The 115,343-nt window shown below is 33.2% G+C and carries 95 protein-coding genes, 21 tRNA genes, 7 rRNA genes, 1 pseudogene and 1 other annotated feature (2 of these 125 running past the window's edge); of the genes and pseudogenes, 109 read left to right on the forward strand and 15 right to left on the reverse strand.

Annotated features, from left to right (window positions below; all coding sequences use genetic code 11):
- The 17 genes and pseudogenes from ACWJJ7_RS12695 to ACWJJ7_RS12775 all read left to right on the forward strand — a co-directional run.
- Window positions 1–676 carry the 3' portion of a response regulator transcription factor gene (locus ACWJJ7_RS12695; RefSeq protein ID WP_462962427.1) on the forward strand. The gene continues 35 nt to the left of window position 1, outside the view, so only the last 676 of its 711 coding nucleotides appear in the window; the start codon falls outside the window, past its left edge; the stop codon is at window positions 674–676.
- A complete protein-coding gene (locus ACWJJ7_RS12700; protein WP_462962428.1) occupies window positions 654–1,757 on the forward strand; it encodes a sensor histidine kinase in 1,104 nt (367 codons plus the stop codon). Before ACWJJ7_RS12695 ends, ACWJJ7_RS12700 begins: the two co-directional genes overlap by 23 nt.
- 6 nt (window positions 1,758–1,763) lie before the next feature.
- Window positions 1,764–1,994, forward strand: a pseudogene (locus ACWJJ7_RS12705) (aldo/keto reductase); the annotation flags it as partial.
- A 1,044-nt stretch (window positions 1,995–3,038) separates the two neighbouring features.
- Window positions 3,039–4,010, forward strand: a complete 972-nt coding sequence (locus ACWJJ7_RS12710) for a D-alanyl-D-alanine carboxypeptidase family protein (RefSeq protein ID WP_462962429.1) — start codon at window positions 3,039–3,041, stop codon at window positions 4,008–4,010.
- A gap of 79 nt (window positions 4,011–4,089) precedes the next feature.
- Window positions 4,090–4,245 (forward strand): penicillin-binding transpeptidase domain-containing protein, encoded by a 156-nt coding sequence (locus tag ACWJJ7_RS12715; RefSeq protein WP_462962430.1) that lies wholly within the window; start codon window positions 4,090–4,092, stop codon window positions 4,243–4,245.
- Between the two features lie 220 nt (window positions 4,246–4,465).
- Window positions 4,466–5,290, forward strand: a complete 825-nt coding sequence (vanW, locus tag ACWJJ7_RS12720) for a glycopeptide resistance accessory protein VanW (RefSeq protein WP_462962431.1) — start codon at window positions 4,466–4,468, stop codon at window positions 5,288–5,290.
- A gap of 4 nt (window positions 5,291–5,294) precedes the next feature.
- Window positions 5,295–6,344 carry a D-alanine--D-serine ligase VanG gene (gene vanG, locus ACWJJ7_RS12725; protein ID WP_462962432.1) on the forward strand — a complete coding sequence of 350 codons (1,050 nt, stop codon included), beginning with the start codon at window positions 5,295–5,297 and terminating at the stop codon, window positions 6,342–6,344.
- On the forward strand, window positions 6,341–7,552 hold the full coding sequence (gene vanT / locus ACWJJ7_RS12730) for a serine racemase VanT catalytic subunit (RefSeq protein ID WP_462962433.1): 1,212 nt from the start codon (window positions 6,341–6,343) through the stop codon (window positions 7,550–7,552). The genes vanG and vanT overlap by 4 nt, the downstream gene beginning before the upstream one ends.
- A 143-nt stretch (window positions 7,553–7,695) precedes the next feature.
- Window positions 7,696–7,938, forward strand: coding sequence for a hypothetical protein (locus ACWJJ7_RS12735; RefSeq protein ID WP_462962434.1), 243 nt, complete (start codon window positions 7,696–7,698; stop codon window positions 7,936–7,938).
- A gap of 481 nt (window positions 7,939–8,419) precedes the next feature.
- The gene (locus ACWJJ7_RS12740; protein ID WP_462962435.1) at window positions 8,420–8,581 is read left to right on the forward strand and encodes a hypothetical protein; all 162 of its coding nucleotides are present in this window, start codon (window positions 8,420–8,422) and stop codon (window positions 8,579–8,581) included.
- 238 nt (window positions 8,582–8,819) lie between these two features.
- Window positions 8,820–9,758 carry a polysaccharide deacetylase family protein gene (locus tag ACWJJ7_RS12745; RefSeq protein ID WP_462962436.1) on the forward strand — a complete coding sequence of 313 codons (939 nt, stop codon included), beginning with the start codon at window positions 8,820–8,822 and terminating at the stop codon, window positions 9,756–9,758.
- A 298-nt stretch (window positions 9,759–10,056) separates the two neighbouring features.
- Entirely contained in the window at window positions 10,057–11,091 is a 1,035-nt protein-coding gene (locus ACWJJ7_RS12750; protein ID WP_462962437.1) for a LacI family DNA-binding transcriptional regulator, read from the forward strand.
- Window positions 11,092–11,105: 14 nt separating this feature from the next.
- Window positions 11,106–11,756, forward strand: coding sequence for a deoxyribose-phosphate aldolase (gene deoC, locus ACWJJ7_RS12755; protein ID WP_462962438.1), 651 nt, complete (start codon window positions 11,106–11,108; stop codon window positions 11,754–11,756).
- 68 nt (window positions 11,757–11,824) lie between these two features.
- Window positions 11,825–13,150 (forward strand): pyrimidine-nucleoside phosphorylase, encoded by a 1,326-nt coding sequence (locus ACWJJ7_RS12760; protein WP_462962439.1) that lies wholly within the window; start codon window positions 11,825–11,827, stop codon window positions 13,148–13,150.
- A gap of 317 nt (window positions 13,151–13,467) precedes the next feature.
- On the forward strand, window positions 13,468–14,157 hold the full coding sequence (locus ACWJJ7_RS12765; RefSeq protein ID WP_462962440.1) for a response regulator transcription factor: 690 nt from the start codon (window positions 13,468–13,470) through the stop codon (window positions 14,155–14,157).
- Window positions 14,150–15,649 carry a HAMP domain-containing sensor histidine kinase gene (locus tag ACWJJ7_RS12770; protein ID WP_462962441.1) on the forward strand — a complete coding sequence of 500 codons (1,500 nt, stop codon included), beginning with the start codon at window positions 14,150–14,152 and terminating at the stop codon, window positions 15,647–15,649. The genes ACWJJ7_RS12765 and ACWJJ7_RS12770 overlap by 8 nt, the downstream gene beginning before the upstream one ends.
- Before the next feature lie 159 nt (window positions 15,650–15,808).
- Window positions 15,809–17,173, forward strand: coding sequence for an MATE family efflux transporter (locus tag ACWJJ7_RS12775; RefSeq protein ID WP_462962442.1), 1,365 nt, complete (start codon window positions 15,809–15,811; stop codon window positions 17,171–17,173).
- A 265-nt stretch (window positions 17,174–17,438) separates the two neighbouring features.
- Here the strand turns inward: ACWJJ7_RS12775 and ACWJJ7_RS12780 are convergent, their stop codons facing one another.
- The gene (locus tag ACWJJ7_RS12780) at window positions 17,439–17,735 is read right to left on the reverse strand and encodes a hypothetical protein (RefSeq protein WP_462962443.1); all 297 of its coding nucleotides are present in this window, start codon (window positions 17,733–17,735) and stop codon (window positions 17,439–17,441) included.
- Window positions 17,736–17,987: 252 nt separating this feature from the next.
- Here ACWJJ7_RS12780 and ACWJJ7_RS12785 point away from each other — a divergent pair, with 252 nt between their 5' ends.
- From ACWJJ7_RS12785 to ACWJJ7_RS12810, 6 genes are all read left to right on the forward strand, one after another.
- Window positions 17,988–18,368, forward strand: a complete 381-nt coding sequence (locus tag ACWJJ7_RS12785) for a hypothetical protein (RefSeq protein ID WP_462962444.1) — start codon at window positions 17,988–17,990, stop codon at window positions 18,366–18,368.
- Window positions 18,369–18,522: 154 nt separating this feature from the next.
- Window positions 18,523–19,038: a peptidylprolyl isomerase gene (locus ACWJJ7_RS12790; RefSeq protein WP_462962445.1), complete on the forward strand. Its 516-nt coding sequence runs from the start codon at window positions 18,523–18,525 to the stop codon at window positions 19,036–19,038.
- 30 nt (window positions 19,039–19,068) lie between these two features.
- Window positions 19,069–19,446 carry a DUF3783 domain-containing protein gene (locus tag ACWJJ7_RS12795; protein WP_462962446.1) on the forward strand — a complete coding sequence of 126 codons (378 nt, stop codon included), beginning with the start codon at window positions 19,069–19,071 and terminating at the stop codon, window positions 19,444–19,446.
- Between the two features lie 88 nt (window positions 19,447–19,534).
- Window positions 19,535–20,200 (forward strand): S24 family peptidase, encoded by a 666-nt coding sequence (locus tag ACWJJ7_RS12800; protein ID WP_462962447.1) that lies wholly within the window; start codon window positions 19,535–19,537, stop codon window positions 20,198–20,200.
- A 156-nt stretch (window positions 20,201–20,356) separates the two neighbouring features.
- Complete coding sequence (locus tag ACWJJ7_RS12805; protein WP_462962448.1) at window positions 20,357–22,156, forward strand: heme NO-binding domain-containing protein; 1,800 nt, start codon at window positions 20,357–20,359, stop codon at window positions 22,154–22,156.
- Between the two features lie 30 nt (window positions 22,157–22,186).
- Entirely contained in the window at window positions 22,187–22,876 is a 690-nt protein-coding gene (locus ACWJJ7_RS12810; protein WP_462962449.1) for a phosphatase PAP2 family protein, read from the forward strand.
- A 153-nt stretch (window positions 22,877–23,029) separates the two neighbouring features.
- Here the strand turns inward: ACWJJ7_RS12810 and ACWJJ7_RS12815 are convergent, their stop codons facing one another.
- Both ACWJJ7_RS12815 and ACWJJ7_RS12820 read right to left on the reverse strand, forming a co-directional pair.
- On the reverse strand, window positions 23,030–23,968 hold the full coding sequence (locus tag ACWJJ7_RS12815; RefSeq protein ID WP_462962450.1) for a radical SAM protein: 939 nt from the start codon (window positions 23,966–23,968) through the stop codon (window positions 23,030–23,032).
- A 70-nt stretch (window positions 23,969–24,038) separates the two neighbouring features.
- Window positions 24,039–25,112: a YkvI family membrane protein gene (locus ACWJJ7_RS12820; RefSeq protein ID WP_462962451.1), complete on the reverse strand. Its 1,074-nt coding sequence runs from the start codon at window positions 25,110–25,112 to the stop codon at window positions 24,039–24,041.
- 247 nt (window positions 25,113–25,359) lie between these two features.
- Here ACWJJ7_RS12820 and ACWJJ7_RS12825 point away from each other — a divergent pair, with 247 nt between their 5' ends.
- The 6 genes from ACWJJ7_RS12825 (at window position 25,360) to ACWJJ7_RS12850 (ending at window position 31,900) form a co-directional block, all read left to right on the forward strand.
- Window positions 25,360–26,436 (forward strand): hypothetical protein, encoded by a 1,077-nt coding sequence (locus ACWJJ7_RS12825; RefSeq protein WP_462962452.1) that lies wholly within the window; start codon window positions 25,360–25,362, stop codon window positions 26,434–26,436.
- Between the two features lie 124 nt (window positions 26,437–26,560).
- On the forward strand, window positions 26,561–27,490 hold the full coding sequence (mnmL, locus tag ACWJJ7_RS12830; RefSeq protein ID WP_462962453.1) for a tRNA modification radical SAM protein MnmL/YtqA: 930 nt from the start codon (window positions 26,561–26,563) through the stop codon (window positions 27,488–27,490).
- Window positions 27,491–27,610: 120 nt separating this feature from the next.
- Window positions 27,611–28,720, forward strand: coding sequence for an ABC transporter ATP-binding protein (locus tag ACWJJ7_RS12835; RefSeq protein WP_462962454.1), 1,110 nt, complete (start codon window positions 27,611–27,613; stop codon window positions 28,718–28,720).
- A 13-nt stretch (window positions 28,721–28,733) separates the two neighbouring features.
- Window positions 28,734–29,681 carry a PucR family transcriptional regulator gene (locus ACWJJ7_RS12840; protein WP_462962455.1) on the forward strand — a complete coding sequence of 316 codons (948 nt, stop codon included), beginning with the start codon at window positions 28,734–28,736 and terminating at the stop codon, window positions 29,679–29,681.
- Window positions 29,682–29,973: 292 nt separating this feature from the next.
- Window positions 29,974–30,936 carry a M23 family metallopeptidase gene (locus tag ACWJJ7_RS12845; protein WP_462962456.1) on the forward strand — a complete coding sequence of 321 codons (963 nt, stop codon included), beginning with the start codon at window positions 29,974–29,976 and terminating at the stop codon, window positions 30,934–30,936.
- 259 nt (window positions 30,937–31,195) lie between these two features.
- The gene (locus ACWJJ7_RS12850) at window positions 31,196–31,900 is read left to right on the forward strand and encodes a 2-phosphosulfolactate phosphatase family protein (RefSeq protein ID WP_462962457.1); all 705 of its coding nucleotides are present in this window, start codon (window positions 31,196–31,198) and stop codon (window positions 31,898–31,900) included.
- Between the two features lie 41 nt (window positions 31,901–31,941).
- On the opposite strand, the gene ACWJJ7_RS12855 is transcribed toward ACWJJ7_RS12850, so the two are convergent.
- Window positions 31,942–33,117, reverse strand: coding sequence for a class I SAM-dependent rRNA methyltransferase (locus tag ACWJJ7_RS12855; protein ID WP_462962458.1), 1,176 nt, complete (start codon window positions 33,115–33,117; stop codon window positions 31,942–31,944).
- 353 nt (window positions 33,118–33,470) lie between these two features.
- Between ACWJJ7_RS12855 and ACWJJ7_RS12860 the strand changes: the two genes are divergently transcribed.
- Window positions 33,471–34,445 (forward strand): IS30 family transposase, encoded by a 975-nt coding sequence (locus ACWJJ7_RS12860; protein ID WP_462962459.1) that lies wholly within the window; start codon window positions 33,471–33,473, stop codon window positions 34,443–34,445.
- A 285-nt stretch (window positions 34,446–34,730) separates the two neighbouring features.
- The gene (locus tag ACWJJ7_RS12865) at window positions 34,731–36,287 is read left to right on the forward strand and encodes an ABC-F family ATP-binding cassette domain-containing protein (RefSeq protein ID WP_462962460.1); all 1,557 of its coding nucleotides are present in this window, start codon (window positions 34,731–34,733) and stop codon (window positions 36,285–36,287) included.
- Between the two features lie 47 nt (window positions 36,288–36,334).
- On the opposite strand, the gene ACWJJ7_RS12870 is transcribed toward ACWJJ7_RS12865, so the two are convergent.
- The 7 genes from ACWJJ7_RS12870 to ACWJJ7_RS12900 all read right to left on the reverse strand — a co-directional run bounded on the left by ACWJJ7_RS12870 (window position 36,335) and on the right by ACWJJ7_RS12900 (window position 41,493).
- Window positions 36,335–37,198: a hypothetical protein gene (locus ACWJJ7_RS12870; protein WP_462962461.1), complete on the reverse strand. Its 864-nt coding sequence runs from the start codon at window positions 37,196–37,198 to the stop codon at window positions 36,335–36,337.
- A 117-nt stretch (window positions 37,199–37,315) separates the two neighbouring features.
- Window positions 37,316–37,783: a YdeI/OmpD-associated family protein gene (locus tag ACWJJ7_RS12875; RefSeq protein ID WP_462962462.1), complete on the reverse strand. Its 468-nt coding sequence runs from the start codon at window positions 37,781–37,783 to the stop codon at window positions 37,316–37,318.
- Between the two features lie 93 nt (window positions 37,784–37,876).
- Window positions 37,877–38,314 (reverse strand): hypothetical protein, encoded by a 438-nt coding sequence (locus tag ACWJJ7_RS12880; RefSeq protein ID WP_462962463.1) that lies wholly within the window; start codon window positions 38,312–38,314, stop codon window positions 37,877–37,879.
- A 171-nt stretch (window positions 38,315–38,485) separates the two neighbouring features.
- The gene (locus ACWJJ7_RS12885; protein ID WP_462962464.1) at window positions 38,486–39,139 is read right to left on the reverse strand and encodes an HAD family hydrolase; all 654 of its coding nucleotides are present in this window, start codon (window positions 39,137–39,139) and stop codon (window positions 38,486–38,488) included.
- Window positions 39,140–39,289: 150 nt separating this feature from the next.
- Window positions 39,290–39,814, reverse strand: a complete 525-nt coding sequence (locus ACWJJ7_RS12890; RefSeq protein WP_462962465.1) for a phosphatase PAP2 family protein — start codon at window positions 39,812–39,814, stop codon at window positions 39,290–39,292.
- An 86-nt stretch (window positions 39,815–39,900) separates the two neighbouring features.
- Entirely contained in the window at window positions 39,901–41,247 is a 1,347-nt protein-coding gene (locus ACWJJ7_RS12895; protein WP_462962466.1) for a [Fe-Fe] hydrogenase large subunit C-terminal domain-containing protein, read from the reverse strand.
- A 170-nt stretch (window positions 41,248–41,417) separates the two neighbouring features.
- Window positions 41,418–41,493 (reverse strand) — tRNA-Pro (locus ACWJJ7_RS12900).
- Between the two features lie 347 nt (window positions 41,494–41,840).
- On the opposite strand from ACWJJ7_RS12900, the gene ACWJJ7_RS12905 reads away from it, so the two are divergent.
- Window positions 41,841–42,461 (forward strand): LysE/ArgO family amino acid transporter, encoded by a 621-nt coding sequence (locus tag ACWJJ7_RS12905; RefSeq protein ID WP_462962467.1) that lies wholly within the window; start codon window positions 41,841–41,843, stop codon window positions 42,459–42,461.
- A 71-nt stretch (window positions 42,462–42,532) separates the two neighbouring features.
- On the opposite strand, the gene ACWJJ7_RS12910 is transcribed toward ACWJJ7_RS12905, so the two are convergent.
- Entirely contained in the window at window positions 42,533–42,856 is a 324-nt protein-coding gene (locus tag ACWJJ7_RS12910; protein ID WP_462962468.1) for a hypothetical protein, read from the reverse strand.
- A gap of 160 nt (window positions 42,857–43,016) precedes the next feature.
- Here ACWJJ7_RS12910 and ACWJJ7_RS12915 point away from each other — a divergent pair, with 160 nt between their 5' ends.
- Window positions 43,017–43,448, forward strand: coding sequence for a hypothetical protein (locus ACWJJ7_RS12915; protein WP_462962469.1), 432 nt, complete (start codon window positions 43,017–43,019; stop codon window positions 43,446–43,448).
- Window positions 43,449–43,508: 60 nt separating this feature from the next.
- Here the strand turns inward: ACWJJ7_RS12915 and ACWJJ7_RS12920 are convergent, their stop codons facing one another.
- On the reverse strand, window positions 43,509–44,423 hold the full coding sequence (locus tag ACWJJ7_RS12920; RefSeq protein ID WP_462962470.1) for a PhzF family phenazine biosynthesis protein: 915 nt from the start codon (window positions 44,421–44,423) through the stop codon (window positions 43,509–43,511).
- A gap of 182 nt (window positions 44,424–44,605) precedes the next feature.
- The gene (murC, locus tag ACWJJ7_RS12925; RefSeq protein ID WP_462962471.1) at window positions 44,606–45,985 is read right to left on the reverse strand and encodes a UDP-N-acetylmuramate--L-alanine ligase; all 1,380 of its coding nucleotides are present in this window, start codon (window positions 45,983–45,985) and stop codon (window positions 44,606–44,608) included.
- A 291-nt stretch (window positions 45,986–46,276) separates the two neighbouring features.
- Here murC and purR point away from each other — a divergent pair, with 291 nt between their 5' ends.
- The 64 genes from purR (at window position 46,277) to disA (ending at window position 106,818) form a co-directional block, all read left to right on the forward strand.
- Window positions 46,277–47,098 (forward strand): pur operon repressor, encoded by an 822-nt coding sequence (gene purR, locus ACWJJ7_RS12930; RefSeq protein ID WP_462962472.1) that lies wholly within the window; start codon window positions 46,277–46,279, stop codon window positions 47,096–47,098.
- Window positions 47,099–47,194: 96 nt separating this feature from the next.
- Window positions 47,195–47,515 (forward strand): septation regulator SpoVG, encoded by a 321-nt coding sequence (gene spoVG / locus ACWJJ7_RS12935; RefSeq protein WP_462962473.1) that lies wholly within the window; start codon window positions 47,195–47,197, stop codon window positions 47,513–47,515.
- A gap of 169 nt (window positions 47,516–47,684) precedes the next feature.
- Window positions 47,685–49,055, forward strand: a complete 1,371-nt coding sequence (gene glmU, locus ACWJJ7_RS12940; protein WP_462964991.1) for a bifunctional UDP-N-acetylglucosamine diphosphorylase/glucosamine-1-phosphate N-acetyltransferase GlmU — start codon at window positions 47,685–47,687, stop codon at window positions 49,053–49,055.
- A gap of 244 nt (window positions 49,056–49,299) precedes the next feature.
- Complete coding sequence (locus tag ACWJJ7_RS12945) at window positions 49,300–50,271, forward strand: ribose-phosphate diphosphokinase (protein WP_462962474.1); 972 nt, start codon at window positions 49,300–49,302, stop codon at window positions 50,269–50,271.
- A 376-nt stretch (window positions 50,272–50,647) separates the two neighbouring features.
- Complete coding sequence (locus tag ACWJJ7_RS12950) at window positions 50,648–51,334, forward strand: response regulator (RefSeq protein ID WP_462962475.1); 687 nt, start codon at window positions 50,648–50,650, stop codon at window positions 51,332–51,334.
- The gene (locus ACWJJ7_RS12955) at window positions 51,335–52,756 is read left to right on the forward strand and encodes a HAMP domain-containing sensor histidine kinase (RefSeq protein ID WP_462962476.1); all 1,422 of its coding nucleotides are present in this window, start codon (window positions 51,335–51,337) and stop codon (window positions 52,754–52,756) included.
- Between the two features lie 52 nt (window positions 52,757–52,808).
- Window positions 52,809–54,008 (forward strand): S1C family serine protease, encoded by a 1,200-nt coding sequence (locus tag ACWJJ7_RS12960; protein WP_462962477.1) that lies wholly within the window; start codon window positions 52,809–52,811, stop codon window positions 54,006–54,008.
- Between the two features lie 130 nt (window positions 54,009–54,138).
- Window positions 54,139–54,702 (forward strand): aminoacyl-tRNA hydrolase, encoded by a 564-nt coding sequence (pth, locus tag ACWJJ7_RS12965; protein ID WP_462962478.1) that lies wholly within the window; start codon window positions 54,139–54,141, stop codon window positions 54,700–54,702.
- A 56-nt stretch (window positions 54,703–54,758) separates the two neighbouring features.
- Window positions 54,759–58,280, forward strand: a complete 3,522-nt coding sequence (gene mfd / locus ACWJJ7_RS12970) for a transcription-repair coupling factor (RefSeq protein WP_462962479.1) — start codon at window positions 54,759–54,761, stop codon at window positions 58,278–58,280.
- A gap of 74 nt (window positions 58,281–58,354) precedes the next feature.
- The gene (locus ACWJJ7_RS12975; protein WP_462962480.1) at window positions 58,355–59,350 is read left to right on the forward strand and encodes a peptidylprolyl isomerase; all 996 of its coding nucleotides are present in this window, start codon (window positions 58,355–58,357) and stop codon (window positions 59,348–59,350) included.
- A gap of 252 nt (window positions 59,351–59,602) precedes the next feature.
- Window positions 59,603–60,154 carry a stage V sporulation protein T gene (spoVT, locus tag ACWJJ7_RS12980; protein ID WP_462962481.1) on the forward strand — a complete coding sequence of 184 codons (552 nt, stop codon included), beginning with the start codon at window positions 59,603–59,605 and terminating at the stop codon, window positions 60,152–60,154.
- 165 nt (window positions 60,155–60,319) lie between these two features.
- On the forward strand, window positions 60,320–61,858 hold the full coding sequence (locus tag ACWJJ7_RS12985) for a putative polysaccharide biosynthesis protein (protein ID WP_462962482.1): 1,539 nt from the start codon (window positions 60,320–60,322) through the stop codon (window positions 61,856–61,858).
- Window positions 61,859–61,872: 14 nt separating this feature from the next.
- The gene (yabN, locus tag ACWJJ7_RS12990; protein WP_462962483.1) at window positions 61,873–63,318 is read left to right on the forward strand and encodes a bifunctional methyltransferase/pyrophosphohydrolase YabN; all 1,446 of its coding nucleotides are present in this window, start codon (window positions 61,873–61,875) and stop codon (window positions 63,316–63,318) included.
- Window positions 63,319–63,436: 118 nt separating this feature from the next.
- Window positions 63,437–63,712, forward strand: coding sequence for an HU family DNA-binding protein (locus tag ACWJJ7_RS12995; protein ID WP_216304589.1), 276 nt, complete (start codon window positions 63,437–63,439; stop codon window positions 63,710–63,712).
- 216 nt (window positions 63,713–63,928) lie between these two features.
- Window positions 63,929–64,189: an RNA-binding S4 domain-containing protein gene (locus ACWJJ7_RS13000; protein WP_216304590.1), complete on the forward strand. Its 261-nt coding sequence runs from the start codon at window positions 63,929–63,931 to the stop codon at window positions 64,187–64,189.
- 143 nt (window positions 64,190–64,332) lie between these two features.
- Window positions 64,333–64,626: a sporulation protein YabP gene (gene yabP / locus ACWJJ7_RS13005; RefSeq protein ID WP_462962484.1), complete on the forward strand. Its 294-nt coding sequence runs from the start codon at window positions 64,333–64,335 to the stop codon at window positions 64,624–64,626.
- 19 nt (window positions 64,627–64,645) lie between these two features.
- Window positions 64,646–65,038 carry a spore cortex biosynthesis protein YabQ gene (gene yabQ, locus ACWJJ7_RS13010; RefSeq protein WP_462962485.1) on the forward strand — a complete coding sequence of 131 codons (393 nt, stop codon included), beginning with the start codon at window positions 64,646–64,648 and terminating at the stop codon, window positions 65,036–65,038.
- 93 nt (window positions 65,039–65,131) lie between these two features.
- Window positions 65,132–65,404, forward strand: coding sequence for an FtsB family cell division protein (locus ACWJJ7_RS13015; RefSeq protein WP_462962486.1), 273 nt, complete (start codon window positions 65,132–65,134; stop codon window positions 65,402–65,404).
- 81 nt (window positions 65,405–65,485) lie between these two features.
- Complete coding sequence (locus ACWJJ7_RS13020) at window positions 65,486–65,899, forward strand: S1 domain-containing RNA-binding protein (protein ID WP_462962487.1); 414 nt, start codon at window positions 65,486–65,488, stop codon at window positions 65,897–65,899.
- A 128-nt stretch (window positions 65,900–66,027) separates the two neighbouring features.
- Window positions 66,028–66,116, forward strand: a tRNA-Leu gene (locus ACWJJ7_RS13025).
- Between the two features lie 5 nt (window positions 66,117–66,121).
- A tRNA-Met gene (locus tag ACWJJ7_RS13030) sits at window positions 66,122–66,197 on the forward strand.
- A gap of 5 nt (window positions 66,198–66,202) precedes the next feature.
- A tRNA-Met gene (locus ACWJJ7_RS13035) sits at window positions 66,203–66,279 on the forward strand.
- 212 nt (window positions 66,280–66,491) lie between these two features.
- A tRNA-Met gene (locus ACWJJ7_RS13040) sits at window positions 66,492–66,567 on the forward strand.
- Between the two features lie 64 nt (window positions 66,568–66,631).
- Window positions 66,632–66,720 (forward strand) — tRNA-Leu (locus tag ACWJJ7_RS13045).
- A gap of 5 nt (window positions 66,721–66,725) precedes the next feature.
- Window positions 66,726–66,801: transfer RNA gene (locus tag ACWJJ7_RS13050), tRNA-Met, on the forward strand.
- 64 nt (window positions 66,802–66,865) lie between these two features.
- A tRNA-Leu gene (locus tag ACWJJ7_RS13055) sits at window positions 66,866–66,954 on the forward strand.
- Window positions 66,955–66,959: 5 nt separating this feature from the next.
- Window positions 66,960–67,035: transfer RNA gene (locus ACWJJ7_RS13060), tRNA-Met, on the forward strand.
- Window positions 67,036–67,099: 64 nt separating this feature from the next.
- Window positions 67,100–67,188, forward strand: a tRNA-Leu gene (locus ACWJJ7_RS13065).
- A 5-nt stretch (window positions 67,189–67,193) separates the two neighbouring features.
- A tRNA-Met gene (locus tag ACWJJ7_RS13070) sits at window positions 67,194–67,269 on the forward strand.
- 5 nt (window positions 67,270–67,274) lie between these two features.
- Window positions 67,275–67,351: transfer RNA gene (locus ACWJJ7_RS13075), tRNA-Met, on the forward strand.
- 323 nt (window positions 67,352–67,674) lie between these two features.
- Window positions 67,675–70,065 carry a stage II sporulation protein E gene (gene spoIIE / locus ACWJJ7_RS13080; protein ID WP_462964992.1) on the forward strand — a complete coding sequence of 797 codons (2,391 nt, stop codon included), beginning with the start codon at window positions 67,675–67,677 and terminating at the stop codon, window positions 70,063–70,065.
- Window positions 70,066–70,465: 400 nt separating this feature from the next.
- Complete coding sequence (tilS, locus tag ACWJJ7_RS13085) at window positions 70,466–71,860, forward strand: tRNA lysidine(34) synthetase TilS (RefSeq protein WP_462962488.1); 1,395 nt, start codon at window positions 70,466–70,468, stop codon at window positions 71,858–71,860.
- A 2-nt stretch (window positions 71,861–71,862) separates the two neighbouring features.
- On the forward strand, window positions 71,863–72,399 hold the full coding sequence (gene hpt / locus ACWJJ7_RS13090; protein WP_462962489.1) for a hypoxanthine phosphoribosyltransferase: 537 nt from the start codon (window positions 71,863–71,865) through the stop codon (window positions 72,397–72,399).
- Window positions 72,400–72,510: 111 nt separating this feature from the next.
- A complete protein-coding gene (ftsH, locus tag ACWJJ7_RS13095) occupies window positions 72,511–74,346 on the forward strand; it encodes an ATP-dependent zinc metalloprotease FtsH (protein ID WP_462962490.1) in 1,836 nt (611 codons plus the stop codon).
- Window positions 74,347–74,808: 462 nt separating this feature from the next.
- The gene (gene ltrA, locus ACWJJ7_RS13100; protein ID WP_462962491.1) at window positions 74,809–75,675 is read left to right on the forward strand and encodes a group II intron reverse transcriptase/maturase; all 867 of its coding nucleotides are present in this window, start codon (window positions 74,809–74,811) and stop codon (window positions 75,673–75,675) included.
- A gap of 508 nt (window positions 75,676–76,183) precedes the next feature.
- On the forward strand, window positions 76,184–77,428 hold the full coding sequence (gene ltrA / locus ACWJJ7_RS13105) for a group II intron reverse transcriptase/maturase (protein WP_224578743.1): 1,245 nt from the start codon (window positions 76,184–76,186) through the stop codon (window positions 77,426–77,428).
- A gap of 118 nt (window positions 77,429–77,546) precedes the next feature.
- A complete protein-coding gene (locus ACWJJ7_RS13110) occupies window positions 77,547–77,726 on the forward strand; it encodes a hypothetical protein (protein ID WP_462962492.1) in 180 nt (59 codons plus the stop codon).
- Window positions 77,727–78,248: 522 nt separating this feature from the next.
- A complete protein-coding gene (locus ACWJJ7_RS13115) occupies window positions 78,249–79,028 on the forward strand; it encodes a type III pantothenate kinase (protein WP_462962493.1) in 780 nt (259 codons plus the stop codon).
- Between the two features lie 139 nt (window positions 79,029–79,167).
- Window positions 79,168–80,145, forward strand: coding sequence for a tRNA dihydrouridine synthase DusB (gene dusB, locus ACWJJ7_RS13120; RefSeq protein WP_462962494.1), 978 nt, complete (start codon window positions 79,168–79,170; stop codon window positions 80,143–80,145).
- A 77-nt stretch (window positions 80,146–80,222) separates the two neighbouring features.
- The gene (locus ACWJJ7_RS13125) at window positions 80,223–81,041 is read left to right on the forward strand and encodes a Rossmann-fold NAD(P)-binding domain-containing protein (RefSeq protein ID WP_462962495.1); all 819 of its coding nucleotides are present in this window, start codon (window positions 80,223–80,225) and stop codon (window positions 81,039–81,041) included.
- A gap of 274 nt (window positions 81,042–81,315) precedes the next feature.
- Window positions 81,316–81,798, forward strand: a complete 483-nt coding sequence (gene greA, locus ACWJJ7_RS13130) for a transcription elongation factor GreA (RefSeq protein ID WP_462962496.1) — start codon at window positions 81,316–81,318, stop codon at window positions 81,796–81,798.
- 154 nt (window positions 81,799–81,952) lie between these two features.
- A complete protein-coding gene (gene lysS, locus ACWJJ7_RS13135) occupies window positions 81,953–83,482 on the forward strand; it encodes a lysine--tRNA ligase (protein ID WP_462962497.1) in 1,530 nt (509 codons plus the stop codon).
- A gap of 190 nt (window positions 83,483–83,672) precedes the next feature.
- Window positions 83,673–83,747 (forward strand) — tRNA-Asn (locus ACWJJ7_RS13140).
- Between the two features lie 50 nt (window positions 83,748–83,797).
- Window positions 83,798–83,963 (forward strand) — a binding site (T-box leader).
- Window positions 83,964–84,151: 188 nt separating this feature from the next.
- The gene (locus tag ACWJJ7_RS13145; protein ID WP_462962498.1) at window positions 84,152–85,543 is read left to right on the forward strand and encodes a glycine--tRNA ligase; all 1,392 of its coding nucleotides are present in this window, start codon (window positions 84,152–84,154) and stop codon (window positions 85,541–85,543) included.
- A gap of 155 nt (window positions 85,544–85,698) precedes the next feature.
- Window positions 85,699–87,075 carry a UDP-N-acetylmuramoyl-L-alanine--D-glutamate ligase gene (gene murD / locus ACWJJ7_RS13150; protein ID WP_462962499.1) on the forward strand — a complete coding sequence of 459 codons (1,377 nt, stop codon included), beginning with the start codon at window positions 85,699–85,701 and terminating at the stop codon, window positions 87,073–87,075.
- Between the two features lie 663 nt (window positions 87,076–87,738).
- Window positions 87,739–89,278 (forward strand): 16S ribosomal RNA (locus tag ACWJJ7_RS13155).
- Window positions 89,279–89,411: 133 nt separating this feature from the next.
- Window positions 89,412–89,487: transfer RNA gene (locus ACWJJ7_RS13160), tRNA-Ala, on the forward strand.
- A 6-nt stretch (window positions 89,488–89,493) separates the two neighbouring features.
- Window positions 89,494–89,570: transfer RNA gene (locus tag ACWJJ7_RS13165), tRNA-Ile, on the forward strand.
- Window positions 89,571–89,703: 133 nt separating this feature from the next.
- A 23S ribosomal RNA gene (locus ACWJJ7_RS13170) occupies window positions 89,704–92,646 on the forward strand.
- 85 nt (window positions 92,647–92,731) lie between these two features.
- A 5S ribosomal RNA gene (gene rrf, locus ACWJJ7_RS13175) occupies window positions 92,732–92,848 on the forward strand.
- Between the two features lie 5 nt (window positions 92,849–92,853).
- Window positions 92,854–92,928: transfer RNA gene (locus tag ACWJJ7_RS13180), tRNA-Asn, on the forward strand.
- Window positions 92,929–92,968: 40 nt separating this feature from the next.
- Window positions 92,969–93,085: ribosomal RNA gene (gene rrf / locus ACWJJ7_RS13185) — 5S ribosomal RNA — on the forward strand.
- A gap of 6 nt (window positions 93,086–93,091) precedes the next feature.
- Window positions 93,092–93,168: transfer RNA gene (locus ACWJJ7_RS13190), tRNA-Ile, on the forward strand.
- A gap of 5 nt (window positions 93,169–93,173) precedes the next feature.
- A tRNA-Ala gene (locus tag ACWJJ7_RS13195) sits at window positions 93,174–93,249 on the forward strand.
- 944 nt (window positions 93,250–94,193) lie between these two features.
- Window positions 94,194–95,719, forward strand: a 16S ribosomal RNA gene (locus ACWJJ7_RS13200).
- Between the two features lie 265 nt (window positions 95,720–95,984).
- Window positions 95,985–98,927, forward strand: a 23S ribosomal RNA gene (locus ACWJJ7_RS13205).
- 116 nt (window positions 98,928–99,043) lie between these two features.
- Window positions 99,044–99,160 (forward strand): 5S ribosomal RNA (rrf, locus tag ACWJJ7_RS13210).
- Together the 16S, 23S and 5S rRNA genes with 6 tRNA genes alongside form the textbook arrangement of a ribosomal RNA operon.
- A 5-nt stretch (window positions 99,161–99,165) precedes the next feature.
- Window positions 99,166–99,240: transfer RNA gene (locus ACWJJ7_RS13215), tRNA-Asn, on the forward strand.
- Window positions 99,241–99,551: 311 nt separating this feature from the next.
- Window positions 99,552–101,630 carry an elongation factor G gene (gene fusA / locus ACWJJ7_RS13220; RefSeq protein WP_462962500.1) on the forward strand — a complete coding sequence of 693 codons (2,079 nt, stop codon included), beginning with the start codon at window positions 99,552–99,554 and terminating at the stop codon, window positions 101,628–101,630.
- Window positions 101,631–101,913: 283 nt separating this feature from the next.
- The gene (locus tag ACWJJ7_RS13225; protein ID WP_462962501.1) at window positions 101,914–102,150 is read left to right on the forward strand and encodes a hypothetical protein; all 237 of its coding nucleotides are present in this window, start codon (window positions 101,914–101,916) and stop codon (window positions 102,148–102,150) included.
- A gap of 272 nt (window positions 102,151–102,422) precedes the next feature.
- Window positions 102,423–102,566 carry a hypothetical protein gene (locus ACWJJ7_RS13230; RefSeq protein ID WP_462962502.1) on the forward strand — a complete coding sequence of 48 codons (144 nt, stop codon included), beginning with the start codon at window positions 102,423–102,425 and terminating at the stop codon, window positions 102,564–102,566.
- A gap of 194 nt (window positions 102,567–102,760) precedes the next feature.
- Window positions 102,761–105,202: an ATP-dependent Clp protease ATP-binding subunit gene (locus tag ACWJJ7_RS13235; protein ID WP_462962503.1), complete on the forward strand. Its 2,442-nt coding sequence runs from the start codon at window positions 102,761–102,763 to the stop codon at window positions 105,200–105,202.
- A 284-nt stretch (window positions 105,203–105,486) separates the two neighbouring features.
- On the forward strand, window positions 105,487–105,723 hold the full coding sequence (locus tag ACWJJ7_RS13240; RefSeq protein ID WP_462962504.1) for a hypothetical protein: 237 nt from the start codon (window positions 105,487–105,489) through the stop codon (window positions 105,721–105,723).
- A 30-nt stretch (window positions 105,724–105,753) separates the two neighbouring features.
- Complete coding sequence (disA, locus tag ACWJJ7_RS13245) at window positions 105,754–106,818, forward strand: DNA integrity scanning diadenylate cyclase DisA (protein WP_462962505.1); 1,065 nt, start codon at window positions 105,754–105,756, stop codon at window positions 106,816–106,818.
- A 37-nt stretch (window positions 106,819–106,855) separates the two neighbouring features.
- Here disA and ACWJJ7_RS13250 read toward each other — a convergent pair whose 3' ends face one another.
- Window positions 106,856–107,260, reverse strand: coding sequence for a nucleoside triphosphate pyrophosphohydrolase family protein (locus tag ACWJJ7_RS13250; protein WP_462962506.1), 405 nt, complete (start codon window positions 107,258–107,260; stop codon window positions 106,856–106,858).
- Window positions 107,261–107,406: 146 nt separating this feature from the next.
- Here ACWJJ7_RS13250 and ACWJJ7_RS13255 point away from each other — a divergent pair, with 146 nt between their 5' ends.
- The 12 genes from ACWJJ7_RS13255 to secE all read left to right on the forward strand — a co-directional run.
- Window positions 107,407–107,880: a CarD family transcriptional regulator gene (locus tag ACWJJ7_RS13255; RefSeq protein ID WP_462962507.1), complete on the forward strand. Its 474-nt coding sequence runs from the start codon at window positions 107,407–107,409 to the stop codon at window positions 107,878–107,880.
- 117 nt (window positions 107,881–107,997) lie between these two features.
- Window positions 107,998–109,104, forward strand: coding sequence for a PIN domain-containing protein (locus ACWJJ7_RS13260; protein WP_462962508.1), 1,107 nt, complete (start codon window positions 107,998–108,000; stop codon window positions 109,102–109,104).
- A 571-nt stretch (window positions 109,105–109,675) separates the two neighbouring features.
- Complete coding sequence (locus ACWJJ7_RS13265) at window positions 109,676–110,098, forward strand: Mini-ribonuclease 3 (protein ID WP_462962509.1); 423 nt, start codon at window positions 109,676–109,678, stop codon at window positions 110,096–110,098.
- Window positions 110,099–110,100: 2 nt separating this feature from the next.
- Window positions 110,101–110,904, forward strand: a complete 804-nt coding sequence (thyX, locus tag ACWJJ7_RS13270) for an FAD-dependent thymidylate synthase (RefSeq protein WP_462962510.1) — start codon at window positions 110,101–110,103, stop codon at window positions 110,902–110,904.
- Between the two features lie 369 nt (window positions 110,905–111,273).
- Window positions 111,274–112,011, forward strand: a complete 738-nt coding sequence (gene rlmB / locus ACWJJ7_RS13275) for a 23S rRNA (guanosine(2251)-2'-O)-methyltransferase RlmB (protein WP_462964993.1) — start codon at window positions 111,274–111,276, stop codon at window positions 112,009–112,011.
- A gap of 8 nt (window positions 112,012–112,019) precedes the next feature.
- Window positions 112,020–112,529, forward strand: a complete 510-nt coding sequence (locus tag ACWJJ7_RS13280) for an NYN domain-containing protein (RefSeq protein WP_462962511.1) — start codon at window positions 112,020–112,022, stop codon at window positions 112,527–112,529.
- Window positions 112,530–112,604: 75 nt separating this feature from the next.
- A complete protein-coding gene (gene sigH / locus ACWJJ7_RS13285; RefSeq protein ID WP_462962512.1) occupies window positions 112,605–113,246 on the forward strand; it encodes an RNA polymerase sporulation sigma factor SigH in 642 nt (213 codons plus the stop codon).
- A 70-nt stretch (window positions 113,247–113,316) separates the two neighbouring features.
- Window positions 113,317–113,391 (forward strand) — tRNA-Gly (locus ACWJJ7_RS13290).
- A 9-nt stretch (window positions 113,392–113,400) separates the two neighbouring features.
- A tRNA-Thr gene (locus ACWJJ7_RS13295) sits at window positions 113,401–113,476 on the forward strand.
- An 80-nt stretch (window positions 113,477–113,556) separates the two neighbouring features.
- A complete protein-coding gene (gene tuf, locus ACWJJ7_RS13300; protein ID WP_462962513.1) occupies window positions 113,557–114,750 on the forward strand; it encodes an elongation factor Tu in 1,194 nt (397 codons plus the stop codon).
- Window positions 114,751–114,941: 191 nt separating this feature from the next.
- Entirely contained in the window at window positions 114,942–115,091 is a 150-nt protein-coding gene (rpmG, locus tag ACWJJ7_RS13305; protein WP_125002828.1) for a 50S ribosomal protein L33, read from the forward strand.
- Between the two features lie 38 nt (window positions 115,092–115,129).
- On the forward strand, window positions 115,130–115,343 hold the 5' portion of the coding sequence (gene secE / locus ACWJJ7_RS13310; protein ID WP_462964994.1) for a preprotein translocase subunit SecE. Its footprint extends 11 nt past the window's final position; the window shows 214 of its 225 coding nt (coding positions 1–214); it begins with the start codon at window positions 115,130–115,132; its stop codon lies beyond the right edge, outside the window.

The following is a 115,343-nucleotide window of genomic DNA, read 5'->3' on the forward strand; positions in this document are numbered from 1 at the left end:
AGAAATAGTTAATTTAATTGAAATATATTTAACTAATGAAGGACATGATATTTACAAAGCATATGATGGTGAACAAGCTTTACGAGTTATAGATAATTATAATATAAATCTTATAATACTAGATATAATGATGCCTAAAATTGATGGTATAGAAGTGTGTAACAAAGTTCGTGAGAAGCTTAATATACCTATAATTATGTTAAGTGCTAAAAATCAAGATTCAGATAAAATAAAAGGGTTATTGTCAGGAGCTGATGATTATATGGTAAAACCATTTAATCCTTTAGAGCTTATGGTTAGAGTTAAGTCTATATTTAGAAGAATTTACGAATTCGATAAAAATAGCGATCAATTAAAAGATAGAGATACTATAGTTATAGGACCACTTAAAATTAAAAAATCCACTCATCAGGTAGAAGTATATAATAAGATTATTGCGTTAACTTCTACAGAATTTGAAATATTACACGTCTTAGCTAATAATCCAGGGAGAGTTTTTAGTGCAGAAGAGATATTTCAAAGAGTTTGGAAGGAAAAATATTATCAATCTAATAATACAGTTATGACTCACATGAGTAAATTAAGAGATAAGCTTGATGAGGTTTTAGGTGGTGAGAAACTTATTCATACTATATGGGGAGTAGGGTATAAAATTGAAAAGAAAACTTATATATAAATTAGAGTTAAAAGTAGTTTTTAATATATTACTTGCTTTTCTATTATCAGCATTAACAATGGCAGTAATGTATATTATGTGGAAGTTTTTTTTGGCAATATGTGCAATGTATTCACAACAATTTTTAGATGAAATTTATAAGGCAAGGCTACATTACGATTTTATAAAGATAGCAATTGCACTATGGATAATAATTTTTATAAGTTATTCCCATTTATTGATTTACAAGAAGATTAAGTACTTTGTAGAAGTCGATGAACATATTAAAGCCATAGCAGAGGGTAGGATAGATAAAAAGATACCAGAACAATCGAAAGCAGAGTTAGGGAAAACAGCTAAAAATATGAATGAAATAATAGAAAAATTAAATAAATCGATAGAGGAAGAGCGGAGAGCAGAACAAACAAAGTATGAATTAATAACAAATGTATCTCATGATTTACGTACTCCATTAACATCAATACTAGGGTATCTTGAACTCATAGATAAGGATAAATATAAAGATGAAGTTGAACTTAGATATTATGTGAATATTGCCTATGAAAAATCAAAACGATTGAATAATTTAATCAATGATTTATTTCAGTATACTATAATGAGAAATAGTACTTTAAAATTAAATAAAGAATTAATAAACGTAATTGAACTTTTAAATCAAGTAGCATTGGAATTTAGGCCACAGTTTAGAAAAGTAGATATTGAGTGTAGGACATATTTTTCGGAGGATAAACTCTTAATAGTGGCTGATGCAGTTAAAATGGCTAGGGCATTTGAAAATCTAATTTCTAATGGTATGAACTATGGTAGTGGGACTGAGTATATTGACATATGTACTAGGAAAGAAAATAATAGTGCGGTTATAGAGATAATTAATTATGGTGAGCCAATACCAAGTATAGATGTACCTTTTATTTTTGAAAGGTTCTATAGAGTTGAAAAATCACGTTCAGGATTTACTGGAGGTTCAGGATTAGGTCTTTCTATAACCAAAAGTATAATAGAGCTTCATGAAGGTGAAATTTTTGTTGAAAGCAATTATGAGAGAACTGCTTTTATAATTAAATTGCCCTTGGGTAGTTAATAAGGTGATAAATTCCCAGAGCTAAACAATAAAATAAATGAAATTGCAGCTACTAGAGGCGTATCAAATACAGCAATTGCAATTGCTTGGATTCTAAGGCATCCTGCTAAAATCCAGCCATTAGTGGGTACAACAAACCAAAAGCGTTTAAAGGATATTTGTAAGGCCTCGCAGGTTAAACTAACAAGGATTGAGTGGTATGATATATATAGGGCAGCAGGTAATAAGCTTCCATAAATAGCTGATATAAGAGTAATAAAGTGAATTACCTAAGGAAGGTATAGGTTAATTCACATCTGTAGCTATTAATATAAAAGCATCTTAGGTTACAGGTATTTAAAGATGCATTATCTTTAAGCATCAATCCAGTATACTCGCCTCCGCCAGTGAACCCCTCGACTAATTAATTTTAGTTGAAGTGTTTTAGATATTTGTTTATCGAAGGCCATATCAATTTTAGTTTGTATTGCTTTTTATTGAATAATAAGAGTTTTTTTTCCTTTTCAGTGGAAATATTCGTTATTTAATGAATATAACGAGTTGGAAAATATCTTCTTTATATGAATTGAAATAATATAGTTAGTTTTTAGTTTAGGTTCTTGGATATTGATGACATTATATTAAATGTTTTAGGATCAATTTTAGGATTTTGGGTATATAAAGTAATATATAAAATGGTAAAAAAATTTAGAAGTTACCGCAAAATTCTTAATAAAGTCAATTTATGACTGCAGAATAAATATCCAAATAAAAAGGCTACATTCTCTTTAAGATAATTTAAAGGAATGTAGCCTTTTTATTTTTTTAATGGAGCGGTTGTTTATAATATGAGAATTGGAACCAAAGCTTTGTAATAATATTTCTTAATAAATTGTAATCTTAAGAAATCTTAAGAATTAATTACAATTTTCTTAAACTCCTTTTGGTAATATTAGAAATAGGATAGTGAAGAAGGTAATGTACAAGCTTTGAAAGAGTAAATATGTTTTGAACATGATAATAAACTAGGTGCAGAGATGTGGAAAAGTAACATCCAGGTGAGATATATATTTTGAGGGTAAGGCGAGATATGTAAAAATTACTATGTATATACCATAAAATAAACAGATTATTAAAGTAGCAATCCTTTAAATGGTTAAAAGGATGAGTCTTAAAAATGTAAATTAAGGAGTTTATAATTTTACTCCTGTAAAACGTGATGAATTAATAATACATAAGAGAAGAAAAGTGCAATCTTCTGTGATTAAACAAAACCAGCACAAAATAAGGAGATGTTTTATTATGCTTAAAGAACCTAAGAAGAAAACAAAAGTAATTTTTTTGTTATTATTATTGATGGTTGTCATTGTCCTTCTCGTATATAAATCTATTACTATCATTGGAGGCCGATCTTTACATGATAAGAGTGGCGATAATAAAACCACGCTGAGGGCCTCGGTAATGATAGCATCTGACCCATCTATTTCTATATCTTCAAATAATCTGAATAGTCCTCATGCGATTCTGATCTGCTTAAATGATCACACTATCATGATGCAGAAAAAGAGTGAAGAAAAAATTAATCCTGCGTCTTTGACCAAAATAATTACCGCAATTGTTGCAATAGAAAATTTGTCAAATTTGCAGGAAAAAATAGAACTCCCTAATTCTATGTTTAAGAAGCTGTACAATGCAGATGCTTCAATGGCCGGCTTCTTACCGAATGAGCAAGTCAGTGCAATTGACCTGCTATACGGGGCGCTGCTACCAAGTGGCGCGGAGTGTTCTATTGGGCTTGCCGACAAAATCGCGGGTTCAGAGCAGAACTTTGTAAAGATGATGAACCAAAAGGCGGCAGAGCTCGGTATGAATAACACCCATTTTGACAATGCGACTGGACTTGACGATAAAAATCACTATACAACGGTTAAGGATCTGACTATAATTCTTAGCTATGCACTTAAAAATGATACATTCCGTAAGATTTTCACTTCTTCCAGCTATTCAACCCAATCCACGAATAAGCACCCTGATGGGATAACATTTAACAGTACAATGTTTGAAAAACTTAACGGTTCAAATATTGGTGGCGGAAAAATTTTAGGAGGAAAAACTGGGTATACCGATGAGGCTGGTCTATGCCTCGCAAGTCTCGCTAAAGTAGGCGGGAAAGAATATATTTTGATTACAGTCGGTGCTAAGGGAAATCACAAATCTGAGCAGTACAATATTACCGATGCATTAGCGGTGTACAACAGCTTAGGAAAAAAATAAGCTTCCCATAAAAACTTATTAACAACACTACTCGTATAATGATTACCTAATTTATAATATGATAAATGCAGAATACTGTATGTTGTATTTAAATATAATTACTGTAAATTCAACTGTAGGTATGGCCCCTTCAAGTAATCCAAAGGTAAGCTTAATAGTTACTATAGAGGAACCAAACTCAATGAAATATTATGCGGGAAAGACAGCAGTACCAGCAGCACGTAAGCTATTTTAAGATTTGTTTTCAATAATGAATATATCTCCATATGATGTAAATGATAAAATCAACAAAAATGCTACAAAAAAGAATTAAAACTATTGTTTAATTATATTGCTTAATAAATTGTAATCTTAAGAAATCTTAAGATTTAATTACAATTTTCTTAAACTAATTTTTGTAATATTAGAGAGTAAGGAAAAGATATTACAAATAAATAGATGGAAGGATAGATTATATGACACGAAAGAGAATTACACAGATATTCCCATTTTTATTGCCGCTTAGAAAAATGCAAAGAAAAAAATTCTTCTACATACATATGTATTTTGATAAAAACAGCTATGCGAAAACGAAAGAAGATAATGCATTACCCTACAAGGTATTCGAAGCAGGGTCTTTGTTGATAAACGACAACAGTGGATTTGATTTACAATATCAAATTAATAAAGTATATAACCTAAAACTTGCTGCCAAAACAGTTAACAATATTTTAATACAACCTGGAGAAACCTTTTCCTTTTGGCAACTTGTCAAATCAGCCGACCGTTATGAAAATTATAAAGATGGATTAGTCTTACAGGATGGAAAAATAGTAGGAGAGTATGGTGGTGGACTTTGTCAATTAAGTAATTTAGTTTTTTGGTTGCTGATTCACACCTCACTTACAATTGTAGAGCGACATACCCACGATATTAAAACATTTTCATCAGAAGCAAGTGATAATCCCGAAGCTACGGATGCTACTGTCAGCGAGGGATGGTTGGATTTAAAGGTTAAAAATGAGACAAATTCCATATTCCAAATAAAGATTACATTCGATGACATCCATATGCAAGGTAGTATTTTGACAAATAAAGAGCTAGATTTCACGTACGAAATATTTGATCGAGATATATCCTATTATAGAAAAGGGTGCAATGTATTTCAGCAGGTATCTATTTATCAAAGAAAGTCAGATGAAAAATTACAACAGTTTTACGATAGTCTTCTTTATAACAATATATGTGAAATAGGATATCAGTTACATGATGATATAGAAATTATAGAAAAAGGAGAATAATACAATGAAAAAGAAAACAATTGCAATCATATTTGGGGGATACTCTAGCGAATATGAGGTTTCCTTACAATCTGCTTATTCTGTTATTATAAGCCTTAATCTGGAATATTACGATGTAATCCTAATCGGTATTACGCGGTCGGGAGTTTGGATGAGATATGATGGTTCACCGGAGCAAATTCGTGACAATACATGGATGGATATTGGGGCCTGTGTTCCGGCTATTATTTCACCTGATCGTCATATTCATGGGATGCTTGAGTTTTATGATGATAAGATAATTGCGACCAGAATTGATGTGGTTTTTCCCGTCCTTCATGGAAAAAACGGTGAGGACGGAACAGTACAAGGTTTATTGACGATGGCTGGTATCCCTTTTGTAGGATGCGACACGTTGAGTTCAGCAATGTGCATGGACAAAGACATTGCCCATAAAATCGTGCATTTGGCCGGAGTAAAAACGCCTCCATCAATTTTGCTGAGATCTAAGATTTCCGATGCAGAACTGATGGAGCGGATTGTTCCCTTAAAATTTCCAATGTTTGTTAAACCAGTAAGTGGAGGGTCCTCTCTTGGCATCACAAAGGTTTCGCAAGGGAGCGAACTTCAAGGTGCGATCGCTGTCGCCTTTCAGTATGACAATAAGATCCTCATAGAGGAAGCAATCAATGGATTCGAAGTTGGTTGCGCTGTCCTTGGCAATGATTCACTTACTATTGGCGAGGTGGATGAGATAGAACTGTCGAATGGGTTTAATGATTACATCGAAAAATACACCCCGAAAACCTCCCAAATTCATATGCCTGCCCGCACTGACGCAGATATGGCTGCGCGTATCAAGCGGACATCTGTCATAATTTATCAGGCGCTGCGATGTTCCGGATTTGCACGGGTAGACCTATTTTTAACACCGGATAGAGATATCATTTTTAATGAAGTCAATACCATTCCCGGTTTTACTTCTCATAGCCGCTATCCCAATATGCTTAAAGGAATTGGTATGACTTTTGATAAAATTGTAGATTCCCTAATAATGCTGGAGATGAGACGATGAGGACACTGACATTAGAACCTAAAGATACTGCGATCCTTAGCAGTATGATTTTAAAAAAAACGAAAAGAATGGAATTTAATTCAAAACAAACACATATGGACAGAGCGTGGATTGAAATCAATTTAACCAACTTAAGACATAATGTGAAAGCCTTAAGTGAGGTTCTTTCAGATGGATGCGAATTGATGGCTGTTGTGAAAGCCAATGCCTATGGGCACGGCGATGCGGAGGTAGCAGCCAATCTAAACCAATTGGGCGTTAAATCTTTCGCTGTTGCCACAATAGACGAGGCTATCCATTTGCGGATGCACGGAATTAAAGGCAATATACTGATTTTAGGTTATACCTCACCGAAGAGGTCTAGAGAAATGCTTTGTTACAATTTGATGCAGACGATAACCGATTATGACCACGCAAAACAGCTTAATGTGTTCGGAAAACTTATACAGGTTCACATCAAAATTGATACTGGTATGCATCGTTTGGGTGAACGCTGCAACAACACGATGGAGATTGATAAAATCCTGCGATGCGAGAATTTGAAGGTTTGTGGAATTTTTACTCATCTATGCGTCGCAGATAGCACAAAAGCAGATGATACTGAATTTACCATAAATCAATTTCATAGTTTTTATGCACTGTTGCATCGGCTTGAGAAACTTGGGCATACATTACCTAAAATTCACATTCAAAGCAGTTATGGGATCTTAAACTATCCAGAATTCCAATGCGATTATGTCAGAATCGGAGATGCACTATACGGTGCATTAAGTTCGCCCGATAATAAAACAAGAATGCAGATAGATTTGCAACCTGTTCTGGCTTTAAAAGCGAGAATTGTAATCGTAAGAACAATTTATACAGGAGAAAGTGTCAGTTATGGCTGTCAATTTATTGCACAAAGGGAGACACGCGTTGCTATTCTTCCTATAGGTTTTGCAGATGGCCTGCCGAGAAGCATTTCCTGTGGAGTGGGTTATGTCTTGATTCACGGCTGTTGCGCACCAACCATTGGTCGAATTTGTATGGATCAACTCATGGTTGATGTCACCGATATTCCTGATGTTACGAAAAATGAAATTGCTACATTGATTGGTTGTGATGGCCCAGAGAAAATTACAGCACAACAATTAGCTAAAAATGCTGGGACAATTGCCAGTGAATTGCTAAGTCGGTTAGGAGGTCGGTTGGAAAGGATAATTTTATGAATCTACAAAAATTTACAAGTAATTAAAATTGAAATTAATATAATTGTTTAAAAAAAGGAATAGTATATACCTATAATTATGTTGAGTGCCAAGAATCAAGATTCAGATAAAATAAAGGGTTATTATCAGGAGCTGATGATTATATGATAAAACTATTTAATCCTTTAGAGATTATGGTTAGGGTTAAGGCTATATTTAGAAGAATTTATGAATTTGATAAAAATAGTGACGAATTAAAAGATAGAGATACCATAGTTATAGGACCACTTAAAATTAAAAGATCCACTCATCAAGTGGAAGTATATGGTGGGAGTATTAGTTTGATTTCTACAGAATTTGAGATATTAAATATTTTAGATAATGACCCAGGAAAAGTCAACAATTAGAATTTACTTTATATTGGGAAGGTTATGGTTGAAGGTCATTTTTAATTATTGAGGATGATAATAACAATAAAAATTTTATCCAATTAAAATGTGTAGAATTTAAAAATCTGTACACAGTATCTTTGGCAAAAGAAGTTTTTGTATTTTTAGAATCTAATGTACGAAAGAGGTTTTCGCCTGTAAATACTAGTAAAAAAATACCCTTTGGTTTTTGTTCGTGATAAATAATGAAGAGGTAAATCTAACAATTACACAATATAAAAAGGAAGAAGCTGCGGCTACTGGTAACAAAGTAATAAAGGGTCTGTAACAGGTCAAGAAATGAATTACACCATGATTGGATTAAAGGAAAAAGCAGACAATGGTAAAGAATTAAATTTTACAATTGATGTAACTACAGGCAACTTAATGGATATTTAACAAGTTAATTGGAATGTTTTGAATAAAAAATAGATTCTCATAACAAAGAGCAGATAAAACATTGACAAATATTGGACTCGATCTTAAGGAATATAACTGTGAAGTAGGCGAAATAAAACCAGAATTTCCTAAGGAAAAAATATCAGAAATGAAAAAACATGATATAAAAATGAAAAAACAATTAAATGTACGTTATAAACAAAGCAAGGATCAAAATGGCTAAGCAGTTTCAGTACACTTAGAAAATAATAAGGTATGCATAACATTTATTGATCATGGAAATAATTTTACTTCTGAACCAGGATTTGAACCTATGAAATAATAGGGAAATGCTGAGAAGAAGCCCGAGCCGTTATTGATATTCTGTACGGGAATGGGCAGCTTTGGGGGGCCATTTTAATTGTCCCTGTGAGAACTAAAGCGATAAAATTCATAACTAGGTTATAAAAGGAGAAAAAATAATGCAAATAACACAAATGATAAGAAGAAATAAGGGAAAAAACAAAGGCCTTGTAACAATAAAGAATATTTTAATGTTATCCTTAATTATTGGAAGTTTTTCTGGGGGTTATAAGGTATATAATCATTTTTATAATAAAGATGGACAAGCTAGTAGGGTAGTAATAGTTAAGAATGTTGAAGAAACTAAATCTAAAAATGAAATTAGTACAACGGATAGAGGTCGTATCAAGGGGGACAATGTGAACGAAAAAGGGGATAAGTATACATATGATATTTCAAAATTAAAGGGTTTAATGAGTAGTAAGAAAGATGGTAAAAAAACGGTTTTTCTTACTTTTGATGATGGGCCATCTGTCACGGTGACTCCTAAAATATTGGATGTATTAAATGAAGAAGAAGTGAAAGCAACTTTCTTTTTAATTGGGAAAAGAGTAGAAGCTGATGAAAAAAGTAAGCAGATAGTAAAAAGAGCTTTTGAAGATGGTCATGCCTTAGGAAATCATACATATAGCCACGAATTCAAAAAGATATATCCTGGGAATGAGATTGATATAGTAACCTACATGAATGAAGTTAATGAAACTAATGAGGTAATAAGAGGAATTATTGGACAAGATTTTCATACAAGAGTTCTGAGAATGCCAGGTGGATATATGTCTAGAAAATACTATAATGACCCTAATTTGGATGAGTTTAGTGCTAGATTAAAGGAAAATAATATGTATGAGATTGATTGGAATGCCTATGATCAAGATTCAGAGGGGGAAAAGAAAACTGCAGATGAAATATTCAAGATAACAAAAGCATCTATAGGAACTACAGAAAAGGTAGTCCTTTTGATGCATGATACATATGGTAAGGAAGAAACGGCTAAGGCATTACCTAGAATCATAAGGTATTTAAAAGAAAAAGGATATGAATTTAGAACATTGAAATAGGGCTAAAATTCATTTAGTAGCTAAAAAAAAGCTAAGGAAAATTATTAATCTTCCGTGGCTTTTTCAATATCTAATAGTTCGCTTATTTTAGTGTACAGAACATCATATCGATTAGCTTTCATAAATAGCTGATATAAGAGTTATAAAATTCATAAAAATGTCGAATAAATCCTATTGAAATTTACATAACCTTGCAGTATACTAAATGTGAAAGCGGTAACATATTTCAGAAAATTAAGTCTTAAGGGTATTTATTTAGAGTTTTACAATCGTTTTCCTGAAGGTGAGGAGGGCTAAAATGACAGTGACAATAAGTGATATTGCGCAAAAGTCTAAAGTATCACATGCAACAGTGTCAAGAGTTTTAAACAATTCAGGTTATGTAAAAGATGAAACAAGAAAAAAAGTTCAAAAGGTAATAAAAGAGCTAAATTATACACCTAGTGCTATAGCTAGAAGCCTATCCAAAAGTAAAACTAATACTATTGGCGTTATAGTTCCTGATATAAACAATTTGTTTTTTGGGGAGATTATTAAAGGTATCACTGAAATTGCGGATGAACATAATCTAAATATAATTCTTTGTGACACGGATGAGAATAAAGATAAGGAACTAAAAGCTATTAATGTTCTTAAGCAGCAAAGAATTCAAGGACTCCTTATAACTCCAACATTCTACAAGGACTCAGGTAATAGTGAAAACTTAAATGCTCTTAAAAACTTAGAAATTCCAATAATTTTAATTGATGGACATGTTGAGTATCTTGATTTTAGTGGAGTTTTTATAGATCATATAAAAGGTGCTTATGCTGGAACAACTACTTTAATAGAAGCGGGTCACACAAAAATTGCTATAATTACAGGAGATATGAATTCTAGACCTGCAAAAGAGCGATTGCTAGGATATGAAAAAGCATTAGAAGCTAATAATATTCCTATAGCAAAGGAGTATATCTTTTATGGTGATTATAAATATGAAACTGCTTATGAAATCACAAAGCAAATATTGAAAATGGATAATAGACCTACTGCTATTTTTGTAAGTAGTAATACCATGATTTTGGGATGCATAAAAGCTTTTTATGAAGAAAAACTAGATATTCCGCGCGATATGGCAATAATTGGATTTGATAAGATTGATATGTTAAATATAATAGGGATGAACATTAGTTTTATTAATGGGCCATCTATTGAACTTGGCAGAATTGGTATGAGAATGTTATTAGAAAATTTAAATAGTAACAAGCCTACCGAAATTAAAAGAGTAACTATTTCGCCGGAGATTCTCTTAAAAGGATCAGAAAAGTATATAGAAAAAAATTATAAAAGATAAAGGAGAAGATTAATATGAAAATAGAACAATATATAGACCATACACTATTAAAACAAGAAGCCTGCGAGGACCAAATTATAAAAGTTTGTTCAGAAGCTAAAGAATACGGATTTGCTTCAGTATGTGCTAATGCATATTACGCATCACTTGTAAGAAAAGAATTAGAAGGAAGTAACGTAAAAACTTGTATCGTTGTTGGTTTTCCACTGGGAGCTACAACAAAAGAAGTAAAAGCATTTGAAGCAAAACAAGCAATTGAAAATGGTGCGCAGGAAATAGATATGGTAGTTAATGTTGGTGCTATAAAATCAAACAAGTTTGATGTAGTAAAAGATGAAATTAAAGCAGTAGTTGGTGCTTGTAAAGGATATGCACTAGTAAAGGTAATAATAGAAACTTGTCTTTTAACAGATGCACAAAAAGTTAGGGTATGCCAAATAGCTAAAGAAGCTGGAGCGGACTTCGTAAAAACTTCAACAGGATTTTCAACAGGCGGAGCAACAGTTCATGATGTAAAATTAATGAGAGAGACTGTAGGACCAGAAATGGGAGTTAAAGCGTCTGGAGCAGTAAGGACAGCTGAAGATGCAAAAGCTGTTATTGAAGCAGGCGCTAGTAGAGTAGGAGCTAGTAGTTCTATAGAAATAGTTCAGGGGTTTAAATAGTCAAATTATAATTATTAAATTTGAAGACATATAAATATATTTAAAATGAATAATTAGGGGTGAATAGTATGAGAATGTATGATTTAATAATAAAAAAAAGAAATGGCAACGAACTTACTACAGAAGAAATTAATTTTTTCGTTGGCGGATATACAGATGGAAATATCCCGGATTATCAAGTTTCAGCATTGCTTATGGCTATATACTTTCAAAAAATGAATAAGAGAGAAACTAAAGATTTAACAATGGCAATGGTGAATAGTGGTGAAACTATTGATTTATCTTCTATTGAAGGTGTAAAGGTTGATAAGCATAGTACTGGTGGTGTAGGTGATACAACTACTTTAATACTTGGACCTATTGTTGCAGCAGCAGGCGTGCCAGTTGCTAAAATGTCAGGAAGAGGACTCGGACATACTGGTGGAACTATCGACAAGCTAGAATCTTTTGAAGGCTTCTCAGTTGCCATGTCAATTGAAAAGTTTATGCAAAATGTAAACAAAGCCAAAATTGCTATAGGTGGTCAAACTGCTGATTTAGCACCAGCAGACAAGAAACTATATGCACTTCGTGATGTTACCGGGACGGTTGATAATATGTCTTTAATTGCAGGAAGTATAATGAGTAAAAAAATAGCTTCTGGAGCAGACGCTATAGTACTGGATGTAAAAACAGGTAGTGGTGCATTTATGAAAAATGAGGATGATGCCTTTGAACTTGCAAGAGAAATGGTTGATATAGGAACTAATGTGGGTAGAAATACTATTGGTGTAATAACTGATATGGACCAACCATTAGGGTACGCAGTTGGTAATGCTTTAGAAGTAAAAGAAGCTATAGATACATTAAAAGGTGAAGGTCCAGAAGATCTTACAGAACTTTGTTTAACCTTAGGAGCACATATGCTTGTATTAGGAGGAAAAGCAAAGGACGCGCAGCAGGCGAGAAAAGTGCTTGTGGATATTATAAAATCAGGAAAAGGTATCCAAAAATTAAGAGAACTTGTAGTATCACAAGGTGGAAATCCAGCTTACGTAGATGATCCATCTATATTCCCAGTGCCAGCTATTATAGAGCCCATTATATCAAGCCATGAAGGCTATGTGAAAGGAATAAAAGCTGATGACATAGGAAAGGCTGCTTTAGTTTTAGGAGCTGGGCGTGAAACTAAAGAAAGCAAAATAGATTTATCAGTGGGGATTGTTCTTCATAAGAAAATCGGAGATTTTGTAAAGAAGGGTGAGGCTATTGCAACGATTTATGCAAGTAGTACTGAAAAACAAAAAGTATCTGTGAAAATGGTATTAGATGCATATGAAATAGTACAAGAAAAAATAGTAGCTAAGTCATTAATCAAAGGTATTGTTACAAAAGACGGTACTACAAGATTTTAACGACATTTCAGAAGGAAAGTCTCCCACATATATAAGTGGGAGTTACATACCCTAACAAATAGAAAACTTCAGTGGGAGTATAAATCTCCTTCTGAAGTCGTTAATATTGCAGCTCCGCAGGAGATGATTTAATAAAGTAAAGAATAGAGGCGGAATACCTTCTATTCTTTTTTCATTGGAAATTATATAATTTACATTAGTTTAGAGTTACTTAGCAAAGAGAAATGCAGTTGCAGTAATATATACCTTTTTCTTTTTTTATTTGAGTTAAAGTGCAGTTTAGAGGTACAATGTATATAAGCTGGGAGGGATACATGATGAATATTCTAATTGTAGAAGATGAACAGGATATTAGAGAATTGCTAGAGATTCATTTATCAAAAGAAGGATATAAGATTTTCACAGCAGAGGATGGTATGCAGGCGTTAAATATATTTGAAAATAAAGATATAGATATTGCACTACTTGATGTTATGATTCCAAAAATTGATGGATTTAAGGTTTTAAAAAAAATCAGAGAAACTAGCGAAATACCGGTAATTTTTATTACTGCAAGAGAAGAAGAGTCGGATAAAATCCTTGGTCTTGGGCTAGGTGCTGATGATTATGTATTAAAACCTTTTAGTCCCATTGAAATAATTGCACGAGTTAAAGCTCAGCTACGACGGTATTATAAATATTCTAATAAAACGTATAAAACTGGAATAATAATTGGAGAGTTAATGCTAGACAAGGAAAGTTGTGTTTTTTATAAAAACAATATAGAGCTAGCTTTAAACCCAAAGGAATATAGGCTGCTTGAGTTTATTTTAGAGAACCCAGGAAAGGTATACACCAAAAAACAGTTATATGAAATAGTTTGGGGGAATCCATATTATGGAGATTCTAACACTATTATGGTGCATATAAGCCATATTAGAGAAAAAATTGAAGATGATCCTAAAAAGCCTAAATATTTAAAAACAATAAGGGGTATAGGATATAAAATGGAAAAGAACCATGATTAATAGAAATAAATTAAAAAAGATAGCAACATATTTTAGAAGCAAGAAAATGGAAACTCAATTGTTTAAAAATTATATTTTATTTTTGGTTATTATAATTGCAATATTTATGCTAGCAATGGGTGCTTTATTTTTTTATCTTTCTATTGATTATGTTGATCTATCAACGGATAAGACTACAGCGCAGTATATGATAAAACAAAATTACAAGGATATTAATGTTTCGAATTTTATAAAACATAAGGGATATGTTGAAGTGCTTGATAAAAACCTAGTTATTGTGATGGAAAATGGAAGTAACCATAAAGCAGGATTTAAGTACTCGCTAGATTATTATAATGATATGATTTCTAATAATTTAAAAGACGGTTATTTTTATTCTAGTAAGTATGGCCAAAAAAAAGACTTTATTTTAATCACTGCTATGCCTGACAGTATTTTTGACGCATATACTTGGGGACTTGAACATAAAGAGCAAATAGAAAAAGTCACTAAACCTAAAAATACAAGACATATTTTTTTAAATATATTTCCCTTTATAATATTTATATTTTTGTTATCTACAATGGTACTTTATTCTAAACTCACATCAAGGATTTTTGTTAAACCGTTAAAAAAACTCTTACAAGGGGTTAATACTATAAAAAATGGAGAATATTCAGCGCGAGTTGAAATTAATTCTTTGAATGAAATAGGCCAACTAAAAGACGCTTTTAATCTAATGGCTGAAAAAATACAGCAAGAAAAGCTACTAAAGAAAAAAGCGGAACATAACAGGAAAAGGATGATCCTTGACATATCTCATGATTTAAAAAATCCATTAACAAGTATATTGGGATATTCAGAATTCTTATTAGAAAATGATGATATCTCATCAGAAGATAAAAATAAGTTATTAAAAGTTATTAATAATAATAGTAGACGAGCAAATGACTTAATTCAAGATCTTTTTGAATTTTCTCGTGTTGAAAGTACGGAATATAAATTAGATATAGGAAATTATGATGTAGGCGAGTTTTTAAGGGAACTTATTGCCGGGTATGTTCCGATGATGGAGCAAAAAGGTGTTCAATATGAATTTGATATTACCGAAGATGAGGTGGAAATACCGTTTGATAGAAAAAACTTAGATAGAGCTATAAGTAACATTATACTAAACAGCATTAAATACAATAGTCCCGGAATTACTATTAGTATCAAGCTGTTAATAGATGATGGCACGGCTGTAATTATTATTGAAGATGATGGAGTAGGAATATCTAAGGAATTTGAAGGAGATATTTTTGAGCCTTTTGTTAGAGTAGATGCTACAAGAAACTCTAAAACTGGTGGTACAGGACTTGGACTTGCAATATCAAAGTCAATAATTGAAAAGCATGGAGGAAGTATATATTTAGTGCGCGATATAGATAAAGGTTGCAAATTTATAATTAAATTAAAGGGGTACGGAGATAATGCATCAACGACTTCAGAAGGAGATTTATACTCCCACTGAAGTTTTTTATTTGTTATAGTCCGTAACCCCATCTTATAGAAGAGGAGGACTTTCCTTCTAAAATATCGTTAAACTAATTTGTAATAATATATACTTTTTTGTATTAATGATAGATTTTGTGATAAGATTATATAGTTAAATATACGAGGAGGAGATTATTTGGATAGCTCAAAACAATTAGGAGAAGAAAATATAGGTAAGCTACTTATGAAGTTTTCAATTCCTGCCATTATAGGAATGCTGGTTAATGGTTTATATAATGTTGTAGATAGAATATTTATAGGAAGAGGAATAGGAAAACTTGCACTATCAGGAGTTACAGTTACATATCCTATTGCTATTATGATTATGGCGTTTGCAATGCTTGTAGGAATTGGAAGTGCTGCGCTTATATCTATAAAGCTTGGACAACAAAAAAAAGAAGAGGCAGAACATATCTTAGGAAATGCCTTTACTCTTCTTATTATACTTTCAATAATAGTAACTATTTTAGGGCTTATATTTTTAGAACCCCTGTTACTAAAAATTGGAGCTAGTAAAGACATCTTGCCATATGCTAAGGAATACATAACTATAATACTTATAGGGGGAATATTCCAAAGCGTAGGATTTGGACTGAATAATATAATAAGGTCTGAGGGTAACCCGCGAGCAGCTATGGTTACAATGTTGATTGGGGGAGTATTAAATACAATTTTAGATCCAATTTTTATTTTTGTTTTTCATATGGGAACTAGAGGTGCAGCTATTGCAACTATTCTTTCTCAGGCCGTAAGTATGATATGGGTATTATCCTATTTCTTTGGTGGGAATAGTGTGCTAAAAATACGCTATAAAAATTTAAAATTAGATGCTAAGGTTGTAAAAAGCATTTTTGCTATAGGTATGTCCCCATTTTCAATGCAACTTGCTGCAAGTATAGTGTCTATTATTTCTAATAGAAGTTTAGTTAAATATGGTGGGGACATGGCCCTCGGAGCCATGGGAGTTATTATGAGTGTGGTGATGATGGTGTTAATGCCTACTTTCGGAATTAACCAAGGGTGTCAACCAATTATCGGATACAATTATGGATCAAAAAACTATGGACGAGTAAAACATGCCCTAAGATTAGCAATAATCGCAGCTACAGCTATTACTACAACTGGATTTATAATTATACAGGTATTTCCAAAACAAATTATAAGTTTGTTTAATAAGGATCCAGAACTAATAGTAATAGGTAGCCATGGCATTAGAATATACCTGTTTATGCTCCCTATAATAGGATTTCAAATAGTTAGTTCGAACTACTTCCAAGCTATAGGTAAAGCTAAAATATCCATATTTTTAGGATTAAGCAGACAAGTAATACTTCTTATACCATTACTATTTATTTTGCCAAGGTTCTTTGGATTAGATGGTGTATGGTTATCGGGACCTAGTTCAGATGGATTAGCTTCAATTATAACCGCCGTGTTTATTTTTGTAGAGATAAAACATCTAAATAAACTACATGATGAAGGCCTGGATGTAATTACATAACAGGGTACATTAAAATAAATAACAAATATTTTTATGCGCAAAAAAAAGTATATATTACGTATAATGCATTGAAACGAGCTTTAGAACTTCTTATTTTATTTTTAATTAAGATGCGTTAAGAAAAACATATGTTTGAGCGACAGTAAATTGTTCTTGACAAAGGGCACATTTTAAGCGAGTTTATGTTTTTCAGCAGATTAATTAAAAATAAAATTAGTAGTTCTTAGCGAAGTGAATGCATTAATAGTAATATATACTTTTTTATTTATTTTTTATTATCAATTTTATTGAGCTTTTTTTCTAGATTTTTTATTCGAGCTTCTATTTTTTTTAATGTATTGCAATAATCTAATAGGGAGTCATCAATGTGATTATTAGTTTTAAAAATTGTGTACAGTTCCTTCCCCATATCTTTGTAGAGATCTTCCATACTGTTTTCTTCAGAATGAATTTTATATTTAAGTTTGGATATTTCAATAAAATATTCAGACTTGTTTGATATAACTTCTAAACTATTGCTTATTGAATCTTTAATTTTGTCTAAATTAGGTGCTGAAGGCATAATATTTCCTCCTTTTTATGGTACAATCTAAATTTAATGTATAGACTTAATAATATATTATTTAATATAATGTGTATATGTGACTAAAAAACATGAAGAGTTTACATATTTTATTTTGAATTAAGTATAGCAATATCATGACTATACGAATAGACTGAACTATACAAAGAACAACAGAAATAAGGTGATGAAATCAAAGTATTTCAATTAAATAATAACAATGAACACCACATAGGTCATGATATATTTAATATGGAAATTGAAGAGGCTAAAAAAATTAATTGTATAATTATCAATAATCCAGTGAAAAGTAATTGTTTATGTATTATAAATCATCTAGTATGTAAATCCGAAGAAAATAAAAATATCGCACACTTAATCATTGCAAATGAGGATAAACAGTTAGAAAATATAACTAACTTTGGTAGTTTAAACATTGGATATGAATACGATATAGCGGAGGCCTACGGAAACTTAGAAATAGATATAGTTAATATTGAAAAAAATCGAGAGGTAGACATGCTAGATGAGCATTTTTTAATAATACTTCCTGGAGGTAATATTCATATAAAATTAGAGAAACCTCAAGAAAAAATGATTTTGCAAATAAGCGTCGGTCATCAAGTTATTTAACTTTTTACAAGGCGCATCATCTAAAAAAATAACTAGGGAGTTACTAGTTATTTTTTTAGATGACTAAATATACGGTTTATATATATAAATTAGTAAATAATATAAAATGTGATATAATTTATAATGAATACATAATAAAAGGAGAGATAAATATATGAATCCAATAGTAACAATTAATATGGAAAATGGAAAAGTAATAAAAGCTGAATTGTTCCCAGAAATTGCACCTAACACGGTAAATAATTTTATAAGTCTTATAAACAAGGGATTTTATAACGGACTTACTTTTCATAGGGTAATTCCAGGATTTATGATTCAAGGTGGCTGCCCTGAGGGGACAGGTGTTGGTGGACCGGATTATTCAATAAAAGGTGAGTTTTCTTCTAATAAATTTAAAAATGATTTAAAGCATTCAGTTGGTGTTCTATCAATGGCTAGATCTAATGATTCAGATTCAGCAGGAAGCCAGTTTTTTATTATGGTAGCTGATTCTTATCATTTAGATGGAAGTTATGCAGCTTTTGGAAAAGTGACTGAGGGTATGGAGCATGCTTTAGAAATAGCTAAGGTAGAAAGAGATTTTAGAGATATGCCACGTAAGGTGCAAAGAATAAAAAGCATGAGCGTTGATACTTTAGGAATTGAGTACGATCAGCCAGAAAAAATGTAATAAAATATTAAATTGTAGGGGGGATGTATTGTGGAGCTTATTGATGAAAAACTTATCCTTGCATATGGACTAACCAAGGAGGAAGAAGAAAAACTTAATAGTTTATTATCAAAACAAAATATATTACCTTGCAAAGTAATTGAGAAAGATATGGGTAACGTAACAATTAAAGAAGTATTAGAGAATATAGAAAGTGAAAAAAGTAAAATCGAATTACCCTATGAAAAATTACTTCTATTTAATAGTTATAAGGATAAGGAACTGTATGATTTAATTGATAGTATAAGGCAAATTAAAAGTAGTAATACTATACTAGCCGCTGTAACACCAACATCTATAAACTGGACGGTTAATTATCTTATGCAGCATCTAATTGAAGAAAGAGAAGCCTATAGAAAAATGGAATAAGGCATGAGACACAAAATATAAATCTTCTGCAAGATAGCAGGAGATTTATATTTTAGAAAAAATTATTCAACTGGAAAGGTGGAGAATTATGAGTAGAGTAGGAGATAGAATTAAAGAGGTAAGAGAATCAAAAGCGATAAGTCAAAAACAATTAGGTAAAAAAATCGGAGTTTCTGAAAACTTTATTAATGAAGTTGAAATGGGAAAAAAGATTATAAACGAGAAATTTTTAGAAAAAATTTCTAAAATCTTAGGGGAAGAAATTGAAGATACATCTGTATCATTTCAAGCCGATGAGTATGTAGAAGAAAGAAAACCAAAACTCGAGAGACCTAGCGAGGTAAAAATAAATGAGGTTTGGAATGATGCGTTTAGCTCAGTGTTAAAAGATGTTTCTATTTATAAATATGATTTAGCTAAATCTATAGGTGTAAAACAAATGCCAATAATATCAAATAAAGTAGAAGGATATGCTCAAGATAAAGTATTGTTTTTAGAAATAGAGAATGACGATATGATTGGGTTTAGAATTTGTAGGGGGGACATTGCTTTTGCTCATTTGACACATGAAATAGAAAATAATGCTATTTCACTAGTGGATTACAATGGAGAAAGAGTATTAAGACAAATAAAAAAATTAGATAGTAATAAAATATTGTTAATAAGCAATAGGGTTTCATTAAGAACTGATACAGTTAAGCACAATGACATTAAGATAATTGCAAAGTTAGATAGAGTAGAGTTTAAGGTATAAGTTAACAGTAATTTATGAGAAAACTCATGAATTAATAATTAATTTTATTAACAAAGTATTATTATTAGGTTATAATGTATCTTAAAGGGAAGACTCACTTAATAATTTAGATAACGAGAAATAAACAATAGATAAAATGGGGGGGGAATTGACATTATGAAAGGAACAGTAGTAGCTACTTGGATGAAAACTTGTAGAAAGCTTTATGGCGATGGCGTAGTTAATAGTGCGATGGAATCTGCGGGGTGGAATTCTCGTAAAATATTTTCACCAGTTGAGAATGTAGATGATGGACAAGTTAAAAATGTAATAGGTAATATATCTGCGACACAAAACATACCTATTGGGAAATTATGGGAGACTATAGGAAAAGATAATATAAACGCTTTCCATAGAGACTTTCCTGCATTTTTTCAGACTGAAAATGTATATTCATTTTTAAAATCACTATTTGATATACACGTGGTGATGACAAAGAAGTTTGAGGGGGCTAAACCACCACTCGTAGGTATAAAGCCTATTTCTAGTCGTGAGGCTATCTTTACTTATAATTCTAAGAGAGCAATGTTTGATTATTTTCTAGGTCTTTTAGATGGGACTTGTGAATATTTTAATGAGAAAATTGAAATTCAGCAAATAGAAAAAACTTCAGATAGTCTAAGTTTAAAACTTACATTTGAAAAGGATATTTATTATAAAAAAACATATAAAATTAATAAAATGATATCTTTAGGGGTTATTAATAATGTATCTGGAAAAGTAGGGCTATTTACATTTATTACAGCTTTACTCGGAGGTATGATAATAAGTAGGGCAGATAATATCGCAGCGGTATTAGGATTTGCGGTGCTTTCTGGAGCTGCTTCAAGCTTTGCGTCTTTTATAATGGGAAGGCCTACAAAGCTAATTTCAGAAACTATAGACCAAATTAACAGCAATAATTATGTTGAAGATGGAGATATAGTTACTGGAGATGAATATGAAGAGTTATACAAAAAACTTAAAGATTATAAAAAGGGATTTAGAGCAGATTTTGTTGATTTCAAAGGTGTAACTGATGAGATGGATACTTTTGCTGAAAATATAAATAAAATTTCACACGTAATGAACAGTACATCTGAAGACATATCAGGAGTGGTTGAGCAAATGGCTAACACTTCTGTAAGTCAAGCGGAGAATACTGAAAATGCTGTTTTGATCTTAAATGATAATATTAGATCACTTAAGGATATTGTTAAAAATGAAAATAATAATAAGAATGAATTAGAAAAAGCTATTAAAAAGATAAATAATAGCTATGAAAGTGTTGATAGTACAAGTAAAAATATAGTTGGAACACTAGAAAAATTCCAAGAGGTTAAGGATAATGGTATTAGACTAGAAACAAAGGCTCATGACATAACAAGTATAGTATCAATTGTTTCTCAAATTTCTGAGCAAACAAATCTACTTGCTCTAAATGCGTCAATAGAGGCTGCCCGTGCAGGAGAACAAGGGAAAGGTTTTGCTGTAGTAGCAGATGAGGTTAGAAAGCTTGCCGAACAGTCCAAGAGCGCTGTAGAAGAAATTAATAGTAATTTAATCGAATTTGTTAAGGATATAAAAACGCTTGTTGATAAAATTGGTGATCAGTATAATATTTTGCAAAATGAAACTAAGGGCCTGGAAGAAGTAAGAGATATAAGTTACGAGGCTACAATGTCTGTTAGAACGGTTTCTACGGAAATGATAAATACTATAAATGATTTAGACAAAGAAGCAAAATCTATTGCAAATATATATGAAACAATAGAGTCTCTAGCTGCAATTGCAGAAGAAAATTCGGCATCTTCAGAAGAGGTAAGTGCAAGTGTTGGAAGTTATACTAATGAAATAAAGAAGCTTATTGACAGTATATATGAATTTAAAAAGATAACAAGCTCATTTAAAGGCGATTTGAAAAAATATAAGATATAGCTTTTATTAAGGAGGGAAGGAGGAGAAAAAATGGAACAACTACAAAAGAAGGTAGTGCTACAAGACTGGAAGGATATTATTAAAAGAGGACTACTGGGATTAAGTATACCCTTAATAAGTATGACATATCCAATGTTAAACCAATATAGAGGAGATACTAACAACCTATTTACTTTTGTAGATAAACTCATCCCTTTTAATAAATTCTTTATATTACCTTATATATCTTGGTATATATTTATAGCAATTTTTGCTTCTATTTTATGTATAGTAGATAGAGGAAGGTATCTAAAACTACTTATAACTTTAAATATAGGTATGATTACATGTTATATAATATATTATTTTTATCCAACATATGTTCCAAGGCCCATGATAACAGGAACGGATTTCTTCAGTAATTTGGTTTTAAACTTATACTCGGCTGATAATCCTTATAACTGTTTTCCAAGCATTCATGTTTTAAATTCCGTGTTAATAGCTTTATATATTTATGAATCAGAAAAGATTTGTAAAGCTACTAAAATAATTTGTATTATTACAGCCGTTTTTATAATTCTATCTACTATGTTTATAAAGCAACATTATTTTATAGATGTGCTTGCAGGCATAATAGTCGCTTGTGTATTGTATTTTTCCTTTAAGAATCTAAAGTTTGATGTTAACGACATTTCAGAAGGAAAGTCTCCCACTTCTATAGGGGGAAGTTCTATACTGTAACAAAGAAAGAACTTCAGTGGGAGTATAAATCTCCTTCTGAAGTCGTTAATCCAGCTCCGCAGGAGATGATTCATAAAGATCAAAGCGAAACCTATATAGAATGATTATATGCTAAAAGGTCCCCACGATTAAAATCATGGGGACCTTTTAGCATTATACTCCGCTTAGATCAAAGTCAGGTATAAAAGTCGAAGATGAAGTTCCACTTTCTTGAATAAAGCACTTGGTGATGCCTAGGTTTAAGCAGTAGTCAATTAGAGTATCATAATGATTAGGGTTTACCTTCTTGTTAATTTCGGGATAATTAATTGCGACTCGCATGGGGGTATATTGATTCATTAAGCTAATATATACTGAATCATTAAAGGTGTTATATATAAAATCTATTATTTTCTTAGAATCAAATAATAAGCCTGGTAGCATTAGGTGTCTAATTATTACTCCCTTTTGAATTATTCCATCATCATCAAATTTGACGTCTCCTACTTGCGAGAACATTTCAGTAATAGCATCGCAAGCAATAGCGAAATAATTAGGAGCTTTTGAATATTTAATAGCATATTTATCGCCACAATATTTTAAGTCTGGTAAATAAACATCAATAAACCCTCGGAGCATTTTAATGGTATCTATATTTTCATATCCACTTGAATTATAGAGAATAGGAATATTAAGGCCTTTATTTTTAGCAAGTTTCAAGGCTTCTATTATTTGGGGTACATAGTGAGTAGGGGTAACTAAATTTATATTAAGGGCCCCTCTTTCCTGCTGCTCCAAAAAAATTTCACTAAGGCGATTTATAGATACCGTTTTTCCAGCATCTTCATGGCTTATTTTATGATTCTGACAAAATACACATTTTAGATTGCAATTGGAAAAAAACACAGTTCCAGAGCCATTTACGCCAGAAATACAAGGCTCTTCCCAGTTATGCAAGGAAACTTTAGCTATTTTTACATCCTTAGAAGCCCTACAAAAGCCTAATTCTCCCTCTAATCTATTAACAAAACATTCCCTAGGACATAAATTGCATCTTTTTAGCAATTTTAAAAAGCATGAATTATTTAATTCTCTAGTACCTTTATTAATCATTTTTATCTCCTTGTTTTATAATTTAGATCTTTAGAATATATAAGAACTGTACAGCTCAATATATATAATGTCAATTCTGTTTTTTAAAAGTTTTTTTATAAAATAGAATACATTGAATCAAAAAAATAAGGCTTATTGCACCGAAACCAGGATAAAGAACTTTAATTAAATTTTTAAAGCCAATTTGAGAAATAGGCAAAGATATGATAAGTATTAATATTACCGCTTTTTTATAAGGAATTTTAAACTTTTTCTCCAGGGTTTTGCCTACGCTATATATATTAGAAACTTCAGTTGAAAACATTTCACAAAAAATTACACAAAGCAGAAGAATCTGCATTAGCGTACCAAAACGGTTTGTAATATATAGAAGTGGAATTTCGTATTTGAAAATTTGAGGTATGTTTAATAAAAGCATCACATTTACGAAATAGCATAATATGGTTAAAACTATGGCGCCTATTATAACTCCGGGAATAAGAATACGTTTATGTTTTATTTCTTGACTTATTGGGACTAGAACACCACTGCAGCATAGCATGTTATAACTGGCATAAAGCACGGCTGAAAAAAACCATTGAACAGGGATGATTTGGGTTTTATAAGAGGGAATTTGTTTTATATAGGAAGCGCTTACCATATCTTTGTAGAATATTAAATATAAAATAAATATAGTTACAATGATTGTAGTAAGAGCAGGCACTATAAAGGAATTTATTGTTATTAACCCTTTAGTATCCTTAAGTAAAGTGTATAAAGAGATTATAGACATAAGTAAAATCCCTACCCATTTTGAAACACCAAAATATTGATGAAGAAGCGCACCACTTCCAGCTAATATTATGGCGGCACCACTAATTAAGAAAAAACTTGTAAAAATGTCGGTAATTACACCAAAAAAACCGGGGCTTATAATAGTTATAAGCTCAGTATAGGAGCTTAATTTATGTTTTAGGCTAATAGAAATTATAATAGAACTTATTAAAATATAGATTAAACCACATATGAAAATTCCCAAGAAGCTCATATACCCATAAGTACTGAAAAATTGAGTTATTTCCTGACCAGAAGCAAGGCCTGCGCCAACTATTGTCCCGATAAATACAGCTGAAATTTGAAATATTTGACCAATTGTTTTTTTCAAAAAATCTCCCCCACAAAATTATTAAATTAATAGTCATACTTAAATAAGATGCTTGTCTTTGCGAATATATGTGTATTGTTTAATAATAAATGATGATTTTAATAATAAATAATGATTTTATAAATTAAAAATTTATTTAGAGGGAAACTATAATTAGCATAATGAATTTGATTTTGTAAATCCTAAATATAAAAGTAATTATAATTTCCATAATTAAATTAAAATTGAATTAAAGGGAGTGAAAATATTGAAAAAAATTTTAAGCTGTTTGTTAATAGTGTTTTGTGTTTTGTCTTTTACATCATGTTCAAAGAAAAAGGATGAAGAAAAGCCAAAAGTTAATGCTTTTGAAATTAAAACTGCAACTAATGTAGTTGAGAGCTATATGAATTTTATAATGAAGGAAGATTACGAAAATGGTAAAAAACTATATAGTAAGGAATTATCTGAAAAAGTTTCTAATATGCCAATTAGTGATATGAAGATAAAGGGTTATAAAGTTACAGAAAGTAATGAAATTGGTAGAAGTGGAGTTTTTAAGGTTAGAGTTACAAGAACATCTATGGTTAGTTCTCAGTCATGTCTTGATGAATATTCTATTAAAATTGTTAAAGATGGGGCTGAATATAAAATAAGCGAAATAACCAATGCACCACAAAATGAAGCTTTTGTGGAGGACATAGGTATTAGATTTAGAGATAAAAAAAATGTAAAAACCAATTTAATTATTGATAAAGCTGGGCTTCCTAAATATGTATATTCAAAGGATGATGGAGCACGATTATATAAAGTAGTAGTGCCTACAAAAGAGTTTAGTTCTATAAATTTCAATTATGAGGGAGATAAACTTGCAGTTAGTACTTATAACAAAAACTCATTTATTGGTATTGTTAACATTGATCAGGCTCTAGCGGTTCAGGGAAATGCTACAAATCCAACTGAGCAGTCCTCGCAAGGTGGGGCATCAGGTGAAATAGCCAAGGAGAAACCAATTGGAAAGGAATTAATTTCAATAGATTTATTGCTTGATTGTAAAGTGGAGTTTATGACCTTTTCCTTAGATGAAAAATTTTTGCTTGTACAATATAATAAGGAAAAAACGGGCAAATATATTAGGGTTTATAAAGTAGACGATGGAGATATGATTCCTGTTAATTTTGAAAAAGACTATCCTGTACAAAAAGTTCAAATAGTATTTTCTTCCTTTGGTGAGGATACTATGACGTATGAAGTAATTCCTAAACCAAATGTTAACAGTTCGGAAGAGGATATAATTGGTAAATGGAAACTTGATTTAAAGACATTTACCGTAGTTAAATTATAATTAATGCACTGGTTATGGACTATAAGGTATAATTAACATAGGGCTTAATCTTTAAATAAAATAACTAGTCTTACGACTAGTTATTTTATTTAAATGGTTCTTAAACAAAGGAAGGATGATATTAGTGGAGAAAACATGGAGTGACAAAAGATATAACAGTTTAAATTATTTTTTAAGGGATAAGTTTGGTAATAAGGTTTTTAAAATTGCTTTGGACGCTGGATTTTCTTGTCCAAATAGAGATGGTACTATTAGTAATGGAGGGTGTTTGTTTTGTAGCGAAAGGGGATCAGGAGATTTTGCTGGGAATAGGGATTTTTCTATTACAAAGCAATTTGAAGATATAAAGGTTATGATGAATAAAAAATGGAAAACAGGAAAATACATTGCTTATTTTCAAGCTTATACTAATACTTATGCAAATATCGATCTATTAAGAGAAAAATATGAGGAGGCAGTATCACAGGAGGGAGTGGTAGCTCTTGCTATAGCTACAAGGCCTGATTGTTTAGATGATGCGATATTAGATCTTATAGAGGAATATTCTAATAGAGTATACACATGGGTAGAACTAGGGCTTCAAACTAGTAGTGATGAAAGCGCAAAAATTATTAACCGCGGATATAAATTATTGAGATTTGAGGAGGCTCTAAGTGAGCTTAATAAAAGAAACATTGATGTTGTGGTGCATACCATTTTTGGCCTTCCTGGAGAAAGTAAGGAGGACATGCTAAAAACAATAAATTATGTGGCACATAAAAATATAAAAGGTATAAAAATGCATTTGCTTCACCTTATGGAAAACACGCCTATGACACTGCTATACGAACAAGGAAAGCTTAAGTTTTTGCAGCAAGATGAGTACATAGATATAATTTGCACGTCAATTACTATGATTCCACCTAATATGGTTATTCATAGATTAACAGGCGACGCACCAAGGGAGCTACTAATAGGTCCTATGTGGAGTTTGAAAAAATGGGAAGTTTTAAATGGCATAGATAACAGATTAAAGGAATTAGATTTATATCAAGGGAAAAATTTTAACGATTAATAAAGGGGCAGTTGTGTCTTTCTACAAATTAACTTTACAATTTTTGTGTGTTTTGCGAATAGATAAATAGCTTTTAAAGGTCTAATATATATATATAGAAACATATAGGGGGTATATATTATGTCAAATTTATCATTAAGACACATATACAAGGTTTATCCTGGAAATGTAACAGCGGTTAAAGATTTTAATCTTGAGATAGAAGATAAAGAATTTATAGTTTTTGTAGGACCATCTGGTTGTGGTAAATCAACAACTTTAAGAATGATAGCAGGTCTTGAAGAGATATCACAAGGGGAAATATATATTGGAGATAAATTAGTAAATGATGTGGCACCTAAAGATAGAGATATAGCTATGGTTTTCCAAAACTATGCATTGTACCCTCATATGACTGTATATGATAACATGGCATTTGGATTAAAATTAAGAAAAATGCCAAAAGATCAAATAAAACAAAAGGTTACTGATGTAGCTAAAACCCTTGATATAGAACATTTACTTGATAGAAAACCAAAGGCATTATCAGGTGGACAAAGGCAAAGAGTAGCACTTGGAAGAGCTATAGTAAGAAATCCAAAGGTATTCTTAATGGATGAGCCACTATCGAATTTAGATGCTAAACTTAGAGTTCAAATGAGAACAGAAATAGCAAAACTCCATCATAAACTTCAAACAACTTTTGTATATGTAACTCATGATCAAACAGAAGCTATGACTATGGGAACAAGAATAGTTGTAATGAAAGATGGATTAGTGCAACAAATAGATACTCCTCATAACATATATGAGCATCCAGTTAACATGTTTGTTGCTGGGTTTATAGGAAGTCCTCAAATGAACTTTTGGGAAGCTAAGGTTTTAAAGCAAGATGGTGAAATTGTGCTTTCTTTCGATAATGAAACTATAATATTACCAAAGGATAAAGCAGAAGCTGTAAAAGAAAAAGACTGTATAGGAAAAATCGTTATAATGGGAATTAGACCAGAAGATATTGATGACGGTATTGATTTTATTGAAAAAAATAAAAAATCAGTTATAGAAGCCCAAGTTGACGTTACGGAGCTTATGGGTGCAGAGTCTAATATTTATTTGTCAAAAGGAAATACAAATATTGTAGCTAAAGTAAATGGATCGTCCAAAGCTACAGTTGGAGATAAAATTAAGATTGCTTTAGATACAAATAAAATTCATATATTTGATAAAGAAACTGAAAACACAATAATATAGGGGGAAAAGTAGTATGTACAATTTTACTGGATTTTTGAAGGATTTAAGTCATTCTTCAAACATACCATTTAATGTAGTTACCGAAGACGGGATTGCTTTATATATTAGTGACTTAAACATTGAAAATTCAAATATAACTAACTTTACTATTATGCTCGGACGTGTTAAAGGCATAATCAGTTTAGAAAAACAGTATGAAAATTGTACATCCTTACTTAAATATATTATCGAAAATAAATATACACATTATTTTTTAACTAAAGAACAAGCAGTTATTGATATTTTAGAGGGTAGAGAAATTTCTATTAATAATATTAATTACAATTTACCTTTTCTTAAAAATGGGTGTTATATCATATTAATAAGTGTAGATGGAAGTAAATATGAATCTCTTAACATCATAAAACAAATATATGATAATGAGCCAGTTGTAAGTTTAATATATAATGATAATATTATTGTGATTGGTGATTTTGCTGAAATAGAAGAACATACAGAGAGTATAAAGGAATCCATATCATCAGATTTGTATTGTAAATGTTATGTAAGTTATGGAGATAGAACTTATGATATAAAAGGGCTTAAGAAAGCTTATAATGATGCTGTTCAATGTATGGAACTAGGGAAAAAATTTGATATAAAAGATCATATATTTAGTTATAATAAAATGTTGTTTGAGAAAATTGTCTATAATATAGACATAAAAATTAAGCAGGAACTGTTATATATGTTAAAAGACAAATTTGATGCTTTCGATAGTGAAATGATAGTAACTATTGAGCAATTTGTGAATTGTGGTCTTAATATTAGTGATGCTGCTAGGAAACTATATGTTCATAGGAATACTCTGATTTATAGATTGGATAAGATCAAGAAAGAAACAAATTTTGATATTAGGGACTTTAAAGATGCCTCTGTATTTCTTATAGCCTTTTTAATATGGAAGGAAAATAAGGAATAAGGGATCGAAAAGTATATATTGCTGGAAATGCATTCTGCGCAATATACTTTTGATAGCATCCTCTAAAAAAACTTCAGAAGGAGAGTTATTCTCCCACTGAAGTTTTTCCTTTGTTATAGCATGTGTAGCAATTGAATCATTTGTGGATAGATAACAACTCTAAATTGTTATCTGACCACTTATAAAAGCATACAATCGTATGGAAAAAAAGTATAATATTTATATCGGTTGGTTCAAAGTTGTTAGGTATTGAGAATAAAAAAATTAATAATAATAGGGGGGGAGAAATGTAATGTTTTTAAGTAGGGTTCAATTATTTGTTGCAACAAAAATGTTAAATATAGTATTACCTATCCTAATTTTATTTGGTCTTTTTCAATTTGGGAAAGGTACTCTCATTGATAATATTATATATGTTTTTTTTGCAGGTAACTTCATATTTTTATTATTTAAGACAGCGCCTTGGGAATTTACAAACTATTATATTAGATATGTTTTTGCTCTGCTTTTTTTACTAATTGCTTTTAGAAATCTTAGTTTTCTAAACAGCTCAATAGAAAATATATTTGATTTTAAAATTTTTATAGATGTATTAGTTTTAATTCCATCTTTTATTTTAATGTATTTGAATATTGGTTCTGTTCGTGCTTCGGTCAAACCCAATGAGTGTATAAATTTATTGTTACCATTTAAAGATGGTAAGTATCTTATAACTGATGGTGGAGATGGTAAGATTAGTTCATTACTCAATTATCATAATAAAGCTCAGATACATAAAAGTGGAAAATCAAATACATCTATGAGGTATGCAACTGATATAGCCAAGCTTAATAAATTTGGATTTACAGTAAAAAATGTTCTTACTAAAAAAAATAAAGAATATGAGATATTTCACGAAAAAGTATATTGTCCATGTGAGGCTACTGTAATGGAATTAGTTGATGGAATAGAAGACAATATTCCATTTAGTAAAGAATATCCTTATAATGTTGGAAATCGGGTAGTATTAAAAATAGATAATTTTTATATAGTTATGGGACATTTAGCGAAGGGTAGTATAATTGTAAAAGAAGGAGACAAGGTAAAAGCTGGGCAACAATTAGCGATAATAGGGAACAGTGGATTAACACCTCGACCTCATTTACATATGCAAGTATCAAAATGTGAAGACGGACAATATTGGCAAGGGAAAAGTATACCTATATTTTTTAAAAATTTATATTATCCAATCAAGAATAAAATTATTAAAGGCTAATAAAATAAAATACCGTATAATTCTAAGTAGTTAATTATATTATTTCATTCATAAATAATGTTATTAGAATTAATTAGTACGTAACATTCATATTAGACGTCACAAACAATAAAGATTTGTGAAGTTTTTGGTTATAACACACATAAATGAAACTTTATACGGTTACGTTACCCTAAACTATTATATAAAATAGAAATATGTACTATAATTATAGCTGCGAGACATAAGACAAAAAGAATTATTAAGGGAGGAAAAACATATGAAAATAGATATAATAATTTCTGCTGATGATATAAAAAAAGAAAAAATAGCAAATAAAACAGTGGTAGTAATAGATATGCTTAGGGCAACTAGTGTAATAACTACTGCAATGAATAATGGATGCAAAGGCGTAATTCCTGTTTTAACAGTTGATGAGGCAGCTGAGATTGTTAGAAATAGCAAAGAAGAGTTTATGCTTGGAGGAGAGAGGAACGCATTAAAAATAGAAGGGTTTCACTATTCCAATTCTCCATTAGAATACACTAGAGAGACTATAGAAGGCAAAACTCTTGTTATGACTACAACTAATGGTACTAAAGCTATAAAAGGCTGCGTGGGTGCAAGTAACATCTTAATAGGGGCAATGATTAATGCTAAGGCTACTGCAAATAGAATAGTATCTTTAAATAAAGATGTAGTAATAGTTAATGCTGGAACTTATGGTGAATTTTCTATAGATGATTTTTTATGCAGTGGTTACATAATTGATTGTGTGTTAAAAGAAATAGAAGCAGAACTTTCAGATATAGCTGTAACTTCACATTATATTTATAAAAACAATGAAGATATTCATGGTTTTATAAAATATGCAAGTCACTATAAAAGGATTACAGAACTAGGATTAGAAGCAGATTTAGAATACTGCTGCACAAAAAATATAATAAACATTGTTCCAGAGTATAAGGATGGGATTATAGTTTAAGAAAAATGAGGTGCTATATTAAAATAGCACCTCATTTTTCTCTAAACTACTTGGAAGATGTAGAATTTCAAGTAGTAGGATTCATCAGAATTCCATAGTATTGGATGGTCTGATGCTTGAGTTCTAAACTCAACTTGTCTAAGTGTCCTTTTAGCATCTAATGCTGCATTGGCTATTGTATCTCTAAATAAATCAGGGTACATAAAATGAGAGCAAGAGCAAGTTACAAAATATCCGCCTGGTTTAACCAATTTAATACCACGTAGGTTAATTTCCTTATATCCGCGTGTTGCGCCGTCTATAGTAGAACGTGACTTTGAAAAGGCTGGGGGATCTAGTATTACTACGTCATATTGTCTTTTTTCTCTTGACCATTCTCGTAGAACATCAAAGGCATTATGGCATTCAAATTTAACAGTATCTGAAAGTCCGTTAAGCTCTGCATTTTTTCTGCAGCAATCTACGGCATAGTCAGAAATATCTACTCCGAGAACACTTTTAGCTCCAGCTATACCTGCATTAAGCGCAAAGGAACCTGTGTGAGTAAAACAATCCAAAACATCAGCATCCTTGCATAATCTGTGGATAGCTGCTCTGTTTTCCTTTTGATCTAGGAAAAATCCGGTTTTTTGACCATTTGCAATATCTACATAATACTTAACTCCATTTTCAACAATTTCTAGAGTGGTATCAAAAGGCTCGGTTAAGAATCCGGTTGTTTTCTCCATTCCTTCAAGTTCGCGAACTCTAGCGTCACTTCTTTCATAGACACCCTTTGCAGCATATTCCTGCATTAGTAACTTAACAACTATATCTTTATATTTGTCGATTCCTAGTGCTAAAGACTGAATAACATAATAGTCTTCATACTTATCTATAATCATTCCAGGCATAAAATCCGCTTCTCCAAATAAGAACCTGCAGCTAGAAGTATCTATAACTGTTTTTCTATATTTCCATGCAGCGGCAAGTTTCTTTCTAAAAAACTCTTCATCTATTTCTTCGTTAATATCTCTGGTCATTATTCTTATAGCGATTTTAGAAACGTCATTTATGAAACCTTTTCCTATAAACTCCTGTCTAAAGTTGTACACTTCAATTATATCTCCATTTTCATATTCACCATCAAAGTTTTCGATTTCATTTGCATATATCCAAAGGTGTCCATTTTCTGAATTTCTGCCTTTACCTTTATATAAGTAAAATTTGCAAGCCATTTTAAATTCCTCCTGTGTTATTTAAGGAGACATAACAATTTACAATTATTATGTCTCTTATATTTTTTGTATTTAAAAACAATTTTTAATAAAAATATTAAGCTATTTATCTATAGTAGTATACCACACTGAATTAATTTGTAATATAAAATCCATAGGTAAGTTGTAAAATGAAATGACCATAGAACAAAAAATAAAGACTCAAGAGAAAAAAATCTTGTACAATGTTAAGTGACTAAACCAACACAAGTACAGGAGGATTTCAAATGAGTCAATCAAATTTTATCACAGAGAACAAAAAAGGTAAACACCTAACATAGGAGGATCGTATAAAGATAGAGACATTATGCAAAATGGAGCTAAATTCAAGCTGTATTGCGGAGCAAATAGGTGGACGTTCAGAGCGTACAATAAGGCGTGAAATTGCTAAAGGAATAGTAGAATTATTGAATAGTGATTTAACCACTCGAATGGAATATAGCGCAGAAATTGGGCAGTCAGAACATGACAGACAAGGCACAGCAAAAGGGCCTGCATTGAAAATAGGGAAAGATCACAAATTGGTGAAGTACTTAGAAAAAGCCATTGGTAAATATGGCGAATCTCCGTATGCAGCTATTCAAAATATAATAAATAAAGATCTACAATTCGAAACAACTATTTGCTTCAAAACTGTGTATAACTATTTGGATAATAATTTATTCTTAAACATAAGTAACAAAGATCTGCCTGTTAAAAAGAATGCCAAAAAGAGAAACTATAAAAAAATAAGGCCGGCGTATAACAATACCAAAGGGACAAGCATATCAGAAAGACCTACAGCGGTAGCTGCACGTGATGAGATAGGGCACTGGGAAATGGACACCGTAGTAGGAAAGCAGGGTACAAAGACTGTATTAATGGTGTTAAGCGAAAGAGTAACTCGCAAGGAGTTAATCTTTAAAATACCTTCTAAATCACAGGTCGCTGTTGTGAAGGAATTGGACAAATTGGAGCGTAAAATGGGAATGGCATTCTCAAAAACATTTAAAACAATCACCTGTGATAACGGCTGTGAGAACCTTGATTTCGAGGGTATTGAGACCTCAGTAAGGAATAAACGAAAGAGAACTAAAGTATATTATGCCCATCCATATAGTTCATGGGAACGAGGCACAAACGAGAATATCAATAAAATGATACGACGATTTATCCCAAAAGGTGTGGATATTTCAGCATTCTCTAAAAAACAAATTATGCAAATACAGCACTGGATCAACAATTATCCAAGAAGGATTTTTAACGGTCTATCTGCTAATATGATGGAACGGAAAACCATTACAACTTAACATTATATTTTTCTTGAAAATTTCGCACATTTTATATTGCAATCTACACACAATATAAAATCCATAAAATTGTTTTGACATAAGGTCAATTATAAATTACACTAGTACATGTGTCATTTTTTAATACACACTTGAATTAAGCATATTTAGATAAAAGTGGACGTATTTTCTTTGGATGGGAATCTATATATAACATCTAATTATTAAAAACAAATAGATATATGACTAGAAATAGTTTTTAAATTATAAATATATAAAATCATGCTATAGTAAGGAGAAATACAAATGAGTAGATTAGTAGTAAAAAATATGAGCCATGGATTTGGTGATAGAGTAATATTTGAAGATGTGTCTTTTAGATTACTTAAAGGGGAACACATAGCACTTATAGGAGCTAACGGAGAAGGTAAATCAACATTTATGAATATTATTACAGGTTCGCTTATGCCAGATGAGGGCGACGTTGAATGGTCAAGTAGCGTAAGAGTGGGATACATGGATCAGCATACCGTTTTGGAAAAGGGAAGAACGATTAGAGAAGTTTTAAGGGATGCTTTTAAATATCTTTTTGACTTAGAAGAGGAAATGTTTAGTGTAACAGAGAAAATGGGAGAGGCGTCACCTGAGGAACTAGAAAAGTTACTAGACAGAATGGGAACAATACAAGATCAGCTCGATAATAATGGGTTTTATGGTATTGATTCTAAGATAGATGAGGTAGCTGTAGGAATTGGACTTAAAGATGTTGGCCTTGAAAATGATGTTTCAGATTTAAGTGGAGGACAAAGGACAAAAATTCTTCTTGCAAAACTTTTATTAGAGGCTCCAGATGTTCTGCTACTTGATGAGCCTACTAACTTTTTGGATGAGCAGCATGTAGAGTGGCTTAAGAGATATCTTCAAAATTATGAAAATGCGTTTATCCTAATATCCCATGATATTGAATTTCTAGACGGCGTAATTAATATAATATATCATGTAGAAAATAAAAAATTAACTAGATATATAGGTTCATATAACGAATTTTTGAGAGTTCATGATGCTAAAAAGAAGCAAATGGAAGCTGATTATGAAAGACAACAAAAAGAAATTACCAAATTAGAGGTTTTTGTTGCTAAAAATAAATCAAGGGCTTCTACAAGTGGAATGGCGAAATCAAGACAAAAGAAATTAGATAAAATAGATAAAATGGAAATTACAAAAGATAAACCAAAACCACAATTTGATTTTAAATCTGCAAGAGCTTCAGGGAAGATATTATTTAAAACTGTGGATTTAGTTACTGGATATGATAGCCCATTATCCAAGCCATTAAATTTATATATGGAAAGAGGACAAAAGATTGCTTTAGTTGGGGCTAATGGTGTTGGAAAAACAACATTATTAAAGAGTCTTATGGGGGATATCAAGGCTCTTTCAGGCAAGACAAACTTAGGGGATTATCAATATATAGGATACTATGAACAAGAAATAAAGGGAGTCAACCGCAATAATTGTATTGAAGAATTTTGGCAAGAATTCCCTAGTTTCACTCAGGGACAGGTAAGATCTGCGCTTGCTAAGTGTGGACTTACTACAAAGCATATTGAAAGTAGAATTACTGTGCTTAGTGGTGGAGAGCAAGCAAAGGTAAGACTTGCAAAACTTCTAAACAGGGAAACTAATATATTGATTTTAGACGAACCTACGAATCACTTAGATGTAGATGCTAAAGACGAGTTAAAGAGGGCCCTAAAAGAATATACAGGAAGTATACTTATAGTTTGTCATGAACCAGAATTCTATCAAGACGTAGTAACTGATGTATGGAACTGTGAAGAATGGACAACTAAAATCGTATAGTTTACATTAAAAAGAGCTAGAATAATTTCTAGCTCTTTTTATATATATCACTTTTTTAAAACTTCTAATCCTAGGTCTAGAATATTTGCAAATAATGATAATGTATTAGTATTTGGAATAACATTATTTTTAACATCTAATAATTTTCCAAGCCCATAACCCGTGCATATGCTAACAGTAGGGAAATCAATTTCACCGAGGTTACAAATAATATCAGTTTCGTTTAATTTTATTTTAGTTGTTTCATCAATAGGTTCTAGTATGATATAAAGTCTTGTATCACAGTTATATCTTAGAACTTTTAAAGTATCACTTAGTAGGATCTCTTTAGGTTTAGTGTTAATATCATACTTTGAAGTAGCTGAAGCAATGTTATTTATAACAAAATAATAAATATTTCTTTTGTAGTTTACTTTATCTTTAAATTCTTGTAATCTTTCTAAATTTAACTTTATATCTACTGAGATTTCATCATCTTGTAAATTGTTAAAACTTTCTTTTATGTAAGTTAATTCTTCTTTTTCATGAAGTTCTCTAGTTAAGATAGTCATACAGTTATCATAAATATCTTGAAATGAACTAAATGGTAAGGAATATTTTATATTATCTAAAACAAGATAAACCTTGAATTTAGCAGATTTATTACTAGTTTTAGATGAATAATTTACTTCGACTAATAAGAGTTCATGGAGTAGCTCTGTATCAAGTGTTATTTTTCCAATTCCGTTACTAGATTGTAGAATGCAATTCTCATTAGTAGATAAGCTTTGTGTATGTTGATTTATTATATAAGTCCCTTTAAAACCAGTTTCAGTAATTTCACCAACTCTTAATGAACTTTTTATTGGTAGTTTCTTTAAATTTATATATGGTCTATTTATACATAGGTTGCTTTTAGATATTATTCTCATATTAAACCCCTTTAGTTCTAACAAGATTGTTAGTTTGATTTATAAATTATAACATAATTAGCATTATGAAAATGAAAAAACTAATTACTGATGGAAATAGGGTGGCATAAACTCATACTACGGATGTTTTGTTCCATTCAATAAAATTGATATGGAGTGTTTAAGTCTTTTTTCTCTTGTTTTTATTTTTTTAGCACTTGAAATCCAGTCAGTAAATTTTTTTTGATTGGTATAAGACAAACTATAAAAAAATAATTTTGCCTCCTTATTTTCTTCAAGTTCTCGATTAAAGTCTTCAGGCATATTAACAATTCTTAAAGATTCATCTTTTTCTATAATAATATGTACTAAATCTCCAGCTTGTTTATTGATTTCCTTTCTTATTTTTTGAGTTATTCCAATGCAATAGCAAGAATGTCCCATTTTAGCTATTGATCCTCGATATTCATAATTATCAAAGAGTGCTTTGATTTTTACTTGTCCTTTTGTCCCGAATTCCTTTTCTACATTATAAGGAAACTCAACAAAAGCAGCATCTATTAAATCATGTTTTTTTATTACGGCATCAAATTCATAAGTTTTCATCTTAATATACCTTCTCTTATTAATTCATATCATAGGATTTGAATATTTATAATTTTAAAAGGCATATATTTTATTGATATATGCCTTTATTTTTTAAGTAGGACTCTCTTCTTGGCTGCTAACAGTGTCGTCCAGGGTAATTATGTTATCTTTTTTTATCCAGCCTTTATTATTAATGTTAGTCTGAGATTTTATAGATACTTCATACCATGAAATATCAAAAATATCAGCGGAATCTTGAATCTCTACGGTCGTGCTTTTAACTATATTAGATAGAACTGGTGAAATTTCAATAGGACTTAAATACAAACTACAACTCTCTTTTATAGTTCCACTTTTAAAAAGAGGTAGTTTGTATTTTATTACAATAGGACCCTCAGCACTACGCAAAGTTTCAATTTTTAATTTGAATTCTCTATTTTGCCTAGAGATAATCTTTAGCTGGGTTTTTTGAGTTGATAATTTTTGGTCCATAATATAATAATAAACACCAAAGCATATCAAAACAATAGAAAAAAGAAAAATGAGCAATAGTATCTCTCCTTGTAAATTACTTCTTTTAAATAATGATATATTAATATAATAGAGGTTAACTGGGAAGTTTGTGCATATGTTAAATATAAGTTATATTTATTCTTATTATATTCTATTCGATAGAAAACAAAAAAATTCACAAAAAAAACTCATGTATACACATGGGTCTTAAATTGCTGTAGTTAACTCATTATATCCTATTATATACATATCTGCATAATTAACAATATCATCCCTTTGCTCTTTGGAGAAATCATCGTAAACACCGACTACTTTCATTCCGGCAGCTTTTGCGCCTTTAACTGCAGGTAGTATATCTTCAAATACAACACATTCCTCTGGGGTTACGCCTAATTTTTCAGCGGCAAGTAAATATACATCGGGAAAGTCTTTCCCGCGAGATACTTCATCAGTTAGAGTTATGCAGTCAAAATAATGGTATATATCATTAGCATGTAGTGCAGCTTCTAACAAAGATTTACTATTACTTGTAGCGAGTCCAATTTTTATATTCAGAGTTTTAAGTAAAGATAAAAACTCAACTACACCGGGCTTTAGTTTTACATTGTTAAGATACTCCACACGGGCATAATCGTTCCATTCATTTTTAATTTCGTCGATAGTATCTAATATACCGAAATTACTTTTAAAATATGCTGCAGTCGCATCAAAGCTAAGGTGCTCTATTTGGGCTTTTAGATTTTTAGGTAAATCCATATTCCTGCTTCTAAAATAGTTTTCATCTATTCTATCCCAAACCCACATAGAGTCTATTAGGGTTCCATCTAAATCGAAAATTGCAGCTTTAATATTTTTTAGCATTTAATCACCTCTTATATAAGTATAACAGGTCGAAATGTAATTATATACTCGGATTTTAAATTTCTTAACGACATTTAAGCTTCGCAGAAGATGATTTAATGTAGCTTAATTAACAACAGATTAGGCAGAGGTTTTCTGTCTAATCTGCTATTAAAAGAATCTGTAAGTAAGAAAAGAACAAGTACTTCCGATAAAAATACCCATAATAACATCGGTAGGATAATGAACTCCTATGTAAATTCTAGAAATTCCTACACAGCAAGCTAGGGGTATAGTTATAAACCCAAATATAGGGAAATATAAAGCTATTATTATAGCTAATGAAAATGCACCAGTAGTATGACCTGACGGAAAGGAGTATTTATCTATGCCTATTTTTTTTATGTTTAAATTTGGAACTGTTATAAAAGGTCTTAATCTAGTAAAGCTTACTTTGAGAATCTTACCAATGCCAGTACTGATTGTTATAGAAATCATAGCTTTAATAGCTATGGTGTGGACAATAGTACTATTAAATAGAAATGCAAGAGTACAAAATATAAACATAAAAGAAAAAGAGCCTAAGTAAGTCATAATTGGCATTATAATATCTAAAAACCTACACTTCCAAGAATTATTTATAATTCTAAGCAGGCTAATATCTTTATAACTTATATATTCAAGTAATGCTTTCATAAAACCCCCCTTTGAATGCAAAAAAATATCTTAATTACTGAGTATTATACCATATTTTAATTTGCATTTATATTGCAAAATATTATCTAAAATTCTCTGTTGAATATTTTGGTTTTGTTTTTATCTTTAAAATCCTCAACAGTGTTAATACCAATTCTACTTAGAATTTTGTTCATACAATCACTATCTATGGATGTTTTAATTTTTGAACTTTCTGCAAATCTATCCACTCTACGTTTTCCGCAGTTTGCGTCAACCAAAGCTTTAGGCCCTCCAACACAACCGCCAACACAACCCATACCTTCTATAAAATTTGCATTAACCTCTACATTTTGAGCTTTAGTAAGCAACTCTTTACATTCTTTTACACCATTTCCTTGAATAGCATTTAATAAATGATATTTTTCAGGAAATAATTTTTCTATAACTTCTCCAATTGCTATAGATACGCCTCCAGTCCTAGCGTAAAGCCTACCACCTCTTGAAGCATATTCACTGGATACATCTTGTGGAAGTTTTTCTGGATCGATGTTTAATGTATCAAAAATATCCTTAAGTTCTGAGAATGTAAGAACATAATCAATATCACCTAAAAGGTCTTTTTCCTTAGCTTCACCTTTTTTTGCAATACAAGGACCTATAAAGACTACTTTGCAGTTAGGGTTTAATTCCTTTAAAATTCTGCCAGAGGCAATCATAGGAGATACAGAGGGAGATACATACTTCACTAAATTGTGGTACACCTTCCTTACCATCCCTACCCACATAGGACAACAGCAAGAGGTGATCATTAAATCTTCTTTTGTTTTAACGTGTTCATTAAATTCTATGGATTCTTTTAATGTAAGCATATCTGCGAAAAAAGCAACTTCAACCATGTCTGTAAATCCAATTTTTTTAAAAGCGGTTCTAAGGGTATCTACATTAACATTTTCTCCAAATTGACCAGTAATGGCAGGAGCTACAGCTGCTATTACTGTAGAATTTCCTCTTAATAAATTTAAAAGAGGAATAAACTCTACCTTGTCCATTAAGGCACCATTCGGGCATGCTTCTACGCAAAAACCACAGTCTGTGCATTTATCATTGTCAATATAAGTAGTATTACTTTTATTATCTATTAATATGGCATCAAAAGGGCAGGAAGCTTGACATCTTGTCTTTCCAGGCTTATCTGTACAATCCATAGTGCAGCCTTTGATTTTATTTACAATTTTATAATTTGCTTCATAGGAAAGAATAGCTTTATTTAAATCCTCTATGTAATTATGAGAAAAGTCTACTTCGACTCCACAAAGTGAGGAAATTACGGAGCTTAACTCATTTTTATTAATATTATCCTTAGACAGTAATTCCAGTACCGTGTTTTCAAAATTATCTTCATAATATGATTTAATAAGAGCCTTAAAAATTTCATTATACATTTTATTCAAAATAATCACTCCTAAGTTATTATTAGATATGTAATGCCTTTAGCATAATACCTACAAAAAATAATAAAATAGTAGGCTATTATCTATTTTGTCAAAAATGAAGAGTTTTATACATACTAACGAATGAAAATTTATAATAAAAAAAGAGTTGTCATTAGACAACTCTTTTTTGGTCGGGGTGACAGGGATTGAACCTGCGACCTCATGGTCCCAAACCACGCGCGCTCCCAGCTGCGCTACACCCCGAAGACAATTTAATTATACAAAACAAATGCATAAATGTCAACAATATTAGCAAATGTTTTTGAAAATATAAAACATGAAATATGTAAGTTATAAATTCTATTTGCTGACAACACTAGCTATTATATAAAACAAAGGCATAAATGTCAACAATCTTAACAATTATTTTTTTAAAAGTATATATCTGGATTTTACCGCAATTTTCTGAAAGCATTATTGCATTTGAATTTTTTATAGATTACAATTAAGTTAGAATTGTAAAATTTCACATAAATAGAGGTGCAGATAAAGATGTAATTTTTGAGTGATAAGGATGTGACCATAAATATATAGTAGTTAGGGGGAAAAGAATGTATAAATATATAATACAAGGCTTACTTTTAGGTTTTGCATACGTAGCACCTATAGGTACGCAAAACATATTTGTAATAAATACAGCTATACGTAAAAGCAGACTAAGGGCATATCAAGTTGCATTTATTACTATATTTTTCGACATATCGCTTGCACTTTCATGCTTTTTAGGTATAGGGGCACTTATGGAAAGGTTTAAACTTTTAAAGATACTTATTCTTTTACTAGGTAGTGTAGCAGTAATCTACATTGGAGTAGGACTTGTGAGACAAGTACCAGAAGTTGAATCGGGAGAAACTGTGGATGTGAATAAATCATTTATAAAAATAATATGGACATGTTTTGCAGTAACCTGGCTAAATCCCCAGGCTCTAGTTGATGGTTCCTTATTATTGGGGGGGATGAGAGCTTCACTTCCAGTAGACATGTCTAGCTACTTTATTATAGGGGTATGCTTAGCGTCTTTCATCTGGTTTACTTCATTAGCAACAATTATTTCACTATTTAAAGGCAAGTTTAACATTAAAGTTATAAAAATAGTAAACTTAGTATGTGGTGTAGTCATAATATTATATGGATTTAAATTAGCATATTCTTTTGTTAAATTAGTTATTTAGTGAATTTGGAAAAGAAGAGAGCGGCTTTAGGATGATATCAAAATCATATTATCCTAAAAGCTGCTTTATATTTATTGTTTTTTACCATCCCTTTCTTTATCACCGGCTCCTCTAGTAGGTACAGTAGACATAACGAAACCTACAAGGATTGATACTAAGGCAGGAGCTAGTATGTTAATATATACTATATATCGTGTTTTGTATAAAACTAGAGCTGTGAGGGATGTTACTAGTGCACTAGCTACAAAAATAATAATTACGAATTTTGCGAAAGAACTCATGAATTTTTCATACAATCGGTGACGAGTTGGCCCACTTATAACACTTCTAAATAGAAAATACGAAGCAAAAATTATTACGACATCTACTATAGCTGAAACTAGAAAATTTTTCATTATATATACCTCCAAAACATTTTTTCATATTTAGTGTTACCAAAGACTAATGTTTTTACGCAATATAATTATAAATATTGAAATTTAAATATGAGTATTTACATTAGTAGATTATTTTGTTAGTATAAAATTTACAAATAGTATCTTAGGAGGGAAACAATTGAAGGAAATTAAATTTAGTAGAGTAACAAAAAAAATGGCTATGAAGCAAGGTGCATTCAGTATTTTAATGAGCTTTGCATTGTTAATAGGAGTCATAGGATCATTTGTTCGCGGAAGAACCGGAATTGCAGGAATATTTTTAATGGTGACATTTGTATCTATAGGATTTTCAATATCTTTTATAATGAAACTTAGAAAACTAGAAAATTTAAATTATTTAAAATTTGAAAAGGATAGATTTGAACTTAATAGTAACTTTGCGTCAAAGGGTAGGGTTATTATGTTTAATGATATAAGTAAGGTTGAAATAACGAAGAAATATATCGCAATAAAAGTAGGTAAAAAACCGTATAATATCCTTCTTCAACATATTGAACCTGAAAACATTAAGGCAGTAGAACAGCTTTTCATGAGATATAATAGAAAGTGAAAAACTCATATCCTTATTTTATTATAAGGATATGAGTTTTTTTGTTGTATATAGCACGAATTACTTGCAAAGTATTTCCCCTTCAATAACAATAACCGCTTTGCCACCAACCTTTACTGTTAAGTTTTCTTTGCTTCCTTCTAATCTTACGATTATTTTACTAGGTCTATTCATATAGTAACCTTGTTCACAGATTATAGTTATATTATCTTCAAATTTAAGCACATCGTTTTTTACTAGATAGGCACCAAGTGCTCCATTAGAAGTTCCTGTGGCAGATTCTTCATTTATACCAGCAGCGGGACCAAAGTTTCTACAAGATAGAGTGGAGGATCCTTCTTCGGTTTCAAGCGTAAAGGCATGTACCCCAATAATATTTAGATTATTACTATATTCAGTTAATCTAGTATAGTTTGGATTTAGGGATTTTAATGCAGATAAACTTTTAACCGGAAGCATAATGTCTGTAAGGCCGGTAGATACAGCTTGAGGAATGAGGCTATAACCGTCTATTCCTATATCACTTGCATTGATACCCATGATTTCAGCAAGTTCATATGTATTTGCAACATCAAAAACAAATTTGGGTTTAGTTTGAGTCATCATTACACTATCAATTTTATTATCTTTAAAATAAAGTTCAACTGGTAAAATACCGGCCTTTGTTTTTTGTTTTAGAATTTTAACACCATCAGTTCCAGTAATAATATCTTTTGAAGCTAAAGAAAAAAAAGAACCAATTGTAGCATGACCACATAAGTCTACTTCTTGGGTAGGTGTAAAAAATCTTACTTCATAATCTACTTCCGCATCTTTCATAGGGAAAATAAAGGCAGTTTCCGATAAATTCATTTCTTGGGCAATACTTAACATATCGTTATAATTTAATCCAATAGCGTTAGGTACTACACCAGCTGGATTACCTCCGAAGGGCACATCTGAGAAGGCATCTACTTGGTAAATAACTTTTTTCATAAAGAGCACATTCCTTTCTAAGGTTAATTTTAAATATATTTTCAGGGTTATACTTCTAATATAGTGGTTGTAGACAAAGATGTAAATAAAAAAATAAGCCTACATCTGAAAGACGTAGGCTTAAGCCTTCAATATCATCGATTATTTTATAATTTTAAAAAAAATTTGATAAAAATAAACAATTATTTTAAGTACATTTCTCCTATTTTAACGATGTCTCCTGCACCCATTGTAAGAAGAATATCTCCTTCTTTTAAATTGTTTTTAAGATAATCAACAATTTCATCAAAGCTATGAAGATTTATGCAATTTACATTTTTCTCTCTTATTCTATCTCCAAGCATATTTGAACTTATTACTCCAGTATCTTTTTCTCTGGCAGCATAAATATCTGATAGTATTAAATTATCCATATCATAAAAAGAATCTGAAAAATCTTCAAATAAGCTTAATGTTCTTGAATAAGTATGGGGTTGGAAAACACAATAAATTTTATTATGAGGATAATTTTTTGTAGCACTTAAAGTTGCTTTAATTTCTGTAGGGTGGTGGGCATAATCGTCAATAACAGTTACGCCATTTTTAGTTCCTTTTAGCTCAAATCTTCTATGTGTACCCTTGAAACTAGAAAGGCCGCACGTGATTGAGTTTTGAGAAAAATTAAGGATTAGTGCGGTGCCTATACTTGCAAGGGCATTTAGAACATTATGCTGCCCAGGGACATTAAGGCTTATTTGAAATAGTTTGTGACCCTCTTTGTATACATCAAAGGTGGCACAACCTAATTCATTATAACTAATATCTTTCGCCTTAAGCATTCCGTTGTTTATTCCGTAAGTAAGTATGCTACAGTTATAATCATGATTATGGAGAATAGTTTTAACATTTTCATCTTCCACATTTGCAACTAAATAGCCTTCTTTTGGTATAATATTAATGAATTTTATGAAGGTATCTTTAATGTGATTTATGTCTTTATAGTAATCTAGGTGATCCGCATCTATATTTAATATTGTTCCTATATAGGGAAAAAACTTTAAGAATGATGCTTTATACTCACAGGCTTCTGTAATAAAATAGTTACTATTTCCAGCTAAAACATTACCTCCGATAGCATCTAATTCTCCACCCACGAGTATTGTAGGGTCTACATCCTCTTTTAAAATGATGTGGGCAAGCATTGAAGTTGTAGTAGTTTTACCATGAGTGCCCGCTACTGAAACATTATATTTGTGACCTTTCATAATTTGACCTAAAAATTCAGCCCTATCCATTAAAGGAACGTTTAACTCTTTAGCCTTAATGTATTCTGGATTTTCAGGAGAAATAGCAGCAGTGTAAACTACTAAATCTGCAGTATTTATGTTATCACCATTATGGCCTATATAAATTTCGACGCCTTTTTCTTTAAGTTTGCTTGTTATATGTGATGAATTCATATCAGACCCAGAAACTTTATAGTTATTTTTTATGAGTATTTCAGCAAGACCACTCATACTTATACCGCCGATTCCTATGAAATGAACTTTTTTGTTTTTATCTCTTATAAAATCAAAAGACATTATATCAACTCCTTAAAAATGATTATGATTATTTAGTATATGCAAATTGCATTAGTATTGAGTATAACAAACAAATGCATATATGTACGTCTTAATTATATACAAAAATACAGAAAAACTAAACACATTATAGAATAATATTTCTTGAGAATTCACTGTATTAAGTTATAAAGCTTAAAAACTGTCAATAAGCATTGTAATAAAGATAAAAAAGATTTACAATTAAAATACGAATGATAGTAAGAATTTTACTGAGTAAAATTCGTAAAATAAAGATATGGGTGAGATATTATGAATAAATATAGTAGAAATCAAAGAGTTACAGGTATTACTAAAATAATAACAGAAAATCCTAATAAGACAATTAATTTAAAAATGTTTACGGAATTATTTAATGCAGCTAAATCCACAATTAGCGAAGATATTGTTATTGTTCGCGAAACTTTAAGTGAGTTATCTATGGGAAGAGTGGAAACGGTAGCAGGCGCAGCTGGTGGAGTAAAATATATTTGTGGAGTCTCAAAGCAAGAAAGTATAACATTTGCAGAAAAATTATGTGAAATTTTAACACAGAAGGACAGAGTGATACCAGGAAATTTTATATATATGACTGATATTATGTATAATCCAGAAATAGTACACAAAGCAGGAGTAATCCTTGCATCTACTTTTAGTGAGTTAGATATAGACTATGTTGTAACAGTCGAGACTAAAGGAATACCACTTGCGTATGAAGTGGCAAAAATGCTTGGGGTTCAATTAGTTATTGTAAGGCATGATCCTAAGGTTACTGAAGGAAGTACTGTTAGTATCAACTATGTATCTGGTTCTAGTAACAGAATTCAAACTATGTCTCTTTCAAGAAAGTCTATAAAAAAACAGAGCAAATGTATTTTTATAGATGACTTTATGAAAGCTGGAGGCACTGCAACAGGTATAATTAATTTGCTTAAAGAATTCGAAAGTGAACTTTTAGGTATTGGGGTTCTCGTTGATAATATTCAAAGTGGTCATAAATTAATAGAAGAATACATATCGATTATTCAATTTAAGGGAATAAACGAGGAAGGTGAATCTGAGTTAGCTCCATCAAAATTTTTTGAAAAAGTGTAATATTCAAAAGATTTAATTTTTATTTACAATTTAAGAAGGAAAAACCCAAGTTATAGAGAAATAGTATAACTATAACGCAACTTGGAGGTGGAGTGTATGGAAATCACAGACGTTAGAATTAGGAAAATAGCTACAGAGGGGAAAATGAAAGCGATTATATCAATAACTTTTGACAATGAATTTGTTGTTCATGATATTAAAGTTATAGAAGGACAAAGTGGACTTTTTATTGCTATGCCAAGTAGGAAAACTCCGGATGGGGAATTCAAGGACATAGCACACCCAATAAATACTCAAACAAGAGAGAAGATTCAATCAGCTATTTTAGATGAGTATGAAAAAGTAAAAAATGAAAAACCAGTAGTAAGAGTATTAGAAAAACCAGTAGAAGAAGTAGGAGAAAATTTAGAAGTATAAAAAAGGGGGTTACCCCCTTTTTATTTTTATAAAGAAAATATTGAAAAACGCCCAAGGTTAGTTGCAATTAAATGTTATATAAAATATAATATAAGAAGTGTTTTAATTGAAGAAAATATAAAATATAATGTATGAATGTGTCGAATTAATGTATAAAGAGGTGTTTAATTTGTATAAATGCGCTATAATATTAGCTGCAGGTGAAGGAAAAAGAATGAATTCTAATATGCCTAAGGTTATACACAAGGTTTGTGGTAAAGAAATGATAAACCATGTTATTGACATTATGAGAAATGCAGATATTGAAATGGTTGATGTGGTAATTGGAAAAGGAGCTGCGCAGGTTAAAAAAGTATCAGAAGATAGAAAAATTAATTACTCCGTTCAAGAAGATCAGTTAGGCACAGGACATGCAGTAATGTGTGCTAAAGAATTCCTAAGTGGGAATGAAGGTACGGTAGCAATATTTGTTGGAGATGGTCCACTAATTACTGAATGTACAGTTAGGCAACTATTAGATTATCATGAAAAAGGTGATTTTAAAGCTACTATATTAACTTCAAGTATGGTCGATCCTGCAAAGTATGGTAGAATAATTAGGGATGAAAATGGTGAGGTTAAAAAAATAGTTGAGTTTAAAGATTGTACAAAAGAAGAAACTCTGGTTAAAGAAGTAAATTCAGGAATGTATTGCTTTAACATAAAAGAATTACTTAATAGTTTAGATAGATTAAATAATAATAATGCTCAAGAGGAATACTATTTAACAGATGTTATTAGTATATTAAAGGAGCAAGGGTCTAAGGTTGGAGCTTTTGATGTGCCAGTTGAAGAAATTACTGCAGTTAATTCAAAGGTAGAGCTCGCAGATGCAGAATCAATTATGAGAAAAAGAATAAATAGAAAACATATGGAAAATGGAGTTACAATAATTGACCCTAATAATACATACATAGATTCAGAAGTTATAATAGGAAAAGATACTACTATATATCCAGGGAATATTTTGCAGGGTAAGACTATTATTAAAGAAGACTGTGTTCTTTACCCTAATAATAGAATTGCTGATAGTATTATAGGAAACGGAGTTTCAGTTCAAAGTTCTGTAGTAATTGAAAGCCAGATAGGCGAGGAAACTACTGTGGGACCTTTTGCGTACATTAGACCGGAAAGTAATATAGGTAAACATGCTAGAATAGGAGATTTTGTTGAAATTAAAAAATCAACTATTGGGGATAATACAAAGGTATCTCATCTTACGTATATTGGTGATGCGGAGGTAGGAAGTGGATGTAATTTTGGCTGCGGAACTGTAGTTGTAAATTATGATGGAAAAGCAAAATACAAAACTATAATAGGCAATAATACGTTTATAGGCTGCAATACTAACCTAGTAGCACCTGTAAAGGTTAATGATAACGCGTACATTGCGGCTGGTTCTACAATTACAAATGAGGTGCCTAAAGATGCTTTGGCAATAGCTAGAGCAAGGCAAAAAAATATTGAAAATTGGGTAGTGAAATCAGGACATAGCAAATAAAATAACAAAGCATAATAATCAATAAGTAAATTATAAAGGGAGGTGTAAAACTGATTTTTTCAGCAGGATGGGTATATAAAAACTACTAAAGGAGCATTAAATGGTGTGTAAGATTTTAATGTGAAAGTATTAACCTAGTAGTTGAATCCTGTGATGCTGACGTTCTATTTAGTGTATAGAATGAAAATTTATATGAATTGTATTAAAATATGATTTGTTATGATTTTAGGAATCAGGACTACATATGATAAACCACGGCAAGAATATTAAAATTTTTACGGGCAACTCAAATCCTAAATTAGCCGCAGATATAGCTGACATACTAGGATTACCAATTGGAGCTTCAGAAGTAGGAACTTTTAGCGATGGAGAAATATCTGTTAATATACATGAAACTGTCAGGGGCGCAGATGTATTTGTTGTTCAATCAACTAATGCACCAGTAAATGATAATTTAATGGAGTTACTTATTATGATTGATGCATTTAAGAGAGCCTCAGCAGGAAGAATAACTGCAGTTATACCATATTATGGATATGCAAGGCAGGATAGAAAAGCAAAAGCTAGAGATCCAATTACAGCAAAACTTGTGGCAGATATTATAACAACTGCTGGAGCAGATAGAGTACTTACTATGGATTTACACGCAGCCCAAATACAAGGATATTTCAATATTCCTGTTGATAATATGACGGGAACACCTATACTTGCAAAATATTACATCAAAAATGGATTTAAGGATAGGGATGATGTAGTTGTAGTCGCACCAGATCTTGGAAGCGTTGCTAGATCAAGAAAATTTGCAGATAAGCTACATGCATCAATAGCGATAATTGATAAGAGAAGGCCAAAGGCTAATGTTGCTGAAATTATGAATGTTATAGGTGATATTAAGGGGAAAACCTGTATCATGATGGATGACATGATAGACACTGCAGGAACAATAACTAACGGAGCGAATGCTTTAGTTAAACTCGGAGCAAGAGATGTTTATGCATGTTGCAGTCATGGCGTATTATCAGGACCTGCTATTCAAAGAATAAATGATTCAGTAATAAAAGAATTAATAATATTAAATACAATTGATATGCCAGAGGGTAAGCAATGCGAAAAATTCACTACATTATCTGTAGCACCAATTTTGGCGGAGGCTATAAAGAGAATATATGAGGATGTTTCTGTAAGTAAATTATTCGAGGAAGATTCCAGTTTATAGATACAAATTTTAAAATAGTGGTGCCCTATTATTCTTATAATTGGGCATTGCTATTTTTTTATAATCTGGATTTATATAATAGTGGGGTAGTGAGTATACTATATACAATCAGTAGTTATGTAGAATATTTAAATTATTATCGGAAGTGGTGAATAATTTGTTACATTTAAAAAAAACTAATCACTTATCATTAAAGTATGATAAATTATTAATAAGATAAATTATTCATAAGTAATCTTTAAAAAATAAATTAGCGTGTTGACTAGTTATTTTTCAAAGATGCATGATAGAAAAAAACAATAAAGAAAACAATAAAGAAAACAATAGAGTGAAAAAATAGAGAAAACGATAGAGAAAATAATTTGGAGGTACTGATATGGAAGGAACTATAGGGAAGATACTAATAGTTGATGATGATAAAAATATTGCTGAGGTAATTAAAATGTATCTTGAAAATTCAGGATATGCAACAAAAGTAGCATATGATGGCAGGGCTGCACAGGAAGCATTTTTAAGTTATAAACCAGATTTGGTGCTTTTAGACATAATGTTACCTTATATTGATGGAATCGATGTTTTGAAATGGATAAGAAAAGAGCATGAAACACCGGTTATTATGCTTACTGCCAAAGGAGAAACATTCGATAAGGTATTGGGGCTAGAACTTGGAGCGGATGACTATGTAGTTAAGCCCTTTGAGCCAAAAGAAATAATTGCAAGAGTGAAAGCTGTGCTTAGGCGTTATAACTTAGATAAAGGTGGTAAAGAGGTTTTAAATTTTGAGGATCTAGAAATTGATATTAATTCTTATAATGTTACATATAAAGGTTCAGAGGTAAAAATGCCACCTAAAGAATTTGAATTAGTACATTATTTAGCTCTTAATAAGAATAGAGTTTTCACTAGGCAACAACTCTTATGTGAGGTTTGGGGATACGATTATCCAGGAGACTCTAGAACAGTGGATGTGCATGTTAAAAGGGTAAGAGAAAAGCTTCAAGGAGGGCCGAATTGGCAGATTGAGACTGTTTGGGGAGTAGGATACAAATTTGAGGTGAAATAGATGTTTAAAAGAGGGCTGTTTTTTAAGATGTTAGCCACATATACTATTATAATTTCAATGAGCTTAATAATTATTGCCTCTTTTTTGTCTTATTGGTTCCAAAATTATTTTTTCGAGCAGAGAAAAGAACAATTCTTGGATAAGTCATATATGATACAAGGACTTGCTATAAAATATATGGCTGGGGATGCTACTTCGGAAAAATTAAATGATATAATAACAATAATTGCTGAGTATATAAAATCCGATATTTGGCTTACAGATAACTACGGTTATGTTTATTTGGTATCTAATAAAGATCATAAGGAGTTTATGGGAAAACAGGTTTTTGCAGAGGAACTAGATCAGCTTAGACTTGGGCATACATTTGAGATTACAGGCCCTTATGCTGGAATATTTGATAAAACGGTAAGGGTTTACGGTACACCAATAAGGACTGAGGCGGGTACTTTTAAGGGGTCTATAATATTATGTAACTCCATTGAAGGATTAAGTCAATCTTTAAAACGCGTTTATGAAATAATTTGGATATCTGCAATTTTTGCAATAATATTTTCTTGTATAGTTATATATTATTTTTCTCAAAAAATAATTATAAAGCCTTTAGCAGAGATTAATTCAGTAGCTAAGAAGATATCTAATGGGGATGTTTATAAGAGGGTTTATTTAAAATCTAATGATGAAATAGGGGAATTAGCTCAATCATTTAATTTTATGGCTGATTCTGTAGAAAAAAACGAGAAAAATAGACGCGAATTTATATCCAATGTATCGCATGAGATTAGATCTCCTATAACATCAATTAAGGGCTTTATTGGTGGGATACTAGAGGGGGTAATTCCTGAGGAAAAGGAAAAATACTACTTATCTATTGCCTATGAAGAAATTCAAAGACTAACAAGGCTTGTAAACGACTTATTAGATATGTCTGCAATTGAAGCTGGGGAGTTTAGTTTGAAGATTATGGAAGTGGATATAAACGAAATCATTAGACTTACAGTTATAAAAAATGAAACAAAAATTAAAGAAAAAAGGGCATCTGTAGATGTATGCTTTGATGAAGATAATTTATTTGTAGCAGGAGACAAAGATAGATTAGTACAAGTGATTACAAATTTATTGGACAATGCAATAAAATATGTAAGCGATGGTGGGAAAATAAAGATTAGTTCAAAATCCAAAGGAAGAAATGCCTTAATATCTGTGTTCAATGCTGGTCCGCAAATAGCTGGGGAAGATTTATTGCATATTTGGGATAGATTTTATAAAGCGGATAAATCAAGAACAGCAAAAGATAGTACTGGACTTGGATTAGCTATAGTTAGAAATATAATAACTCAATTACAGGGTGATATATGGGTTGAAAATAAGGACAATGGTGTTTATTTTACTTTTACATTGACGAAGGTGAATAATTTATAGTGAAATAAAATTTTTATAATATAGATATGACCAGTAGGGAGGGGATGATGCTATGGATAATAAGGATGACTATGAATCTTGTAATGAAGTAAGAGATGCTTTGTGGAAGAATGCAGATTTTGGCAAGGACATCTTTAGCGAAATTAAATTTAGAAAAAACAACAAGAAAAATTATTTCAAGACATTTTTAAAAGTGATTAGTTTTATACTAATAGCAGCCCTATCTGGGGGGATTACAGCCCAGTATATAATTAATAAGGGGAAAGTACCAAAAGTGACTAGTGGCAATTTAAATTCAAGTGTAAGAGAAAACAATAATATTCAAGGTGCAGATGATAATCCTATTTCACAAGTTGCACAAAAGGTAGCACCATCAGTAGTTGGCATTAGTAGTAAAGCAGAAGAATTGTGGGATACACCAGAAGGTAATGGTTCAGGAATTATATTTAAAAGTGATGGATATATTATTACTAATTATCATGTAATTAAAGGTGCCACAAAAATAAAAGTGAAAATGAGCAATGATAATATTTTGAATGCAACAGTTGTAGGCGCGGATGTTATATCTGATTTGGCGGTTATAAAAGTTGAAGCTAGTAATTTGCCAATTGCAAAATTTGGCGATTCATCAAAGGTTAAAATTGGTGATATAGCTATTGCAATTGGTAATCCACTAGGAAAACAGTTTTTGGGAACGGTTACTGCCGGTATTATAAGTGCATTAGACCAAAAAATTAATATAGTTAATAAAAAAACAGGTGAACAAACTATCTATAAAGTAATACAAACTGATGCAGATATAAATCCGGGGAATAGTGGTGGAGCGTTATGCAATATTTATGGAGATGTTATTGGTATAAATAGTTTGGAAATTAATTCAGCTATTGAAACTTACGGAATGGGGTTTGCTATTAATATAAATGAGGCTAAAGAAGTTATTAATGATTTGATGACTCATGGTAAAGTTATTAGACCGGCTATAGGTGTTTATGGAACAGGGGCAATTTCAGTTAGTGATGATGGTGTAGAGGGAGTATATGTGCAAGAAGTTCTACATGGAAGCGGAACTTCTATAACTGGAATTATGCCTACTGACATTATAATTCAAATAGGTGATGATAATGTTAAAAATATGGAAGATTTAAGTGATATTTTGGAGAAGCACAAAGTTGGAGATATTGTATCCTGTAAGATTTTGAGAAATGGGAAAGTTGAAAATATTAGTATAACTGTATCTGAATTAAAAGAATGAATTATATGGTAAGTTTTATGTAAAGTTGTGGCTTAAAATACTTTTTTAGTATAATATTATAAATAAGGCATATGAAAAAAATAATTATGTGGTAGATAAGGCTTAAACATAATAATATTTGGAGGTAATAATGTATTTGGTAGTTGGACTAGGAAATCCAGGAGATGAATATAGACATACAAGACATAATGTAGGATTTGATGTAATTAATTTAATGGCCGAGAAGTATAATACTTCAATTAATAGGATAAAATTTAAAGGAGTATGCGGAGAAATTGTCATATCGGGGGAAAAGGTTATTCTTTTAAAACCTAGTACATATATGAATTTAAGTGGAGAAAGTGTACGCGAAGCAGCTTTTTTTTATAAGATTCCAAATGAAAATATCATCATAATGTATGATGATATTAGTTTGGATGCAGGTAAATTAAGGATACGAAGTAAAGGTAGTGCTGGTGGACATAATGGGATAAAAAGTATTATATCTAACATGTCATCCGACATATTTCTAAGGATAAAAATAGGGGTAGGACAACCGGAAAAGGCGCTAATACCTCATGTTTTAGGGCGGTTTTCTAAAGAAGACCGGGTGCTTGTAGAAAAGACTTTTGAAACTAGTATAAAAGCTGTCCAAACGATAATAGCAAAAGGATATACGGAGGCTATGAATCAGTTTAATGGGTTTAATGCTTAAATAAAATTATTATTAGAACATTATCTATATTTATGGAGTGAGTGAGAGGTGTTAACATGAGACTGAGTGGGCTTATGAAGCCTTTGAAAGAGAGTAATCAATTTAAAAGTATACTAAGAAATATAGAAGAGAAGATATATCCAATTGGTGTATATGGACTTTCGGAATCAGCTAAGAACTATTTAGTGAATGGTGTGTACGAGCAATTAGATAAATCTATATTGATTTTAACGCATAGTGATGTAGAGGCTAAAAATATTTACGAAGACTTATCTTTTTATGTAAATGATGTCTACTATTTTCCAACCAGAGAAATGGGCTTTTATAATGCGGATGCTGTATCTGGCGACTTGAGATGGGAAAGACTTAAAGTAATGAAAAAAATTACTGAAAGCGGTAAAAAAATAATAATTACTTGTATTGAGGCTTTGGCAACAACTTATATGCCTATAGATTTGCTCCAAAAATATATTTTCAAATTAGCTGTAGGGGGCAATCTAAATTTAAATGTTTTTTCGGAAAAATTAATTGAGTGTGGGTATGAAAGAGTAGAGAGAGTAGACACTAAAGGGCAATTTTCAGTAAGGGGAGGAATTATAGATTTATATCCCCCTATTTCTGCGTTGCCTTTTAGGATAGAACTCTATGACGACGAAATAGATTCTATAAGGACATTCAATAGTGAAACTCAGAGGAGTATCGATAAGGTAGTCGAAATAGATATATTTCCAGCAAAGGAAATGATATTAACCCAGGAAATTAGGGAAAAAGGATATAACAAAATAAAGGAAGATCTAATCAATGTGGTAGATAGCTTTAACAAGAAAAAAGATAAAGAAATTATAAAAAAAATAACTTCTTTAGTTGATGTTAATTTAGAATCACTTAAAGAAACGTGGAGTTTTAAAGACGTTGATAGCTATATGCCTTACTTTTATGATAACGCATCTTCTTTTTTAGATTATATGAAGGAATCATTTATAGTAGTTGATGATTCACAAAGGTGCCTAGGTAAACTAGATAGCGTGTATTTCGAATTTGAAGAAAATTACGAGAATTTTTTAAGACGGGGGAGTATACTGCCTAGACAAGCAGAAATTTTAATTGATAAGCAGCATATATATGAAGAGTTAGAGAACCTAGAAGTTATTACTTTAAATGCTATTGCTAAAAGCACAACAGTGCTTAAGCCAAGGGACATAGTATCTTTTTCTCAAATTACCATTTATGATTACCATGGCCAATTAGACATGCTTATTGAGGATATAAAGGATAAAAAAAGTAAAGGATACAAGATCGTAATCCTTTCTGGTACAAGAACTAGAGGGGAAAGGCTAATAGATATACTTAGGGATAGAGGCGTTGAAAGTGTCTATAAAGACAGTATATCTCAAATTGAGTTTGGAGAAGTGGTTGTGACCTTTGGTAATCAATTAAAGGGATTTGAGTATCCGCAGCTGAAATTATGTGTTATTTCCGATAAAGAGGTTTTCGGTGGAGCAAAAAGAAAGGCTACTAGTCGCTCTAGTAAAAAGGGAGTAAGCAAACTTAAAAGCTTTACAGAACTTAAATTGGGAGACTATGTTGTTCACGTAAATCATGGAATAGGTGTATACAAAGGAATTAAGCAATTGGAGGTTCATGGGCACAAGAGAGATTATTTGCAACTGAGTTATAATGATTGTGATAACCTCTATGTTCCGGTAGAACAATTAGATTTGGTACAAAAATATATTGGAAGTGAAGGCAAAGCTCCAAAGATTAGCAAACTAGGTGGGGTAGAATGGGTTAAGGCTAAGAATAAAGTGAAAAAATCTATCGCAGATATTGCAGAGGATTTGGTAAAACTTTATGCAGCAAGGGCTACACTTAAGGGCCACCGATATAGCAAGGATACTGTATGGCAAAAGCAGTTTGAAGAAGAATTCCCATTTGAAGAAACTCCAGATCAAATAATAGCAATTGAAGAAATCAAAAAAGATATGGAATCGGATAAACCAATGGATAGATTGATATGTGGTGACGTTGGGTATGGCAAAACAGAAGTAGCCGTTAGAGCGGCTTTTAAAGCGGTTATGGATGGAAAACAAGTAGCGTTCTTAGTACCAACTACTATACTAGCTGAGCAACATTATAAAAATCTTACCAAAAGATTTTCAGATTTTCCGGTAAAGGTTGAAATGGTAAGTAGATTTAGAACACCTGCTGAGCAAAAAGTTGTCATTAAGGCGACAAAAGAAGGAAACGTAGATATATTAATAGGAACGCACAGAATAATTCAGCAAGATGTAAAATTTAAAGACTTAGGGGTATTGATTATAGACGAGGAACAACGATTTGGGGTTACTCACAAGGAAAAGATAAAAAATCTAAGAAAAAATATAGACGTGATTACTCTAACAGCTACTCCAATTCCAAGAACATTGCATATGTCGCTTACTGGAGTGCGCGACATAAGTATAATTGAAACGCCACCAGAGGAGCGGTATCCAATACAAACCTATGTGGTGGAATTTAACGATCAATTAATAAGGGATGCGATGCTGCGAGAAATAAATAGAAATGGTCAAGTTTTCTTTGTGTACAATAGGGTAGAAACTATCAAAGAAATGGCAGCATTTATAGGAAAGCTAGTTCCCGAAGCTAGAGTTTGCATTGCACATGGGCAAATGACAGAAAGAGAACTAGAATCTGTTATGATAGATTTTATGGAGAACAGGTATGATATATTGGTGTGTACCACGATTATTGAGACGGGAATAGATATTCAAAATACAAATACAATTATAATCTACGATGCGGATAAGATGGGACTTTCTCAGCTTTACCAATTAAGAGGTAGGGTTGGTCGGTCAAATAGAATAGCTTATGCGTATCTTACTTATAAAAAAGATAAGGTATTAACTGAGGTGGCTGAAAAAAGACTTAAAGCAATTAAGGATTTTACGGAGCTAGGGTCAGGGTTTAAAATCGCAATGAGAGATCTTGAAATTCGGGGTGCTGGAAATATGATGGGCGGTGCTCAACATGGCCATATGGCTGCGGTAGGCTACGATTTATACTGTAGGATGCTCGAAGACACAGTAAAAAACATAAGAGGCGATATAGAAACGGAGCCTGTTGAAACCTCTGTTGAAATCAAAATAGATGCGTATATTCCTAGCACTTATATTGAAGATGAGTCGCAGAAAATTGAAATTTATAAGAAGATTGCAGCTATTGATTGTAACGAGGATATGTTAGATATACAAGAGGAAATAGAAGATAGGTTTTCAGACATACCATCAAGTGTTGTAAGCCTTATGAATATCGCATATCTTAGGTGTATATCAAGCAAGGTGGGGATAATAGAAATCAAAGAGGTAAAGGAGGAGATAATATTACAATTTGATAGTAACGAAAGAATAAATCAAAAATTAGTTAAAGCCTTGATTAGTAAATATAATAGAAGTATTGTATTTAAATTAGGGAATAAGCCTGCCTTTGCATATAAAATTAAAAATTTAAGCAAAGAAGAGATGCTTGGAAATCTCATAGAGATTGTGAATTATATAAAAAGTATAGTTGAAATAAAGTAAATTTGTGTTAAAATTAATGGGTATCGTAACAAAACTTTACAGGGCGATATTACATATAGAATGGGGGAAATAAAATGAAAAACGTAAAAAAAATAATTGGCGCTGCTTTAATAACTATATTAGCTACATCATTAATTGGTTGTAATATGATTGAAAAAACACCTAAGGGCATTGCTAAAAGTGTAGTTGCAAAGGCTTTCGATGCTAAAATAACTAGAGGACAGGTTGACGAACAATTAGTAGGTGTTATTAAACAATTCGAAGATCAGTATGGATCAAATTATAAAACTAATGCTGAGGCTATGACTAAACTAACAGAGCAAAAACAGCAAGTAGTAGAAGGGCTGATTACTGAAAAAATTGTAAATTATAAAGCGGAGGAATTAAAATTAATGCCTAACGAGGCTAAATTAAATGAAGAAACAAACAAGCAATTAGCAGAAATCAAGAAAAGTTTAGGAACAGACGAGAAGTATAAGGAGGCTTTATCACAAGCAAGCCTTACAGAAGAAACTTTAAAAGCAAGAATAAAGCCGAGTATTATTCAAGAAGCATTATACACTGAAGTTACAAAAAATGTTAAAGTTACTGAAGCACAAGAAAAAGCATATTACGATGCTAATAAAACCCAGTTTACAGAAAAACCGAATACAATTCATGCAGCTCATATTTTAGTAGCAACAGAACCTGAAGCGATAGCTATTAAGAAACGTTTAGATGCTGGTGAAGCTTTTGCGACTTTGGCAAAAGAAAAAGGTACAGATGGAACTAAGGACAATGGTGGAGATTTAGGAGATATACCATACAATGATGCTCAAATGGATAAAACTTTTATGGCAGCAGCTATTGCTTTACCAAAAGGTAAAATCTCAGCACCTGTTAAAACTCAATATGGATGGCATATAATAAAGACTATAGAAAAAAAAGAATACCCTGTAAAGAAATTTACAGATGTTAAGGCAGAAGTAGAAAAAACGATTATAACACAGGGAAAAGAAAGCGCATGGACAGCAGCTATGACAAAATGGAAAGAAGAAGCTAAAATAAAGCAATATCCGAAAAATCTATAGAATTTTATAGTTTTAACTTCAGAAGGAAAGTCCCCCACTTATAGAAGTGGGGGACTTTCCTTCTGAAGTCGTTAAGATGTTCCTCAGGAGATGATTTAACGACATAAAGAATACCTTTAATATGAAGGTATTCTTTATTTTTTTTATTTTTAATTTAAACATATACAAATGTGCATAAAAATTCAAGTTTAGCAAGATAATAATAAAGCTAGTATATTATATAAAACTTTATATAAGGAGGGAATTATTTAAATGAAAGCAACCGGAATAGTAAGACGTATAGATGATTTGGGAAGGGTTGTTATACCTAAAGAGATAAGAAGAACACTGAGAATACGAGAAGGAGACCCACTAGAAATATTTACTGATAGAGAAGGTGGAGTTATTTTAAAAAAATATTCACCTATAGGTGAATTAAGTGAATTTTCTAGAGAATATGCTGATTCATTACAACAAAATATAGGAAACATAATAATCATATGCGATAAAGACGGCATAATATCTGTAAGCGGTTGTCCTAAAAAAGAGTATGCAGATAAAAAAATTAGTAATGAATTAGAAAAAGTAATGGAAAATAGAAAAGCTGCTATATTAGGTGAAGGTTCAGAAAAAGTTATAGCGTTGTACGATGATGAGATGGAAAACAAATACCATGCTCAAGTAATCGCGCCTATAATAACAGAAGGGGATGCAATTGGAGCAGTAATAATAATATCTACAGAGCCAGAAACTAAATTTGGAAATTTAGAATTAAAGCTAGCTGAAACTGCAGCATCTTTTCTAGGAAAACAAATGGAACAATAAATCTAAAAGTTTAAAAAGTATATATTACTTAGCGAAGTGAAACATATTTGCAGTAATATATACTTTTGTTTTTTGAAGTATTAGTAATAATAAGCCCTTAAATTAAATAATCATAATTAGAGAATGTAATTCTTACATACACCACGGGAATATAAGGAGGTTATTATGAAGAAACATTCATTGATAAAAGGGACTATTATACTTGGGATGGCAGGGATATTTGCTAGATTTTTAGGATTGTTTTTTAGAATTCCAATACAAGCACTTATAAAAGATGAGGGGATGGGATACTACCAGATGTCTTATCCATTGTATATGATGTTTGTAGCAGTAGCTTCAGGTGTGCCAATTGCTATGTCTAAGATTATTGCGGAGATGACCGCTAAAAATGATCAGGAGGGAGCGCACCAAGTCTTAAGACAAACATTTGTTTTAATGATTATATTAGGCGGAGCATCTACTACGCTTATGTTAATGTTTGCAAGGCCTATTATATCAATGCTTAAATGGGATCCTAAATCATATTACTCTTTTTTGGTAATTGCTACAGCTCCAATTTTTGTTTCTATTATGTGCACTTTTAAAGGCTTCTTTCAAGGGCTACAAAATGTTAGACCTACTGCTGTTTCGCAAATAGTAGAACAGCTTGGAAGAGTTGTGGCTGGAGTTTTATTTGCATATTTATTGTTTCCAAAGGGGGTTGAATATGCGGCTGCAGGAGCGGCCCTTGGAACCTTAGTTGGTGCAATTATGGGAAGTATATACTTGTTTTTAACTTATATTAAGATGAAAAAAGGGCAGCTAGTAAGGAAAAAAGCAAAGCATAAGCATATTTTAGCTGATTTAAGTAAGGCCGCATTACCAATATCTTTGGGCGCTGCAGTGGGGACTGTTATGGCATTGATAGATTCTATGTTAGTACCACAGCAGCTTCTAAAAGCTGGATTCTCGCAAACACAATCCGCCGTAATGTATGGTCAACTGACTGGAAAGGTATTTACCTTGATGAATGTACCTTTGGCTCTTTCGATGGCTCTGTGCACATCTCTAGTGCCGATAATTGCTGAAGCATTTTATTTAGGTAGAAGAGGGGAACTTATTAAAAGGGTAGATATGGCTGTGAAATTGTCTAATGTTATTTCACTGCCATCTTCTTTAGGGATGTTTTTTATGGCTTATCCTATAATGAATTTGGTTTTTATGAAAGATGCAGCAGGATATGAAATACTACAATATATATCAATATGCATACCTTTTGTAATTTTAACGCAAACTAGCACTGCGATACTTCAAGGCATAGGCATTTATATGAAGCCTGTATACAATTTGGCACTAGGGTGCATCGTAAAGGTTATTATAACGTACGTATTAGTTTCGCTTCCATTTGTGAATATCTATGGGGCAGTTATAGGAACCATTTTAGGATATGTTACAAGTTGTTTATTAAATATGCACTATCTGAAGAAAAATTTAAATATAAAAATCAACCGTGTAGACTCTTTTGTAAAACCAGCTATTGCTGCTATTATAATGATAGTTGCAGTTGTATTTAGTAACGCTAATGTCTATAATTATACAAGGAGCAGAGGATTATCTTGTTTAATATCCATATTAATAGGCATTATTGTTTATTTAATATTTATTTTTTTGCTTAGAATATTTGAATATGAGGAAATTAAAAAGAAAGTTTTAAAGCAAAAATAAAGGAGTGGAAGCTAATGATTAAAATAGTGGGATTGGGTCCTGGGTCAGTAGAATCACTAACTGTAGGAACACTTGAAATTCTTAAAGGGGGTAAAAAGATTTATTTAAGGACAGAAAAGCACCCTACTGTGGAGTACCTAAAATCGATATGTATAAAGTTTGAAACCTATGATGATAGATATGAAGAATATAATAATTTTGATGATGTGTATAGGGCTATTGCAGAAGATATTATTAAAAAACACGAAATACATGGAGATATCGTATATGGAGTTCCAGGTCACCCGCTTGTGGCAGAAACTTCTGTTAAACTTTTAATAAAGCTTTGTGAAAAAAACAAAATAGATATAGAAATTCTTCCTGCGGTTAGCTTTATAGATGCAGTTATTCAAAGCTTAAAACTGGATCCTATTGAAGGATTAAAAATAATAGATGCCTTTGATATAAAAAATCAAGTTTTAGATAAAAGAGTAGGGCTTTTAATAACTCAAGTTTATAACGGTTCTATAGCTTCGGACGTAAAACTTGCTTTGCTTGAGTATTACAAAGAGGATATGGTGATTTATTTTGTTAGAGCCGCAGGTATAAAAGGTTTAGAAAGTATAAGGAAAATTAACTTATATGAATTAGATAGACAAAAAGATATAGACTATCTAACCTCAATTTATATACCAAAAGAATTAGAGGCTACAAAAGATTTTCACGATTTAACTCAAGTTATGGACACGTTGAGAGGTGAAAATGGATGTGCATGGGATAAACAGCAAACCCACGAATCTTTGAAAAAATATCTTATTGAGGAATGTTATGAGGTTATAGAAGCCATAGAAGACAATGAGGAAGATAATATTATTGAGGAACTGGGGGATGTATTGCTACAGGTTATTTTTCATGCGCAAATAGGAAAAGAAGAGGGATACTTTAATATAAATGATGTTATTAAAGGCATCACAAATAAGATGATAAACAGGCATCCTCATATTTTTAAAGTTTCAGAAAGTAAAAATTGTCAAGAGGTTTTGGAAAGTTGGGAAAATATTAAGAGTGAAGAAAAAGGGTTTAAGAGTTATACGGATACGCTAAAGCATGTTCCGAAAAACCTGCCAGGGTTAATGAGAGCATGCAAGGTACAACAAAAAGCAGCAAAAGTAGGTTTTGACTTTGACTGCGTTGAACCTGCTATGAGAAAGGTGCTAGAAGAATTACAGGAAGTAAGAGATGTATATAAAGGTAATAATAGGGTAAAAATAGTAGAAGAAGTGGGAGATTTGGTGTTTTCTACTGTAAATGTTGCTAGACTACTTGACATAGACCCTGAATTTGCAGTAAATTATACTATAGATAAATTTATTAATCGCTTTGCGTACATAGAGGAAAGTGCAAGGAATAAGGATTTGGATTTAAAGAACATGACACTTGCAGAAATGGACGAATTATGGAACGAATCTAAAAGACGATAAATTTATTTGTAAATAAAAATTAGACTAAAAGAAGGAATTTCAAAATCAGTGAAGAATATGCTATTTAATAGTGTACTCACTACTAAACAGTGTACTCAATAACAAGGAGGCAACGAAAGTGAATAAATCAGAATTAATAACAAGCATTTCAGAAAAATCTAATTTAACAAAAAAAGATGCAGAAGCAGCTCTAAAAGGTATTATAGAAAGTATTGAAGAAACATTAGAAAAAGGTGAAAAAGTCCAATTGGTTGGATTCGGAACTTTTGAAACAAGAGCAAGAGCAGCTAGAATGGGTAGAAACCCAAGAACAAAGGAAGAAATTCAAATTGCAGCATCAACAGTTCCAGTATTTAAAGCTGGTAAAGAATTTAAAGATATAGTGAACAAATAACATTATTATGATGAAAAAAACCTGGATGTATATCTAGGTTTTTTATTTTAAAAACTTTAACGACATTTCATAAGGGGAGTCTCCCACTTCTATAAGCGGGAGTATAAATATCCTTCTGAAGTCGTCGATTCATATTCTTCGAAGCTGTGAATCTCTGCAGGAGATGATTTAATTAAATTCTTGAAGGGTAAAGAACGTTAAAAAGGGGAAGTATAAATGAGATTAGATAAATATTTAAAGGTATCAAGAATTATAAAGAGAAGAACCATTGCAAAAGAAGCTTGCGAGAGTGGCAGAGTTTCTATAAATGATAAAGTGGCAAAAGCAGGCACTGTAGTAGGCGAAAGTGATATTATAGAAATTAAATTTGCAAATCAAATTTTAAAAGCTAAAATTATAAATATTGCAGAGCATGTGACAAAAGAGAGTGCAAAAGAAATGTATGAAATAATTTCAGGAAGAGAAGACAAAGAATAAATGTCTAAATACAATTCTTAATTAAGCTTAATAAGCATATATATTTTATAGGAATATAATTGTATGTCATTAATTAAGAATTGAGAATAAGATTAGCTTCTTAATTCCCAATTTTTTAGAGTAAAACTAATAAGGGGGATATTATGGAAGTGAGAAAAGAAATAAAAATAGAAGATAAGAGAAGCAGTTTAATGCTTGAAAACAGAAAAAAATTAACTGTTAACGGAGTTATAGAGGTTATAAATTTTAATGAAAACCAAATATTATTGAATACAGATGTTGGAACAATGATAGTAAAAGGACGAGAATTAAAGATGAACAAGTTAGATGTTCAAAATGGAGATGTTATAATAACGGGGCAAGTGGATTCTTTTGTGTATACTAGCGACAAAAGTAAAGAAAAAAAAGATAGCATAATATCAAGATTGTTTAGGTAGAAGAATTATGATAATTTCTTTGATAAGCCAAGTTAATCTTATAACTTTCAGTTTGCTAGCAGGGATAATAACTGGAGTATTTTTTGATATATATAGATTGATAAGAGGATTTGAAAATCCTAACAAAGTTTTGACTATAATACAGGATTTGTTATTTTGGACATTAACTTCTATAGTGGTTTTTATATTTTTGATGTATACTAATAAAGGGTACATAAACTTTTATGTGTATGTATGTTTAATAATAGGAGTATACTTATATTTGAAACTATTAAGTGGAGTCTTTATAAGGGTGCAATATAAATTAATAATATTCAATGGGAAAGTATTTAGAGTTATATGGAATGCTGTTTTATACCCAGCAAATTTATTAGTTTATAAGCTCAAAATAAAAAAAAAAGATAAATTATAAAGAAATAGCTTGAAGAAATGTGAAATACAAATTAAAATAGATTTATGAAGCGCAAACAATACTCATTCCATTGAAAGGAAAAGGGTATGGGATATGAAAAAAAAATTTAGTATTAAAAGTGCCGTATTAGTTTTTGCTATGATGTATGTATGTTATCTTTTAATTCAGCAACAATCAATTATGAGCAGACAAAGGAAAGAACTGCAAAAGTACAATGTTGAATTACAAAAGAAAAAAGAACAAAAAAAAATATTACAGGATGAAGTAGAGTTATCTAAAACTGACAAATATATAGAGAAATTAGCAAGAGAAATATTAGGTCTTGTTAAAGAAGGTGAAACTCCTGTAATGGATAATAAAAACTAAATGCTATAATTATTGTTGCGCTTATTATTAAATTAATATATAAAATAAAAAACATAATTTTTGAGGAGGAGTCTTTTTAATATGACCTTAATGGCTGGAAGTATTGTAGAAGGTAAAGTAGTGAATATCACCAATTTTGGTGCGTTTGTAGAAGTGGAGGGTAAGACAGGATTAGTGCATATATCTGAGGTTTCAGATACATTCGTTAAAAATGTTAATGATCATCTAAAAGAAAATGATATAGTAAAAGTTAAAGTAATCTCTGTAGATGATAATGGAAAAATAAGTTTATCAATAAAACAAGCTGGAGCACCTAAGAAATCTATTAAACCTATGGAAATAGATTGGGAAAAGGAAAAAAGTAAAGCAAATACATGTAATTTTGAAGATATAATGACTAAATTTCTAAAAGATAGTGAAGAAAGATCTCAAGATGTAAAAAAACATCAAGAGGGAAAAGGAAGAGGTTATAGTAAAAAAACTTCAAGTTATTAATAAATCTGTAGGAACTAAGTATTTAGTTCCTATTTTAACAAAATAAAAAGTTATTGACAACGGTTTATACATCATATATAATAAAACATGTTGCCAAGAAGTAGCATTTTATAAGATGAAGTAAGTAAGCTGGAGTGGCGGAACTGGCAGACGCACAGGACTTAAAATCCTGCGGTGGTTAAACACCGTACCGGTTCGATTCCGGTCTTCAGCACCAAATATCGCGGGATGGAGCAGTTGGTAGCTCGTCGGGCTCATAACCCGAAGGTCGTAGGTTCAAGTCCTACTCCCGCAACCAACTATGGCGGAATAGCTCAGCTGGCTAGAGCATTCGGTTCATACCCGAAGGGTCGTAGGTTCAAGTCCTATTTCCGCTACCACTTTGAAATATGATGAGTTTATAAACATAATATATTTTTTTAAAAACTATTGACATATGTAGCAAATTAGTATAACATTAAAAATGATTTTAAGAAACTTATTTAACAGCAACAGTAAGCTGGGCTGAAAAAAACAAATAGACATATAAAACTTAAAATAATATGATAGTTAAATATTATATCAATTAAAGTTTAGTCTTTAGCATTAGTATCGCGGGATGGAGCAGTTGGTAGCTCGTCGGGCTCATAACCCGAAGGTCGTAGGTTCAAGTCCTACTCCCGCAACCAATAAGTTTTAAATTGCTTAGTACGTAAGTTAAATAAAACTTTATAACAAGTATACTGCAAGTAAGCTGGAGTGGCGGAACTGGCAGACGCACAGGACTTAAAATCCTGCGGTGGTTAAACACCGTACCGGTTCGATTCCGGTCTTCAGCACCAAATATCGCGGGATGGAGCAGTTGGTAGCTCGTCGGGCTCATAACCCGAAGGTCGTAGGTTCAAGTCCTACTCCCGCAACCAATAAGTTTTAAATTGCTTAGTACGTAAGTTAAATAAAACTTTATAACAAGTATACTGCAAGTAAGCTGGAGTGGCGGAACTGGCAGACGCACAGGACTTAAAATCCTGCGGTGGTTAAACACCGTACCGGTTCGATTCCGGTCTTCAGCACCAAATATCGCGGGATGGAGCAGTTGGTAGCTCGTCGGGCTCATAACCCGAAGGTCGTAGGTTCAAGTCCTACTCCCGCAACCAATAAGTTTTAAATTGCTTAGTACGTAAGTTAAATAAAACTTTATAACAAGTATACTGCAAGTAAGCTGGAGTGGCGGAACTGGCAGACGCACAGGACTTAAAATCCTGCGGTGGTTAAACACCGTACCGGTTCGATTCCGGTCTTCAGCACCAAATATCGCGGGATGGAGCAGTTGGTAGCTCGTCGGGCTCATAACCCGAAGGTCGTAGGTTCAAGTCCTACTCCCGCAACCAACTATGGCGGAATAGCTCAGCTGGCTAGAGCATTCGGTTCATACCCGAAGGGTCGTAGGTTCAAGTCCTATTTCCGCTACCATAACTCACAATTTAATTTGTGAGTTATTTTTTTTATTTGTTGAAAAACTATAAAATTGCAGCTATAATGCGCAAAAACATATAAGTATAAATTTCTCGAATATACAATGCCACGAAGTGACAAGCTTCATTTAATATTTTAAAACCTACTATATTAATATGGTAGGTTTTTTTATATTATAGGGAATTGTAAAAATTGCACGTAAAAAATATACAAATTATTGTCTCATAAAAAATATACAAGTGTCCCACTTTATGACAATTATTTCCAGACGACGTTGTTATAATGGAGTCCTAATGATTAAAGGGTGGGTGATTTGTAATATGCAATACGGAATAGATATATTTCCATACGAAAGACTTAGAAAGATAAAAGATGAAGTAAAAAAGAAAAATGCATTAAATACTAATTTAATTATTACAGGAATTGTTTATTTTACGATAAGCTTATTAATAAGCAGGGTACTGCTTATTAATAACACTGCCCCATTTGGTATAGCTTTTTTAATAGCTACAATATTTATTAATAATCAAAGAATTTCAATAATTACAGCCAGTGGTACATTTTTTGGATATATTACTTTATATGACAGTGCAAAGAATATACCATCATATTTAATAGTAATAGTTACAATTGCTTTTTTGAGTCATGTTTTCAACAAAATAGAATCAAAAACTAAAGTTTTAGCTAGCATGTTTGCCATTATCATATTTGAGTTGTTTACCTATAATTTTTTTATAGCCCGGGTAAGTGGGTTAATGGCTTTTTTAAATTCATTTTTTCTAGTTTTATGTATCTTCCCTTTATATTTTATTCTGGATTATAGTTTTTTATGCTTTAAGGAAATTAAAACAAAACATATATTTTTGAATGAAGAAATAATAAGTATGTCAATTATAAGCTCTTTAATTATAGCAGGTACTTGGGGACTAAGTATTTTTTCCATATCAATTACAAATATTTTAGGCCTGGCTTTTGTTATAATAATAGCTTACATTAACGGAAGTGGAGCTGGTGCTGCATCAGGAGTTGCCATGGGTATTATTGTAGGAATGTCTTCTGAAAATATGATTGTGTTTATAGGAATGTATGGTGTTTGTGGCTTAATAACAGGTGTTTTTAAAGAAACTGGAAAGATTTTAAGTGCAACATCTTATTTAGTAGCTTTTTCAATAATAAAAATATATTGTATTACGGGATCTGACTTTATGATATTTGAAGCTTTTGTAGCGGCTGTAATATTTTTGCTAATACCACAAAAAGTTTATAGCGAATTATCCACAGAATTTAATTCCGATAAAAAAAAGCAAAACATAGAACAGGGATATATAAATAAAATTAAAGATACATTTGTAGGAAGGTTAAATAATTTTTCAGATGTACTTTCTAATATGTCAGATATATTAAATAACTTAGTGGATAATGAAAAATTGGCAATGAAAGGTAAAAGTAGTGCATTGGTTGAAAATCTTGCGGACAGGGTGTGTAGTAATTGTAATATGAAGTCTATGTGTTGGAAAAGGGAATTACATTATACATATGCGGCATTTGAAGAATTAATTCAAAATTTTGAGAGGAAGAATAATAGAGTACCGGAAGAAATCGAAAGAAAATGTATAAAGAGAACTGCCATACTTAAAAATACAGAAGACATTGTTAATAAGCACATTATAAATGAAATGTGGAGAACGAGGCTTAGTGAAGGTAGAGAGCTTTTAGCAAATCAGATTAGTAATATGGCGGATTCTGTAGGAGAAATTGTTGAAGATTTTAATTCTGAAATTCAAATAGATACTTCTATGGAAAAACTTATATGTAGAGCCTTAGATAAAAATAGAATTAAGCACAATGATCTTATGTGTTTAAATGATAAGCTCGGACGATTGAGTATTAAATTGTCACTTAACGCTTGTAGTGGAAGGCAAATGTGTGTAAAGGACTTATTGCCTATTATAAATGGGGTCACAGGAAAGTGCATGTGTGTTAGTGATGAGGGATGTAATATAGATTCAAAGACCAATACATGTAAGGTAACTATTGAAGAAACACCTAAGTTTCATGTGGTATCTAATGTGGCTAGGCAGTGTAAAGATGGTGAAAAGTCCAATGGAGATAGCTATAGCTTTGGTAAGCTTCCTGATGGAAGTTATATGTCAATTATTAGTGATGGTATGGGGTCTGGCCCTCAAGCAGGTAGAGAGAGCGAGGCTGCGGTTGAATTAATAGAAAAGTTTACGTCAGCAGGTTTTAGTAAAATTACGGCTATTAACACTGTAAATTCAATAATGACATTGAGATTTTCCGAAGAAGAAAAATTTTCAACTATAGATTTAAGTAGCATAGACTTATACACTGGGGAAATTGATTTCTTAAAAGTGGGGGCAGTTGCAACCTTTTTAAAATCAGGTGATAGTTTAGAAATTATAAAATCAAAATCTCTACCTATTGGGGTTTTAGATAAAGCAGATATAGATATACAGCAAATGGAATTAAAAAATGGAGACGTTATGGTTATGCTTAGTGATGGAGTATTAGATTATAATGATGAAAATGTAGGAAGGGTAGATTGGGTAGTTGATTATCTAGGTAAAAATAATTGTAACAATCCAAAGGATTTAGCTGAAGGGTTGCTGGCCGAAGCAAAAAAATTAAGTGGCAATAGAGTAAAGGATGATATGACAGTTCTTGTTTCAAAGATATATAGTCTATATTAAAGGCGTTTTATAAAAGGAAAATTTTGATGCCCTGTAAATTGAGAGAAAAATTAGGGAATATATAATAAAAGAAAGTGAAAAATGATGAAAGTATTTATGGGAGCAGGAATCTCTTTTACATTCTTCATTTTTCCCGTTTTTAACGACATTTCAGAAGGAGAGTCTCTCATTTCTATAAGTGGGGGTTACATGCCCTAACAAATAGAAAATTTCAGTGGGAGTATAAATCTCCTTCTGAAGTCGTTAATATTGCAGCTCCGCAGGAGATGATTTAAAGGGATGTCTAAAAAAATGGAAAATATATATTACTATATGATATAGTAATATGATATAGTAATATGGTATTAAAAAAATATAAACCTAGAAAAAACATAAAACATTTTAAAAATAAATTTGGGAAGTGAAAATTTTGTCAGAAACGGTTATGGACTTTATAAAAGAGAATTCAATGTTTGATAAGGGAGATAAGGTTATAGTTGCATTTTCTGGTGGACCTGACTCCACGTGTTTGCTCTATATTTTAAACAACTTTAAGGAAGAACTTGGGATTACACTTGTTGGTGCACATCTAAACCATTGTCTTCGAGGAGATGAGTCTGATAAAGATGAGGAATATGCAAAAGAAATTTGTGAGAGTTTGAATATAGATTTTTATAGTGAAAAAGTGGATGTACATAGAATTTCAAAGGAAAAAAATTTATCTTGTGAAATGGCAGGGAGAGAAGCCAGATATGGATTTTTTGAGGAACTTATGGTTAAATTAAATGCGAATAAAGTTGCTTTGGCACATAATGCTAATGATCAAGCTGAAACTATTTTAATGAGGGTAATGAGAGGAACTGGTATTGAAGGAATAGTTGGAATAAGACCTGTTCGCGACAAAATATATGTAAGACCCATCCTTCGTCTTAGTAGAAAAAAAATAGAGAAATATTGCTTAAGTAATAATATCAATCCAAGAATAGATAAATCGAATTTAGAAAATGTTTATGCAAGAAATAAAGTAAGATTAGAATTGATTCCATATATGGAAGAAAACTTTAATAAAGATATAATTAAAACATTAAACCGATTATCAGATATTGTAAAAAAAGATAACGAATATTTGGAAAATATTTCTGAAAAAGAATATAAAAAGCATTGTGAGATATGTCAGCAAAGAGTTATAATAAATAAGGCAGCTTTTGCGAAGCATGAAGCAATTTTAAGCAGGATTATTAGGAATGCTTTGCTCGGGGTGAATCATAATTTATATAATTTTGAAAAAGTTCATATATATAGTATTATAGAACTTCAAAGACATGAAACAGGTAAAAGTATAATGCTACCTCAGAATATAATAGTTGAAAACTGTTATGGGAATATACATATATATATCTATGTAAAAGCTACTGAAGGTAATAACAATCAGTACTCTCTAAATATTAATCAGGAAAATCTTATTCATTCTTTAAATAAAGTAGTAAAAATAGATGTTAAACCCAAGCTACAATTTACAGAATTTAAAGAAAATGATTGTATTAAGTATTTTGACTATGATAAAATTAAGGAACCAATAATATTTAGGTATAGAAAAGAGGGGGATAGGTTCATTCCACTAGGTATGAAGGGTAATAAAAAGATAAAAGATTTGTTTATAGATTTAAAAATACCTAAAGCCCAAAGAAATGAAATACCTTTAATATGTTTTGGGGATGATATAGGTTGGGTAGTTGGATATAGGGTTAGCGAAAAATTCAAGGTTTCAAAGGATACTAAAAATGTATTGCAGATTAGAATTGGAAGAGAGGAATAAGAATGAACAATGATATTAAAGAGGTATTATACAGCGAAGATCAATTAAGGGATAAAATTAGGCAAATGGGTGCAAAAATAAGTAAGGATTATTTTGGAAAAGAGCTTATACTTATTGGTATTTTAAAAGGATCAGTTATATTTATGTCAGATTTAGTAAAAGAGATTACAATTCCATGTAAAATGGATTTTATGGCAGTTTCCAGCTATGGAAATTCAAGTGAAACTTCAGGGGTTGTAAAAATCTTAAAGGATTTAGACTTTGAAATTGAAGGAAAGGATGTATTAATAGTAGAGGATATTATAGATTCTGGAGTTACACTTAAATATCTAATGAAGTTACTATCTGCAAGAAAACCAAATAGTTTAGAAATTATATGCTTACTGAATAAACCAGAAAGAAGAACGGCGAATATAGATGTTAAATATTTAGGTTATGATGTACCAGATTACTTCCTTGTAGGATTTGGGCTGGACTATGCAGAGAAATATAGAAATTTACCATTTATAGGAATACTTAAAGAAGAAATTTATAAGTAAATGTGTATAAAATAATATATATATTAATTGTTAATTAATATACATATTATTGTCAACTGCTTTTTAATGTGATAAAATTTTAAAGTGAATAAAAAGAGAGGGGGGTTTCTAATGAAAAAAATTTCTAGTGCATCAATCTGGATCGTAGTGTTTGTACTTGTGATTTTTGCAGCACTAACCTTACTTGACAGTAGTAAAGATGTTAGCCAAATCAGTGTTAATAAATTCCAAGAATATTGGATTAAAAAAGATATTAAAACTGTTCAGGTAAAAGAAGATAAAACAGTATCGGGAGAACTAAAGAACGGAACAAAATATGAAACTATAGTCCCATTGACGAGATTGCTTCAAGTTATGGACAAATACCCAAATGCAAGCGTTACAGAAACATACTTAAAGCCAGCTAGTATGCCAATGTGGTTAAATGTCTTGCCCACACTCCTTATAATTTTAATGTTAGTGGCCTTTTGGTTTATGTATATGCAACAATCGCAAGGAGGCGGCGGTGGCGGTAATAGAGGCGTAATGAATTTTGGAAAAAGTAGAGCCAAAATAGCAACGCTAGATAAGAAGAAAGTTACATTTGATGATGTAGCTGGTGAAGATGAAGAAAAGGAAGAACTTGCAGAAGTTGTAGATTTCTTAAAACAACCAAAAAGATACCTAGAAGCAGGCGCAAGAATTCCTAAAGGTATTCTTCTAATAGGACCACCAGGTACAGGTAAGACTTTACTTGCGAGAGCAGTATCAGGAGAAGCAGGAGTCCCATTCTATAGTATATCAGGTTCGGAATTTGTAGAGATGTTTGTAGGTGTTGGAGCTTCAAGAGTAAGAGATTTATTTGAACAAGCGAAGAAAAGTGCTCCTTGTATAATATTTATTGATGAAATTGATGCAGTAGGTAGACAAAGAGGAGCTGGCGTTGGCGGTGGTCATGATGAAAGAGAGCAAACTCTAAATCAGCTATTAGTTGAAATGGATGGATTTGGTGTAAATGAAGGTATAATCATGATAGCTGCGACAAATAGACCGGACATACTCGATCCTGCTCTTTTAAGGCCGGGCAGATTTGATAGACATATATTAGTGGGTGCGCCTGATGTTAAAGGAAGAGAAGAAATTCTAAAGGTACATTCCAAAGGTAAACATTTAGCAGAAGAAGTAAAACTTGACGTATTAGCTAAAAGGACACCTGGATTCACTGGTGCAGACTTAGAGAATTTAATGAACGAGGCCGCACTACTTACAGTTAGAAATAACAAAACAGTTATAGAAATGAAAGAGCTTGATGAAGCAGTAACTAGGGTTATTGCTGGACCGGAAAAGAAGAGTAAAGTTATCAGTGAAAAAGATAGAAAATTAACAGCATATCATGAAGCAGGGCATGCTGTAGTAATGAAATATTCTCCATTATCTGATCCAATTCATCAAATAAGTATTATACCAAGAGGTATGGCAGGTGGGTACACGATGCATCTACCAGAAGAAGATACTGCTTATACTTCAAAACTAAAACTTAAAGATGAAATGGTTGGGTTATTAGGTGGTAGAGTTGCTGAAAAACTAGTATTAAAAGATATTAGCACAGGTGCTAAAAATGATATTGATAGAGCATCGGCTATTGCAAGAAAGATGGTTATGGAATATGGTATGAGTGATGAACTCGGACCAATATCTTTTGGTAATGATCATAATGAAGTATTCCTTGGAAGAGATTTAGGTAAAAGCAGAAACTTTAGTGAAGAAATAGCTAATAAAATAGATTCAGAAGTTAAGATGCTTATTGATGAAGCTTATGGAAAAGCTGAAAAAATTCTTGCTGAAAATGCAAGTAAACTTCATGCAGTAGCTCAAGAACTACTGTTAAAGGAAAAACTTGAAGGTGTGGACTTTGAGGCTATAATGGCTAAAACAGATTCAGGTGAGATTGATTTAACAAAGATTTAGATTGGTAAAAGACATACAGTGAATTAGCTGTATGTCTTTTTTTAGTGCGCCCGGCATGGGCGCAATCTAAAGGGTGAAAGTCCCTAGCACGGGTTGATAGTGCCAAGTGCATAGCTTAGGACAAGGGTGTCCATGGTGACGTGGAATCTGAAGGAAGTCGGCGGCAAAACTCTGGTCTGACGAACAGAAACTACATATAAGGCATATGCTTGTGGGTAAGTTTGCTAAACAAAACGAAGCCCAAAACTATTCGAAACAAGTGGTGTAAATGTAGCAGATAGATGGAGTGAAAGATTGCGCTCTTACCCGGGGAGGTCTTAGATAAACGTTATAGAAATGAATTTTGAAATGACAAACTTTGCAGTGATGTAAAGCTGAAATCTAAGAAGTCAGCAGAAGTCATAGTAGCATAAGCTTCATGAATCTTATGTGAAGGACTGAACGATAGGAGGTTTTGAAACTTTGAAAAACACAAAGAAATGTGATAACAGCAGACAACTTCATAATGAAGGTTACCTACAAAAGGATAGAGTGGAACTCGAAGAGTATGTAGGAGCGCTGAGCATTTCATTGACGATAGAAAAGCGACAGAACGCCGAAAATAAATACACCAATGGATTGTTTGAAAGGATTATTGACAAAAACAACTTAAATCAAGCATTTAAGAAAGTAAAAGCCAACAAAGGTAGTTATGGAGTTGATGGTATGAAAGTAGATGAACTTCTACGATACCTAAGAGAAAATGGCGCCAGCCTTCGGCAATCACTATTGGAAGGTAGTTATAAACCTAATCCAGTAAGGCGAGTAGAAATACCTAAGCCTGATGGAAAGAAACGACCACTAGGAATACCAACAGCTGTAGACCGAGTAATACAACAAGCTATCGCTCAAGTTTTAAATCCAATATTTGAAGAGAAATTTTCAGATAATAGTTATGGATTTAGACCGAACAGAAGTGCACACCAAGCAATTCAAAAATGCAAAGAATACATGGATAAAGGTTACAAGTGGGCAGTAGATATTGATTTGGAGAAATACTTCGATACTGTAAATCATGATAAATTAATAGGCTTGCTTTATAAAGAAGTAAAAGATGTTAGGGTAATAGCCCTTATAAGAAAATATCTTCAAGCAGGAGTAATGGAAAGAGGCATTTTTAATACCTCTCAAAAAGGTGTACCACAAGGTGGAAATCTTTCACCATTACTTAGTAATGTCATGTTAAATGAGCTGGATAAAGAATTAGAAAAGCGAGGATTAAACTTCTGTCGTTATGCTGACGACAGTGCGCCACGAAAGCGTGGTAATCAACTCGCAAGAGTTGATTAATATAGCTGTGCTATACAGATGATGGAGGAAGGTCCTCCGAAATCGCCATGCAGGTGGAGATTTCAAACTACCTTAAGGTGCTGTAATCAAAAGTTATGGTGCTTAGCGTTAAGGAAAAGGCAGAGGTAAATCTGTCAAGTATGTACTAAAGAGATGAACGAGCATGTGAATCACTTACGAAAATGTCGAAAGCGTAGAGACTCCATCAAAACCAGGGGGTAGTCGTTAACTTGGGATAAGCCTAGAGGAAACCTGTTTACTGGCTAGGCGGTGGGCGGCATAAAGGTGGCATGACTTTAGTATGGGCATTTGTATGGAACGTGGGAACCTACGGCTTGATGTTAAGAGAGTATTTCAAGCAGAAGAACTGTGAGAAAAGAGTATCGATGCAAGCATAGGGGCAGATTGGGTCGTAGTAGTGAAGAAACTTCTGTAATGGAAGTGGAGCAAAGGACTTCAAGTTATTCAGTTTCAGAAATAAGTCAACTTTGAAAAGGAGGAGGAGCTTATGATGGAAACAAAGCCGTTTAATATTTCTAAAAGAGCTGTAGTTACAGCTTACGAAAAGGTGAAAGCAAACAAGGGAACATATGGAGTTGATGGACAGTCAATTGAAGATTTTGAAAAGAACTTGAAAAATAATCTATATAAAATCTGGAATAGGATGTCATCAGGAAGTTACTTTCCCCAACCTGTAAAAGCAGTTGCAATTCCAAAGAAAAGTGGAGGAACTAGATTACTAGGGATACCGACTGTTGAGGATAGAATTGCACAAATGCTAGTTAAACTATACTTTGAACCAGAAGTAGAGACTATGTTTTATGAGGATTCCTACGGATATAGACCTAATAAATCTGCAATACAGGCACTTGATGTTACAAGAAAAAGGTGTTGGAGGAAAGATTGGGTCCTTGAATTTGATATAAAGGGACTATTTGATAATATCAAACATGACATTTTAATTAAAATGGTAAAAAAACATACAAATGAAGAATGGATTATTCTATATATTCAAAGGTGGTTAACTGCACCATTTCAAATGGAAACGGGAAAACTAGTGCCAAGAATCTCTGGAACTCCGCAAGGGGGTGTCATAAGTCCAGTACTTGCGAATCTGTTTTTACATTATGTGTTTGATGATTTTATAACAAAAGAATTCAAAACAATTCCGTGGGCAAGATACGCAGATGATGGAATAGCACACTGTGTATCCCTAAAACAGGCTAAATATCTACAAAGACGGTTGCAAGAAAGGTTCGAAGAATACGGATTGCAACTGAACCTTGATAAAACAAAGATTGTATACTGTAAAGATGATGATAGAAAGGGAGATTATCCAAATATATCATTTGACTTCCTAGGGTATACATTTAAGCCTAGAGGCGCAAAAAGTAAATATGGAAAGTATTTTACAAGTTTCTTACCAGCGATAGCAGATAATGCAAAGAAAAGAATTAGGAAAGAAGTAAGAAGTTGGAGAGTACAGTTGAAGGTAGATAAAGACTTGTGGGATATATCAAGTATGTTTAATAAAAAGATACAGGGGTGGATTAACTATTATACACATTTCTATAAAACGGAAATGTATTCAGTATTAAGATATATCAATAATGCTTTAGTAAAATGGGTTCGAAGAAAGTATAAGAAACGAAAACATAAACGAAGAGCAGAATATTGGTTGGGAAGTATTGCGAAAAGAGATAGAAATTTGTTTGCACACTGGAAAATGGGAATATTACCAACGACTGAATGATGGGAGCCGTATGAGCTGAGAGGTTCACGTACGGTTCTGAGAGAAACTAAGGGTGAAGTTCCCTTGGTTTACTTACTGTAATATTTATTTAAAATCAAAGAAATCAGCATGTAGAGTAATGGCAAGTATAACAAGGTTTATAGAAGAGGGTTTGAAACTCAAAGTCAATAAAGACAAGAGCAAGGTCGATAGACCGTGGAAGTTGAAGTATTTAGGATTTACATTTTATCCGAAAAAAGGTGAAATGGGAATAAGAGTACATCCAAATTCTGTTAAGAAACTTAAATGCAAGCAATAAACATCTTAAGGAACAAGGGTTTATATCATTAATGGGAAAATTTATGATTAGGTAATTCTTATTGAACCGCCGTGTACCGAACGGTACGCACGGTGGTGTGAGAGGTCGCCAAATAAATTAATTATTTAGCTCCTACTCGATTATCAGGTACATAGTAAAGAGAGGGCATGCTAACAGGTAGTTTGCATTATTGCAATTTGCTAAGAATTTTACTGTGATTATATACCAACATTTGGTGCAAATTGTGGTATAATGTACAGAATTGGGTTTAAAGGTGATTTAGAGGTATAAGCTTCGCTGTAACCGTTATCATATTGGCTATTTTGGAAATATAATTTTAACAAAACTTCTTATAAAGATTTAACTTGACAAATATGTTCAGATTGTTAAAATTAGATTGTAAAATTAGGAATAGTTGAAATTAATATTTTATGATATTAGGTATACTATTTTTTGTTTTTATAATAGCAAAAACATAAATCAACTTGTAAGTTGTATTAAATTATATAGGCGGTGTATAAAGTGATTTTAGTTTTAGATGTTGGAAATACTAATACTGTTTTAGGAGTTTTTAAGGAAAAGGAGTTAATTGTAGAGTGGAGAATATCTACTGATGCAAAAAAAACCGCTGACGAATACGGAATTCAAGTAATGCAATTATTTTATCAGCGAAACATAAAAACAGAACATATTAAAGGGGTAATAATTTCCTCAGTTGTTCCCAATAGTATGTATTCACTAGAACATATGATAAGAAAATATTTCGATTTGAAATCTATGGTAGTAGGACCAGGAGTTAAGACTGGAATAAATGTAAAATATGATAATCCTAAAGATGTAGGTGCAGATAGAATTGTTAATGCTGTTTCAGCCCATGAAATTTATAAAAGATCATTAATATTAATAGATTTTGGTACAGCTACAACCTTTTGTGCTATAAGCAAAGAGGCTAATTATTTAGGGGGAACTATATGCCCTGGAATTAAAATAGCTTCTGAAGCACTATTTGAGAGAGCGGCAAAGCTACCTCGGGTGGAGCTTATAAAACCAGAAACAGTTATATGTAAAAATACTGTTGAAAGCATGCAGTCTGGAATAATATATGGATATATTGGCCAAGTAGACTATATTGTTAATAAAATGAAAAGTGAAATGATTAGTATGGGAGAAGAAGAGCCTTTTGTAGTGGCTACAGGAGGACTTTCAAAACTAATAACCAAAGATTCTTCTGCTATTGATGAGTTTCATCCGAATTTAACCTTAGAAGGACTTAGAATGATTTATGAGAAGAATAGGGAATAGGTGATTTAACGACATTTCAGAAGGGAAAACTCCCACTTCTATAACTAGGAGTTCCATACTATAACAAATAAGAAACTTCAGTGGAGCACAAATCTCTTTCTGAAGTCGTTAATATTGCAGCTCCGCAGGAGATGATTTAATGAAAATATCAAATATTAACTTTGAAAACAATGTTTTTTTAGCTCCTATGGCAGGAATTACAGATATTGCTTTCAGAGGATTATGCAAAGAATTAGGGTGTGGTCTCCTATATACTGAAATGGTAAGTGCTAAAGGACTATATTATGGAAGTACCAATACAGAATCTCTTATGCGAATTTCAGGTCAAGAGAAACCTGTAGCTGTTCAGATATTTGGTAATGATCCTAAGATTATGGCTAGTGCCTGTGAAATTTTCAACACAAGAAGCGATATATGTATGGTTGATGTAAACATGGGGTGTCCTGTTCATAAAATAGTGAAAAATGGTGAGGGATCAGCTTTGATGAAAAACCCTAAACTAGCAGCGCAAATAATAAAAGAAATGAAAGAGGTTTCAACAAAACCTGTGACAGTGAAGTTTAGAAAGGGATTTGATTCAAATAATGTTAATGCTGTAGAATTCGCTAAATATATGGAGGATGCAGGTATAGATGCTATTGCGGTGCATGGCAGAACTCGCGAACAAATGTATGAAGGCAAGGCTGATTGGGATATTATAAGGGCTGTAAAAGAAAATGTTAAAGTTCCCGTAATAGGTAATGGGGACATATTTTCCGTAGAGGATGCTGTGAAAATAAAGGAAATCACTAATTGTGATGCTATAATGATCGCAAGAGGGTCCAGGGGTAACCCATGGATTTTTAGAGAGGTTAAGCAGGCAATAAATGGAGAAAAGGTTATATACCCTACTCCTGAAGAAAAAATAGATATGTGTATAAGGCATTTAGATTTAGCTGTAAAATATTATGAAGAAGTCAAGGCTGTTAGAGAAATGAGAAAGCATACAGCATGGTATATTAAAGGGCTTAACAACTGCGCTGAAATTAAGAATGAAATTAATACTAAAAATAGTTATGATGATGTAAAGCAGATACTTTTGATTTATAAAGATTATTTGAAGACCATAAAAGTATAATTTTAAAATTAAAACGTGAATTTATACAATTAACACTGAATAAGATAATAGTACATTAATGTATAAGGTGCATATGTATGAAGTCAATTTTATGTGTAACTTCAAATATAGATAATTTATATAATGAATTTGGATTTTTAAGTAAAATTAAAGATAAGCTAAAGATGAAAGTAATAAGTAATGAATACATTAAAGAATTAGATATTAAAGTTACGAGTGTAAGGATGCCACCTAATTTTAATAGAAAAGCATATTTAAATAATTTAAATTATGCTAAAAAAATATGTAAATGTAGTGAAGTGCAATTATCGCCAAAAACACTGAGGCCTATGGATTATAATTATTTTAATGAATTTCAAAAGCAATTTTTGGCTTTTAGCGTTATAAAAAGTATACAACTTATGCTTAGAATGAGAAATAAGAGTTTGAAAAATTGCTGCATTGTGGTATATGATGCTGTAGAAATGATAAACTATAATATTATTGTGGAATTAGCAAAGCATTGCAAATATATTGTATTTTTGTCGCCTAATTTGGGAAAAGCTAGAAAATTTTCAGATTATATTATCGCTAATTTCGGTATATCTCCTATTGTTACAGATGATGAACTTTATGCTGTTAAAATAGCAGATTTTATTATTTCATCTAAAGATTATGAATTCAGTTCTGGGAAATTAGTCTGGTTCTTAGATAATAGTATAAACACGTCAAAGAATATTATAGCTATAAATGATGTAAGTTATAATGTTCCTTGGAAAACTCTCAAAGGAGATTTTTCTATCGAACTTTTAGGAGCGATATTATGTCAAATGCAAGAAAGTGATATTGAAAAAGCTCTTAAGTACAATGGTATATATCTAAAAAAAATAAAATTTAACAATAATGTAATAGATTAGACTATTTTGCTCGTGACATATTGACAATAGTAACGCTCTGATTTATAATGGCTAAATGGTTACATGTATTGTTATTCAAAGAATGAATCTTAGAACCGATAATTTATCAATTTGAACTAATAGTCTTATATTATATAAATTATATGAAATTACTATATTTTAAGGAAAACAGTATTGTAGTGGGGGAGTGTTATGCTAGGATATTGTTAGTTTATAGTGAATTTTATGGATGTTTACTAATTTATTTAATAAAAATTAAAAAGGGGAGAAATAAATGAGCGTAACAAAACAATATGTAATGACCTATGAGGGAATTACAAAATTAGAGGGAGAATTAGAATTTCTTAAGACTGTCAAGAGAAAAGATATAACTGAAAAAATAAAGGTAGCACTTGGGTATGGAGACTTAACCGAAAACTCAGAGTACGATGAAGCTAAAAATGAACAAGCATTTGTAGAAGGTAGAATAATACAATTGGAAAATATGCTTAGAAATGCAAGTGTTATAGATGAAAACGATATTGAAAAAGATGTAGTAAGTATAGGATCTATAGTTAAGGTTAAGGATTATGAGTTTGATGAAGAGGTTGAATTTTATATAGTGGGTTCAGCAGAAGCAGATCCAATGATAAATAAAATATCAAATGAATCACCAGTTGGAAGTGCACTCGTGGGTAAGAAATCAGGAGCAATTATAGAAGTTGTAGTTCCGGATGGTGTTGGTAAGTATGAAGTATTAGAAGTACGACGCGGGTAATTGTTTAAAAATTATTTGATTTTTATAAAAAATAGGGGCACTTAACAATTTGTGATTGGTAGGTGCCCTAAAGAAATATATACATAGAAGAAATATGGCAGAATAAATGATTAATAGTTATTTTCTGACCTATAGGAAAATAGGAGGGGTATTAATGTCAAACGAAAAAAAGAATGAAGAAAAAAGCGAAGAGAAAAACTTGCACGAACTTGAATCTAAATATAATGAACAGGTAACCATAAGACGACGAAAATTATCTGCTTTAAAAGAAGAAGGCAAAGATCCATTTGATGTGTACAAAGTTGAAAGAACTCATACATCGCAAGAAGTTAAAGAAAATTATGAGAAATTAGAAGGAACTCAGGTTATTGTAGCAGGTAGGCTGATGTCTAAAAGGGTTCATGGCAAGGCTGGTTTTTCTGATGTTCATGACAGATATGGTAAAATTCAACTATACATAAAAATAGATGATGTAGGCGAAGAAAAATTAAAAGAATATAAAAGTTTTGACATAGGAGATTTTTTAAGCGTAACTGGTACACCTTTTCTTACAAAAACTGGTGAAATATCACTACATATAGTAGATTTTCAGCTTATAGCTAAGGCTTTAAAACCACTTCCAGAAAAATGGCACGGATTAAAAGATCCTGATTTAAGATTTAGACAAAGAGAAGTAGATATAATAATGAACCCAGAAGTAAGAGATACGTTTATGAAGAGAATATCAATAATTAAATATATCCGAGAATACTTAGATAATAAAGGATTTTTAGAAGTTGAAACTCCGATTTTATCCACAATAGCAGGAGGCGCTGCAGCAAGACCATTTAGTACTCATCATAATGCACTTGATATTGAGATGTATCTTAGAATTGCAACAGAGTTATATTTAAAAAGGCTTATTGTTGCTGGGTTTGAAAAGGTATATGACATGGGTAAAAACTTTAGAAATGAAGGAACAGATATAAGACATAATCCAGAGTTTACAATGATAGAATTATATGAAGCTTATGCAGATTATAATGATATGATGGAAATCACAGAAAATATGATAGCTTATGTTTGTGAAAAAGTTCATGGAACTACAAAGGTTAATTATCAAGGGACTGAAATAGACTTTACACCACCATGGAGAAGAATTACTATGGTAGAAGCGGTAAAAGAGTATGCTGGTGTGGACTTTACGCTGATTAGTACTAACGAAGAAGCTAGGAAGATAGCTAAAGAAAAGCATTTAGAATTTAAAAAAGATATAGAAAATTGTTCAAAAGCAGATATATTAAATGCATTATTTGAAGAATATGCAGAAGAAAAGTTAATTGAACCAACATTTTTATGTGATTACCCTGTAGAGATATCACCTCTTACTAAGAAGAAGAGAGGAAATTCAGAGTTTACAGAGAGATTTGAAGGCTTTGTATTTGGAAGAGAAGTGTGTAATGCATACTCAGAGTTAAATGATCCAGTAGTTCAAAGAGAGAGATTTATGCAACAAGCAAAAGAAAGAGAACTAGGCGATGATGAGGCTTATTTAATAGATGAAGAATTTATGAGTGCATTAGAAACAGGAATGCCTCCAACAGGCGGACTGGGTATAGGAATTGATAGAATGGTAATGTTCTTAACGGACTCTTATTCAATAAGAGATGTTATCCTATTCCCTACAATGAAACCAATTCAGTAATTTAAAAAAATAAAAAGGATATTTTAGTTAATCTAAAATATCTTTTTTATTTTTAAAGCATAATCATAACTACTTAACATAAGGGTTTCCTGTACTTTTTAATAAATAAAATCATTAAATTATAAAAAAAAAGAAAAAACTATTGAATTCTTAATTGTGTATGTTATAATATTGTTGTAAGCAATAATAATCCGCGATAGCTCAACGGTGGAGCACTCGGCTGTTAACCGATAGGTTGAAGGTTCAAATCCTTTTCGCGGAGCCATTTTTTATTTTTGAAACTCAATATTATAAGAAATCTAATGTATAATAAAATAATTCACTGTGATAAAGAAGAGTAGTAGTAGTACTTTATAAGAGAGGTTGTGGCTGGTGTAAACAATCAAAGTATTATTGTGAAAGGGACTTTTGAGTGTATAGAATTTAAAGTAGGGCATGTGCCAATAAGGGTGGAACCGCGGAAGTAATTTTCGTCCCTTAGGGTATAGTCTTTTTTTTTATGCGTAAAATAATAGAGCATGTCTTTATGCGGGTGAGATGAATTGAATTAGTTATATTTAGACAAAATAGGAAAGAATACAAGAAATAACATTAATATATTTGTAACGACCATTTAGAAGTATATAAAACAAGATATCATTAGATTATAAAAAAATAGGAGTGATTAATATGGCATTTGAAAAAAGTATGGATAAAATAGTTGCGTTATGCAAAAACAGAGGGTTCGTATTCCCAGGGTCTGATATATACGGAGGGCTCGCTAATTCATGGGATTATGGTCCTCTGGGAGTTGAATTTAAAAATAATGTTAAAAAAGCTTGGTGGAAAAAATTTGTTCAAGAAAGTCCATATAATGTAGGCGTAGACTGCGCTATACTTATGAACCCAGAAGTATGGGTTGCGACGGGTCACGTTGGAGGATTTTCAGATCCACTAATGGATTGCAAAGATTGCAAAGCTAGATTTAGAGCGGATAAGTTAGTGGAAGACCATATGACAAATCAGGGAGTAGAAGTAGCTACTGCTGATGGATGGTCAAATGAAGAATTAAAAGAATATATAGCAAAAAATGAAATAGTATGTCCTAAATGTGGAAAGAAAGACTTTACTGATATTAGAAAATTTAATTTAATGTTTAAGACTTCCCAGGGAATAACAGAAGATGGAAAATCAGAAATATATTTAAGACCAGAAACGGCTCAGGGGATCTTCGTAAACTTTAAAAATGTTCAAAGAGCTTCAAGAAAAAAAGTTCCATTTGGAATAGGCCAAGTAGGAAAGGCTTTCAGAAATGAAATAACACCAGGGAATTTTATTTTTAGAACCAGGGAATTTGAACAAATGGAATTGGAATTTTTCTGTAAACCAGGTACAGATTTAGAATGGTTTGCATATTGGAAAGAGTATTGTGCTAATTTCTTATATAATTTGGGTATGGAAAAGGAAAATCTAAGATTTAGAGACCATGGAGAAGAGGAATTATCTTTCTATAGTAATGCTACTTGTGACATAGAATTCTTGTTTCCTTTTGGATGGGGAGAATTATGGGGCGTTGCTGATAGAACGGATTATGACTTAAAGAAACATATGGAACATTCAGGGAATGATTTAAGTTATCTAGATCCTATCACTAATGAAAAATATGTACCATATTGTATAGAACCTTCTCTGGGTGCAGATAGAGTTGTTCTTGCATTCTTAGTTAATGCATATGATGAAGAAGAACTTGAAGGCGGAGACGTAAGAACAGTGCTTCATTTACATCCAGCACTTGCACCATTTAAGGCGGCTATTCTACCTTTAAGTAAAAAATTATCAGAGAAATCCCTCCAAGTTTTTGCTATGCTAGGTAAAAAATTTAACGTAGACTACGATGAAACCGGAAGTATAGGAAAAAGGTATAGAAGAGAAGACGAAATAGGAACTCCATACTGCATAACTGTAGATTTTGACACGTTAGAAGATAACACTGTAACAATTAGAGACAGAGATACAATGGGTCAAATAAGGGTAAGTATAGATGATTTAGAAAAGTTTATAGAAGAAAAATTACAATTTTAAATTTTGAATTGGAATAGTTAGTTTGGGTTAGAGGATGGCGTGTAGTATATAATGAGGCTTGAGTAGGCTGTGGTTATACTATGCGTTGTTTTTTTATAGAACAAATTCAAAAAAATGTGAAATATAAAGTATATGAAGATTACATGGAGGGTTATATGAAAAAGAATTTCAATGAATTTAAGGAATTTATAAAAGGGAAAAAAGTTGGAGTTGTAGGTATAGGAGTTAGCAATATTCCTTTAATACATTTTCTAGTGAAGCTTCAGGCCGTTGTTACAGCTTTTGATAAAAAAACTTATAGTTTACTTGGAAAGGTAGCAATAGATTTTGAAGAAGAGGGTGTGAAACTGGTATTAGGCGAGGATTACTTAGATGACCTAACGGGATTTGATGCTATTTTTAAAACGCCATCTATGAGAGTAGACAATCCTGCTCTTTTGAAAGCGAAAAAAGAAGGTACATATATAACTTCGGAAATGGAGGAGTTCATAAAATATTGTCCGGCTAAAACTTACGGCGTAACGGGTAGTGATGGAAAAACAACTACAACCACAATAATATATAATATATTAAAAAAAGAAGGATATAAAACTTGGGTTGGAGGCAATATTGGAACACCGCTGTTCGCAAATATTGAAGAAATAACTAAAGATGATAAGGTAGTATTGGAATTGTCGAGCTTTCAGCTTATGACTATGACGGTTTCTACAGATGTAGCAATAGTAACAAATCTGAGCATGAATCATCTAGATATTCATAAGGATATGGAAGAATATATAAATGCAAAGAAGAACGTGTTTAAATATCAACGTGATGGGGATCTCATTGTATTAAATAAGGATAATGAGTTAACTTACGAATTAAGAAAAGAGGTTAAGGGAAAAGTTAAGTATTTTAGTGTATGCGAGAAGATAGAAGATGGTGCATATTTTCAAAATGATAACTTATTCATTATGAACAAGTTAGTATGTAATCTTGAGGAAATAAAGCTAAAAGGGATGCATAATGTGCAAAATCTATTAACTGCCTTTTGTGCAACTCAAAATGAAGTAACGGTTGCGAGCATGAGAGAAGTGGCTACCACTTTTACGGGGGTACCTCATAGGGGTGAATTCGTGAGGGAAGTAGATGGAGTTAAATATTACAATGATTCAATAGCATCTACGCCGACTAGAACTATAGCAAGTCTCAAAGCCTTTGAAAAACCTGTTATATTAATTGCAGGAGGATATGATAAAAAAATACCTTTTGAACCTTTAGCAGAAGAAGGCTACACAAATATTAAAACACTAATATTAGTAGGTGACACTAAATATAAAATAAAAGAAGTTTTTGAGCGTATGTCTAAAGAAAATAAAATACCTTTACAGATTATACTTGCTGAAAATTTTAATGAAGCAATTTTTACAGCTAAATTAGTTGCTAAACCTGGTGATATAGTGACGTTGTCACCTGCATGTGCAAGTTTCGATATGTTTCAAAATTTTGAAGTAAGAGGTAATAAATATAAGGAAATAGTAATGACATTATAATAAAAGACATTTTCATGTTCACTAAATAGGGGCTTTGGTAAAAAAGATTATTTTTACTGGGGTTTTTATTTTATTAATAAGGAAATTATAATATTACAGCACTGAGAGTGATGATTTAAACGAGTATTAATTAACTTAACAAACCTATGATATTTATTTTTATAGTCATTAAGCGCTAAATGCATAACAAATGTTCCAAGCGTATCATTATGAGTAAAACGGATTATATGGTATAAATAAGCATATATATGAAAATAGATTGATATAATAGATGATTATAAACAAATGGTGAGTTATACATATGATATTATATTAATTGTCGCTGGAACATACCGTTATAAATTAACTTTAAGTGCACAGTGATGAAAGAAAAATTCATTATCAAATATTTTTAAAGTAGTTGACAATGATGAAAAAAAGAATTATAATAGTAAAAGTCATCACATGATGACAATGATAATTGGTCTTTGAAAATTAAACAGAGAAATAGGTAAAGATAGCGAAATAATATTTCGTTAAACCAGTTAATTACTTTAGTATAAAGTAAAATTTAGTCGTAAGACTAAAAAGTATGTAATGAGCTTGCGAATCAACCTAACGGTTGCTTAACCAACTTAACAGTTGGCGCAGATTAATCATTTCAACTAAAAAAGTGTAAACTTTTAAATTGAGAGTTTGATCCTGGCTCAGGACGAACGCTGGCGGCGTGCCTAACACATGCAAGTCGAGCGATGATTCGTCTCCTTCGGGAGACGTTGATTAGCGGCGGACGGGTGAGTAACACGTGGGTAACCTGCCTCAAAGAGGGGAATAGCCTCCCGAAAGGGAGATTAATACCGCATAATATGTTTTGGTCGCATGATCGAAACATCAAAGGATTTTTCTTCGGAAAATTCCACTTTGAGATGGACCCGCGGCGCATTAGCTAGTTGGTGAGGTAACGGCTCACCAAGGCGACGATGCGTAGCCGACCTGAGAGGGTGATCGGCCACATTGGAACTGAGACACGGTCCAGACTCCTACGGGAGGCAGCAGTGGGGAATATTGCGCAATGGGGGAAACCCTGACGCAGCAACGCCGCGTGAATGATGAAGGCCTTCGGGTTGTAAAGTTCTGTCTTCTGGGACGATAATGACGGTACCAGAGGAGGAAGCCACGGCTAACTACGTGCCAGCAGCCGCGGTAATACGTAGGTGGCAAGCGTTGTCCGGATTTACTGGGCGTAAAGGATGCGTAGGCGGACATTTAAGTCAGATGTGAAATACCCGAGCTTAACTTGGGTGCTGCATTTGAAACTGGGTGTCTAGAGTGCAGGAGAGGTAAGTGGAATTCCTAGTGTAGCGGTGAAATGCGTAGAGATTAGGAAGAACACCAGTGGCGAAGGCGACTTACTGGACTGTAACTGACGCTGAGGCATGAAAGCGTGGGGAGCAAACAGGATTAGATACCCTGGTAGTCCACGCCGTAAACGATGAATACTAGGTGTCGGGGGTCGAACCTCGGTGCCGCCGTTAACACATTAAGTATTCCGCCTGGGGAGTACGATCGCAAGATTAAAACTCAAAGGAATTGACGGGGGCCCGCACAAGCAGCGGAGCATGTGGTTTAATTCGAAGCAACGCGAAGAACCTTACCTAGACTTGACATCCCCTGCATAACCCAGAGATGGGTGAAGTCCTTCGGGACAGGGTGACAGGTGGTGCATGGTTGTCGTCAGCTCGTGTCGTGAGATGTTGGGTTAAGTCCCGCAACGAGCGCAACCCTTATCATTAGTTGCTACCATTAAGTTGAGCACTCTAGTGAGACTGCCCGGGTTAACCGGGAGGAAGGTGGGGATGACGTCAAATCATCATGCCCCTTATGTCTAGGGCTACACACGTGCTACAATGGTGAGTACAAAGAGATGCAAGACCGCAAGGTGGAGCCAAACTCAAAAACTCATCCCAGTTCGGATTGTAGGCTGCAACTCGCCTACATGAAGCCGGAGTTGCTAGTAATCGCGAATCAGCATGTCGCGGTGAATACGTTCCCGGGCCTTGTACACACCGCCCGTCACACCATGAGAGTTGGTAACACCCGAAGTCCGTGAGGTAACCTAACACTTAGGTGTTTATGGAGCCAGCGGCCGAAGGTGGGATTGATGATTGGGGTGAAGTCGTAACAAGGTAGCCGTAGGAGAACCTGCGGCTGGATCACCTCCTTTCTAGGGAGTAGATGTATTGACTTCGGTCGATGCACAATATCTATTGTAATTAATCGTACCTAGTTCTCTGTTTAATTTTGAGAGACTAATTATAGTTAACTCTTAGGAGTTACTAATGAATAGTTTTTCTAATGGGGGTATAGCTCAGCTGGGAGAGCACCTGCCTTGCACGCAGGGGGTCAAGAGTTCGATTCTCTTTATCTCCACCATTAAATGGGCCTATAGCTCAGCTGGTTAGAGCGCACGCCTGATAAGCGTGAGGTCGATGGTTCGAGTCCATTTAGGCCCACCATTTATGTTCTTTGAAAATTGCACAGTGAAAAAAGTTGTTTTAAAAAAATTAAAACTATGAAAATAGTTTATGAATTGATTTAATACAATTTCGCAAAATTAATATAACCGTCTATGTAAATAGACAGAATCAAGGTCAAGCTACAAAGGGCGCATGGCGAATGCCTTGGCACTAGGAGCCGAAGAAGGACGCGTTAAGCTGCGATAAGCTTTGGGTAGGCGCAAATAGCCTGTGATCCAAAGATTTCCGAATGGGGGAACCCACATAGTAACAACTATGTACTGCATACTGAATAAATAGGTATGCAGAGGTAGACCCGGGGAACTGAAACATCTAAGTACCCGGAGGAAGAGAAAGAAATATCGATTTCCTAAGTAGCGGCGAGCGAAAGGGAAAGAGCCCAAACCCAGGTCTTTGACCTGGGGGTTGAGGATAGATCATAAATACTGCAATTCCTTAATTGAAGATAGCTGGAAAGCTGCTCCGCAGAAGGTAATAGGCCTGTAAATGAAAAGGAAAAACAGTCAGATCTAATCCAGAGTACCACGAGACACGTGAAACCTTGTGGGAAGCTGGGAGGACCACCTCCCAAGGCTAAATACTACCTAGTGACCGATAGTGAAGAAGTACCGTGAGGGAAAGGTGAAAAGAACCCCGGAAGGGGAGTGAAATAGAACCTGAAACCGTGTGCCTACAACCGGTCGAAGCACTTTATATGTGTGACGGCGTGCTTTTTGTAGAACGAGCCAACGAGTTACGATATGTAGCAAGGTTAAGTACTTAAGGTACGGAGCCGAAGGGAAACCAAGTCTGAATAGGGCGTTGTGAACGCAAGTTCACGAAGTTGCATGTCGTAGACCCGAAACCGGGTGACCTATCCATGGCCAGGATGAAGCGGAAGTAAAATTCCGTGGAGGTCCGAACCACGTTGGTGTTGAAAAACCATGGGATGAGCTGTGGATAGCGGAGAAATTCCAATCGAACTCGGAGATAGCTGGTTCTCCTCGAAATAGCTTTAGGGCTAGCGTCGATTAATTGAGTAATGGAGGTAGAGCACTGAATGGGCTAGGGGCTGACAACAGTTACTGAACCCTATCAAACTCCGAATGCCATATACTTTTATTTCGGCAGTCAGACTGCGAATGATAAGATCCGTAGTCAAAAGGGAAACAGCCCAGACCATCAGCTAAGGTCCCAAAGTGTAAGTTAAGTGGAAAAGGATGTGGGATTTCTAAGACAACTAGGATGTTGGCTCAGAAGCAGCCACTCATTTAAAGAGTGCGTAATAGCTCACTAGTCAAGAGATCCTGCGCCGAAGATGTCCGGGGCTAAAACTTACCACCGAAGCTATGGGTGTACACAATTGTGTACGCGGTAGAGGAGCTTTCTGTACTGGCTGAAGTCATACCGTAAGGAGTGGTGGACGGTACAGAAGTGAGAATGTTGGCATGAGTAGCGAGAGTTAAGTGAGAATCTTAACGGTCGAAAACCTAAGGTTTCCTGAGGAAGGCTCGTCCTCTCAGGGTTAGTCGGGACCTAAGCCGAGGCCGAAAGGCGTAGGTGATGGACAATCGGTTGATATTCCGATACCACCAATGGACGTTATTAGAAATGGGATGACGCAGGAGGATAAGATGTGCACACTATTGGATGTGTGTCTAAGCATTTAGGCGGAGCAAGCAGGCAAATCCGTTTGCTCTTAACGCTGAGATGTGATGGGGAAGGGAATTTATTCCCGAAGTATCTGATTCCACGCTGCCAAGAAAAGTCTCTATCGAGGATATTGGTGCCCGTACCGCAAACCGACACAGGTAGGTGAGGAGAGAATCCTAAGACCATCGGAAGAATTGTTGTTAAGGAACTCGGCAAATTGACCCCGTAACTTCGGGAGAAGGGGTGCCTACGTAAGTAGGTCGCAGAGAATAGGCCCAAGCAACTGTTTAGCAAAAACACAGGTCTCTGCTAAAGCGAAAGCTGATGTATAGGGGCTGACGCCTGCCCGGTGCTGGAAGGTTAAGGGGATTACTTAGCGCAAGCGAAGGTATGAACTTAAGCCCCAGTAAACGGCGGCCGTAACTATAACGGTCCTAAGGTAGCGAAATTCCTTGTCGGGTAAGTTCCGACCCGCACGAATGGCGTAATGATTTGGGCACTGTCTCAACAACACATCCGGCGAAATTGTAGTGCAAGTGAAGATGCTTGCTACCCGCGATTGGACGGAAAGACCCCGTAGAGCTTTACTGTAGCTTAGCATTGAATTTCGGTATTGTCTGTACAGGATAGGTGGGAGACTGAGAAACATGGGCGTCAGCCTGTGTGGAGTCATCCTTGGGATACCACCCTGACAGTACTGAGGTTCTAACTGGAGGCCATGAATCTGGTCACAGGACATTGTTAGGTGGGCAGTTTGACTGGGGCGGTCGCCTCCAAAAAAGTAACGGAGGCGCCCAAAGGTTCCCTCAGCGCGGTTGGAAATCGCGCGAAGAGTGCAAAGGCAGAAGGGAGCCTGACTGCGACACTTACAAGTGGAGCAGGGACGAAAGTCGGGCTTAGTGATCCGGTGGTACCTCGTGGGAGGGCCATCGCTCAACGGATAAAAGCTACCTCGGGGATAACAGGCTGATCTCCCCCAAGAGTCCACATCGACGGGGAGGTTTGGCACCTCGATGTCGGCTCGTCGCATCCTGGGGCTGAAGTAGGTCCCAAGGGTTGGGCTGTTCGCCCATTAAAGCGGCACGCGAGCTGGGTTCAGAACGTCGTGAGACAGTTCGGTCCCTATCCGTCGCGGGCGTAGGAAATTTGAAGGGAGCTGTCCTTAGTACGAGAGGACCGGGATGGACAAACCTCTGGTGCACCAGTTGTCACGCCAGTGGCATCGCTGGGTAGCTATGTTTGGAAGGGATAAACGCTGAAAGCATCTAAGCGTGAAGCCCACCCTGAGATGAGATTTCCCATAACGCGTGTTTTTAACACAAGTTAGTAAGACTCCTGGAAGACCACCAGGTTGATAGGTTAGAGGTGTAAGCATGGTAACATGTTCAGCTGACTAATACTAATAAGTCGAGGGCTTGACCTAAATAATTAGAAATAACGCGATACTTCAAGCATAAGCGAGAAGACTAGTTCACTGTGCAATTTTGAGAGAATATTTATTTTCTCAATCTAGTGATTATGGCATGAAGGTAACACCCGTTCCCATACCGAACACGAAGGTTAAGCTTCAATGCGCCGATGGTACTGCAGGGGTGACCTTGTGGAAGAGTAGGTCGTCGCTAGGTAATGTTCCGCGATAGCTCAACGGTGGAGCACTCGGCTGTTAACCGATAGGTTGAAGGTTCAAATCCTTTTCGCGGAGCCATTTTTTTAAAATATAATAACATATGACGGATATTAATAAATCTGGTGATTATGGCATGAAGGTAACACCCGTTCCCATACCGAACACGAAGGTTAAGCTTCAATGCGCCGATGGTACTGCAGGGGTGACCTTGTGGAAGAGTAGGTTGTCGCCAGGTAAATATGGATCTTTAGCTCAGCTGGTTAGAGCTACCGGCTCATAACCGGTCGGTCCGGGGTTCGAGTCCCTGAAGGTCCACCATATGTGGGGATATAGCTCAGCTGGGAGAGCACCTGCCTTGCACGCAGGGGGTCAAGGGTTCGATTCCCTTTATCTCCACCAAAAAACAGTCCAATATGGGCTGTTTTTTTTGTGGAGATAAATAAGTTGTTAGTAAAAAAACTGGGTTAAATCATATCCTGGGTTGCTGAAATATTAACGACTTCAGAAGGAGATTTATACTCCCACTGAAGTTTTATTTTTGTTATAATATTGAACCTCTACTTATAAAAGTGGTGACTTCCCTTATGAGATGTCATTAAAATCACATATAAATTACTTATTTGATAATATAATTATTTAAAGAAGGATTAGAATTGAAGTAAATAAAATATTTAATGAATTTCCTTTAAAAATAAAAGAGGTTACCAGAATTTCGAAATGAAAATGTGACTGTTTGCATAATTAGAATAGAGTAGCATTTTTATTTTTATATGATTAATTATATTTAAGTTAATTATTAATATTTAAAGGAATTATATAATATAAAAATACTTAATAACGTTTATAAATAAATGAATTAAATGCTTAAATATAAACAATTTCTTATATACTTGACCATGTGTGTCAACACATATAAAACAAAGGATTATAACGAAAAGAGGGGGGAATAGAGAATAATGTGGATATATAACAAAAAAAACTAATATACAACTTTATTATTATGATACAATACTCCTTGTCGTCACAAACGAGTGGCACGATAAGCTAACTGTTGATAACTATTTAATATATTTTCAAATGAAAATAATTTTTAAAAAGTTGTTGACAAAACAAGAAATACCTAGTAGAATAGTAGAAGTCGTCACATGATGACAAAGCAAGTTGGTCTTTGAAAATTAAACAGAGAAATAGGTAAAGATAGCGAAATAATATTTCGTTAAACCAGTTAATTACTTTAGTATAAAGTAAAATTTAGTCGTAAGACTAAAAGTATGTAATGAGCTTGCTAACCAGCTTAACAGTTGGCGCAGATTAATCATTTCAACTAAAAAAGTGTAAACTTTTAAATTGAGAGTTTGATCCTGGCTCAGGACGAACGCTGGCGGCGTGCCTAACACATGCAAGTCGAGCGATGATTCGTCTCCTTCGGGAGACGTTGATTAGCGGCGGACGGGTGAGTAACACGTGGGTAACCTGCCTCAAAGAGGGGAATAGCCTCCCGAAAGGGAGATTAATACCGCATAATATGTTTTGGTCGCATGATCGAAACATCAAAGGATTTTTCTTCGGAAAATTCCACTTTGAGATGGACCCGCGGCGCATTAGCTAGTTGGTGAGGTAACGGCTCACCAAGGCGACGATGCGTAGCCGACCTGAGAGGGTGATCGGCCACATTGGAACTGAGACACGGTCCAGACTCCTACGGGAGGCAGCAGTGGGGAATATTGCGCAATGGGGGAAACCCTGACGCAGCAACGCCGCGTGAATGATGAAGGCCTTCGGGTTGTAAAGTTCTGTCTTCTGGGACGATAATGACGGTACCAGAGGAGGAAGCCACGGCTAACTACGTGCCAGCAGCCGCGGTAATACGTAGGTGGCAAGCGTTGTCCGGATTTACTGGGCGTAAAGGATGCGTAGGCGGACATTTAAGTCAGATGTGAAATACCCGAGCTTAACTTGGGTGCTGCATTTGAAACTGGGTGTCTAGAGTGCAGGAGAGGTAAGTGGAATTCCTAGTGTAGCGGTGAAATGCGTAGAGATTAGGAAGAACACCAGTGGCGAAGGCGACTTACTGGACTGTAACTGACGCTGAGGCATGAAAGCGTGGGGAGCAAACAGGATTAGATACCCTGGTAGTCCACGCCGTAAACGATGAATACTAGGTGTCGGGGGTCGAACCTCGGTGCCGCCGTTAACACATTAAGTATTCCGCCTGGGGAGTACGATCGCAAGATTAAAACTCAAAGGAATTGACGGGGGCCCGCACAAGCAGCGGAGCATGTGGTTTAATTCGAAGCAACGCGAAGAACCTTACCTAGACTTGACATCCCCTGCATAACCCAGAGATGGGTGAAGTCCTTCGGGACAGGGTGACAGGTGGTGCATGGTTGTCGTCAGCTCGTGTCGTGAGATGTTGGGTTAAGTCCCGCAACGAGCGCAACCCTTATCATTAGTTGCTACCATTAAGTTGAGCACTCTAGTGAGACTGCCCGGGTTAACCGGGAGGAAGGTGGGGATGACGTCAAATCATCATGCCCCTTATGTCTAGGGCTACACACGTGCTACAATGGTGAGTACAAAGAGATGCAAGACCGCAAGGTGGAGCCAAACTCAAAAACTCATCCCAGTTCGGATTGTAGGCTGCAACTCGCCTACATGAAGCCGGAGTTGCTAGTAATCGCGAATCAGCATGTCGCGGTGAATACGTTCCCGGGCCTTGTACACACCGCCCGTCACACCATGAGAGTTGGTAACACCCGAAGTCCGTGAGGTAACCGTAAGGAGCCAGCGGCCGAAGGTGGGATTGATGATTGGGGTGAAGTCGTAACAAGGTAGCCGTAGGAGAACCTGCGGCTGGATCACCTCCTTTCTAGGGAGTAGATGTATTGACTTCGGTCGATGCACAATATCTATTGTAATTAATCGTACCTAGTTCTCTGTTTAATTTTGAGAGACTAATTTTAGTTAACTCTTAGGAGTTAGCTAATTAATAGTTTTTCTTAAAATGTTCTTTGAAAATTGCACAGTGAAAAAAGTTGTTTTAAAAAAATTAAAACTATGAAAATAGTTTATGAATTGATTTAATACAATTTCGCAAAATTAATATAACCGTCTATGTAAATAGACAGAATCAAGGTCAAGCTACAAAGGGCGCATGGCGAATGCCTTGGCACTAGGAGCCGAAGAAGGACGCGTTAAGCTGCGATAAGCTTTGGGTAGGCGCAAATAGCCTGTGATCCAAAGATTTCCGAATGGGGGAACCCACATAGTAACAACTATGTACTGCATACTGAATAAATAGGTATGCAGAGGTAGACCCGGGGAACTGAAACATCTAAGTACCCGGAGGAAGAGAAAGAAATATCGATTTCCTAAGTAGCGGCGAGCGAAAGGGAAAGAGCCCAAACCCAGGTCTTTGACCTGGGGGTTGAGGATAGATCATAAATACTGCAATTCCTTAATTGAAGATAGCTGGAAAGCTGCTCCGCAGAAGGTAATAGGCCTGTAAATGAAAAGGAAAAACAGTCAGATCTAATCCAGAGTACCACGAGACACGTGAAACCTTGTGGGAAGCTGGGAGGACCACCTCCCAAGGCTAAATACTACCTAGTGACCGATAGTGAAGAAGTACCGTGAGGGAAAGGTGAAAAGAACCCCGGAAGGGGAGTGAAATAGAACCTGAAACCGTGTGCCTACAACCGGTCGAAGCACTTTATATGTGTGACGGCGTGCTTTTTGTAGAACGAGCCAACGAGTTACGATATGTAGCAAGGTTAAGTACTTAAGGTACGGAGCCGAAGGGAAACCAAGTCTGAATAGGGCGTTGTGAACGCAAGTTCACGAAGTTGCATGTCGTAGACCCGAAACCGGGTGACCTATCCATGGCCAGGATGAAGCGGAAGTAAAATTCCGTGGAGGTCCGAACCACGTTGGTGTTGAAAAACCATGGGATGAGCTGTGGATAGCGGAGAAATTCCAATCGAACTCGGAGATAGCTGGTTCTCCTCGAAATAGCTTTAGGGCTAGCGTCGATTAATTGAGTAATGGAGGTAGAGCACTGAATGGGCTAGGGGCTGACAACAGTTACTGAACCCTATCAAACTCCGAATGCCATATACTTTTATTTCGGCAGTCAGACTGCGAATGATAAGATCCGTAGTCAAAAGGGAAACAGCCCAGACCATCAGCTAAGGTCCCAAAGTGTAAGTTAAGTGGAAAAGGATGTGGGATTTCTAAGACAACTAGGATGTTGGCTCAGAAGCAGCCACTCATTTAAAGAGTGCGTAATAGCTCACTAGTCAAGAGATCCTGCGCCGAAGATGTCCGGGGCTAAAACTTACCACCGAAGCTATGGGTGTACACAATTGTGTACGCGGTAGAGGAGCTTTCTGTACTGGCTGAAGTCATACCGTAAGGAGTGGTGGACGGTACAGAAGTGAGAATGTTGGCATGAGTAGCGAGAGTTAAGTGAGAATCTTAACGGTCGAAAACCTAAGGTTTCCTGAGGAAGGCTCGTCCTCTCAGGGTTAGTCGGGACCTAAGCCGAGGCCGAAAGGCGTAGGTGATGGACAATCGGTTGATATTCCGATACCACCAATGGACGTTATTAGAAATGGGATGACGCAGGAGGATAAGATGTGCACACTATTGGATGTGTGTCTAAGCATTTAGGCGGAGCAAGCAGGCAAATCCGTTTGCTCTTAACGCTGAGATGTGATGGGGAAGGGAATTTATTCCCGAAGTATCTGATTCCACGCTGCCAAGAAAAGTCTCTATCGAGGATATTGGTGCCCGTACCGCAAACCGACACAGGTAGGTGAGGAGAGAATCCTAAGACCATCGGAAGAATTGTTGTTAAGGAACTCGGCAAATTGACCCCGTAACTTCGGGAGAAGGGGTGCCTACGTAAGTAGGTCGCAGAGAATAGGCCCAAGCAACTGTTTAGCAAAAACACAGGTCTCTGCTAAAGCGAAAGCTGATGTATAGGGGCTGACGCCTGCCCGGTGCTGGAAGGTTAAGGGGATTACTTAGCGCAAGCGAAGGTATGAACTTAAGCCCCAGTAAACGGCGGCCGTAACTATAACGGTCCTAAGGTAGCGAAATTCCTTGTCGGGTAAGTTCCGACCCGCACGAATGGCGTAATGATTTGGGCACTGTCTCAACAACACATCCGGCGAAATTGTAGTGCAAGTGAAGATGCTTGCTACCCGCGATTGGACGGAAAGACCCCGTAGAGCTTTACTGTAGCTTAGCATTGAATTTCGGTATTGTCTGTACAGGATAGGTGGGAGACTGAGAAACATGGGCGTCAGCCTGTGTGGAGTCATCCTTGGGATACCACCCTGACAGTACTGAGGTTCTAACTGGAGGCCATGAATCTGGTCACAGGACATTGTTAGGTGGGCAGTTTGACTGGGGCGGTCGCCTCCAAAAAAGTAACGGAGGCGCCCAAAGGTTCCCTCAGCGCGGTTGGAAATCGCGCGAAGAGTGCAAAGGCAGAAGGGAGCCTGACTGCGACACTTACAAGTGGAGCAGGGACGAAAGTCGGGCTTAGTGATCCGGTGGTACCTCGTGGGAGGGCCATCGCTCAACGGATAAAAGCTACCTCGGGGATAACAGGCTGATCTCCCCCAAGAGTCCACATCGACGGGGAGGTTTGGCACCTCGATGTCGGCTCGTCGCATCCTGGGGCTGAAGTAGGTCCCAAGGGTTGGGCTGTTCGCCCATTAAAGCGGCACGCGAGCTGGGTTCAGAACGTCGTGAGACAGTTCGGTCCCTATCCGTCGCGGGCGTAGGAAATTTGAAGGGAGCTGTCCTTAGTACGAGAGGACCGGGATGGACAAACCTCTGGTGCACCAGTTGTCACGCCAGTGGCATCGCTGGGTAGCTATGTTTGGAAGGGATAAACGCTGAAAGCATCTAAGCGTGAAGCCCACCCTGAGATGAGATTTCCCATAACGCGTGTTTTTAACACAAGTTAGTAAGACTCCTGGAAGACCACCAGGTTGATAGGTTAGAGGTGTAAGCATGGTAACATGTTCAGCTGACTAATACTAATAAGTCGAGGGCTTGACCTAAATATATAATTAAAAGTAATGCGATATACTTCTTTCGTAAGAAAGAAGCAAGGCTTTGAGCGTGAGCGAAAAGACTAATTCACTGTGCAATTTTGAGAGAATATTTATTTTCTCAATCTAGTGATTATGGCATGAAGGTAACACCCGTTCCCATACCGAACACGAAGGTTAAGCTTCAATGCGCCGATGGTACTGCAGGGGTGACCTTGTGGAAGAGTAGGTCGTCGCTAGGTAATGTTCCGCGATAGCTCAACGGTGGAGCACTCGGCTGTTAACCGATAGGTTGAAGGTTCAAATCCTTTTCGCGGAGCCATTTTTATTTAAAGTATACAAAGCTAATTATTAGCTTTTTTTTATTTTTTGCAAAATTATAATAAATAATATACAAATTTTAAAAAATAGATATGAGCTTTAGTAATAATTTATATTTAGTTTAAATATATAATTAAGTATCAATAAATTTATTTTATTGATACTTTTATCTTTTTTAGAAAGTAACAAGCATAAAAAAATCAAAATGAAGTATTCGAAATATTTATAAAATTTAGTTATATATAAGGGTCTTTTTATTTAAAGGTAGAATATATGAATATATATCTACTGCAAAGCTAGGAGGTATCGTATATGAAAGAATATAAAAGCAAAAATTTAAGAAATGTAGGAATTGTTGGACATAGTGGTTCAGGAAAAACCACATTAATGGAATCAATACTATATTACACTAAAGCTATAGATAGATTTGGTAAAGTTGATGATGGTACTACAATTAGTGATTACGATATTGAAGAAAAGAAAAGAAAAACATCTATTGCTACATCAGTGGCTTTAAGTGAATGGGAAAATGTGAAAATAAACTTAGTAGATATGCCTGGATATTTTGATTATGAAGGAGAAATGATTGAGGGTTTAAGAGCTGTAGATATGGCAATGATAACTGTCTGCGGGGTATCAGGTATAGAAGTTGGAACTGAAAAAGCTTGGGAATATATCAATGACCATAAGTTACCTAGAGCATTTTTTATTAATAAGCTAGATAGGGAAAATAGTAATTTTCAAGTTGTTTTGCAACAGATAAAAGAAAAGTTTGGAATATCTGCAGTGCCAATTCAATATCCTATAGGTAGTGAAGAAAATTTTAGAGGCGTAATAAATGTCATATCTAGAAGGGCGCGAATATTTAATCCTAAAACACATGGGATGGAAGATAGCGATATTCCAGAAGAATTAATAGATAAAGTGGATGAGTGTAAACAGATGGTTATGGAAACAGTTGCTGAAACCGATGAAGTTTTATTAGAAAAATATTTTAATGAGGGGTCTATAAGTGAAGAAGAAATATATCAAGGTCTTATTAAAGGGGCTTCTATGGGTGAAATTGCACCTATAATGTGTGGAGCTGCTTTACTTGGTATAGGAATGAATACATTACTAGAAGATATGGTTGAATGTTTCCCTTCTCCAATTGAAACAACTCTGTACATTGCAAAAGATATAAAAAATAATAAATATACACAAGTCAAAATTGATGATACTGATCTATTCTCAGCAGTAGTATTTAAAACTATTGCAGACCCTTTTGTGGGTAAATTATCTATGTTCCGTGTTATTACTGGAAAAGCTAAAAGTGACACAATAGTATATAATATTAATAAAAATAAAGAAGAAAAAATAGGTGCTATGTATTTTTTAAAAGGTAAACAACAATTTCAAACTCGAGAAATTGAGGCAGGTGATATAGGTGCAGTTGCAAAGCTTCAATGCACGACTACTGGAGATACTCTTTGTGATAGAGGGAAACTAATAATGTTTGATACTATGGAGTTCCCACAACCAGTTTTTTCAAGAGCTATTGTAACTAAATCTAAAGGTGACGAAGATAAAATATCTAATGGCTTAACAAAATTGTTAGAAGAAGATCCTACATTCTCAATTTCAAGGAGCGCAGAGAATGCACAAACTATAATTTCAGGGTTAGGATCTACTCACTTGCAGGTTATAGTTAGTAAATTGAAAAATAAATTTGGAGTTGAAGTATCATTAGAAATTCCAAAGATTGCTTATAGAGAAACAATTAAAAAAACTTCTGATGTCCAAGGAAAACATAAAAAACAATCTGGAGGACATGGCCAATATGGTGATGTAAAGATTAAATTTGAGCCTAGAATAGACGGTGAAGATGATTTAGAATTTGTTGATGCAGTGGTTGGTGGAACAGTTCCAAGGCAGTATATACCTGCTGTTGAAAAAGGGCTAAGAGAATGCATTCAGCATGGTGTACTTGGAGGTTTCCCAGTTATAAGGCTTAAAACAACGTTACATGATGGTTCGTATCATGCTGTAGATTCTTCTGAAATGGCATTTAAAATGGCAGCGTCATTAGCTTACAAGAAAGGTCTTAAGGAATCAAATCCTGTTTTATTGGAACCGATTATGAATGTGGAAGTCACATGTCCAGAGGACTATATGGGTGATATTATCACGGATATAAGCAAAAAAAGAGGAAGAGTTTTGGGGATGGAGTCTGTTGAAAGAGGTCAAAAAGTCATAGGAGAGGTACCACAATCAGAATTATTTGATTATGCAACAGATTTACGCTCAATGACAGGTGCTAGGGCAAATTTTAGAGTCAAGTTTGAAAGATATGAAGAAGTGCCTCAGGATGGAATTGATAAAATAATTGAAGCTAGCAAGAACTTGGAATAGAAATAAAATAAAGAAATAAAACCATAGCTAGCTACGGTTTTATTTCTTTATTTTAACGACATTTCAGAAGGAAAGTCTCCCACTCCTATAAGTGGGAGTATAAATCTCCTTCTGAAGTCGTTAATATTGAAGCTCCGCAGGAGATGATTTAACGACATTTCAAGATGATTTAATTATGAATGTTTAGGTATAGAAAGAGAATAAAAGCAAATTATAATAATACGTATATTTTGCTCAAAATTACAAAACCTAATGTGAAATATAGTAGAGAGGGGAGAATTAAATGTCTGAATATAAATTAGACATTCCTGGAGAAATTAACTTAAGTGATTACAGTAGCATTCATGATTATATGGGCATAATAGAGCGAAATGATAAGTTCACAATTACTTCAAAAATGAAAAACGCGGAAGAAATGAAAATTTTATGTGAAATGTTAGAAAATAATTGTTTTACCGTTGTAACACAAGGAGATAAAGAAAATGGCGAGTACTATATCACATCACAAAAGGAAAGATAAAGATGAAATTAAGAGCAATTATGTAAGTAAGTTATTTACATAATATATCTAAGAGGCCATCACTATTAATATTTGAATATTTTAAAAAAACAAATTAGGAAATAAAACTTTCCAAAATTTGTTTTTTGAGTTTATAGGAAGTTATTAAGTAGAGTGCTATGTTATTATTAAAAATAATATATTTATAAAAATATACTGTTTTGTGTTTTTATATTATAAAACTTATCAGAAATTGTAAGCGATTAGGAGGGGGATTTAAAATTGGAAGTGTTTTGGATCAAGTAAAAATAGACAATTTATGTTTAGATATTGAAAGACAAGAGTTTAATATAGTAATGACCACATCACAAATGTTTGTTAAGGTTGTAAGGAGAGTGAAAGTATTAACATTAGATGTTATTATGATAAATGTATAATTATTAATTTTTTTGATTACGAAAAGGGTATTTCCATGCGGTATAAAGATAGAAAATATATAAATAGAAAAATATTACAATAGATAGTAAAATATGAAACACACTTTCAACATTGATATTCTTAGGATAAGATTGGATATAATTGGTCATAATTAAAGAAAGAAGTAAATCCATTGCAAGTGAGGTGTTTTAACATGATGTTTAATAAATTTACAGAAAGAGCACAAAAGGTTTTAGTATATGCTCAGAAGGAGGCAAAGCAATTAAAGCATGGTTATGTAGGGACGGAGCATATATTGCTAGGCATTTTAAAGGATGAAGATGGAGCATGTAAAAAATCATTGAATGATATGAAAATTTCGTCTGATGGTGTAAAGAAATTAGTAATGGAGTATGAGGGAGAAGGAGACATAGAAATGCGTATCAGCGAGATACCTCTAACTCCAAGAACAAAAAGGTTACTAGAACTAAGTCTTTTGGAAGCGAGAAATTTGAATCATAATTATATTAGTCCAGAACATATTTTGTTAGCATTGATTAGAGAAGAAGAAGGGGTTGCATATACAATTTTAGCTAATTTAGGAGTGGACTTTAATAAACTTAGAAATGCTATACTAAATGATTTGTGTTCTGAGGATACTCCAAAAGGTAGTTTATCAAAAGAAAAGCAAAAACAGGGTACTCCAAACTTAGACCGTTTTGGCAAAGACTTAACTGAGATGGCAAGACAAGGTAAACTTGATCCTGTTATAGGCAGAGATAATGAAACTCAAAGACTTTTAGAAATTTTATGCAGAAGAATAAAGAATAATCCATGCCTTATAGGAGAACCAGGCGTAGGTAAAACAGCTATAGCAGAGGGGATAGCGCTAAGAATAGCTTCCGGTAGCATTCCTGAAATTTTAAAAGACAAAAGAGTTATAACTTTGGATATATCCTCAATGGTGGCAGGTTCTAAATACAGGGGAGAGTTTGAGGAAAGGCTTAAAAAGGTTATGCAAGAGATAGTCGTCGCAGGAAATGTTATTATATTTATAGATGAAATTCATACCATCATTGGAGCAGGAGGAGCCGAAGGGGCTATTGATGCATCTAATATATTAAAACCAGCCCTCGCTCGAGGAGAACTTCAATGCATAGGTGCAACAACTATAGATGAATACAGAAGGTATTTTGAAAAAGATGCAGCACTCGAGAGGAGATTTCAACCTATAGTTGTAGGAGAACCAAGCAAAGAGGAAGCTGTTGAAATATTAAAAGGATTAAGAGATAAGTATGAAGCACATCATAGAGTAAAGATTACTGATAGTGCAATAGAAGCAGCTGTTACCTTATCACATAGATATATATCTGATAGATATTTACCTGATAAAGCAATAGATCTTATAGACGAAGCTGGTGCAAAAGTAAGAATTCAAAATTTAATTGCTCCACCAAATCTAAAAAATTTAGAAGAAGAAATAGATGGAATTTCTAAAGAGAAAGCTGATGCTATATCAGTGCAGGACTTTGAAAAAGCAGCTAAGATTAGAGATATAGAAAAACAATTAAAGGATAAATTATATAATTCAAAAAACAATTGGAAAACTCAAAATCAAGCGGACGAGCTAATAGTTACAGAGCTTGAAATTGCTAATGTGGTATCAAGATGGATTAATATACCTATAGAAAAATTGACTGAAAAAGAATCAGAACGGCTACTAAAGTTAGAAGAGGTACTCCACACGAGGGTAATAGGACAATATGAGGCAGTGAAATCCATTTCAAGAGCTGTAAGACGTGCAAGGGTAGGGTTAAAGGATCCAAAGAGACCTATAGGCTCTTTTATATTTTTAGGCCCTACTGGTGTAGGAAAAACAGAATTGTCTAAAGCTTTAGCAGATGCCATGTTTTGTGATGAAAATAACATGATAAGAATAGATATGTCAGAATATATGGATAAGCACACTGTTTCAAGGCTTATGGGTTCACCACCAGGATATGTAGGTTTTGATGAAGGTGGTCAATTAACTGAAAAGGTGAGGAGAAACCCTTATTCAGTTATACTTTTTGATGAAATTGAAAAAGCTCATCCAGACGTAGTTAATATTTTGTTACAGATATTAGAGGATGGAAGGCTAACAGATGGAAAAGGGAAAACAGTAGATTTTAAAAATACAGTAATTATAATGACATCAAATGTAGGCGCGTCTAGTATAAAAAAACAGAGGTCTCTAGGTTTCGATATAAAGGGTAATGAAGCAAGCTCTAAATATGAAAAGATGAAAGAAAATATAATGGAAGAGCTAAAACATTCATTTAGACCTGAATTTTTAAATAGAATAGATGACATTATCGTATTTCATTCGCTAGAACATGAAGATTTATATAAAATAGTAGAATTAATGCTTACGGTAGTAAAAGAGCGTCTTAAAGATCTCGAAATTGATATAACTTTTGATGAGGAAACTAAAAAGCATTTAGCTAAGGCGGGACTTAATACTACTTATGGAGCTAGACCACTAAGGCGAGAAATAACTAATACTGTGGAAGATAAGCTTTCTGAAGAAATACTTAAGGGTAATATTAATAAAGGTGATAATGTAAGTGTTCTTATGAAAAATAGTGAATTGATTTTTAAGACTTTATGTATTTGATGTTGTTTATATGTAGCAAAAAGTATATAATTATAGAAGCATAAATTTTTCTTTAAGCCACTCTTGAGTGGTTTTTTGAGTTGTATTAAAATGTAAGTTCTATTTTAATATTGCAGCTCCGCAGGAGATGATTTAATTGTTATTTATTTTCATGTGACTTATTAAAAATAAATTATTCTATAATATTACTGTTTAAACTAAAGATGTTTATGTTAATGTATTAGGGGAACTAAATACTAAATTTAGATGGGCCTTCTGGAGATTTAGGACTTGCTATTGCGCTATTGTCTAGCGTAAAAAGCAAAGCAATAAAGCTCGATAAAGCAATTATTGTAGGTGAAATAGGACTTACAGAAGAAGTAAGACCTATATCTCATTGCGAGAAAATAGTTAATGAAGCAAGTAAATTAGGGTTCAAAAACGATATTATACCAGAACGAAATGAAAAGAAAATTAATGCTAAGGATATTAATATTATAGGTACGGCTTCATTAAAAGATATTACAAGTAAGATTTTTTAATGGCACTATTTATTAAGTAGGGAGAAAAAGATGAGAGAAGAAAAAAGCAAGGAACTTATGAATATATTAAAAATAATGGCCCCTGGGACGACGCTTAGGGAAGGACTTGAAAATATTTTAAGAGCTAAAACTGGAGGGCTTATTGTTTTAGGAGACGGTAAGGAAATATTAGACATTGTAGATGGCGGATTTCGAATAAATGCGGAATATAGCCCTGCTTATGTATATGAACTAGCGAAGATGGATGGAGCCATAGTAATAAGCAGTGATTTGAAAAAAATATTATATGCTAATACTCAGCTCATGCCAAGCCCTACGATACCTACTTTTGAAACAGGAACAAGGCATAGAACAGCTCAGAGGATAGCTAAGCAGACTGGGTATGCTGTTGTTGCAATATCACAAAGAAGAACCATCGTAACTGTATACAAAGATGATATAAAATATGTTTTAAGAGATAGTAGTATTGTTTTAGCAAAGGCAAATCAAGCTATTCAGACATTAGAAAAGTATGTTTCAGTTCTTGAGCGAGTAGTAAGTAATCTGAATCTTTTAGAATTTCAAGATTTAGCAACCTTGTTTGATGTTATTTCAGCAATACAAAGAACAGAAATGGTTATGAGAATAGTTGGTGAAATTGAAAGGCATATATGTGAACTAGGGAATGAGGGTAGACTAATTTCAATGCAACTAAATGAGTTAATTAGAAGTGTTGAGGAGGATGGAATACTCTTAATAAGAGATTATTGTAAAATTGGTATGGATTATACGCAAATGTATAGACAAATAGAAAATATGAGTTCTGAAGAACTCATGGATTTAGATTTTATTTCTAGGATTATTGGATATATAGGTGTTCCATTAGTAGATACGCTAATTTCTCCAAGAGGATATAGAATGCTTGGTAAGATACCTAGAATACCTGCAAATGTTATAGAAAATTTAGTTAAGCACTTTAGAGAATTAAAAGCTACAATGGAAGCTTCTTATCAACAACTTGACAGTGTAGAAGGTATTGGGGAAGCAAGAGCTAAAGCTATTAAAAATGGGTTAAGGAGGTTAAAAGAGCAATTTATGTTAGACAAGCAAATATAGCATAAAATAAGTTTTAACTTATTTTATGCTATATTTTCTAACGCATAGTATATTTACCTAAGGTACTAATTTTGTTATACTCTTTTAAAAGAATATCATATAAATTTAAGTCTAAAAGATTACATAAAGAGGCAATGTAAAAAAGGTTGTTTCCTAATTCTTTTTCTAAGACTTCTCTACAGTTTTCACAAAGATTACCTTGCATGTGGGTATCGAGTGAAGCACTAAGGATATCCAAATCTAAATCATCTATATCGGTAGGAGTGTATTGCTTTTTTGCTCCCACGCTAATACAGCCACAATTGGTAACAGATTTTGCAACAGCTCTATTAACTCTAGCTTGAGACTCTTGAAGTTTAGTAATTATATCCAAAATGCTTCTATGTCTTAATAGGGACTCATCCACAGAATTTTGAAAATTATCAAAAATACAATCTTTCATTAAGTTCAACTCCTTTTAATCATTTAAGTAGCTATACTATCTTTATTATAGGATTTGCATTATGTTTTTGTCAATAAATTAAGTACGCATTTAACCTTATGAATATATAATAAATCAACAGGAGTTTTATTAATAGGGGGAGTGTTATGTTAAATATTGGCCAAAAAATATTTGTAGCATATTATGGTGCTGGGTATATACAAAATATAAATAGTGAAGAATTATATAATATAAAATGTAAATATATAAATATATATCTTTTATTAGATAATATGAATTTTATGATTCCGATAGATAAAATTGAGACACATAATATAAGAGATATTTCAAATAAAGTAGAATTAGAGACAATTTTAAACACAATATCAAATGGTCCTAATTGTATAGAGAGTAATTGGAATAATAGATATAGAATTAACAAGAAAAAAATTCAAAGTGGTAATATTCTAAAAATGTGTGAGGTAATTAGAGATTTATATTATTTAAAGGAGAAAGATATGCTTCCACCGGGTGAGCTAAAGATTCTAGAAAGAGTTGAAGGTATGGTAGCCAGTGAAATAATGTTAGTTTTTGAACTTAATATGGAACAAGCATTATACAAAATAAGGGATTTAGTTTAACAAATTGTTAATTCTATGGGATATTTTATTGAAATGCACAAGTTTATAGTATATATTAGATAATAACAGGATATAAATCCAAATAAGTGTTAATAATTTAGAAGGAGGTGAAATTTTTTGTTGAAAAAAATTTTAAGAGGACTTTTTACAATCATAGGACTAATTTTAGGGTACTTAATAGGGGAGATACTTCTAAGTACAAGCTATTTAGGTGGGCTTAATTATTTTAAAAATGGTGCAATTCAAGGAATAATATTCATTATTTTTTCTGCTTTAATATTTGGATTTATTTTATTTTTAATATCTCCTATAATCATATCTTTTATAATGAAGTTTATGGATCATGTGGAGAAAAGCACACAAAAAATGCCAACTTCTCAAATTATTTTTGGTACAGGAGGAGCAATAATAGGTCTTGTAATAGCATCTTTGTTTGCGGGATTATTTAAATACCAATCTCTTATATGGAATATTATTGCTGTTATTTTTACTGTTATAATGGCAGCTTTAGGAGCAGATATTTGCACTAGAAAAAGAGATGAAATATTATCTTTCTTTACAAGCATTAAAAGGAAAGATGGATTCAAAGATAAGAAAACCAAAGGATTTACTAATGAAAATCCTAAGGTGCTAGATACATCAGTAATAATTGATGGTAGAATATTTGATATTTGTCAAACGGGTTTTGTTGAAGGCCCACTAGTAATACCCACTTTTGTATTGGAGGAGCTTAGGCATATAGCTGATTCATCAGATGGGCTTAAAAGGAATAGAGGCAGAAGAGGATTAGATATACTAAACAAAATTCAAAAGGAATTAAATATTGAAGTTGAAATTTGGGAGAAAGATTTCCCCAATATTGCAGAAGTGGATAGCAAACTCCTGAAGTTAGCTCAAGTTTTGAATGGAAAAGTAATTACTAACGATTTTAATCTTAATAAGGTAGCTGAATTCCAAGGAGTTCCAGTTTTAAATATTAATGAACTTGCAAATGCAGTAAAACCAGTAGTTTTACCAGGGGAAGAAATGAAAATTCAAGTGATGAAAGATGGAAAAGAATCGGGCCAAGGGATAGCTTATTTAGATGATGGCACAATGATTGTTGTTGAAGGTGGAAGACGATATATTGGTGAAAATATAGTTGTTATTGTAACATCAGTACTTCAGACGGCAGCAGGTAGAATGATTTTTGCTAAAAATAAGGATTCTTTAGTAAAAAGTTAGTCATATTATGTGAGTAAGTTTTTTATGAGTAGAAACTGTGCCATTGTATTTATTCATGATGGGGCTAGAACATTTATAAACGAATATGGTATAAGCCGTTAATATTGCAACGCCTTCGATGATGATTTTACAGCATCTTCGATGATGATTTTACTATTGACAGTAGCACATTTAATGTGTATATTGGTTAGTAACTATAAAAAATATTAAATGTAAATTAAGTATTAGGTTGGGAGACTTTCAAAGTTTTTAACCTGTTTCGGAGCTGTAGCAAAACTACCGGTAGCATAACCGTTAAAAAATGAGTGCAAATTTAGGTGGTACCGTGATAAAGCTCGCCCTAAAACAGGGTGAGCTTTATTATTTTTTTGATATTTTTTATTTTAAATGTGTATCATGTAAATAATAAATCCGAAGATAAAAGTGGTAAGAGGTAAGGATGAGGTAAGACCGTAGTAATTACATTAATATAGAAATACCTATAACAATAAGAAGTAGCAGCTGTGCTATAGGGCACCATACAATGGCTTTTTATAATAGAGATGTCTAATAGTTAAAAAGGAGAATAAGCATGGAATTTAATATGCTAAAGGGTAAATTTACAGTAGAACAAGTTAAACAGATAAACCCACTAGTTCTTGCATTAGTTGGAGATGCAGTTTATGAGGTATTTATTAGAACCTATCTTGTGGAAAAAAATAGAGATATGAATGCTCATAAAATTCATATTAAAACAGTTGCACATGTAAAAGCGCATGCACAAAGTGAGTATATGAAATTCTTTATAGAAAATTTAAATGAAGAAGAGCTTAGTATATTTAAAAGGGCTAGAAACTCCAAAAGCGGCACTACGCCTAAAAATGGAGATTTAAATGAATATAAATGGGCTACAGGGTTTGAAGCTTTAGTGGGTTTTCTATATTTAAGTGAAAAGAAAGAAAGGCTAAACCATATTTTGGAGAAAATTATAGACCACGATTTGGGGGATAAGTAATTATGCTTAAGGTTAAATTAATAGAACATACACCTAACCCAGAAAAAATTATAGCAGCGGCAGCTAAACTTTGTTATAGTCAAGTTGGGGTTGATGAAATACTAGAAGGGTTGAATGAACAAAAAACACAAAAGTTGTTAGATATGTTAATGACTTATGGCCATCATTCGCCAATAGAACATGTGAACTTTACTTTTGCAATTGAGGGTATATCTAGAAGTTTGACACATCAATTAGTGAGACATAGGGTAGCATCATATTCTCAACAGAGTCAGAGATATGTAAAGCTTAAACAATTTGAATATATAATTCCTCCCAATATTGAAAAAGATGAAGAAGCAAAAACAATCTTCATAGCTTCTATGAAGCGCATTCAAGAGGAGTATAATCAGTTAGTAGAGATATTGTGTAGAAATGAATTAGCTAATCTTTTAAAAGAATACTTAAAGGGTGAAAAACTAATAAATCCTGAAGAAATTGAGAAAAAACAATATGCAATTCTTAAGAGTAAAGCTGAGAAAAAGGCTATTGAAGATGCACGATATGTATTTCCAAATGCTTGTGAAACTAAAATGATAGTTACTATGAATGCTAGAGAATTAATTCATTTCTTTAATCAGAGATGTTGCACTAGAGCTCAATGGGAAATACGCCAAATGGCGAAAACAATGATGATGCAAGCGAGAATTGTAGCACCTGTACTTTTTAAATATGCAGGGCCAAGTTGCGTTAGTGGACTATGCCCTGAAGGTGGTATGAGTTGTGGGAAAATGCTGGAAATAAGAAAAGAATATGAAGTTAAATAGATAAAGAGAGAGGTATTTGAAATGAGCGATAATAAAAAATATCAAGGAAATAGAGGTAATGGTGGATTTGGAAGTAGTAGGGAAGAGAAAACTGGAACAGAGTCTAAAAGAATTAGGATGAGCGAAAAGGGTGTAAAAGAAAGCAGAGGCTTTTCAAGTAGTAAATATGATAAAAGTGGAACGACTTCCAGAAGATTTAGAGGTGACGAACAGGGTACAAAAGAAAGTAGAGAAGATAAAGGCAGAGTAGGTAATAAAAGAAATAAACAAAGTGAAGAGAATGCACCAGAAAACAAAAAGTTTACTAGGGAGAGAGCTGAAATAAGTCCTAAGAATAGTAATGTTAATAAAGAGGTTGAGACTAAAATCATGAGAGAGGACTTAGTTGAAGGAAGAAATGCAGTTATAGAAGCGCTAAAATCGGATAGAACCATAGAGTACATTCTTATTGCCAAAGGTGATATGGTAGGCTCTATAAGCGTGGTACTAGCATTAGCTAAAGAAAAAGGAATTGTTACGAAAGAAGTAGATAGAAGAAAACTAGATGAAATGTCACAAACTTCATCACATCAAGGAGTTATTGCTATAGTAACACCTTATAAATATTATCAATTGAATAATATATTTGAATATGCGCAGGAAAGAGGAGAAAAGCCTTTTATAATTATCCTAGATGAAATAGAAGATCCACATAACTTTGGGTCTATCATAAGAACCGCAGAGGTATGTGGAGCCCATGGAATAATTATACCAAAGAGGAAAAATGTAGGAGTTACACCAATAGTGTATAAAACATCAGCTGGTGCAATTGAACATATGAAAATAGTAAAAGTAACTAATATAAATGCAACTATTGAAGAAATAAAGGGACTCGGAGTATGGGTTTATGGTGCGGATATGGATGCCGAAAATTATGTTTTTAATACTGATTTAACTGGTGCGGTAGCTCTTGTTATTGGAAGTGAAGGTAGAGGCATTTCTAAACTTACAAAAGAAAAATGTGATGTTTTAGTAAAAATACCCATGGTAGGAAAAATAACATCTTTAAATGCATCGGTTGCAGGTGGTATAATAATGTATGAAATTATGAAGCAAAAGATTAAATGAGGTAAAAAGTGAAAACAGTTTTTGTTGATGGGTATAATGTTATAAATAGCTGGCCAAATCTTAAAAAGATTAAAGATTTTAGTTACGAATCTTCCCGCTTGCAGCTTATTGACACTCTTCAAAATTACTCAGGATTTAAAGGGCATAAAATATTTATAGTTTTTGATGCACAAATGGTTAAAGGTAGCCTTCAAAAAAAAGAAAGACAAGGAAATTTAGTTGTGATTTTTACAAAAGAGGGCGAAACGGCGGATGATTATATTGAGAGAATGGTCAATAATATAGGACGAAAAGCCGAAGTCTGCGTTGTCACATCAGACTCACTAGAGCAGCAAGTTACCTTTCAAAGAGGGGCCACTCGAATGTCTTCCATTGAATTTTATCACGAAGTAATTAGTACACAAAAAGAGATTGAAATAAATATCGAGAAAAAAAATTTGGGAAAAAGAAATTGGTTAGAAGAGAGAATAGATGAAAAAACATTAAAAAAACTTGAAAAAATACGCAGGAGCCATTGAATTTTCTTGACTATAGAAATTGCGCTAAGGTATAGTCATCTATATGACACATGTTTGGTGTGGAGGGGATATTTGTTGGAAAAAATCATTAGAGCTAGTGTGGATACTTCATGCTTTGAAGAAAGATTGGATGAAGAAGTAGTTATTGAAGCACAAAATAGAAATGTTAGAGCACAAGAATATTTAATTAATAAATACAGGAATTTTATTAAAGCCAAGGCTAAGTCGTATTTTTTGATTGGGGCTGATAAAGAAGATATTTACCAAGAAGGAATGATAGGTCTCTATAAGGCCATTCGAGATTATAAGGCGGATAGATTATCTTCTTTTAGGGCTTTTGCAGAAATTTGTGTTACAAGACAGATAATTACAGCAATAAAAACAGCTACTCGCCAAAAACACATTCCCCTTAATACATATATATCTTTAAATAAACCAATATATGACGAGGAATCAGACAGAACATTATTGGATGTGTTATCAGGTGCTAAAATTACTGACCCCGAAGAGCTAGTTATAAGCCGCGAAGAAGTAATAAGCATTCAAAATGAAATTGGGGAAGTTCTTTCAGAACTAGAGATGGAAGTGTTGATGTCATACTTAGATGGTAAATCTTATCAAGAGATTGCTTGTGATTTAGATAGGCATGCAAAGTCTATTGATAATGCGCTACAAAGAGTAAAAAGAAAATTAGAAAAATGTCTAAGTAAAAGGTGAAAATGCATTGACAAAAAAAACAAACAGTAGTACAGTTAATAACTGGTGTATAGCTTTAAGTTGTACGTCGGCGGGAGTAGCTCAGTGGTAGAGCACCAGCTTCCCAAGCTGGGTGTCGCGGGTTCGATACCCGTTTCCCGCTCCAAAATTAAATGCCCATATAGCTCAGTTGGCAGAGCGTCACCTTGGTAAGGTGGAGGTCACCGGTTCAATTCCGGTTATGGGCTCCATAACTATTAAATCCGTACAATACACTAGGATGAGTTTACTTGCACAAAAGTGTAATTATTTATATAAGGAGGAATACAAAATGGCAAAGGCAAAGTTTGAAAGAAGCAAACCACACGTAAACATTGGAACAATAGGGCACGTAGATCACGGCAAGACAACATTAACAGCTGCAATAACAGCGGTACTCTCAACTAAAGGGTTAGCAGAAGTATCTAGGTTTGACCAAATTGACAAAGCACCTGAGGAAAGAGAAAGAGGAATTACAATAAACACATCACATGTTGAGTATCAAACAGAAAGCAGACATTATGCACATGTTGATTGCCCAGGACATGCGGATTATGTAAAGAACATGATTACAGGCGCAGCACAAATGGATGGAGCGATTCTAGTTGTTAGTGCAGCAGATGGTCCAATGCCTCAAACAAGAGAGCATATACTATTAGCAAGCAGAGTTGGAGTAGGATATATAGTAGTATTCTTAAACAAAGCAGATATGGTAGATGATCCAGAGTTATTAGAACTCGTTGAAATGGAAGTAAGAGAATTATTAAGTGAGTATGACTTCCCAGGTGACGACATTCCAGTAGTAACAGGTTCAGCTTTAAAAGCATTAGAAAACCCAACTGATGCAGAAGCATCAAAATGCATAGATGAATTAATGGAAGCAGTAGATAGCTATATTCCAACACCAACAAGAGCAACAGATAAATCATTTTTAATGCCAGTAGAAGATGTATTCACAATCACAGGTAGAGGAACAGTTGCTACAGGAAGAGTTGAAGCTGGAATACTTAAGGTTGGAGAAGAAGTCGAAATAGTAGGACTCAGCGAAGAGAAAAGAAAAGTTGTATGTACAGGAGTTGAAATGTTTAGAAAACTTCTAGATCAAGCAATGGCTGGAGACAACATCGGAGCATTACTAAGAGGAGTACAAAGAGCAGATATTCAAAGAGGTCAAGTACTTTCTAAACCAGGTTCAATACATCCACATGATAAATTTGTAGGTCAAGTATATGTACTTAAAAAAGAAGAAGGCGGAAGACATACCCCATTCTTCGACGGATATAGACCACAATTTTATTTCAGAACAACTGATGTAACAGGATCAATAAAATTACCAGACGGAATGGAAATGGTAATGCCAGGAGATCACATAGACATGAATGTTGAACTAATCACTCAAGTAGCAATGGATGAGGGATTAAGATTCGCAATCAGAGAAGGTGGAAGAACAGTAGGTTCAGGAGTTGTTACTTCAATAGTTAAATAATATAAGCAAAGAAAACCATGATGAATTAGAAGCAAGAAAATTGTTTAATAAAAAAACACCTTGAACTAATTCATTGACATATGTATTAAATTGTGATAAATTATTTAAGTATAACAAAAATGCTAAAGATGGCTTAGTGCTTAATAAGTATGAGCTTTCTTAAATAGATGTAAAACCGGGAGGTGTAGATTGTGAGAGTAAAAGTAACTTTAGCTTGTACTGATTGCAAACAGAGAAATTACAATACAATGAAAAACAAAAAAAATAACCCAGACAGAATAGAAATGAAGAAATACTGTAAGTTCTGCCACAAACATACACTTCATAAAGAAACAAAATAATACAGCATAAAACACAAAACGGTAGGGATGTGAATAAAATGGCTGTTACTGGGAATGTTAAAGTAAAGGAAAAATCAAACCAAAAAGGTATAGTGAAGTTTTTCAAGGAACTTAAGGCAGAGGCGAAAAGAATAACTTGGCCTTCAAAACAAGATGTTAAAAAGGCAACTTTTGCAGTGACAAGTTTTTGTTTTATTTTTGTGATTATTATAGGTTTGTTGGATTATGGTTTTAAGAACCTCTATAAACTAA

It is taken from the genome of Clostridium sp. CM042 (genome assembly GCF_055080995.1).

Bases quoted from the DNA above. Each gene is read 5' to 3' on its own strand.
- ACWJJ7_RS13255 (WP_462962507.1), top strand. From the start codon at position 107,407: ATGTTAAATATTGGCCAAAAAATATTTGTAGCATATTATGGTGCTGGG.
- deoC (WP_462962438.1), top strand. From the start codon at position 11,106: ATGAAAATAGAACAATATATAGACCATACACTATTAAAACAAGAAGCC.
- ACWJJ7_RS12835 (WP_462962454.1), top strand. From the start codon at position 27,611: ATGTCAAATTTATCATTAAGACACATATACAAGGTTTATCCTGGAAAT.
- ACWJJ7_RS12870 (WP_462962461.1), bottom strand. From the start codon at position 37,198: ATGAGAATAATATCTAAAAGCAACCTATGTATAAATAGACCATATATA.
- murD (WP_462962499.1), top strand. From the start codon at position 85,699: ATGAAAAAGAATTTCAATGAATTTAAGGAATTTATAAAAGGGAAAAAA.
- purR (WP_462962472.1), top strand. From the start codon at position 46,277: ATGAATAAATATAGTAGAAATCAAAGAGTTACAGGTATTACTAAAATA.
- ACWJJ7_RS12905 (WP_462962467.1), top strand. From the start codon at position 41,841: ATGTATAAATATATAATACAAGGCTTACTTTTAGGTTTTGCATACGTA.
- ACWJJ7_RS12855 (WP_462962458.1), bottom strand. From the start codon at position 33,117: ATGGCTTGCAAATTTTACTTATATAAAGGTAAAGGCAGAAATTCAGAA.
- ACWJJ7_RS12765 (WP_462962440.1), top strand. From the start codon at position 13,468: ATGAATATTCTAATTGTAGAAGATGAACAGGATATTAGAGAATTGCTA.
- vanG (WP_462962432.1), top strand. From the start codon at position 5,295: ATGAAAAAGAAAACAATTGCAATCATATTTGGGGGATACTCTAGCGAA.
- murC (WP_462962471.1), bottom strand. From the start codon at position 45,985: ATGTCTTTTGATTTTATAAGAGATAAAAACAAAAAAGTTCATTTCATA.
- ACWJJ7_RS12790 (WP_462962445.1), top strand. From the start codon at position 18,523: ATGAATCCAATAGTAACAATTAATATGGAAAATGGAAAAGTAATAAAA.
- ACWJJ7_RS13250 (WP_462962506.1), bottom strand. From the start codon at position 107,260: ATGAAAGATTGTATTTTTGATAATTTTCAAAATTCTGTGGATGAGTCC.
- ACWJJ7_RS13110 (WP_462962492.1), top strand. From the start codon at position 77,547: ATGGCAAGTATAACAAGGTTTATAGAAGAGGGTTTGAAACTCAAAGTC.
- ACWJJ7_RS12780 (WP_462962443.1), bottom strand. From the start codon at position 17,735: ATGCCTTCAGCACCTAATTTAGACAAAATTAAAGATTCAATAAGCAAT.
- ACWJJ7_RS13225 (WP_462962501.1), top strand. From the start codon at position 101,914: ATGTCTGAATATAAATTAGACATTCCTGGAGAAATTAACTTAAGTGAT.
- ACWJJ7_RS12845 (WP_462962456.1), top strand. From the start codon at position 29,974: ATGTTTTTAAGTAGGGTTCAATTATTTGTTGCAACAAAAATGTTAAAT.
- ftsH (WP_462962490.1), top strand. From the start codon at position 72,511: ATGAAAAAAATTTCTAGTGCATCAATCTGGATCGTAGTGTTTGTACTT.
- hpt (WP_462962489.1), top strand. From the start codon at position 71,863: ATGAACAATGATATTAAAGAGGTATTATACAGCGAAGATCAATTAAGG.
- spoIIE (WP_462964992.1), top strand. From the start codon at position 67,675: ATGCAATACGGAATAGATATATTTCCATACGAAAGACTTAGAAAGATA.
- ACWJJ7_RS12860 (WP_462962459.1), top strand. From the start codon at position 33,471: ATGGAGCTAAATTCAAGCTGTATTGCGGAGCAAATAGGTGGACGTTCA.
- pth (WP_462962478.1), top strand. From the start codon at position 54,139: ATGTATTTGGTAGTTGGACTAGGAAATCCAGGAGATGAATATAGACAT.
- tuf (WP_462962513.1), top strand. From the start codon at position 113,557: ATGGCAAAGGCAAAGTTTGAAAGAAGCAAACCACACGTAAACATTGGA.
- ACWJJ7_RS13000 (WP_216304590.1), top strand. From the start codon at position 63,929: ATGAGATTAGATAAATATTTAAAGGTATCAAGAATTATAAAGAGAAGA.
- thyX (WP_462962510.1), top strand. From the start codon at position 110,101: ATGCTTAAGGTTAAATTAATAGAACATACACCTAACCCAGAAAAAATT.
- ACWJJ7_RS12875 (WP_462962462.1), bottom strand. From the start codon at position 37,783: ATGAAAACTTATGAATTTGATGCCGTAATAAAAAAACATGATTTAATA.
- ACWJJ7_RS12885 (WP_462962464.1), bottom strand. From the start codon at position 39,139: ATGCTAAAAAATATTAAAGCTGCAATTTTCGATTTAGATGGAACCCTA.
- ACWJJ7_RS12945 (WP_462962474.1), top strand. From the start codon at position 49,300: ATGATAAACCACGGCAAGAATATTAAAATTTTTACGGGCAACTCAAAT.
- ACWJJ7_RS12760 (WP_462962439.1), top strand. From the start codon at position 11,825: ATGAGAATGTATGATTTAATAATAAAAAAAAGAAATGGCAACGAACTT.
- ACWJJ7_RS13125 (WP_462962495.1), top strand. From the start codon at position 80,223: ATGAAGTCAATTTTATGTGTAACTTCAAATATAGATAATTTATATAAT.
- ACWJJ7_RS12950 (WP_462962475.1), top strand. From the start codon at position 50,648: ATGGAAGGAACTATAGGGAAGATACTAATAGTTGATGATGATAAAAAT.
- vanW (WP_462962431.1), top strand. From the start codon at position 4,466: ATGACACGAAAGAGAATTACACAGATATTCCCATTTTTATTGCCGCTT.
- yabP (WP_462962484.1), top strand. From the start codon at position 64,333: ATGGAAGTGAGAAAAGAAATAAAAATAGAAGATAAGAGAAGCAGTTTA.
- ACWJJ7_RS12805 (WP_462962448.1), top strand. From the start codon at position 20,357: ATGAAAGGAACAGTAGTAGCTACTTGGATGAAAACTTGTAGAAAGCTT.
- greA (WP_462962496.1), top strand. From the start codon at position 81,316: ATGAGCGTAACAAAACAATATGTAATGACCTATGAGGGAATTACAAAA.
- ACWJJ7_RS12920 (WP_462962470.1), bottom strand. From the start codon at position 44,423: ATGAAAAAAGTTATTTACCAAGTAGATGCCTTCTCAGATGTGCCCTTC.
- ACWJJ7_RS13015 (WP_462962486.1), top strand. From the start codon at position 65,132: ATGAAAAAAAAATTTAGTATTAAAAGTGCCGTATTAGTTTTTGCTATG.
- ACWJJ7_RS12815 (WP_462962450.1), bottom strand. From the start codon at position 23,968: ATGATTAATAAAGGTACTAGAGAATTAAATAATTCATGCTTTTTAAAA.
- ACWJJ7_RS12850 (WP_462962457.1), top strand. From the start codon at position 31,196: ATGAAAATAGATATAATAATTTCTGCTGATGATATAAAAAAAGAAAAA.
- mfd (WP_462962479.1), top strand. From the start codon at position 54,759: ATGAGACTGAGTGGGCTTATGAAGCCTTTGAAAGAGAGTAATCAATTT.
- ACWJJ7_RS12840 (WP_462962455.1), top strand. From the start codon at position 28,734: ATGTACAATTTTACTGGATTTTTGAAGGATTTAAGTCATTCTTCAAAC.
- lysS (WP_462962497.1), top strand. From the start codon at position 81,953: ATGTCAAACGAAAAAAAGAATGAAGAAAAAAGCGAAGAGAAAAACTTG.
- vanT (WP_462962433.1), top strand. From the start codon at position 6,341: ATGAGGACACTGACATTAGAACCTAAAGATACTGCGATCCTTAGCAGT.
- ACWJJ7_RS13145 (WP_462962498.1), top strand. From the start codon at position 84,152: ATGGCATTTGAAAAAAGTATGGATAAAATAGTTGCGTTATGCAAAAAC.
- ACWJJ7_RS12810 (WP_462962449.1), top strand. From the start codon at position 22,187: ATGGAACAACTACAAAAGAAGGTAGTGCTACAAGACTGGAAGGATATT.
- ACWJJ7_RS12715 (WP_462962430.1), top strand. From the start codon at position 4,090: ATGTTGTATTTAAATATAATTACTGTAAATTCAACTGTAGGTATGGCC.
- spoVT (WP_462962481.1), top strand. From the start codon at position 59,603: ATGAAAGCAACCGGAATAGTAAGACGTATAGATGATTTGGGAAGGGTT.
- ACWJJ7_RS13235 (WP_462962503.1), top strand. From the start codon at position 102,761: ATGATGTTTAATAAATTTACAGAAAGAGCACAAAAGGTTTTAGTATAT.
- yabN (WP_462962483.1), top strand. From the start codon at position 61,873: ATGATTAAAATAGTGGGATTGGGTCCTGGGTCAGTAGAATCACTAACT.
- ltrA (WP_224578743.1), top strand. From the start codon at position 76,184: ATGATGGAAACAAAGCCGTTTAATATTTCTAAAAGAGCTGTAGTTACA.
- ACWJJ7_RS12785 (WP_462962444.1), top strand. From the start codon at position 17,988: ATGGAAATTGAAGAGGCTAAAAAAATTAATTGTATAATTATCAATAAT.
- spoVG (WP_462962473.1), top strand. From the start codon at position 47,195: ATGGAAATCACAGACGTTAGAATTAGGAAAATAGCTACAGAGGGGAAA.
- ACWJJ7_RS13265 (WP_462962509.1), top strand. From the start codon at position 109,676: ATGGAATTTAATATGCTAAAGGGTAAATTTACAGTAGAACAAGTTAAA.
- ACWJJ7_RS12975 (WP_462962480.1), top strand. From the start codon at position 58,355: ATGAAAAACGTAAAAAAAATAATTGGCGCTGCTTTAATAACTATATTA.
- dusB (WP_462962494.1), top strand. From the start codon at position 79,168: ATGAAAATATCAAATATTAACTTTGAAAACAATGTTTTTTTAGCTCCT.
- ACWJJ7_RS12800 (WP_462962447.1), top strand. From the start codon at position 19,535: ATGAGTAGAGTAGGAGATAGAATTAAAGAGGTAAGAGAATCAAAAGCG.
- ACWJJ7_RS12865 (WP_462962460.1), top strand. From the start codon at position 34,731: ATGAGTAGATTAGTAGTAAAAAATATGAGCCATGGATTTGGTGATAGA.
- ACWJJ7_RS12960 (WP_462962477.1), top strand. From the start codon at position 52,809: ATGGATAATAAGGATGACTATGAATCTTGTAATGAAGTAAGAGATGCT.
- ACWJJ7_RS12890 (WP_462962465.1), bottom strand. From the start codon at position 39,814: ATGAAAGCATTACTTGAATATATAAGTTATAAAGATATTAGCCTGCTT.
- ACWJJ7_RS12985 (WP_462962482.1), top strand. From the start codon at position 60,320: ATGAAGAAACATTCATTGATAAAAGGGACTATTATACTTGGGATGGCA.
- disA (WP_462962505.1), top strand. From the start codon at position 105,754: ATGAGAGAAGAAAAAAGCAAGGAACTTATGAATATATTAAAAATAATG.
- ACWJJ7_RS12750 (WP_462962437.1), top strand. From the start codon at position 10,057: ATGACAGTGACAATAAGTGATATTGCGCAAAAGTCTAAAGTATCACAT.
- rlmB (WP_462964993.1), top strand. From the start codon at position 111,274: ATGAGAGAGGACTTAGTTGAAGGAAGAAATGCAGTTATAGAAGCGCTA.
- ACWJJ7_RS12910 (WP_462962468.1), bottom strand. From the start codon at position 42,856: ATGAAAAATTTTCTAGTTTCAGCTATAGTAGATGTCGTAATAATTTTT.
- ACWJJ7_RS12770 (WP_462962441.1), top strand. From the start codon at position 14,150: ATGATTAATAGAAATAAATTAAAAAAGATAGCAACATATTTTAGAAGC.
- ACWJJ7_RS13020 (WP_462962487.1), top strand. From the start codon at position 65,486: ATGACCTTAATGGCTGGAAGTATTGTAGAAGGTAAAGTAGTGAATATC.
- ACWJJ7_RS12735 (WP_462962434.1), top strand. From the start codon at position 7,696: ATGATAAAACTATTTAATCCTTTAGAGATTATGGTTAGGGTTAAGGCT.
- fusA (WP_462962500.1), top strand. From the start codon at position 99,552: ATGAAAGAATATAAAAGCAAAAATTTAAGAAATGTAGGAATTGTTGGA.
- ACWJJ7_RS12745 (WP_462962436.1), top strand. From the start codon at position 8,820: ATGCAAATAACACAAATGATAAGAAGAAATAAGGGAAAAAACAAAGGC.
- ACWJJ7_RS12710 (WP_462962429.1), top strand. From the start codon at position 3,039: ATGCTTAAAGAACCTAAGAAGAAAACAAAAGTAATTTTTTTGTTATTA.
- ACWJJ7_RS12955 (WP_462962476.1), top strand. From the start codon at position 51,335: ATGTTTAAAAGAGGGCTGTTTTTTAAGATGTTAGCCACATATACTATT.